Raw genomic sequence first — 109,756 nt, 5'->3', positions numbered from 1 at the left:
CTCGGCGCCTGGGGCGGCGATTCGGTCACCGAGACCGGCGGCCGCAACTGGTCGGCCACCTACACCGGCCACTTCGGACAGAACTTCACCGCGCGCGCCATGGTCGGCCAGAACAACCAGCGTGCCTTCACCAATTCATCGCTGGATCAGGCCTGCAGCCCCGTGTTCACCGACAGTACCTACGGCCCGCGCCTGAGCAAGCTGCAGGGCCTGCGCGCAGGCTGCCACCCCACGGGCACGGCAGTGGCCGAGCGTGACGATACCCGTGACGTGGCGCGACTGGACTTCGAATGGCAGCTGGGTGACCACCTGCTGCGCTTCGGTGTCGACCGTGAGCTGATGACCACAAAGCAGTCCACCCGCTACCCCGGCCCGACCGAACTGAGCTACACCGCCTACGTGGCGCGCCCCGGCGATGAAGTCTGGGACGGTGCCAATGCCTACGTACCGGCTGGCGTTACCGAAATGCTCCGTGCGCGCAACCGCAAGTCGGGCGGCACGTTCGAGACCGAAGCCAATGCGCTGTACGTGGAAGACATCTGGAACATCACCCCGAACCTGATGCTGAACCTGGGCGTGCGCTGGGACCGTTTCGAGAACCGTACCGCCGCCGGCAAGGCGTTCATCAAGATGGATGACCTGATCGCACCTCGCGTCGGCTTCTCGTGGGACATGCGCGGTGATGGCAGCACCAAGCTGTTCGGCAACGCCGGCCGCTACTACCTGCCTGTCACCAACAACATCAACGTGAATTTCGCAGGTGGCCTGACCGACGAGTACAGCTACTACGTGCTCAATGGCTGGGAGCGGAAAACCTCGCCGACCGGCTCACCGTACATGGCACCGGTCGTCGGCCAGCAGATCGGGCCGACCGACACCCGCATGAACACCGGCGGTGCCGACCTGCGCCAGAGTGTGGATCGCGACCTCAAGGCGGTCTACCAGGACGAGTACATCCTGGGCTTCCAGAACATGATCAACCAGGCATGGTCGTGGGGCGTCAACGCCACCTATCGACGCATGACCCGTGCGCTGGACGACATCCGCATCAATTACACCCCATGCGGCCCGACCCCCAGCACGCTGTGGCCGATCGCCAACCCGGGCGAGAGCCTGACGATCTGGGGCGACAAGAGCATCGGCTGCGCCAACGAAGGCTGGATCACCATTGACACCGCCAACAGCGGCTATCGGAAGGGCGGCAGCGGCGAGGTGATCGGTTACTCCAAGCCCAAGCGCACCTACAAGGCACTGGAGTTCCAGATCGACCGTGCCTGGGACGAGAAGTGGATGTTCAACGCGTCCTACCTGTGGTCGAAGAGCGAGGGCAATTTCGAAGGCCCTGTGAATTCCGATACCAACTACGGCGACACGGGCATGGTTCAGTTCTGGGACCATCCGGCCACCAACGAGCGCTATGGCGTGCTGTTCAACGACTTCCGCCACCAGTTCAAGCTGCGTGCCGCTTACGCGCTGAACGAGGAATGGTCGTTCGGAACCACACTGCAGGTGCAGTCCGGTGGCCCGATCACTGCCTACGGCGTGATGTGGCCGAACGATTCCATCGCCGGTGGCAGTACCTCCAGCGAAGGTAGCGGCGGTGGCACCGGCTGGCTGTGCGTGGCCAACTGTTCCGGCCCGTACAACCAGCGGCAGTTCGAGTACAGCCCACGCGGTGCGTTCGGTCGCCTGCCGTGGACCTGGACCATGGGCGCCAATGTGACCTGGCGTTTGCCGGTGGAGGGCATCGACCTCAGTGCACGGCTGTCGGTGTACAACCTGTTCAACAACCAGAAGACCATCAACGTGCACCAGCGCTATGAAGCGCAGCCCGGCCAGTACCGCGAGGCGACGTTCGCCACCGGGACGCGCTGGCAGGCCCCGCGCTACACCCAGCTGGTGGTGACCTGGAACTTCTGAGGCCACGATCCGCGCCGTCCACCGTGACGGCGCGGGCAATGGAGGGGCTGCGCGCATGTACCACCTGCTGATCGTCGCGGCGGCACTGGCCGCACCGTCCGCTTCGGCGACCGACATCGCCTCCCTCGAGGCCGACGTCGCCGCCGTGGTCCAGCACGAGCACCTGCCCGGGCTGGCCATCGCGGTGGTCGACAACGGGCAGGTGGTCTATCGCCACGCCGAGGGCGCGCGCGGCGACGGCGGCCGCATCGACCAGGACACGCTGTTCAAGATCGCCTCCAACAGCAAGGCGATGACCGCCGCGCTGCTGGCGCGGCTGGTGCAGCAGGGCAAGCTGCGCTGGGAGGATCCGGTGCGGCGGCATCTACCGGGCTTCCGCATGCACGATGCGTGGGTGGGCGAGCAGATGCAGGTGCGCGACCTGCTGATCCACAACAGCGGCCTGGGCCTGGGCGCCGGTGACCTGATGCTGTGGCCGGAGCCGAACGCGTTCACCCGTGCCGACATCATCGCGGGGCTGGCGCACCTGAAGCCGGTCAGCAGTTTCCGCAGCCGCTATGCGTACGACAACCTGATGTACGTGGTGGCCGGCGAACTGGCCGCTGCGGCGGGTGGCAAGCCGTATGACCAGCTGATGCGCGAGCAGGTGTTCGAGCCGCTGGGCATGACCCGCTGCCAGGTGGGGGCGTGGTCGGTGAAGCGGGTGGGCAACGTGGCGCAGCCACACGCTTGGCATGGCGACCACAATGCGGTGGTGAACGCCGATGGTGCGATCAGCCCGGATCTACCGTCGATGGCCGCCGGCGGCATCCGCTGTTCGCTGCGCGACATGACGCGCTGGATGCAGGTGCTGCTCGATCCTGCCCTGGCACCTGGCTGGTTGGATGCTGAGCAGCGCCGTACGCTGTGGACCCTGCACATGCCGATGCCGCTGGGTGAACGCCAGCGGCGTTGGGACAACGCGCATTTCTACGGTTATGGGTATGGCTGGCGGGTGTCGGACATGGACGGGCAGTGGAAGGTGGCGCACACCGGTACCCTGTCGGGCATGTACTCGTCGCTGGCGCTGCTGCCTGACCGCAAGGTGGGCGTGGTGATGCTGATCAACGGTGAAGGCGAGGATGCGCGCACCGCATTGATGCAGGCCGCGCTGAAGCGCTTCACCGCCCCCGATGAGGCGCGTCCGGCACTGGCGTACCTGGCCGAACTGAAGGCAGACCAGGCTACGCGCGCGGCAGGCGGCCATCAGCGGCCGGCGACGTCGGAGGCACGGCCGGCATCGGACGCCGATCTGCCGCGCTGGCACGGCCGCTACACCGATCCGTGGCTGGGGCCGGCCTCGCTGTGCCCGGGCAAGGACGGCCTGCGCTTCAGCGTGGACAAGTCGCCCCGGCTGCAGGGGGCTGTGCTGCAGCTGCAGGGGCGCTGGCTGCTGCGCTGGGATACGCTGGGCGAAGACGCGCAGGCGTGGCTGCAGCCGGGTGAGGGCCTGGCACCGACACTGGACCTGCGCGCCATCGATCCGGACATCGACTTCAGCTATGACTTCCAGGACCTGCATTTCACTCGTACTGGCGATTGCCCTGGCAGAGACCACCAGCGCCGCTGAGCCACCGCGCGTTTCACCGGCCACCGACGCGGCCAGCGCCGGGCTGGTGGAGATCCGTACGTTGTCGCCGCGCATCGACCTGGACATCCGCTATGCGGGTGCCAACAACTTCACCGGCGCGCGCGTGCCCGGCTACGAGGCGCCTTCGTGCTACCTGCTGGCGCCGGTGGCGAAGGCGCTGGCCCAGGTGGAGCAGGACCTGCGCGCCGATGGCTTCGGCCTGCGCCTCTACGACTGCTACCGGCCGGTGCGTTCGGTGCAGGCCTTCATGGCCTGGGTGAACGATCCGCGCGAGCTCTCGCGCAAGGCACAGCAGTATCCGGGCCTGGACAAGCCGCGCCTGCTGGCCGACGGCTACATCGCCGAGCGCTCCGGCCACAGCCGCGGTGCCACGGTGGATCTGGGCCTGCTGGATTGCCGCAGCGGTGCATGCACGCCGTTGGACATGGGCACTGACTTCGACTTCTTCGGGCCGCGTGCGCATACGCAGACGAGCGGGCTGAGTGAGACGCAGCAGACGAACCGGCGGCAACTGGTGCAGGCAATGGCACGGCGTGGTTTCGTGAACTATCCGCAGGAGTGGTGGCACTACACGTTCCAGCCGGAACCGGATTCCGGTACCGCGTACGACGTTCCGGTACGGTAGGGGTAACGGCAGGGCACCGCCCAGCCTCTGACAGTTTCCCGCGCGGTCCGTTGTAGGGCCGAGCCCATGCTCGGCTGCTCTTTGTTCAATCGTCGAATTATTCGATCTCGATGGAGACTCATCCACGCATGGCGTGGATCTACTGTGGCTGCCGATTGGGTCCGAAGCAGATCCCTTACACTGGCCGCCTCTTCATCCCTGCCCACCCGATGAACCTTCCCCTGCACTTCGGCCTGCTCGGCACCCTGGAAGCGGGCGCCATTGCCCTGCTGGTCGGCCTGCTCGTGTACCTCCTGTGGTCGCAGCTGTGCCGCCTGCTGCGGTGGTCGATGGGGCACGCGATCGGCTGGTCCTGCGTCATCGCCGTGATCATCGCCGCCGGCATCGATGCGTGGAAGCTGTTCTACATGGGCATCGTGCGGCTGGAATCGCCGCTGTACGCGCGCATCTTCCTGGCCACCATCCACGATCCGAACGAACTTGGCAGCCGTGTGGTGCTGGAAATCGCCGGTGCGCTCGCCGGTGTTGCTCTTGCATGGGTGTTGTTCAGTTCGCGGTCATCGGAAAAAACCGTCGACTGACGCAGGTTTTTCGTTGCCTGCCGGTTAAATGCAGAGGCGCTGAATGCGCATCTTATGAGCCACTCACTTCACCCTAACCACCCCGCTAAAGCATGCGTGGAGGCCAGTGGTTAATCGCGCGTGTGGGCGCCGCTCGCGACGCAAAATCGATTCAGAAACGCGGTGGCAGGGTAGGTGCCGTGCGGAATCAACACGCCGCGCAACACCACCCAATCGGTAGGAGACACCCCTGATGACTATTCGCAACCGCAAGCCCCTGATCGCCCTGATCGTCGCCGCCGGCAGCGTGCTGGCCATCCCGGCGATGGCCCAGTCGGCCAAGCAGCAGGCCGCGCAGGCGCAGAACGAAGCCGCTCAGGCCCAGCAGGCGGCTGCACAGGCCGGCCAGGCCGCCGACCAGGCGACCAATGCGGCCGCAGCGGCATCGGCGCAGGCCAATGGCGGTGGCCAGACCTGGGCCAGCATCGATACCGATGGCAACGGCACCATCAGCAAGACCGAGGCGCAGGTGAACGCCGGCCTGGCCCAGGTGTTCGACCAGGCTGATACCAACAAGGACGGCGAACTGAGCGCCGATGAGTACAAGGCCTACGTGGCCGCCCAGCAGGCTGGTGCGGGTGGCGCAGCGCAGGGTGCGCAGGGCAGGTAAGTCCTGCATCGGGGCGTATGGGAACCCGGGCGGCTTCGGCCGCCCGGGTTTTTTTCGTCACCATGGCCCCTGTATCCTTGGGCGATGAACACCCCCACGCCTGCGCCGTCGCGCGCCATCGGCCTGGTCGGTTTTGACGGTGACGATACGCTGTGGAAGAGCGAGGACTACTACCGCAAGGCCGAGCAGGATTACCTTGACCTGCTGTCGCGCTATGTCGACGTGCATGACACCCAGACCGCCCGCCACCTGCTGGAAGTGCAGCAGCGCCACCTGGGCACCTTCGGCTACGGCGTCAAGAGCATGACCCTGTCGATGATCGAAGCGGCCATCGACATCACCGGCCAGCGCATCGACGCGAAGGACATCCAGCGCATTCTGGAGATCGGCCACGACACCCTGCGCCACCCGGTCGAGCTGATCGACGGCGTGCGTGAAGCGGTGGCGGCCATCGCCGAGCACTACCCGGTGGTGCTGATCACCAAGGGCGACCTGTTCCACCAGGAAGCCAAGATCAAGGTCGCCAACCTGGCCGAGCTGTTCCCGCGCATCGAGATCGTCTCGGAGAAGGATCCGGAAACCTACGCCCGCGTGCTGGCCGAATTCGACCTGCCGATGCAGCGCTTCGTGATGGTCGGCAACTCGCTGCGCTCGGACATCGAGCCGGTGGTGACGCTGGGTGGCTGGGGCGTGCATACCCCGTACGCAGTGACCTGGGCCCACGAGACCCAGCATGGCGTGGCCGACGACGAACCGCGCATGGTCACTGCCGATACCGCCCACGACTGGCCGGCCGCACTGGCGGCGATCGAGGCCAAGGCCGCTGCGGCCTGACAGGGCCGGTCGGCTGCGGCAGAATCGGGGCATGAACCACCGACTGCGCGCGCTGATGTTGTTCCTGCTGCTGGCGCCGGCCACCGTGCTGGCCCAGCAGACCGCCGAGCGTTCGGCCACCTATGAAGTGGACACCGGCGACAGCTGGGTCGACGCCCAGCTGCAGGACATCAACCACTACGCCGAACGCTACCCCGACGCCTTCCTCGACGAAGTGTCGCGCTATGCCGACGTGCCGCGCGGCTACATCAGCGCGCTGTTCACCACCCACGGCTGGCAGGCAGGAGACATTTATTTCGCCTGCTTCTGGGCCAAGGCCAGTGGCCAGACCTGCCGCGACAGCGTGCGTGCCTTCAGCCAGGACCCGGAGGGCGGCTGGGAGGCGGTGGTCAAGCGCATGCCCACCAAGCCGGACAATCTGCACTACCGGGCTGTGCGCCATGCCATCGTGGCCAGCTACCAGCACTGGGACCGGCCGATCACCCTGGATGCCACGCTGAAGCGCCAGCTCAAGCGGTAGTGCCGGCCGCTGGCCGGCAATAGCATCCTTTCCAGGCATCCGGGGTTGCCGGCCAGCGGCCGGCACTACCCGGTCATGTTGCTCTGCGTATCGCCGCCGCCGGGCGCTCCGGCGACAATACGGGTCCGAGCTGTTCCCCGTTCCCGTAATCGAGTGACTGATGAGCGCCTCTTTCGTTTCGCCTGATGTGATCCGCCGCCTGTTCGCGCAGGCCATGTCCCGCATGTACCGCACCGAAGTGCCGCTGTACGGCACGCTGGTGGAACTGGTGGAGCGGATCAACGCGCAGGTGCTTGCCCAGGACCCGGCGCTGGCCGCGCAGCTGCAGCGCAACGACGAGCGTGCGCGCCTGGATGAAGAGCGTCATGGCGCGATCCGCGTCGGTACCGTGCAGGAACTAGCGACACTGCGCCGCCTGTTCGCGGTGATGGGCATGTACCCGGTCGGCTACTACGACCTGTCGGTGGCCGGCGTGCCGGTGCACTCCACCGCGTTCCGCCCGCTGACCGGCGCGGCGCTGGCGCAGAATCCGTTCCGCGTGTTCACCTCGCTGCTGCGCCTGGAGCTGATCGAAGACGAAGCCCTGCGTGCCGAGTCGGCGAAGATCCTCGCACGCCGCCGCATCTTCACCGACGGCGCGCTGGCGCTGATCGACCAGGCCGAGCGCGACGGTGGCCTGTCGCAGGCCGATGCCGAGCGCTTCGTCGATGAAGCACTGGAAACCTTCCGTTGGCACGGCGATGCCACGGTCGATCTGCCGACCTACCACGCACTGCACAACGCGCACCGGCTGGTGGCCGACGTGGTCAGCTTCCGTGGCCCACACATCAACCACCTGACCCCGCGTACGCTGGACATCGACGCTGCACAGGCGGCAATGATCGAGCACGGCATGGCAGCCAAGGCGGTGATTGAAGGCCCGCCGCGTCGTGCCTGCCCGATCCTGCTGCGCCAGACCAGCTTCAAGGCGCTGGAAGAGGCCGTGCACTTCCCGGATGCCGAAGGGGGTGATGCCGGCACCCATACCGCGCGCTTCGGCGAGATCGAACAACGCGGCCTGGCGCTGACCCCGAAGGGCCGCGCGCTGTATGACCAGCTGTTGTCGCAGGCCCGCGACGCCGGTGGCGAAGGCAGCACCGGCGGCGACTACGGCCAGCGCCTGCAGGCGGTGTTCGCCAGCTTCCCGGATGACCATGACACCCTGCGCCAGGAAGGCCTGGGGTATTACCGCTACCAGCTGACCGACGCTGGCCGCGCCGCGCCGGAGCGCGTGGCCGATTTGCCCGCTGAAGTGCTGGTGGCCGCCGGCCTGGCCACGGCCGACCCGATCGTCTACGAGGATTTCCTGCCGGTCAGTGCCGCAGGCATCTTCCAGTCGAACCTGGGCGGCGAAGAACAGCGCGCCTATGCCGCGCATGCCAACCGTGAGGCCTTCGAGCAGGCCTTGGGCGTGGCGGTGAACGACGAGTTCGAGATCTACGAGCGGCTGCAGGCCGAGTCGCTGGCGGCGCTGCGCGGGTAAACCGCTTGCCGTGGAGCCGAGCGTGGGCTCGGCTCTACAGGGATTCTGCGGAGCGGCCCCTTTGTAGAGCCGGCCGCTGGCCGGCTGTTGGGGAAGCCGGCCAGCGGCCGGCTCTACCGCGGGCCTCAGCCCTTCATCGTTCCGGTATCCAGCCAGCGCTGGTGCCACGACAACGCTTCCGGCAGCAGGTGCGGGGTGTGCTTGCCGTAGCTCTCACGGCTGGCACGGTCGAAGTAATCCTGCAGCTGCGGGCGGAAGTCCGGGTGCGCGCAGTTGTCGATCAGCACCTGCGCGCGCTTGCGCGGGGTCAGGCCGCGCAGATCGGCCAGGCCCTGTTCGGTGACGATCACCGACACATCGTGCTCGGTGTGGTCGACATGGCTGGCCATCGGCACGATCGCCGAGATGGTGCCGTTCTTGGCGGTGGACGGGCTCAGGAACGCCGACAGGAAACCGTTGCGGGCAAAGTCACCGGAACCGCCGATGCCGTTCATGATCCGCGTGCCCATCACGTGCGTCGAATTGACGTTGCCGTAGATGTCCACCTCGATCATGCCGTTCATGCCGATGCAGCCCAGGCGGCGCACCAGTTCCGGGTGGTTGGAGATTTCCTGCGTGCGCATGATGATGCGCTCGCGGTAGAAATCGATGTTCTCCTTGAACGTCTCATTCGCCTGCGGGCTCAGCGCGAAGCCGGTGCACGAGGCGTAGCTCAGCACGCCGTCGCGCAGCAGGTCGAGCATGCCGTCCTGGATCACTTCGGTGAACGCGGCCAGGTCGCGGAAACCGCTCTTGGCCAGGCCAGCCAGCACGGCGTTGGGGATGTTGCCCACGCCCGACTGCAACGGCAGCAGGTTCGGCGGCAGGCGGCCCTTCTTCACCTCGTGCTTGAGGAACTCGATCAGGTGCGAGGCGATCTGTTCGCTGGTCGCATCGATCGGGCTGAACGGGCTGTTGCGGTCCGGCCCGTTGGTACGCACCACGGCCACGATCTTGTCCGGGTCGCAGCGCAGCGCGGTATCGCCGATGCGGTCGTTGGCGTTCACCAGCGGAATCGGCTTGCGGTGCGGCGGCAGCGCGGTGCCGTAGTAGATGTCATGCATGCCGTCGACGCCGGCCGGCTGCCATTCGTTGACCTCGACGATCACCTTCCTGGCCAGGTCCAGCCAGGTCTTGTTGTTGCCGACCGAGGTGGACGGCACCAGCGAACCATCTTCGCGGATGGCCGAGACTTCGATGACGGCGGTATCGATCTCGCCATAGAAGCCGAACCACACGTGCTGGGCGACGTGGCTGAGGTGGATGTCGATGTAATCCAGCTTGCCCTCGTTGATGCGGTTGCGCGCATCCGGGTCGCTCTGGAACGGCATGCGCATGGCGATGCCATCGGCCTTGGCCAGCGCGCCATCGAGTTCCGGCGCGGTCGAGGCGCCGGTCATCAGCTTGATCTGGAAGGGATTGCCCTGGGCATGCACCGCTTCGATGCGGCGGGCCAGTTCGACGGGAACGGCCTTGGGATACCCGGAGCCGGTAAAGCCGCTCATGGCCACGGTTTCACCGGGCTGGATCAGCGCGGCTGCGGCCTCGGCGGAGACCACGCGGTCACGGAGACGCGCGTTGGCGATGCGATCAACAGACATGACGACAGTGTTTCTGGGGGGAATCCCGATTATCGGCCATCCTCATCCGTACGGGGGGTTCTACCTTCGTGGAATGGCTTTTCCCCCAGTGGCTCACCCATACCCACCGGTTCTGTTTTGCAGTGCAGCGTGCAAAGTGCTTTCGCAGCCCGCACGATGGCCCTGCATCCCGACGTGGGGGAGGGAGCAGAGCCCGCTGGCAGTTCGCTGCAAGCGGGCTTTTTTATTGCCTGTGGCCCAGTGTGAATACGCGGCCTCCATTATCGGTAGTGCCGGCCGCTGGCCGGCAACTGCAGCAACCTTCGGCAGAATCATGGGATCTGCCGGCCAGCGGCCGGCACTACCGGGTCCGTCGCGTCCCGACCGGGTCGATACAATCCGCCCATGACCCTCGCCCCCGCTGACCTGCCCGCCCCGCTGCAGCCCCTTGTCGACCGCGCCCTGGCGCGCCTGGCCCAGGTCCTGCCCGAGCCCGTTCCTGCCGAACTGCTGCCGCTGCTGACCCGACTGGCGGTGGCCAGCGACTTCGCGCTGGACACCCTGGTGCGGCAACCGGCGCTGCTGGCGCAGCTGGCTACCCCCGGCTGCCCGCCGATCCCGCCACCGGTGCTCGATCCGCTGCAGCCCAGCGACTGGCCGGCGCAGATCCGGCGCTGGCGTACTGCCATGTCGACGCGGCTGATCTGGCGCGACCTGACCGGTCTGGACGACGTGGCACAGACCCTGGCTGGCGCCACCACCCTGGCCGAGAACTGCCTGCGGCTGGCGCTGGACGCGCTGCAGCAGGAATTCGCCCAGCGGCACGGTGTGGTCCGCGATGGCGAAGGCGCCGCGCAGCAGCTGGTGGTGTTCGGCCTCGGCAAGCTCGGCGGCGGCGAGCTCAACTTCAGTTCCGATATCGACCTGGTCTACGCCTATCCGCACGGCGGCGAATCCGACGGCCCGCGCGCGCTGGCCGCTGAAGAGTATTTCGCCCGCCTCGGCCAGCGCCTGGCCAAGCTGCTGGACGAAACCACCGTCGATGGCTTCAGCCACCGCGTCGACCTGCGCCTGCGCCCGTTCGGCAGCGCCGGCCGCGTCGCGCTGTCGTTCGCGGCGATGGACCAGTACTTCCAGCGGGAAGGCCGCGACTGGGAGCGCTATGCGTGGCTGAAGGCGCGCGCTGTCGCCGGTGATATCGAGGCCGGTGAAGCGTGGCTGCAGACCCTGCGCCCGTTCGTGTACCGCCGCTACCTGGATTTCACTGCGCTCGATGGCCTGCGCGAGATGAAGGCGGCGATCACCGCCGAAGTCGCGCGCCGCGAGCTGCACGAAGACATCAAGCGCGGCGCCGGTGGCATCCGCGAGATCGAGTTCTTGTGCCAGGCGCTGCAGCTGATCCGCGGTGGCCGCGAGCCTGCGCTGCGCGAGCGCCGCCTGCTGGTGGCGCTGGACGCGCTGGTGGCTGCGGGGCAGATCGCGCCCGAGGACGGCAGTGCGCTGCGCGAGGCCTACCTGTTCCTGCGCCGCCTGGAGAACCGCCTGCAGATGCTGCGCGATGCGCAGACCCACGTGCTGCCCAGCGATGCACTGGACCGCGAGCGCATCGCCGTCGGCCTCGGCTACCCGGACTGGGACGTGCTGCGCGCGGCGCTGGCCGAACAGCAGCAGCGGGTCAGTACCGAATTCGCCGCGCTGCTGGCACCGCGCAAGGGCCAGGCCGCGCCCGACGCGCTGGCCAACTACTGGCGTAGCCTGCCCGAGGGCAGCAACGCACCGCTGCTGGCTGAAGCCGGTTTCCTCGATGCCAACGGCGCGGACCAGTCATTGCGTGATTTCGCGCAGGGCACCGGCGTGAAGTCATTGTCCGATGCCGCGCGTGCGCGGCTGGATCGCGTACTGCCCGCGTTGCTGCATGCGGCCACGCGTTCGCCGCAACCCGACGCCGCGCTCAAGCGTGTGCTCGGCCTGTTGCAGGCCGTGCTGCGCCGGACCAGCTATCTCGCGCTGCTGGACGAACAACCGAGCGCGTTGGCGCGTCTGGTCGATGTGCTGGCGCGCAGCGCGCTGCTGGCCGAGCGGCTGGCCGCGTACCCGCTGCTGCTGGACGAACTGCTGGACGTGCGCGTGTCCGGGCCGATGCCCGATGCGGCCGGTATGCTGGCCGAGTGCCAGCAGGTGCTGGCGGTGGAAGATCCCGAATCCGCACTGCGCTGGCTCAATGAGACGCGGCTGGCGCTCAGCTTCCGCATGGCGATGGCCACGCTGGATGGCCGCCAGGGTGCGGTGGACAGCACGCGGCAACTGGCCGAGCTGGCGCAGGCGGTGGTCACCACCGTGCTGGCGATGGCCGAGGCGGACATGCGCGCCGCGCACGGCGGGATTCCCGGTGGACGTTTCGCGATCATCGGCTACGGCAGCCTCGGCGGGCTTGAGCTGGGCTTCGGTTCCGACCTGGACCTGGTGTTCCTGCACGACAACCCGGCTGGCGTGGAGGCCAGCGATGGCGCACGTCCGCTGGAACCGGGGCGCTGGTATGCACGACTGGCACAGAAGGTGATGGCGCTGCTTGGTGCGGTCACCGCCGCCGGGCGCCTGTACGACATCGACGTGCGCCTGCGCCCGGACGGTGGCAAGGGTTCACTGGTGTCTTCGTTGGCCAGCTACACCGAATACCAGCGCGAACGCGCGTGGACCTGGGAACACCAGGCCCTGGTGCGCGCACGCGGTGTGGCCGGTGATGCCAGTCTGCTGGCCGATTTCGAACAGGTGCGTGCACAGACACTGGGTCGTGAGCGCGATCCGGCCACGCTGTATGCCGATGTGCTGAAGATGCGCGGCCGCATGCGCACTGAACTGGACCGCAGCGATGCCGCGCGGCTGGACCTGAAACAAGGCGCCGGTGGCGTGGTGGACCTGGAGTTCCTGCTGCAGACCGGCGTGCTGGCGCGTAGTGCGCAGCATCCCGCGCTGCTGCAGCCACGCGACACGCCGTCGCTGATCGATGCGTTGGCGGTTGCCGGTTTCCTTCCGGAAGACACTGCGCAAGCACTGCATGGCGCGCATGCCACGCTGCTCGACGTGGGCCTGGCCTGCACGCTGGACCGTCGCCCGCGACTGGCACCGACCACGCCCGCGATTGAAGACGCGTGTGCGGCGATTACGGCGGCGTGCAGAGCGGCGGAGCTGCCGTTCGGGTGAGTGGGCACCCATTAGAGCAATTGCCCGGGGATGATCCGCTGTTGGTAGGTGCCGACCGTTGGTCGGCACAATCTGTCAGCGGTGATGAACTCTGATGGAGCGTGCCGACCAACGGTCGGCACCTACCGTGCTCATGTGCCATCCAAGGTTGGCACCTACCAGAGCATGTGCGTTCAGCTGGCGGCGCGCAGCGGCGCCATCTTCCACAGCAGCGCGCGGAACGGGGCCAGCAGGCAGACGCCGATCGCCAGCTTCACTGCCAGGTCGCCGGCGGCCCAGCTCACCCACGGCAGGGTGGAACCGGCAAATGCGATCGACCAGAAAATGGTGGTATCCACCGTCGCGCTGCAGGTCGTGGCCACCATCGGTGCGCGCCACCAGCTGCCGCGGCGCAGGCGGTCGAACACGGTGATGTCCAGCAACTGCGCCACGATGAAGGCCGAGCACGAGGCAACGGCGATGCGCGGCGTGGCCACCCAGATCGACAACAGCACCGCCACCGCGAAGCCGATCCACGCCACGCGGCGCGCCGGGCCCGGGCCGAAGCGGCGGTTGATCAGGTTGCTGACCAGGAACGCGACCGGATAGCTGAAGGCGCCCCAGGTCAGCCAGTCATTGATCGGGTACTGCACCAGCACGTTGGACAGCAGCACCACCGCGCCCATCGCCAATACCGCCAGCACCAGGGCGCGGGCGGTCAGCGGGGCAAACACAGGGGCAGGACGCACGGACATGGCGAGCCAGGGGGACAAAGGGGATCGCTCATTATCCGCCCGGCCCGCGGCAAAGCCAAAACCGCTTGTTCAGCTTTACAACGCTTCGCTCATCACATCGCCCGCGGCGTAGGCGGTGGGGACGTAAGCCAGCGCTTGGCCCTGTGCGCTCTTCACGGTCCAGCCGGCACCGGCCTCGGTGGGGTCGAAATGTACCCGCTGGCCGACCACGAAGGCCGCCGTCTGGTCTTCATGCACGCGCGCCGGCCAGCGCAGGGTGGCGGTCTGATCGGCCTTGTCGGGCACCTGCAGCTGCACCTGGCGCTCGCCGGCCGCCGTGGTCTCCACCTTCTTCACTTCCATCGGCGGCAGTGGCACCGCCTTGGTGCGGGCAACCCTGGCATTGCGTTCGCTGGCCTTGAACGGCGCCTTGGACAGTTCGGACAGGCCCGCCGACGCAGCGAGCGGCACCGAGACCACGATCAGCGAGGTGATCAGCACGCTGGCCTCGCTGCTGTTCAACTGCGGCGCGGCGCCGGCATGGACGGTGGGCACCAGCAGCGCGGAGAGCAGCAATGCAGAAGCGGGAACGCGCAGGCAACGGAACATGGAGACATCCTGGTCAGCGTGAAGACGGCGGCTCAGCGCCGGGTATCGAAGATATCGCGCGGGCCGGTGGCCTCGGGCAGGTATTCCAGCGGGCGGCCCTGGTTGTCCTTCAGCTGCCAGCCCTGGTCGGCGCCGGTTGGCTCGAAGTTCACGGTCTGGCCCACGGTGAACTGCACGGCCGGGTCGCCGACGCCGCGCGGATACTGCATCGATGCGGTGTTCTGCGGATCGTTGGCATCACGCAGCAGCACTTCGCGGCGGCCATCGACGGTGGTGGCGATTGCGCTCACCTCCATCTGCGGCAGCTTGATCTGCTGCGGGCGGGCCAGCGGCTGGCCGGCATCGGCCGCATCCTGGGCTTCCTTCGCTGCTGCGGCGCGGGCCGAGGCCACCATCTGCGTGGACATTTCCAGGCTCGGTCCCTGCGGGCCCGGGTCATGGATGATCACGATGCGGCGTTCGGCGTGGGCGGCCGTCGACCACGCCAGGCCGGTGACGATCACCATCGACAACACAGAGGTAAGCAGCGGACGCATGTCGTTCTCCTTGCGGGATTCAGGGCGTGGCGGCGGTGGCACCGGCCACCGGCACATGGGGGATCACCAGTTCCTGCTGCAGCTGGCTGCGCTGGTGCAGGAAGTCGAACACCGATTCCACCGTCACCACCGAATAGTTGCCGGAGATGCGTTCGCCGGCTGGATGGTCGGTGGTGGTGGCGTTGGCTACGAACAGGCGCGCACCCACGCGCTTGCCGAGGCCGATATGCAGCACGCTGGGCTGGTACTTCTGCTGGCGCAGCCACTGCTGTGCCTGTTCGCGCTTGACGATGGCCGGCGCGCCTTCGGTCTGCGCCATCGCCGCCGCCAGCACTTCCAGCACCCACTGGTTGGAGTTCTGGTGGTCGGTGGCGAACGGGTAGGCGACCACGTTGTACCTTGTTTCGTGCAGCGCCTTGGGCTGGATCGAGGGCGGCACCAGCATCGCGCGCAGCGCCGCACGCAAGGGGGCCGACGGCACGCCGATGCGCAGGTCGGTATGGCCGCCGCTCTCGCCGACGAAGTTGCCGAGGCCCTCGTGGTACAGCTGCGAGCTGTCGGTCTTGCAGCGGTTGAGCAGGTGCATCGCGCGCCAGCGGCCGTCGTCCTCGCGCAGCAGGAAGGCCAGGTGGCTGTGGCGCAGGCCGTAGCGGCGCAGGTCCTGGCCACCGCGCGCGGCCACCACCACGTCCACATCGGGCAGCGCGTCCAGGCGTTCGGCGGTGGTCCAGGCCACGTCCAGCATCGCCGCCTGCGACGCCACGCTCGGGTAGCGCTCGCGGCAGGCGGTGCTGTCGGCCCAGGCCGGTGCGGTCGCCAGCAGGCTGGCGATCAGCAGCGCGGCGCGGCGCAGGCGGGAAAAACGATCCATGTCGGTACCTTCAACGGCGGGCAGGCCCGCGCGCCGATCATACGCTGCTCAGCGCAGCGGGCGATCCACGCCCTTGCGCCGCGTAGTCGGGTAGTGCCGGCCGCTGGCCGGCATCGGCAGGGTGTTCGGTAATGCGTGCAGCATTGCCGGCCAGCGGCCGGCACTACCCCAGGGCCAGGCGCTGCTTTACTTCCGCCGCCACGCGCGCGGTTTCGCGCAATGGCTCGATGCGGTCGTACTGCCAGTCCAACCAGTGCGGCTGCAAGCGCCCGCGTTCGCGCAGCTGCTGCTGGAACCGGGCCAGCCGGCCCTGCGCGGTATCGGCCAGCGCCACCATCACCGGCATGCGCGTGGCGCAGGCTTCAGAGAGCAGGTTCACCGAATCGGGCGAGACCACCACGCGGTTGGCCCAGCCGAGCAGGCCACCATAGGGATTGGTACCGTCGCCACCATCGCCCCAGATCACGTGCGGCAGGTCGGCGAACTTCGCGCGCAGGATCTCGGCCAGGGCTGGCGGCGTGCGTCGCGAGGTGGTGGCCAGCAGGCTGCCGCCTTCGCTGCGGATCTGCTCGGCCAGCGCCTGGAACACACCGACCATCGCCGTCTCGTCCCACGGCGCCAGCGGTGTCGGCCCGCCCACCAGCAGTGCGGTGCGCGGACCGGGCAGGGTGCTGAAGCCAGCAAACGCGGCGCGGCCCCAGGCCAGCCAGTCGTCGTCCACCGGGTTGAGGCTGCCGAGCAGGGTCAGCACATTGCTGCCGCGCAGGGCGTCGTGTTCGGGCACCACCACCACGTCCCAATGGCGGGCGCCGATGCGTGGGTCGAGGATCTGCACCACCTGGCTGCCGCGTGCACGCAGCACGCGCAGGGCACCGGCCGCCTGGCGACCACAGCCGATCGCCAGTGCCGGCGCCTCGGCCGCCAGCGTCGCCAAGGCCTCGCCGTAGCCATTCACATCGCCGGGCAGGCGCCGCGGCGACAGCCAGCGCCAGGGGGCGCGCGGTTGCAGGAGCAGCGGTCGGTGGGTGCCCTGGCGCAGTGCCGAGGCCAGCGCGACCGCTTGGCGGACATTGCCCGCACGGCCGTCAGTGACCGTCCATGGCGCGCTCGATCGTTTCACCATTGGCATTAATTCGTTTCAGCCCTGCTGGGTGTTGCAACAGTCGCGACACTCTACACTGCGGCTCGTCGTTTCGCCCCGCGCCGCCCGCGGGCACTGACTTCCTTTCGCCGCCCTGGAGATCCACCGATGTCCCACGCGCTCGACGCCGCTGCCCTTGACCAGCTGTTCCGTACGGCCCGCACCCAGAACGCCTTCCTCGACAAGCCGGTCCCCGAGAGCCTGCTGAAGGAACTGTACGACCTGGTGAAGTGGGGCCCCACCGCGGCCAACACCACGCCGGCGCGCTTCGTCTTCGTCACCTCGAAGGAGGCCAAGGACAAGCTGGCCCCGGCGCTGTCCGAAGGCAACCTGGCCAAGACCATGGCTGCGCCGGTCACCGTCATCATCGGTTTCGACCTGGACTTCCACGAGAAGCTGCCGTACCTGTTCCCGCACACCGATGCCAAGGCCTGGTTCGATGGCCCGCAGGAAGGCCGCCACGAAGCCGCCATCCGCAACGGCAGCCTGCAGGGTGCCTACCTGATCCTGGCTGCGCGCGCGCTGGGCCTGGATGCCGGCCCGATGTCCGGTTTCGACCCGGCCAAGGTCGACGAAGCCTTCTTCGCCGGCACCTCCATCAAGTCGAATTTCCTGGTCAACCTGGGTTACGGTGACCCGGCGGGCCTGTTCCCGCGCCTGCCGCGCCTGTCGTTCGACGAAGCGGCGCGCATCGCGTAAGTCGCTGTATCGGTTTCGGGCCCGCTGTTCCGCGGCGGGCCATTGCTGCACCGTGTACCCACCCTACGATCCGGAGAGTTCCTCAGATGAGCGCCACCCGTAAACTGCTGCTGCCGCTGGCCCTGACCCTGGCCATCGCCGCCTGCTCCAAGCCGGCCGACACCGCTGCCCCGGCCGCCGATGCCGCCGCCCCGGCCACCACCGAGCAGGCAGCCACCCCGGCGGCTGATGCCGCTGCTGCCGCGCCAGCTGCTGAAGCGATCAAGATCGCCTCGGGCACCTACAAGCTGGACCCGAGCCACACCGACGTGCTGGCGCAGTGGAGCCACTTCGGCTTCTCCAACCCCAGCGCGCACTTCGGCAACGTCGAAGGCACCCTGGTGTACAACGCCGAAGACGTGACCAAGTCCACCGTGGAAGTGAAGCTGCCGCTGAGCGGCCTGAACAGCTTCACCGCCAAGTTCGACGAGCACCTGAAGAGCGCCGACTTCTTCGACGCCGCCAAGTTCGCCGATGCCACCTTCAAGAGCACCAAGGTGGAAGCGGCCGGCACCAACAAGCTGACCGTCACCGGCGACCTGACCATCAAGGGCATCACCAAGCCGGTCACCCTGGACGTCACCGTCAACGGCGGCGGCGAGCACCCGATGGCCAAGGTTCCGGCCGCCGGCTTCGATGCCACCACCACCCTGAAGCGCAGCGATTTCGGCGTCGGCGCCTACGCCCCGAACGTCAGCGATGAAGTGAAGATCCGCATCACCACCGAAGCCACCGGCGAAAAGCCGGCCGCTTGATGCACCCCGCTCACTCGTCGTGAGAAGGCAGAAGGCCCGCTGAAGAGCGGGCCTTCTTTTTGGGTTCTGCATGCGAGGCACCCGATGCCGATGGGGTTGCCGGCCAGCGGCCGGCACTACCCGGCAGGTGCCAACCTGCATCTGGTGGGTGCGGACCGTTGGTCCGCACGATCCCTCAGCGCAACGCGCCCAGCCACGCCCCACATGCTTCGCTCGGGCTCTGCTTGGCCTTCACCGTCATCCCGCTCACCCGCACGAACGTCTGCGCCGCCTGCGCCACCCTCTGGCGTGCGATCAGCGCCGCCTGCTTGGTGGCCGCCTGCTGCTTGCGCAGCTGCACGATGTTGATCGAAGGCCGACCCACCGGCGCGTACTTCTGGTCGCGGCGCAGCACGTCGGCCACCTGCGCCACTTCGAATTCGGCCTGCACGTAGCGGTGCTGTGCTTCCACCAGCTCGCGCAGCGGCGCGCGCAGTGCAGCGGTATCGGCGAAGGCGGCCAGGGCCGCGTCGCAGGCAGCGTCATCAGCGAAGCGGGTACGCAGCGCGTCCACGCTGGCCAGGGTCAGTTTGGCCATGTGGGCCTCGTTGCTGCAGGAAAGGAGCGCGATTGTCGCATTGCCAGCTCGGTAGTGCCGGCCGCTGGCCGGCAATTGCATGGGAGTGTGCGGACCAACGGTCCGCACCCACCAGTCGATGGCGGTCCGCACCCACCGACGGCGGCGCAGCCGAGCGTGGGCTCGGTTCTACAATGGCTGCTGTATCACCCACGGAAGGAAGACCCATGCAGGACGCGCAGTACTGGTTGAACGAATTCTGGTCGGGCCTGAGCGTGCTCGATCTGGTGGGCGGCAGCGTGCTCGGTACGCTGCTCGGCCTGGTGCTGGGCATCGCCGGCTGGCGCTGGCTGCATCGGCGTGGTTGGTTGCAGCGGCGCAAGCGCTGGCATCACTGGCTGCTGGCCAGCTACGTGCTGCTGCTGCCGCTGGCCACTGCCTTCTTCGGCCTGCAGCTGGGCTTAACCGCCGGTGCGCACCGCGCGCTGTTCAAGCAGCTCGATCATTTCCAGCCGCACCTGCAGACCCTGGTGGAAGGCTGGAGCGAAGGCTTTACCGATTCGCTGGACGACCCGCGCATGCGCGAGGCACTGCGCAGCCAGGGCACGGTGGGCGACGTCGCCGACACCATCGCCTCGGCCTACCTCAGCGAGCATCCGCTGCCCGGCCTGGACCGTCTTGGCAACGGCCCGTTGGCACGTGGTACCGGCTGGGTGATCAGCAAGGTGCGCGAGGGCCTGTTGCGCAGCATGGTGGAAGACACGCTGGTGGACAGGGCCGGTACCCTCGGCCTGGAACCCAAGGTGGTGCGCGAGGCGCTGACCATGCACGTCGATGAGCTGCTGCACACCCGTGGCGTGCTGCGGCTGGTGAAGGCGCAGATCAACGGCATGATGCCGGGCGTGTACTTCGGGCTGCTGTTGCCGTTGTTGATCATCGCGCTGCTGGTGGTGCTGGAGATCTGGGCCGCGCAGCGGTTCGGGTGGACGCGGCAGGCGGCGCCCAGTGCTCCTGTAGAGCCGAGCCCACGCTCGGCTCATCGCGCGTAACGCGAGGGTGGAGCGAAAAGCAGCCGAGCGTGGGCTCGGCTCTACATGGTCAAGGGCGTGCGGACCAACGGTCCGCACCCACCAAGCAGGGTCCGCACCCACCGGCTGCCCGGTCAATCGCCGTCGGTTTCGTCCGGGTGGGCCTTCCAGTAGCCGGTGGAACGAATCCAGTCGCGTGGCACACCCAGGTGGCCTTCGATGAACTTGCGCATCATCCGTGCGCGGCGAGATTCGGTGGCGATCCAGTAGAAGACATCGCCGTCCGGGGCCTCGAAGTCGGTCAGCATGTCTTCCAGCAGGGTGCTGCTGGCCGCCGGGAAGCCGTTGCGCTCCAGCCAGTGGATGCGCACGTTCTCGTACTGCGGCAGGTCCTGGCGCTCGTCCTCGTCGCGCACTTCGATGAAGGCCTGCACCTCGGCACTGTCCGGCAGCACGTCCAGCCAGCGGGCGATGGCCGGCAGTGCGGTTTCATCGCCGATCAGCACGTAGGCGTCGTAGGTGTCGGCCACCACGAACGAGCCGCGCGGACCGCCGATCACCAGCACGTCGCCCGGCTGTGCGCGTTCGGCCCATGGCCCGGCCACGCCCTGGTCGTGCAGCACGAAGTCGATGGCCAGCTCGCCGGCTTCGTGGTCCCACCAGCGCGGGGTGTAGTCGCGCGAGGGCGAAGGCACCTTGCCGTCCGGGTAGCTGCGGCCTTCGGCGGTCAGCACCGGCAGCACCATCTCGCCCGCAGCGTTGGGGAAGAACAGCTTGATGTGGTCGTCGGCGCCGGGCGAATCGAAGCCGGCCAGGTCGTCGCCACCCAGCACGATGCGGCGCATGTGCGGGGTGACCTCTTCAGTGCGCAGCACGGTCAGTTCACGGAAGCGCACATCCAGGCGCAGGCGCGTGTTGTTGTGTTCGGTCATGGGGGTTACCTGTAAAGGTGTCGCGCGGGGCGCGCGGCGTAGGGGAGACCTGGCTGGCGTCAGTCTGGCTGGGTCGTTGAAATCGGTGGTTGCCCGCTACCGACCGTACCGTTGAGCAGGGCTGAGGCCCGCGTCAGCAGCGCCGCCACTTCGTCCGCCTCACCCTCGGCCCAGCGGCCGTGGTGGTGCACCAGCGCCCGCTTGAACTCGCGCAGGGCCGCGGCCAGCGGCGGCGGCAGCGAGGCCTTGGTGATCTCGCGGGCACGGTCGAAGGCACGCCGCTGCGCCAGGCGCACCTGGGTGCGCTGCACCTTCAGCTCGAACTCGCCGGCAGCGGTGATGCGGAAGATCCGCTTGCCATCCACTTCCTCGGCCTCGATCCAGCCGGCCTGCTCGAAGCTGGCCAGCAGCGGGTACATGGTGCCGGCGCTGGGCGTGTAGGCCTGCATGAACTGGTTGCTGATCAGCTGCATCAGCTCGTAGCCATGGCGCGGCTGCTCGCCGATCAGAGCCAGCACCAGCAGGCGCAGGTCACCGCGGCTCAGCACGCGTGGCTGGCCGTTGCGGCGGGGCACCGCCGAATCGGTGGAACGGGCTCTAGGAGAGGGGCTTCGACTCATTTCGATATATCGGTAAACGAGTGTGCAAACGATATATCGATATGTCGAAAGCGACAACACTCGATCCGGCCACAAGCGGGTCTGTTTTGGGCCACGGCGGGCGGCGCGCGTAGAAACGGGGCGCCCTTCGCAGGGCGCCCCGGCAGCAACTGTGGAAGGGAGCGGGGCCTTGGGGCCAGCACTCGGTCTCTACCCTGCGGCCGCCAGCGGCGCACTTCCAGTGCCGGATGCGGCATGTTGCCGCTGGTTCAGTGCCCGGCGCCGGAAGCGGCCGACCCCGACACCAAACCTGCCCCAGAAGCGTCATCGGCAGCAGTAACACTGCGTCCTGCGCATGGACGCAGCGGGCCTGATGCGACAGCGGGGCGCCGGCCGCAAGAGGCCGTAGCGGCCGGAAACAGGGGCCTGTCCTGCTGCTGGACAGGGCGGGACATGCCTTGCGGACACTGGCCGCATGCATCCATACGCCTGCGTAGCCAAGTGACGAAAGCCCTTGGTGCGCTACACTTTGCGGTCTAGAAATCTATACAACAGTCGCGCGCGTGCGTGCGGTTATGGGAGCGCTAATGAACTGGTTGAACGAGGTGCTGAACAACGACCCGAATCCTGTGGAAACCCAGGAGTGGATCGAGTCGTTGAAGGCCGTTATTGATGTCGAGGGCTCCGAGCGCGCGCATCAGCTGCTGGAAGGCATGGTGGAACTGACCCGTCGTTCGGGCGCCTACCTGCCGTTCTCTCCCACCACCGAATACGTCAATACCATCGAACCGCAGTTCGAGGCCAAGAGCCCGGGCAATGCCGAGCTGGAATGGCGCATCCGTTCCATCATCCGCTGGAACGCGATGGCCACCGTGGTGCGCGCCAACCGCAAGCCGGGTGACCTGGGCGGCCACATCGCCTCGTTCGCCTCCGGCGCTACCCTGTACGACGTGGGCTTCAATCACTTCTGGCGCGCCCCGAGCGAAAACCACCCGGGCGACCTGCTGTTCATCCAGGGCCACAGCGCCCCGGGCATCTACGCGCGTTCCTTCCTGGAAGGCCGCATCAGCGAAGAGCAGCTGGACAAGTTCCGCATGGAAGTGGACGGCGGTGGCCTGTCCTCGTACCCGCACCCGTGGCTGATGCCGGACTACTGGCAGACCCCAACCGTGTCGATGGGCCTGGGCCCGCTGGCCGCCATCTACCAGGCGCAGTTCATGCGCTACCTGGAAAACCGTGGCCTGATCGAGAAGTCCGACCGCAAGGTGTGGTGCTTCATCGGCGACGGCGAGAGCGACGAGCCGGAAACCCTGGGTGCCATCGCCCTGGCCGGCCGTGAAGGCCTGGACAACCTGATCTTCGTGGTGAACTGCAACCTGCAGCGCCTGGATGGCCCGGTGCGCGGCAACGGCAAGATCATCCAGGAACTGGAAGGCGTGTTCCGTGGCGGCGGCTGGAACGTGATCAAGCTGCTGTGGGGCGGTTACTGGGATGCCCTGCTGGCCAAGGACACCAACGGCGTCCTGAAGAAGCTGATGATGGAAACCGTCGACGGCGAATACCAGAACTGCAAGGCCTTCGGCGGCGCGTATACCCGCGAGCATTTCTTCGGCAAGTACCCGGAAACCGCCGCGATGGTCGCCGGCCTGAGCGACGACGACATCTGGCGCCTGAACCGTGGTGGCCACGACCCGCACAAGGTGTACGCCGCCTACCACCAGGCCGTGAACACCAAGGGCATGCCGACCGTCATCCTGGCCAAGACCGTGAAGGGTTACGGCATGGGCAGCGCCGGTGAGGCACTGAACCCGACCCACCAGACCAAGAAGCTGGACGACGAAGCGGTGCGCCACTTCCGCGACCGCTTCAACATTCCGGTGACCGACGCGCAGCTGGCCGACGGCCAGGTGCCGTTCTACCACCCGGGCCCGGATTCGCCGGAAGTGCAGTACCTGCAGGAACGCCGTGCCGCGCTGGGCGGTTACCTGCCGCAGCGCCGCCGCAAAGCCGACAAGACCTTCGTGGCGCCGAAGCTGGAAGCCTACGAGCGCCTGCTGAAGAGCAGCGGCGAGCGCAGCTACTCCACCACCATGGCCTTCGTGCAGAGCCTGAACATCACCCTGCGCGACAAGGAACTGGGCCCGCACATCGTGCCGATCGTGGCCGACGAAGCCCGTACCTTCGGCATGGAAGGCCTGTTCCGCCAGATCGGCATCTACGCGCCGTTCGGCCAGAAGTACAAGCCGGTGGACGCCGACCAGCTGATGTTCTACCGCGAAGACCAGAGCGGCCAGGTGCTGCAGCAGGGCATCAGCGAGCCGGGCGCGATCAGCTCGTGGATGGCGGCCGGTACCAGCTACTCGGTCAGCAACGTGCCGATGCTGCCGTTCTACATCTATTACTCGATGTTCGGCTTCCAGCGCGTGGGCGACATCGCCTGGCAGGCCGCCGACATGCGTACCCGCGGCTTCCTGCTGGGTGGCACCGCCGGCCGCACCACGCTGAACGGTGAAGGCCTGCAGCACGAAGATGGCTTCAGCCATCTGGTGGCCGGTGGCATCCCGAACGTGCGCAGCTACGACCCGACCTTCGGCTTCGAAGTGACGGTGATCCTGCAGCACGGCACCAAGCGCATGATGGAAGACCAGGTGGACGAGTATTACTACGTCACCCTGATGAACGAGAACTACACCCACCCGGAAATGCCGGAAGGCGCGGCCGAAGGCATCGTCAAGGGCATGTACCTGCTGACCGACGCCGGCAAGCCGAAGAAGGGCGAGCTGCGCGTGCAGCTGCTGGGTTCGGGCACCATCCTGCGCGAAGCCATTGCCGCGGCCGAGCTGCTGGACAAGGACTTCGGCGTGACCGCCGACATCTGGAGCTGCCCGAGCTTCAACGAACTGCGTCGCGATGGTTTCGACGTGGAGCGTGCCAACCGCCTGCATCCGGAAGGTGAGCAGCGCAAGGCCTACGTGACCCAGCTGCTGGAAGGCCGCCAGGGCCCGGCGATTGCCGCCACCGACTACGTGCGTGCGTATGCGGACCAGATCCGTGCGTTCGTGCCGATGTCGTACACCGTGCTGGGTACCGATGGTTTCGGCCGCTCGGATACGCGTGCGAACCTGCGCCGGTTCTTTGAGGTTGACCGGTACTACATCGCCCATGCCGCGATTGCGGCGCTGGCGAAGGAAGGGAAGATGACCGCGAAGGATGTGGCTCGGGCGATCAAGCAGTACAAGATTGATCCGGAGAAGGCTAATCCTGTTGGGGTTTGATTTCTTCAGTCGAGGAGAAAAGGGCGGCCTATGGCCGCCCTTTTTATTGTTTGGTTACAAGGGCTTTGGCGTGTGCGCAGATCATTGGAGGAGGCAAGGCATTGCCTATCATCAATGCGATTGCTTCTTTGCCGTGGCTTGCTTCAAACTGGTAGTCGGCTGGAAAACCTTGAAGTAGTGCTGCTTCTCTAAGCGTAATGGCTCGGTTTTCATCAGGGTGCAGAAAACGTCCCTTTGAAGGATTGTGGCATCCGCTAGTAATGGTTGGCGCTGGCTTTGACCAGGCCATTCTGCCGTATACATCACTAAATCCCGAGGTCCGCTGATGGCATTGGAGTACCAGGTCGTCCGGTAGGTCCGATCGGCTTCCTCCATTTCTGGGGATTTTATTAATCAATTTCATGACATGCGGAGCATGGGCTGTCCGCATTTGATGAAGTTTATCATTGGAAGCAATGTCAGAGTTCTGAAGGGCGTCTCTGACGGTGGGACGACTTTCGGAAACGCATGGTAGGCTGGGCTTCTGGCCTAGCGAGGCGAGCATAATCAATCGTTTCCGTCTCTGCGCGACTCCATAGTCGTTTGCGTCGATCACCCCTTCAACAATCTCGTAACCTTCTGCTTCAAGGCCCCGAATTAAATCCTGCCAAATTGGCTGGCGCCTTAATCCCGGAACGTTCTCAAGCAATAGATGTCGAGGCTTGAGGGCTTTAGCATAGTCAAGAAAGATCATTGCGAGATCGTTTCTTGGATCGCTATTGCTTCTTGCGCCATTTTTTGTCCGAATGCGGGAGAAACCCTGGCATGGAGGGCAGGCAGCAAGAAGATCCAGTTTTCCCTTCTTCATTCGGATTGATCTCATAAGCGAAACTGGGTCTGTCTCGCGAATGTCACCTTGAATTAAGGAGACATCTTTGTGGTTGAGTCTATACGTATGAGCTGCTTTGGGGTCGATCTCGACGCCAGCTAAGACCTGAAATCCAGCCATTTTTAGGCCTAGCGTTAATCCGCCGCAGCCTGAGAATAGATCAATCGCAGTCATTCGCTTAATCATTGGATGTGCGCCAGGTCAAGATGAATTTTTCCAGCTTTCGAGACACCTCAATTATATCCAAATTTCCGGAAGAATTTTTGGAAATCTCATATCCTGCAATTTCTACGATCTGACTCGCGCCAGCGCCAGGTACAGATTTTGCTAAGTGATCATAGAGCGCAGTTTTGGCTGCACTGCTAGTGCCATCTAGCTTATCAATTAGGTCAGGAAATGCTCCTCTGATAACGATTTCTTCGGGAACAGAGTGGGGTAGAAAATCAACTCGCTCGCTTATCCAGCGAATGTAATTCTTCTGCGCCGCAATCTTCTTGACGTTTAAATTTTCATCATTTCCGCCGCTAAGATATAGCGACGGGGTGGTTCCAATGGACGCTTGAATAAGCTCTCCAAGCCTGGGTTCATCTGTCGGTGCGAGCATCCCCAAATCAGGCAAGGGAACTCGAAGTGAATGATCGCCATCAAGAAGTACAAAAGTATCGTCCTTCGCAGCCATTGCAGACGGCGCGTAATGGGCGAGAATCATATCGGCACCGCCAGGTACAACTACAACTTCAATAACGTCTGATTCGCCTGCCGGCAGCATTCTCCGAGCGATATCGACAATTCGTTTCGCAAGCTCATCCTCCACGATTACGCGAAGTTTACCTTCATTCTTCTTTCCCAGTCGATTGAAGGCAGTTAGGGCGGAAGAAGATTTTGTTATTGTTACTTTGCCGTCGGGAGTCGATTCCAGTACCTTGATTGCATGGTCTGGAAGGCTGGAAAGAAACTCTGCTGAATGCGTGGATATGACGACTTGAGCTTTTTTTAGTTTTATGCAATGAAGAATAAAGTGGAGAAACCTAACCTGTGCACCGGGATGTAATGATGTTTCTGGCTCGTCCAGTAGAATGAGAGAGAACTCGCTTGCCGCTAAGAGCTTGACCACAGAGCTGACAATTGCTACTTCGCCGCTTCCAGCAAATGCTTCAGAATAACGAAGTGACTTTCTTTCAAATACCACGCTGATGTCCTGGCCTCTGTATCCAGGATAGAGAGTGTGTCTGACAATCGTAGCTGAATCGTACGGGTGTCCAAGGATGTGTCTAACCCACTTCAATTCTTCTGTAGAGAGCCTTCTATTCTCGAAAACTCTCTCTCTGTTCCAGAGGACTAGGCTTTTGCTGTTCTTGTCGATAACATCCTTGAGCCGTCTTGCTTCGCGAAGCATTGCTGCATGCTTTTCTTCCTTTGTTTGTCCCGTTTCAAAGTAGAAGAATCTATCAAAGGCACTAATCTCTGCCTTGAAATTAATATGAACAACTGAGCGGTCTACCGGAAGCCACCTGTCGGAAGCCGCGCCGGCTGGGGCGGGGGCTGGCAAGGGGATCATTCCATCGCCGATTACGATTTTTGTCGGCTCCCAGTAGTCAAGCTTAGTGCCACTCCGGACTCTTGCTTTCCTCGTCTCAACGAATGACTTGGTTGCTTCATTCCAGTGAGAATAGATGTATCTAGAAACACCTAGTCCTTTCCCTTCAATAATTGGGTCAAGCTCGGTAGAGAACCAAAAATCTCGGGTCGTCTGGCCGTCTGGAGCGCCATAAAGTGCATGCAGTACGGAGCTCTTCCCGCTACCATTTGCTCCGACTAGTATTGTAAGTGGAAAGTCAAAATGAATGACGGTCCCCGGCTCAATGTTCTTGAAGTTCGGGAATCGTATACTGCCGATGAACTTGCTGAGAGGTGCTCCCGGCTCGAACTTTGAAATTGCTTCAATAAGTTTCTTAATTTCCTTCAACTTGATTCCCCTCGGGCGCTCCTGCCGCTGGCGGACAATGTATCAGAACGACTAGAGATCATGGACGCTCGGCGCGTCAATTGATGTCTAATTGCTGCCGTGGGCCAGGCTTGGATGACTCGAAGGCGTCTTTTCTGCTTGGAGCCGTTGCTCAGGAGATTCCAAGCCGTCAAGCGTAGTGCCCGAAGTTCCGCGGAGGGTTGTCAATGCCCAGTTTCGCTCAACGGCTAGGATTGGAGTAGGGGATTCAAGTGATTGCCCTATTTTCTAAGCAGCTCAGTGCTTCACTAAGGTCTAAGGTACCTCCTTCGAGCGAGAAGCTGGTGTCAATCAGGTCCTAGCATGGATACGATTGCGGAGAGTAGTTGAAGGAGTGGACTTCACCGCGCGACGACTGAATTGGAGCTGTGTGAAGCAGTTTTCTCGTGGAAGACGTCTAATCCCGCACCTGCAACCGATCAGCCACCTGCGCAGTCAACGCCACACAAGCCATCTTCAACCCCTCCATCACCCGATCGCCCAGGTACTCCTCGGGCGCGCCGTTCTGCCGAGTGCGCTCCGCAGCCAACATCAGCTCCGCCACCACGCGCAGCCCCGCCAGCGCGCAATCCGCATCCGCCAGCTGTAGACACCGCCCAGGCAGTTGATGCCGTTCCGGCCAAGGCTGGCCATCCGCAGCTGCACCAGTTCCGATGCGGCGTAGCGTGGCGACGAAGGCGTTGGGATCGACGGACGGTTCGCGCTCGGGTTCGGCGTTGTCCGGATCGTACTGCGCGTGCAGGGAACGGAAGTCCGATGTGTTCATGGCAATGCTCCGTACAGGACAGATAGCAGCGCCACCGATAGAGGCGGCGGACGGTGCGTGTCTCGAAAACCGGTGAATACCCAATCCGGCGGGTCCGAGGACCCCCACGCACCGCCCGCCATGGATCGCGAACGGATTGCCAGCCGGCGCCATCCGAAGATGACGCCGACTGGCAAGCGCAAAGCACTGGGTATTCAGACGGGTTTTCGAGTCCCGCGCCACCTAGTGCGAGGTGGCATGCCAAGGTGTACTCGCATGGCTGCGAGATGCCAAGGAACCGTAGGCCGCAGAGACCGCAAATGCTGACGCTTACGGCATTGTTGCATGGCGAGCGCGTGGCAGAACCCTTGCGGTGCAGTGGTTTCGGCCGGTGTTAAGTTACCGCCCGGATGCGCTTCAAAAAGTACGGTTTGCAGCCGTGTAGGATCCCAAAAGCGACACCTAGCCCGCTGGGCTGATACGCGCAGCGTGCCGATTGCGACACGGCTTAACTTTGCAGCGCCACGCCCGGCCGTGGCCACAGCGCATCGTCGCGCTCCAGGTCGTAGTCGCTGCCGAACGCCAGCGCCGCCTCGTGTGGCGGAAGGTCTGCGTAGCAACCCAGCAGGTACTCATCCACGCCGGCGTCGCCATGATCGATGGCGAACAAGTAGAGAAGCTCCCTGTCGAAGGCTTCCAGCCATACGGGGTCGATCTTGGTCATGGTCATCCTCCCGAAGTAGGGGAGGATGACCTGGGGAGGTCTCAGGGGCTGCGACCTCCGGCCCCAAGGGAGGCCGCCTCAACCTGGGCGGTCAGCCCATGCGCATGGCGTGGCTCTGTTGTTCCTGCGTACGTGCATCCAGCGCCTGCTGCTCATTCTGGCGGGCGAGCTCGCGCTGATCGCCCACCACAGCCAGTTGCTGCAGCGACCCAGCCACCGGCGTTTGTGCAGCCACGGCAGTGGGCATCCCTGCACGCAGATGGGCGGGGTCAGATAGGTCGCCTTGTACAACAAAGATGGTGTGACCCGCCGGCTGATTGGCCGTGGCGTTGCTCAGCACCACATGGTCCACCTGTTCCAGACCCTGCTCGCGTGCCTTCACTGTCAGGCTGGCGGCGAGGTTCTCACTGGTCGCGTCGAAGGGGCGGCCGTGCTTCTCGTCCAGTGCAGCGACGCCCTGGCGAATCTGCTGATGGAGCGCGTAGTCCGGGCTGCCTGGCGCTATCGCCGCGATGCGGCGTCCTTCCGTAAAGAGAGGCTCGTGTTCCTGCGTAGACACCACGCGTGGGCTCTTGGCGATCTCTCTGTAGGGATCTTCAGGATGAAACTGCTTCGCCTTGACCTCGCGCTCCAGGCGAACCTCGCGGGTCTCGTTCAACGCGGATATCTCGGTGGGATCGGTCTCTTTGGTTGTTCTATCGAGTGGGGGAACGCCCACTGTGCGGTTCCAGCTGCCGTCTTGGGGGTCGTAGCTGTGGTAGTCGAACTTGGTACCAATCACGTTCGGATCTACGGCGTCGCGCTGCAGGAGCGCTGCGCCCTCGAACTTGCTCAGCTCAACGAAGTAGAAATGCCCAGCGGGCTGCGGCATATCCAGGTGCACGCTGACTGCCGTCTTGCCGGCACGGAATGCGCCGGCAGCGCTGTTGTCCAGCATGTTCTGCCAGACCTTTTCGGCTGCCTGCTCGCCGCGTTTTTGCTCCGTGGACACCAGCAGCAAACGCGGCGTCCAGCAGTTCACATTGAGGTCGTTCGTTTCGAACGAAACATCGTGGGATTTGAGTGTGCTCGTGTAGGGCAGGTTGAGTGCCAGATCGGGCCTGCCGGCCTCCATCCAACTTTTGCGCTCCGCCAGATCGTTCCTGATCAGATCCTGGCCGAAGGTTTCTTGCCTGCGTTCGGTGAACGCTACGTTCTTCTCGTTGCCGAACAGCGTGGCCTGCTGCTCGGCAACGGCGGTTGCGAAGCTGTTGGCCACCCGTCCGGGGAGGCTGTCGTTGCGCACAACACCCAATGCCAGCAGTCCATAGCCATCATTGTCGGGAAGCTGCGCGAGATAGTTCCAATACAGCTCGCGATTTCCCTCCTTCGCGTAGGAGGACAGGACACGAATGTCCTTATCGGTAAGTCCGCTCATGATTCATCCTTGAGATGCGGTTCACGGCTGAACGCGATAGCGGCTGAGAAGATTACGCACGGTGGTTTCCAGGCGCTGCCAGTCGCTCAGCATGACGCGTGCATAGTTCATCTCGATGGCGATGCTGTCGCCCACATCCACGATGGAATGGCGGCACATTGCGATCTGGCCTTCTCCGGCGCGTTCAAGTGTCTTGCCCTGAATCGTGAGCCCGTCAGGAATGCGGTCTGCCGGGTCGCAGCTGATGAACGTTGTCAGTTGCCCCTCCGCCGAGCGGGCCACATACCAGTCTGGTTCCATCCCTGGGTTGTGCACGTAAGGCCTGCCCAGCGCAGCCTCCGAATCCTTTGCATAGGCTGCCATCAACGATGGGTCGATCGCATACGGCGTCAGACCCCAGCGTTCGGGTTGTGCAACGCGCAGCGCGAGGTTCTCTACCGGGTCCCTCCGCTCCAGTGATCCCGGCGCGCTGGTGGCTTCACTACTGGACCGACGCGCCAGATAGTTCTGGATGGGAACGCGATCGATGTATCTAAGCTCGACCAGCACCTGCCGCCGGCTGTCCTGCGTGCTGCGCACCGGGCGATCACCGGGGGGCGCTGCATCGAAATCCGGCCAGAACACCGTGAGCATGACGCCTCCATCGGCCAGAGGGCCCGTCTGGTTGTAGTAGAGGTTGGCCGGGAACATGAAGCGGTGCGGGCCAAGCCGAGCCTCTACCGGCTGCGTCGTGTAGGTCTGTCCGCCCACCGTACGTGGGCCGGTTGCGGTTTCGGACATGGGGGTTCCGTTCGGGTCCTTTTCCTTGGATGGGGCCTTCGCGCAGGCGGTGGTGCTGAGCACGGCCACCAGGGCGAAGTAGGCAAGCCGGCAAGCCGGTGCTCTGCTCATGGGCGATTCCCTTGCATGATCGAAACGACTATAGATCGGTGGAAAGGCAAGCTCCAGTCGTTGCCGGGACCTTGCTCACGCCCGGGTCCAGTACTGCACGCTGGCTCACATATTCAGCAAGTCGCGATCGGTGTCCTCAATTCCTCTACCTGCCTCCCATCCCACCTATGCCATCATCCGCCCAGGACCGCAGCACCCATCAAGGCTGAACAGGCATGGAGCAGGCAACACGCTACACCGTAACCCTTTATCTGGCCGCGCCCGGCACCCCGCTGAAAAGTGGGGGCATCTCGCCGCGCGGCCATATGTACCTGCAGGTTGTGGCGGGCGATGAGGCCCACAGCTACGGCTTCGCACCGCCACGCCAGGTGCCGGGCGAAACCCGCACCGGCGTGCAGTACGCGCAGGTGCGCCCCGACGATGCCGACGAGCATCTGGACCCGTACTACAGCCGCACCCTGGAAATCACCGAAGAGCACTACGGCTGCCTGCGTGATTTCGCCGAGGAACCGGCCGAGTTCGAATTCGATGTGGATCGCCCGGCCACCATCAATCGCTGCAGCGATTTCGTTTGGGCGGCCCTGCACTACGCCGGCCTGCATCCGCTGCCGGCGCCGCTGGATGGGGGCAGCAACCTGGGCGAGTTCGCGGTGCTGTTCAACCTGCCGGAGATCCAGTGCATCGCCGCGCCGTTCCCGGGCAGCAACCTGAATGCCGAAACCCATCATGCGATGCCCGAGCGCGAGGCCGAGCATCATCGCCAGGGCGACCGCGCCAGCGATGAGCCGCCGCCGACGCCGATTGAAGTGGCCGGCACGCTGCTGGACCCTTCGCACCCCGACCATCGCCTGTTCTCGCAGCTGATCCAGAAAGTGGCCGAGCTGGATGCCGCGCATGGGCGCCCGTTCGATGCGGCCAGCCAGCGCATCAGCGCCAGCCTGCTGGTGCTGGCCAAGCAGAACAACCTCTCGCGCGTGGACCACGTGCTGCTCAGCCGGCCGACGAAGAGCAGCCATGCGGCGGAGAGCATCTTCATCGTGCAGGGCGACCGCAACGACCCGGGGCACCGCCGCGCCAGCATCGCCACCGAGGTGGCGGCCAAGACCGATGTGGCCGATTCGCTGCGGTTGAAGGAGCAATGACGCGGCCAGCTCGGCGGGGGCTGGTGGTACTGGCGGTGCTGGGCGCGCTGGCGGCATGCCGTGCGTCACCTGCGCCTGAGGTTGCGCCGCCCCTGCTGACGCGCGCACAGGCCGAGGCGCGCACGGTTGTGCCGTTCACGCGGGCCGTGCAGTTGCAGAAGGCCGGTCGGATTGCCGAGGTCACCTTTGATTTGCCGGCGCCCCAGAAGCCGGCCATTCCGATCCTGAACATCGGGTTGCGGCTGCAGGATACCGATGGGCGCTCGTTGCTGGACGCGTGGGAGAAGATCAGGCTGGGAAAGCCACCCACGCGATTGCGCCTGGAGCGGATTGATGGCGGCGCACTTGGTCCTGTACAGCTATGGCAGAGCACTCCTGACGGGCGCGACTCACAGAGAATTCCAGAAGATGAGGTTGTGCGATATCTGGCTGATACAAGCTTGGATGACAACGCACTGATCGAGGCCGGTTTGCACTCGGATGAGATGCTGTATCAGGTGCTTCAGTTCGCACAGGTCGGTTGGCTGGAGCCGGGCCGGTATCGGTTGACAGTCGACCTGATGGAGGACCGCCCGCAGCTGGAAGGGCTCCAAGCTGAACTTATTGTTGGATATCAATCGCTAGGGAAGTAAGACATGAGCAAGGAAGCAGAGCGCTATACGGTCACGATTCATCTCGCCGCACCGGGCACGCCGAGAGTCGATGTCGGCGACGCGGGCCAGAAGAGATTGTTGGATCCGTCATTTGCCGGGCACATGTTTCTTTCGCTGGCGCGATCAAATGACCCGGTACCCGTGAGCAGGGGATTCACGATGGGGAACGACCGTGCGAATCCCTCGCTGGGCAAAGTCGATGACACGGATCTGCGGGTCTACGACAAGCCCCGCTTCGAGCGCACGATCGAGATCAGCAAGGAGCAGTACGACCGCATCCTCGAGTTCTCGGCGAACCCGAAGAAGCACGGCTTCGACATGGAGTACGACTTCTTCTCCAACGCGTGCACCGATTTCGCATGGGGTGCCCTGAACCACGCAGGCCTGCGCCCGGTCGGGCTGGCCGGGGAGATCAGCAACTACGAGGGCGCCACCAGGGTTCTGGACAACATCCGCGCCGTCAATGCCATTCCGCAGCAGGTGAAGGGCAGCGAACTGGACAGGGTGCAGTGGAACCCGATGCCGAAGCAGACCTTCCGCGAGTGGATGTTCACCGAGAACGGCGAGCAGTGGCGCGGCAACAGCGTGCTCGCGGCAAGCGGCACGCCCGCAGACCCGGCGCACGACGATCATACCCGCCTCAACCAGATCCACCAGCAGGTGGCCGACCTCGGCGCTTTCGGGGCGCGCAACGGCAATGTCAGCGCCAGCCTGCTCGCGCTGTCGAAGGAGCAGCAGTTCTCGCGCGTGGACGAGGTGGTGCTGGGCGAACAGCGCGGTGATATCGCACCGAAGTTGTTCATCGTGCAGGGGGACCGCAGTGACCCGGCACACCAGCGCGCCAGCATGCCGGCGGAGGTGGCTGCGCAGGCACCGGTGGAGGCCTCGTTCGATCGGGTCGCGCAGTTGCAGCAGAATGAGCCGCAGCGAGACGCGCAGCGCTTGCAGGAGGAGCAGCAGCTTCAGCAGAGCCACGGCCCACGGATGGCATAGCGGCGGGCGCAGCATCGAGGTCGAGCGTCGGCCATGCCCGCGCCGGCGCACGCCACGCCCCCCACCTGCTACCATTCCCCCGCATCCCCAGCCAGCCCACCCCGCGCAGACAGATGTGGGGCGGGCCGTCGCAGTACGGCCCAGCGAGCCAGGACACCTTCCCGTGCCCATTCAAGGACGCTCGCATGTTCAGTACTCCTCTCTTCCGCTCGGCCGCCCTGGCCGTTGCCGTTTCGCTCAGCCTCGGCGCGCCCTCGGCGTTCGCCGACAACGCACCCGCCGCCAGTGCCACCACCGCCGTGCAGCGCCAGGCCGTGGCCAAGGGCCTGTACGAGCTGGCCTACAGCCCGAAGCAGAACGCCGTGTTCGTGGCCTCGTCCGGCGGTTTCGGCGATGACGCCGGCCCGGCCCAGGTGCTGCGCCTGAACCCGGCCACGCTGGCCGTGGAAACCCGCATCCCGCTGGAGCGCAAGGCGTTCGGCGTGGTGCTGGATGACGCCCACGACCGCCTGTACGTGGGCAACACCGTGGACCTGTCGGTGACCGTGGTCGACACCGCGCAGAACAAGGCCGTCGGCACCCTCCAGCTGATGGAGAAGAAGACCGGCAAGGACGGCAAGGCCGCCTACACCCACGACCTGCGCGAGCTGGTGGTCGACAGCGCGGCCAACCGCCTGTACGTGACTGGCCACAGCAGCCAGCCGGACGTGAGCAGCGTGCTGTTCGTGATCGATACGAACACGCTGAAGGTGATCAACACCATCGACGGCCTGGGCAATGCCAAGGCGCCGGGCCTGGCGCTGGATGCGGCCAACAAGCGCGTCTACACCAGCAACCTGCTGGCCGACCTGGTGGTGGTGGGCACCGATTCGAACAAGGTGGTGGCGCAGCACAGGATCGCCGCCGAGCAGCCGATGAACATCGCGCTGGATCCGGACGGCAAGCGGCTGTTCGTGACCGACCAGGGCTCGGAATTCCTGCGTGGCTACCAGGCCAAGAGCAGCGGCCTGGTCAGCAAGCATCCTGGCCAGCGCGTGCTGGTGCTCGACCGCAGCACCGGCAAGGAACTGGCCAGCATCCCGACCGATGCCGGCCCGCTCGGCATCCTGCTGGATGCACCGCGTAAGCGCCTGTACGTGACCAATCGCGAAGCCGGTACGGTGACCGCGTACAACAGTGACAGCTACCAGAAGGTGGCGACCTACAAGGTACCGACCCACCCGAACAGCCTGGCGCTGGATGCGAAGAACAACGTGTTGTTCGTGAGCATCAAGAACGGCGAGAAGGATGACAAGGGCGCTGACGAGAGCGTGGCGCGGATTCAGCTGTAACGAGCAAGAGTCGGCCGCACTTGAGAGAAGCGCGGCCGACTCGTTGGGTTCTATGCAATACGATATCGATAGGCGAGAGCTTGCAGATTCGCATCTGAGATTGGCCACGGCTGCTGGATGTGCGCGGTTCCACCGGCGCAAACGGGTACGCCGTCGTGCGAGTGCAGTTGGATGCCATGGACGACGAACAGGCCATTGTTCGGATGATGCTTTAGGTGGTGCTGCACTTCGTTCTTGGTGAGCACGATGTCACCCAGTGCACCGGTAGTTCCCTTCACCTCGATGTAGTGAACCTGACCTTCCTTTCTGATCTCCAGATCGTAAGGGGCGGTGGCACTTGTATCCTTGATTTCATATCCCGCGCTGCCGAAGTGATCCTTGGCCAGTGCCATCGCCCGCAGCTCCACTGCACGGCGCTGAGGGTGAGTGAGCCCAAAGCCCTGCCCAGAATTCTTGCGACCCGAGGTGGCCTCTTCGATCGCCTCGACCACGGCAATAACATCTGGTGAAGTCTGGCCACTACGCTTCTGGGCCGGCTCGCCTCGATAGATGCTCTTCAGTAGACGCGCCATCGTGAGCATGTCGGCGCGCAATTGGTCATCGGATGGAACGTGATCCTTGGCGTAGAAATACGAGACGGCTGTGGTGCTTTCATAAGCCTTTGCCAGAGAACCGCTGCCCAAAGTCATTGATTTGAGCAGTCGCGGATTCGCGGTGATGTCATCATCAAGTATCTCCAAGGCCCATCCGGTTAGGCGCTGAGTCTCGCCCGGGGAACGCTTGATAAAATCGCCATCAATCTTCTCGGTGGAGGCATGGGAGACCGCTAGATAGACGCCGGAGCCATCCTCGCGGAACAGCCATACCACATACCATCCCTCGGTTGCGGTGGGCGAGCGCGCTTCAGATGCAAAACGAACCCACGGAACTTGGGACTTTCTGCCGATCCCATCACGCCCAACGAGCAAAAAATCCCCCGGCTCGATATCTGATGCAATGCGAAGTTGTTCGGCGCTCTCGCTAAGCAGCTTAGGCAGCCGATGCTTGATGATCTGGCCGCGCGCCTGCATGGCAGCTGTCGGCAATGAACTGTATTGAGGCTGCAGTTCCATCACGTTCTGCAATTCGTCCCTGATACCCACGACGCCCCCTGCGCTCTTTTCGATAGGCGCAATTAATGCATGCGGGGGTATCGATCCGCAATGCGTATCAAGCTGGAGCCATTGGCGCCAAGGCATGTCGTTTGTGGATGGTTTGGCGCGGATGTGGCCAGTAGCGCCCGTGGTTCGAGGTAAACGGGGCTACGGCCGGGATGGCTTGTGATTGGGCTGAATCTCAAGTAGGGCGCTGCAGTTCAGCGGGCGCCCTGATCAAGTGTTGGCCGGCTCTGAGCAGCGCCGGCGTGGTTACCCCATCCGCGGAGTGGGATTCTGCATTTCCTGCGCCTGCGCCTGCGCCTGCGCCTCGACGTGCGTCTGCGCACCCAGCCCCAACTTCTGCATCGACTGCTCCACCGGCGTCTGCGCCGCTACCGCGGTCGGCATCATCGCGCGCAGGTGCGCCGGATTGGCCGGGTCGCCCTGCACCACGAAGATGTTGTGTCCGGCCGGGTGCTGGGCCGTGGCGTTGCTGACCAGCACGTGGTCGACCTGCTGCAGGCCCTGTTCGCGGGCGAGCACGGTCAGGCTGGCGGTCAGGCGTTCGCTGGTCTGGTCGAACGCACGGCCATGCTGGGCGTCCAGTGCGGCCACGCCCTGACGGATCTGCTGGTTGAGGCCGTAGTCGGGGTGGTTGGGGGTGATTTCTGCCATGGCGATCGAACGGTAGCGGTGGGTCGGGGTGAACCCCGCCAGTATAGATCCGGCCGGTGAAGGGCACCGGAAAGGTCAGTCCGCCGGCCGATGGTCATAGCTGATCACCCGTTCGGCCAGCCAGTGCCCGTCCACGCGGCGCCAGACCTGGATGAAGCGGGCCTGGCCGGTCCAGCGTTCCACGCCGTCCTTGCCGCGCTCGTAAAAGCGGTGGTCGCCGGTTTCGAGCGCCCGCTCATCGTGCAGCGGAAACACCTGCAGCGAAGATTCCACGAGCTCGCGGCGCAGCTGCCAGCCATCCTCGCGCGCGCTGCTGCACAGGTTGGCCACGCTGTGGCGGAAGTCGTCGCGGCTGCTGGCCGACTTGCCGTCCTTGTCATGGAAGAACTCCATGTCGTCGGTCGTCATCGCCGCGGCCTTGTCGGCATCGCAGGCCTCGAAGGCCGCAGCGAAGAGCTGGGTATCGGCCTGGCGGATCTGCACGCGCAGGGTGTCGGCGGGCGCTGGCATGGCAACGAGGCCGGCGGCCAGCAAGGGTAGGGTGAGCGGCAGCATGGTGAGGTTCCAGGGAGGGTTCACGCAGGCTCGCATGGCGTTTGGGCCACTGCAGCCGGCTTCCGACGAAACGGCCCTGCCACGGAATGAATGCCCATATTGGCGGCCCGGTTCCAGCTTTGAGGCCGTTGCCTGTGCAGGGGATGTCATGAGCGACCGGGATTCCCTCACAGCCGCCACAGGTGACGGCCACTAGCCTGCACTCCTTCCCTTCCACAGGAGCGCCCATGCCTGCTTCCCGCATCCGCCTGCACGTTGAAGACACGGGTGGCGATGGCCGCCCGGTCATCCTGATCCACGGCTGGCCGCTGTCCGCCGATGCCTGGAAGACGCAGGTGGCGATCCTGCGCGACGCCCAGTATCGGGTGATCAGCTACGACCGGCGTGGCTTTGGCCGCTCTGACAAGCCGGCCGAAGGTTATGACTACGACACGCTGGCGGCGGACCTGGCAGGGCTGATCGAGGAGCATGACCTGCGCGACGTCACTCTGGTCGGTTTCTCGATGGGCGGCGGCGAGGTGGCGCGCTACGTGGCCAACCATGGCCAGGATCGCGTGCACAGTGTGGTGTTCGCGGCCGCTGTGCCGCCGTTCCTGCTGCGCAGCGACGACAATCCGGAAGGTCCACTGACCCAGGCCAAGGCCGATGAAATGCGCAGCGGATTGGAGAAGGACCGCGAAGCGTTCTTCGATGGCTTCACCCGCGACTTCTTCAGCGCCAACGGCCAGTTGATGGTGACCGAAGACACGCGCCAGGCGGCGATCGCGCTGTGCCATCAATCCGACCAGGCGGCGGCGCTGGGCTGCATGAAGGCGTTTGCTACGACCGATTTCCGGGATGACCTGAAGAAGATCACGGTGCCGACCTTGATCCTGCACGGCGACAGTGACGCCATCGTGCCGTTCGAGGGCTCCGGCCAGCGTACGCACAAGGCCATCAAGGGCAGCGAAGTGGTGATCCTGGAAGGTGCACCGCATGGCTGCAACACCAGCCACGCCGACCGCTTCAATCTGGCGCTGCTGAACTTCCTGAAGCGGTAAGCTGCGGCGATGCGCGAGCCAAAGACACCCCGTGGAAGAAGCCCAGGCCCAAGGGGCAGACGTCGCAACCGCTGTCGGATGCGCAGAAGGCGGCGGCACGGCAACGTGCCGAGGAGAACGGGCGGCGGTATCCGAACCTGGTGGACAACATGTGGGCGGCGAAGCTGCCGCGTGGGTCGTGATTCACAGGCCGGGTGGGGACGTGGTGTAGCACCGAGCCGATGCTCGGCTGGCGCGCGCAGCGCGTGCCGTCCGGGGAAGGGGCAAAGGGCCGCCGAGCATGGTCTCGGCGCTACGGGCCGGGCAGTGGCCGCCAGCCCGACTCCCGCCATGGCGCTACGTCGCGCCTCTGCACGTTGATCGCCTCGACCGGCAATCCTGCCTGTCGCGCCAGTTTGGCACGCAGTACTTCGCTGTCCACCGGCAGCGCGATGGCCACCTGCAGCTGGTCGCCCTGCTGACGGACCTGGGTGGGCACCACCGCATGGGCTTCATGCTCGCCGCCGGTGCGAGCAATCGGATAGCGCATCGCCACGGGCCTTCCCAGGTGTGCCAGTACAGGGCGCCATGCCTGCAGCACGACAGGCTGTGCTGCTGCGGGAACCCGCACCTCGATGATCGTTCCCGGGTAGCCAATGACATTGCCCACCATCACCTGGAAGCGCGCGCCATCGGGGATGGCGACCACAGTGGCGGCCAGCACGCCTATCGACAGGACAGCTGCGGCGAAGCGCCAACTGCGCGGCGCGGCGGCGGCGCGGGTCGCCGTGCGCAGCCCCGGCTTGCGCCGCAGCTTGCGCGCGTAGATGCGCCGATCCTTCCTGCGCGGGCTGCTGCTGTGCGCCGGCAGGTTCAACGGGACGCGTGGCAGCCGGGCGGCGCGCGCGTCGATCAGGCGCGCGAGCAGCCACCACGCGAGCACGAATGCCAGCAGGGGCAGCAGCGTTCGTACGATCAGGTACAGCATCACCATCGGGAACACCAAGGAAAATTCGCATTCAAACAACTGTGCCATCGTAGCGGCGCTGCGTAGTGTGTGTCGCATCCGCCAGCCGACACGTGCGAACTGCTTGGTTAGGATGGCTCTTTGCTGTCATGGATGAACCGATGAGCGCTGCCACCTCCCGAATCCGCCGCATCTGTGGGCAGGGGCCGATCCTGCTGATGCTGCAGCTGGTCGCGTTGCTGTCCGTTGCACTGGCTTCCGGGTTCTTCCATTGCCGCGTCGACCTGCTGCTGGAGCCGATCACCGCGGCGTGCGGTGGCCCGGATGAGCAGGCGCGGTTGCAGATGGCCGAACAGGTGATGGCGCGCGCCGGTGCATTGGACGACTGGCAGCCATTGAGCTGGATTCCATTGGCGGGCATCGTGCTGGCGCTGCTGGGTGCGATGGCGGTGTGCGCGAGCCGCGCGCTGTGGCTGCGCGATGGGCTGCGCACGGCGAACGTGGCGCTGCTGCTGCTGCATGGCGGCGCACTGTGCTTGGCCGGGTGGACGCTGCACCTGTACGAGAACGCATGGAACAGCGTGGCGCGCTTGTCACCCACGGCATGCCTGATGGACCTGAGGGCGGAGGGCGATACCCCGCTGGTGCAGGCGCAGTCCGTGGTGTTCCACATCCTGACGCGTGAGAACGCAACGCTGATGCGCAATCCGGACGACCTGGCGCTGGTGCTGGTGGCGTTGCTGATGGCGACGATGGTGGGCGGCATCTCCCTGTGGCGGGCGATCGTGCGGGCCCGGGTGGCACGATCGGCAGTGGCCTGACGGGCCTCCGCGGCTGACCGGATCCGAGACATGCAGGGCGCACGCTCGGCGGCGCGCGGCAATCGCGCTACAGTCGACGCCTCGCCACTCCAGGGAAGACCCGATGCGCTTGTTGCTGCGTGCGTTGCCGTTGTTGCTGTGTTCGCTGGCCGTACACGCCGCCGAGGTGGACCGTCGTATCGCGGTGACCATCGATGATCTGCCATGGGCACGGCTGGACCAGATCGTGCCGCCGGATCTGCAGGCGCGGCACGAAGCGTTGATGGCCCAGCTGCGCGAGGCCGGCGTGCCGGTGGTGGGCTTCGTCAATGAGAACAAGCTTGAGGTGAATGGACAGGTGCAGCCGGCGCGGGTGCAGATGCTGCGCGACTGGCGCGATGCGGGTTATGTGCTGGGCAACCACACGTACTCGCACATGGATTTGAATGCGAAGGGCGTGGCGGCGTTCCAGCAGGATTTCCTGCGCGGCGAAACGGTGCTGCGGCCGCTGCTGGCCGAGAAGGGGCAGGCGCCACAGTGGATGCGCCACCCCTACCTGCGCGCCGGGCGCACCGCAGATGAGCGCGTGCAGATGGAGGCGTTCTTCAAGCAGCATGGCTATCGCGTGGCACCGGTGACGGTGGACAACGGGGAATGGGTGTGGGCGTTCGCCTATGCCAACGTGATGAACGAGCAGGCGGATTCGCCGGCGCGTGACGCGACGCTGGCGCAGCTGCGCAAGGGCTACGTGCCGTACATGCTGAACAAGCTGGATTACTACGAGAAGCAGTCGCAGGCGCTGCTGGGGTACGCGCTGCCGCAGGTGTGGCTGATGCACGCCAACGAGCTCAATGCGGCCACCTTTGCCGAACTGGTGGCGGCCACGAAGCGCCGCGGCTATCGCTTCATTTCACTGGACGAAGCGATGCGTGACCCGGCGTATGCGCGGGGTGCGGAAGGCTACAACGGCCGCTATGGCCCGAGCTGGCTGCATCGCTGGGCGATGGCGGAGAACAAGCCGAAGGACTTCTACGCCGGCGAACCGGAGGTGCCGGCGTGGGTGATGAAGCTGGCCAAGGTTGATTCGGAGTGAGGCTCAGCGCTTGACGGCCAGCACGCCGTCGAGCGCCAGTTCCGCCTTGAAACCAGCCTTTTCCAGGCGTTTGGCCACTTCACGCGGCACGTCGCGGCCGCTGGTCAGCTTGTTCGGCGCGCCGGTGTAATGGAACAGGCGACCGCCCTTGCGGATGACGCGGGCGAGGTGGTCGTAGAACACCTGCGAGTACAGCTCGCCGGCGATGCCGAAGCGCGGTGGGTCGTGCAGGATTGCGTCGACACTGTTGCTGGCCACCAGTTCGATCTGCTGCGAGACGTCACCGTGGCTGAACTGCAGGCGACCACCGGCGGCAGCCGAGTCTGGATCCGGCGACCACGGGTTGAGCGTGCGCAGCCACATCACATCGGCGTTCTTCTCGAATGAACGGATCTGGCCGACACCGGCCTCCAGCGCGCAGGCGGCGAAGTAGCCCAGGCCACCGCAGGTATCGAGGATGACCTTGCCGGCCGGGGCGACCAGCTCCACCTTGCGGCGTGCATCCTCGAACGGCGACAGCTTCGAGGTCGGCAGCATCTTGATGCCGTCGATCTCGAAGGTCGGTGCGCCCCATTCGGTGGGCACCAGCTTGATCAGCGAGCCGCTGTAGCGCGAGATCGGCGCGAATTCCTCGCCATCCCAGTAGTACAGCGTGCGGTCCTTCAGCTTGCCCGGCCAAGGGTAGGGCTGGCCCCGGAAGTGGAAGCCGTCCGCATCCAGCGCCACGCTGTCCTGGCTGCGGCCGAGGTCAAGCGATCCCTGCCAGTCGGCGGCGCCCTTGTCATGGGCACGGCGCAGGGTATCGGCGCTGTCGCGGGTCAGCAGGGGGCCGGTGTAATGGGGCACGGCGGGTACCGGGGCGGTTCGGGGGAAGGGCATGGTACCGCAGCTGTTGTAGAGCCAAGCCGATGTCAAAGCAGGTCCACGCCATGCGTGGATGCAGGCAGGGAGGAGTCGGGCGTGGGCCCGACGCTAGCGCTGGTGCAGCTGTAACCGTGTGTGGTCCCTTCCCCCGCGATCATGCCGACGCCACGCGACGGCTGCATGCCCTGCCGCGCGCACGATCGACGATGGGCCTCCTGGGTTTGCGGTGGCTGCCGATCGAAGTCGTAGCGCATGCGGCCGTCCTCCTGCAGCAGCCAATGCACGGTAACGCGCTCATGGCGACCATCACCGAGATCCCAGTCCAGGGTGCGCATGATCAGAGTCTGGCCATCGGGCAGCTGCCGGACTTCGTCATAGGCCCCCTGAGACTGTATTGCACCGGCCATCAGCAGGAGGGGCAGCATGTTGCAATATCCAAGACTGAATGTCATTTCGTCAGTCCTTTGCCAGTGAGTAGATGGCGTTGATGCATGGACGAGAAATGCCCTGCCTTTGGGCATGGGCATCTCCCTCTAGGAGCTATTGAGCGAAGATCGTCCCTCTATTGGTGGCACATTGCTTGGGGATGCAGGTCTCCATCATGGTGTTTGCAAACTTGGACTGCGAAAAATAGCAATTGACGCCAAACTGAGTTCTGCCTCTGAACGGCCCAGCGTAGTGGTCGATTTCCTGTGCAATACAGCGTCCATTGTCCACGCTGAGGGTTGAACGTCTCATGCCGCCAATAGAGCTCTCCCAACTCCCGCTCCCAATGGGAAAGATATTCTGACCAACGGGTACCCGACCACTTGGTGCAGTCGCCGTTGCCCAATCAATACTGTTCACAGGGTCGGCAGGGGGCGCGGGATCATCGCTGTAGCAAGACCAGCCGGTGGAGGGACCCGACAACGTCATGGTCCCGCTTGAGGGTGTCATTTCCACCGACTCGCAATAGGCTTGGTGATAGAGCTGCGTGGCTCTACTCTGGTCTTCATAGCGATAGCTGAGTCTCCCAAAATCATCTTGTTTCAGGCGCTGTGTCACGTCCACGATGCCGCCATTGAAGTCTGGCCAGCTGCTTGTCCTATCTACGCTGACACTTCCGTCTGGATTCGCGACTACGACATCTATGCTTAGGCGCTCGCTAGCGCCAATGGCGGTCGCGGGCAGAAAGGCCGCTATCAAAAAGGCGAATTGCTTCAACTTCATGTCTCAGCTCCTCTTTTGGGATGGAGAGCTGATGCTGAACTGAGTTCTGGTCGCCCGACGAGATACCTATCCAGTTATCGCTGTTTTGAAAATTTTCTTATGTTTCAGACTGTTAACCACGAAAGAAGCTGTTAACCACGAAAGAAGCTGTCGCAAACGTCTGCTCAAATGCACTTCACCGCATACACCGGCCCAGCACCGATCAGCATCAACGCCATGTAGTCACTATCGCTGGCCTTGCCCTTCAACGTCGCGCCCTTGTTGAAGTGGAAGATGCCGAAGCCACCGGCCATGCGGATAAGCGCACTGTCGATCTGGTCGGGGTCGTCGCGGAAGTAGCGGCTGATCTCGCTGGACGTGGCTTTGTGCAGGGCATTGGGTTCGCGCTGCCACTGCTCGCCACGGCTGAAGGAAACGAAGTACTGGCCACCTTCCTTGTCGATGCGGAAGTCGGCGGGTTTGCGCGCGCTGGTGGCGAAGCAGCCCTGCAGCGGGTCGGTGGAAAACGGAAGCCCGGCGTCACCGCTGCAGGCGGCGGTCAGCAGCAGGAGGGCACCGGGCAGCAGCAGGCGGAGCGTGCGCATGGGATGTCCCTACAGGGCAGGTGCGGCTAGTGTAGGCGGCATGCGGGCGTGGCCCGTACGGAAATTCGGCAAGGACACAGGGGTTTTCGGATGGCGCAGGGCAAGGCACCGTGGTGCGGCGTGGCCAGTTGGCTGGGTATTGCAGTGGGGTGGGGGGCAGGCACCGTGGCGGCACAGGCGGCGGTCGCTGCGGGTGGCAATGGCATGGCCGCAGGGCTGGGCGTGGGCGTGCTGGGTGCGGCGCTGGTGGGCGGCGGCCTGGCCGTAGCATCGCGCGTGCGCGGTGAGCGCTGGCCGTGGATCGGCATCGGCGGTGCAGTGCTGAGTGCGCTGCCGCTGCTGATGTACCTGCTGCGGATGATGCTGAAGCTGTAGCGGTAGTGCCGGCCGCTGGCCGGCACCTGCAGGTTGCGTGCGGTGCTCATGGGGTGCCGGCCAGCGGCCGGCACTACCGGACGCGGGTCATGCGCTGCGATGGATCTCCACCGTCACGTGCACCAGCTCTTCGTGGATCGCCAGCGCGTTGCGCACGGTATCGGCATCCAGCGTGGCGTCACTGGTGACCACGCTGGCGCTGACCGCGTACTTGCCGCGACCCACCTGCCAGACGTGCAGGTCGGCCAGGCGCGCCGGCCACGGGCCCTGTTCGATCACTTCGCGTACTTCGGCCACCACCGGCGCGTCCATCTGCGCGTCGAGCAGGATGCGGCCGCTGTCGCGCAGCAGGCCGATCGCCCACACCGTGACCAGTACGGCGCCGACCAGGCCCATCACCGGGTCCAGCCAGGTCAGGCCCAGCAGCTTGCCGCCGAGCAGGGCGACGATGGCCAGCACCGAGGTGGCGGCGTCGGCCAGCACGTGGACGTAGGCCGAGCGCAGGTTGAGGTCGTGACTGTGCGCGTGGGCGTGATCGTGGTCATGGCCGTGATGATGGCCATGGTCATGCCCGTGGTGATGATGCGCGTGGCCCGGGCTGTCGTGCAGCCACCAGGCGCACAGCAGGTTCACGCCCAGCCCGACCGCAGCGATGGCGATGGCTTCGTTGTAGTGGATCGGTGCCGGTACCCACAGCCGCTCCAGCGATTGCACCGCCATCAGCGCGGCGACGCCAAGCAGGGCGATGGCGCTGGTATAGCCGGCCAGGATCTCGATCTTCCAGGTGCCGAAGGCGAAGCGCGGGTCGTGCGCGTAGCGGCGTGCGCAGCGGTAGGCGAACACTGCCAGGCCCAGCGCGAGTGCGTGCGAACTCATGTGCCAGCCGTCGGCGAGCACGGCCATGGAGTTGAACCACCAGCCGCCGACAATTTCCACCAGCATCATGCTGACGGTGAGCCACAGAGCGCGGCGGGTATTGCGTTCGGCCAGCGGGTTGCCGTCGTCGAAGCGGTGTTCGTGGCGACGGGCGGCGGCGAGGGCGTCCAGATGCATGGGAAGACCAGAGGGTGGAAGGATACCCCCATAGGGTATACGATCTATCCATGACCCATGTACACAAGAATCGAAAGCAGCTGCTGACCCGGGTACGCCGTATCGGCGGCCAGGTGGCGGCGTTGGAGCAGGCGCTGGACAGGCCGGAGGGTGAGGCCGGCGACTGTGCGGACGTGCTGGTGCAGGTTGCTGCGGTGCGCGGCGCCGCCCACAGCCTGCTGATGGAGCTGCTGCACGAGCACCTGCAAGAACATGTGGTCGGCGCCGACGACCCGCAGCAGCGGGCGGCCGAGGCCGAAGTGCTGGTCGAACTGCTGCGCCGCTACGGCAAATAGGCCGAGGGGCGGTAGAGTCGACTGTTAGTCGACTGCTCTTCGTACAACCAACGAAAAACCCCGCGCTTCGCGCGAGAGTCGACTAACAGTCGACTCTACCCCCCGTGCCGGTGCCGCGCGTTCCAGATATGCGTGGCGGCCAGCAGCAGGCTGCCGGTGACGGTCATCGGTGTTTCCCAGTCGTGCGAGGGCAACGCCAGCGCGCCGGCCAGCAGCAGGCCGAGCCCGGCGCCGGCGGTGGCCCAGGCCAGCATGGGCAACGGATGGCGGCGCTCGGCACGCCACAGCGCGTAGCCGGTCAACGGCAGGGCGATGGCCACGAACAGCAGGTGGACCCATTCCGCTTCGGCCCAGCTGCCGAACAGCGGCAGTGCGGCGGCAAGCAGGGGCAGCGCCAGGCAGTGCAGCAGGCACAGGCTGGACAGGGCGACCGCGCCGGCATCGAGCAGGGCGGCAGACGGCGACTTCATCGGGGGACGTTCCTTGCGCAGATAGTGTTATACAGTAACATTTCCGCTCCGCAGCCAACCCGCTCCGACATGAACACTGTTTCCCGCGCCGACCGTCGCCTTCCGGTCACCGTGCTGTCCGGCTTCCTCGGGGCCGGCAAGACCACCCTGCTCAACCAGATCCTGCGCAACCGCGCCGGCCTGCGTGTGGCGGTCATCGTCAACGACATGAGCGAGGTCAACATCGACGCGCAGCTGGTGCGCGACGGCGGCGCCGAGCTGCGCCGCACCGAAGAGACGCTGGTGGAGTTCAGCAATGGCTGCATCTGCTGCACGCTGCGTGATGACCTGCTGCAGGAAGTGCGGCGCCTGGCCGACGCCGGTCGCTATGACTACCTGTTGATCGAGTCGACCGGCATCGGTGAGCCGATGCCGGTGGCGGCCACGTTCGCGGTGCGCGACGAGCAGGGCTTCAGCCTGAGTGACATCGCGCGCCTGGACACGATGGTGACGGTGGTGGATGGCAGTGCGTTTCTCGCCGACTTCGGCTCGACGTTGCGCCTGGCCGAGCGCGGCCAGCAGGCCGGGCCGGATGACGACCGCGGCGTGGTCGACCTGCTGTGCGAGCAGGTCGAGTTCGCCGACGTGATCGTGGTCAGCAAGGTCGACCAGGTGGATGACGACGTGCTGCAGGACACGCTGGCCGTGCTGCGCGGCCTGAACCGCGACGCGAAGCTGCTGCTGTCCCGCTTCGGTGACGTGCCACTGGCCGAGCTGCTGGACACCGGCCGCTTCGACTACGAGCGTGCGCAACGTGCGCCGGGCTGGGTGAAGGAACTGCGTGGCGAGCATACGCCGGAGACCGAAGAGTACGGCATCGCCAGTTTCGTCTACCGCTCGCGGCGACCGTTCCATCCCGCGCGCTTCGCCCGCGCGCTGCAGTCGGGGATGCCCGGCGTGATCCGCAGCAAGGGCTGGTTCTGGCTGGCCAATCGCATGGACTGGGTGGGTGAGCTGAACACCGTGGGCGCCGCGACGCGGACGCAGGCGGCGGGGTTCTGGTACGCCGCGCGTGATCGCGTGCGGGCTGGGCTGGAGGACACCGCGCCACTGCTGCCGCCCACGCCGCTGCCGTACAGCGACCTGGGCTGGGCGCGGCAGCAGGCCGACTGCTGGAGCGCACCGTTGCCGGGTCTGGAAGACTTCCCGGATGCGGCCGCGCATTCGGCGATGCAGCGCTTGTGGCACCCGCTGTGGGGCGACCGCCGCCAGGAGCTGGTGGTGATTGGCGTGCACATGGATGAGCGCGCGGTGCGTGCGGAGCTGGACGCGTGCCTGCTCAACGATCAGGAACTGCGTGCGGGGCCGCTGCTGTGGCAACAGCTGCCGCAGGCATTCCCGGTGTGGAAGCGGTGACGGTGCACTGAGGATCCATGGGTTGCCGGCCAGCGGCCGGCACTACCCCTGGTCGATAGGCCATGCATGCATCCACGCATGGCCTATCCTGTAGAGCCGAGCCGACGCTCGGCTGCTGCAGTAGGTCCACGCATGGCGTGGATCTACAAGGCGTCGCGCCACTGCCACCCCCCGGTGCCCACCTGCAGCACGTGGGTCGGCCGCAACGCCTGCAGCAGGTGCCGGTCGTGGCTGACCATCAGCAGCGCGCCCGGCCATGCCGCCAGCAGTTCTTCCAGTGCCTGCAACGCGCTCAGATCCAGCGCGTTGCCCGGCTCGTCCAGCAGCAACAGCTGCGGTGCGGGATCGGCATACAGCACGCTGGCCAGCGCGCCTTTCACCCGTTCACCATCGCTGAGGCTGTGGGCTGCACGCTGGATGCGCTGTGCGTCCAGCCCGAGCAGGGCCAGCCGTGTGCGCAGTTCACCCGCATCCGCCACCGGGTTGGCGGCCTGCACGGTGTCAAGGATGCTGCGTTCGTCGGACAACCCCAGCAGCTGCTGGTCGAGCAGCGCCAGAGGTGCATGGCGCTGCACGATGCCGCTGCGTGCAGGCAGCTGGCCGGCCAGCACGCGCAGGAGCGTGGACTTGCCACTGCCGTTGTCACCGACCACGGCGATGCGCTGGCCGCGGCGGATCTCCAATTGCAACGGTGCACTGCAACCCTGCGGCAGCACCAGTGACTCCGCCTGCAGCAGACGTGCGGTGCCGCGTTCACCGTCACCGGCGAACAGCGCCAGCTCCGGCGCGGCGTGAACTGCCGAAGCCGCTGCGCGCAGCTGGTCGGCACTGGCCTGAAGACGATCGGCCTGTACCTGTTGCGCGCGCCCGTGGCTGGCCTCTGCACGCTGTTTCTGCCGGCCAAGCAGGATCGGTGCCTGGTTGGCCTGCTTCGCATCGCGATTGCCACGTGCCTGGCGCTGCTGCTGGCGTTCGTGCTGCTCGCGCGCGCTGCGCTGTTGCTGCCGGTGCTGGGCGCGGGCGTGGTCGAGCTGTGCGGCGGCCGCTTCGCGTTCGGCGGCCCGCGCGTCGGCGTAGTGCTGCCACGGGCCGCCATAGCGATGCAGCCCGCGCGCGTCGAGCTCGACGATCTGCTGCATCTGCGCCAGCAGCTCGCGATCATGGCTGATCACCAGCAGGCCGCCGCGCCGCTGCTGCAACCGTTCGTACAACTGTTGGCGATGGCGGCCATCGAGGTGGTTGCTGGGTTCGTCCAGGATCAGCCAATCGGCGCCGCTGGCCCAGGCGCCGGACAGCGCCACCTGCATGGCCTGGCCGCCACTGAGACGCACGGCGGGTTGGGCGGGATCGAGATCGTCGGGCAGGCGGAGCGCCTGCCATTGCTGCTGCAGGCGCTCGCGCAGATCCCAATGGTCGCCGACGCAGGCGAAGTCGGCCTCATCCACGCTGCCGGCTTCGATGCGTTGCAGTGCGGCCAGTTCCGCGCCGACGCCGGCCAGTTCACCGACCGTGCCGGCGGGTGGATAGCCGGGCGTCGGCAACAGGAACACGCGGCCGCTGCTGCGCACCTGCCCGTTCTCTGGCCGCACCCGACCGGCCAGCAGGCGTGCGAGCACGCTCTTGCCGGTGCCATTGGCACCGACCAGGCCGGTGGCGACCGGATCGAAGGAAAACGACAGATCGGAAAACAGCGGGCGGCCGTCGGCCAGCCGATACGACACGCGATCGAGCGTGAGGGAATGTGTGGTCATGCGACCTCCATGGATGCCGGGTTCTCCCCTGCGCGCAGGGGCGGGAAGAGTCAGGCCGTCTGTTGGGAAGACGGCGGCATCAATGGCGCATTGGTCGCGAGCCTCTGGGAGGAATGAGGGGACAGTATAGCGGCGGTGGCTGAATGGCTGCGTGCAGCTGTAGAACCGAGCCACGCTCGGCTGATCTTCGCTTGGGGTTCCGGTGAGTCGAGCATGGCTCGACGCTACAAGAAGCATCCATGCTTGGCGTGGATCTACGGCACGGTGTCCAGGCGGGCGCCGACGAAGTCGATGAACACCCGCAGCTTCGGCAGTACATGTCGGCCCGACGGCCACAGCAGGTGGAAGGTGCCGCAGGAGTGCACATGATCCTCCAGCACGGTGACCAGGCGGCCGTCGGCCAGCGCTTCGCGCACCGAGTGCACCGGCACGAAGGCCAGGCCGGTATCGCGCAGCGCCAGCGCCACCCGCGCCTCGATGGTGTTGGCCACCATGTGCACCGGCAGCTCCTGCGGTGTTTCGTGGTCGGGCCAGTGGATCGGCCACGGCTCCAGCTTGCCGGTGCTGGGGAAGCGGTAGTGCAGCAACGTGTGCTGCAACAGGTCGGCCGGCGTGCGTGGAACGCCGCGACGCTGCAGGTAGCCCTGCGAGGCGACGACACGCCGCGGGAACACCCCCAGCCGGCGCGCGTTCATCCGCGAGTCGCTGGGTTCGCCAACGCGCAGCACCGCATCGAAACCTTCCTCGATGACATCGACCAGCCGGTCACTGAAATCCAGGTCGAGGCGGATGTCCGGATACGCGGCCATGAATTCGGCCATCAACGGCAGGGTGAGGTCACCTACCAGCGGCAGGCTGATCCGCAGCGTGCCGCTCGGTGCAGCGTGCGGTTGCGCCAGTTCGGTGCGCGCGGCATCGCGTTCGTCGAGGATGCGCCGGCAGCGCACCAGGAACAGCTGGCCCTCGGCGGTGAGGGTGATGCTGCGCGTGCTGCGGTGGAACAGGCGCACGCCCAGTGCGTGCTCCAGCCGCGCAACGCACTTGCCCGCGGCCGAGGCCGAGATGCCCTGCAGGCGCCCGGTCTCGACGAAGCTGCGGGTGTCGGCGGCGTGGACGAAGGTCTGCAGGTTGGCGAGGTTGTCCAGGACTGACATGGGCGTACCGGCAATGAAAACGGCAGGGTAGGGGTGATCGCGACACGCGGCGCGGCCGTCGCAACACTGTGGTGCGGGGCCTCGGGCAGCCCTTGCGGCGTTCCAGTTCCGGGCATCATGCCGATTGCGGACTGCACGGTCCATGATGCCCGGAGCGGCAACCGGCTTTTTGCGCCGCGTCGTGCTGCCTAACGTGGCGGGCCTCTCCCCACGGATCACCGCGATGAATGCCGCTCTTTCCCTTGAACCTGCACCGACGCTGCCTTCGGTGCAGCGGCTGCTGCAGCAGGTCCACCCGCTGCGCCTGGTCGGTGCGGTGGTGCTGGTGCGCGAGCACGGCGTGCTGCGCCATGCCAGCGCGACCGGGCTGGCCGATCGCGAGTCGGCCAGGCCGATGCAGCGCGATCAGCTGTTCCGGCTGGCATCGGTCAGCAAGCCGTTGCTGGCCACGGTGATCCTGCGCCTGGTGGCCGAAGGCGTGCTCGACCTCGACACACCGGTGCAGCGCTGGCTGCCGGACTTCCGCCCGGCGCTGGCCGATGGCCGCACGCCGCCGATCAGCCTGCGCCAGCTGCTCAGCCACAGCAGCGGGCTGGGCTATCGCTTCCTGGAGGCGGATGCGGTGGGGCCCTACGCGCGCGCTGGCGTCAGCGATGGCATGGACGCCAACCCGCTTTCCCTGACCGAGAACGTACGCCGGATCGCGCAGGTGCCACTGCTGTTCGAGCCGGGCAGCCAATGGCTGTACTCGTTGGGCGTGGACGTGGCCGGTGCGGTGGCCGAAGCCGCGACCGGTGAAACGCTGCAGGCGCTGTTCCAGCGTCTGCTGGCTGCCCCGTTGCGCCTGCGCGACACCGCGTTCGCCACGCGTGATGCAGAGCGGCTGGCCACGCCGTATGTGAGCGACACGCCGCAGCCGCACCGGCTGCAGGAAGGCGAGGTGGTCGCACCTTTCGAGGGAACGGTGGGCATCGAGTTCAGTCCCGCGCGTGCCACCGACGCCAGCCGGTTCGCTTCGGCCGGCGCCGGCCTGGTCGGTTCCGCCGATGAGGTGATGGCGGTGCTGGAGGCCTTGCGCGACGTACAGCGCTCTGGCCTGTTGCTGCCCGCGCTGGCGGCACAGATGGCCAGCCCGCAGGTGGGCGAGCAGGGGCCGCCGGAACCGGCCGGCTGGGGCTTCGGGCTGGGCTTTGCGGTACTGCGCGACGCCGCCGCCAGCGGCACACCACAGCGCGAAGGCACCTGGCGCTGGGGCGGTGCCTACGGGCACAGCTGGTTCGTCGACCCGTCGCGTGGGCTGAGCGTGGTGGCGCTGACCAACACGCTGTACGAAGGCATGGATGGCGCCTTTGTCGATGAACTGCGCGACGCGGTCTATGCCGACCTGGAGACCACGCGATGAGCGGCCATGCAATCGATGCCGCCAGTCCGGCTGGCGAGGCCACGCGCCTGCCGTGGGCGGGCCTGCTTGCCTTGGCCGGTGGCGGCTTCATCACCCTGTTGACCGAGACCCTGCCGGCGGGTGTGCTGCGTCCGATGGGCGACAGCCTGGGCGTGAGTGATGCGGCGGTCGGCCAGCTGGTGAGCGTGTATGCGCTGGGTTCGGTGATGGCTGCACTGCCGATGACCGCGCTGACCCAGCGCCTGCCACGGCGTCCGCTGCTGCTGGCGGCCATCGCCGGCTTCGTGGTGGTCAATACGCTGACCGCGTTGAGCAGCAGTTACGCGCTGATCATGGCTGCGCGCTTCCTGGCCGGCGTGAGCGGTGGCCTGCTGTGGTCGCTGGTGGCCGGTTATGCCGCGCGCATGGTGGTGCCGTCGCTGCAGGGACGGGCCATCGCGGTCGCGATGGTCGGTTCGCCGCTGGCGCTGTCGCTGGGGGTGCCGGCAGGGACGCTGCTGGGCCAGCAGATCGGCTGGCGCTGGGCGTTCGCGCTGATGAGCGTGCTGGGTCTGCTGCTGCTGGCCTACGCGCGCTGGGCGTTGCCGGCGCTGCCGGCCGCTGGGGCCGGGCAACGCACTTCGCTGGCGACCGTGTGGCGCCTGCCCGGTGTACGCAGTGCGTTGCTGGTGATGGCGCTGTACGTGCTGGCGCACAACGTGCTGTACACCTATATCGAGCCGCTGGCGGTCGACGCGGGTGCCGGTGCTTGGCTGGACCGGCTGCTGCTGGCCTTCGGCATGGCGGCGATTGCCGGCATCGCGATTGCCGGCTGGGGCGTGGATCGCCACCTGCATGCGCTGGTGTGGGCGGCGGTGATCGGCTTCATCGTGCCGGTGCTGGCCTTGCTGGTGTGGCCTGGCGTGGCGAGCGCACTGCTGCTGGCGACGATCCTGTGGGGCGTGGCGTTCGGCGCCGTGCCGACCCTGTTCCAGACCGCCTTGGCACGGCGCGCCGGGGCCGCTGCGGACCTGGCGCAATCGATGCTGGTGACCGGCTGGAACCTGGCCATTGCGGCCGGCGGCGTGGCAGGCGGCGTGCTGCTGCAGGCCAGCGGCCCACGCCAGCTGGGATGGCTGCCGTTGCTGTTGCTGGCGGTGACCGCCGCGTGGTTGCTGGCACGGCCGAAGGCGTGGGCGTAGGGGCAGGCCAAACGTTACGGAGGTGCCGGCCAGCGGCCGGCACTACCGTGGTCCACGCCATCCACGCATGGCGTGGATCTACCGAGCGCAGCGACCCGCGTTTGCCTTTGCTTTCGCTTTCTTCCGTTGATTCCGTGGCGGGACGCCGCCGCAATGTGCCCGTGGCCGGGTGGGTGGGTTGCGCAGGACGCCCAACCCCGGTCTTGCCCACCCGGCCCCACCTGATGGATCCACCGGGCGCGATCCTCCACGAGGGGCTCCGCCGTTCGCCGTCCTACTCCACTCCCTCACGCTCGATCGGCACGCTGCGCGGGTTCTGCATGTGTTCGCGTGCAGCGCCGTACTGCTGCTGCCGCTTCTGATGGAAGGCGACGAACTCATCGCGCGGCAGCGGCCGCGAGAACAGCCAGCCCTGTCCGAATTCCACATGCCGGCTGTGCAGATAGGCCAGCTGCGCTTCGGTTTCCACGCCCTCGGCCACCACCCACAGGCCCAGCTCCTTGGCCATGTCGATGATGTGCGGCGTGACCGGGCTGGTGGCGCTTTCGGTGCCGATCGCATCGATGAATGATTTGTCGATCTTCAGTGCATCCAGTGGCAGCTGCTGCAGGTATTGCAGGCTGGAGAAGCCGACGCCGAAATCATCGATGGCCACGCTGTGGCCGGCGCGGCGGGCGGCGGCGAGCATGGTGCGCGCGCGGTCCAGATCGAGGAAGCCACGTTCGGTGGCCTCCATCCAGATCTGCTGCGGCAGGATGCCGCTGCCGGCCATGTGCCGGGAGATCATCTTCAGGGCGCGACCGCTGCTGATGTCTTCGGCGGCGAGGTTGATCGCGATGTGCGCGCTGCGGTCGGCGACCAGCAGCTCGCGCATGTCGCGCACCACGTTCTCGATCACCAGGTCGGTGACGTCGGCGATCATGCCGGCCTCTTCGGCCAGTGGAATGAACAGGTCAGGGCGCACCTGGGTGCCATCCGGGCGTTGCCAGCGCACCAGCGCCTCGGCGCCGACGCAGATGCCGGTGTCCAGTTCGATGATCGGCTGGTAATGCAGGTACAGCTCGCGGCGACGGATGGCGGTGGCCAGTTCGCCGCGCAGGGAAAGGCGGCGCCGCGACAGCCAGATCACCAGCCCGGCGCCGGCGGCGGCCAGCAGCAGGCCCACCGGCACGTACAGCCAGGCCTGTTGGCGGAAGGCCGCAGCGAGCGCGGTGCGCGGTGTAGTGGCGACGGCCAGCCATTCCTCGTTGCGCGCGGTAGCGAACAGCGTGGTGTGGTCCAGGCCTTCGCCCGGGTCGCGCAGCAGTGCCTGCAGCAGGTCCGGATCCAGGCCGGGCTGTTTGGCCAGCAGGCGTCCGTCGGGGCTGGCCAGTGCCAGCCGCACATTCGGGTCGGCGATGACATCGACGAAGCGGCGTGGGTCCACCAGAGCGTCGTAGGACCCATACAGGATCGCCAGCACCTGGCGTCGCCCGCTGATTTCCGGGCGCACGTCCACTGCGATGCCGGCGCCGTCGCTGGTGACGTGGTCCGGCCTGGGCTGATCCACATCCGACAGGAACGGCCCCCAGGAGGTGCAGCGCAGCTTGCCTCCTTCGAAGTAGCCCATCTGGTCAATCGATGGGGTGGTCATCACCAGGGTCTGCATGCGCCGGATGTGCTCGGGGCTGCAGGACACGTAGGCACCGGCTTCGGCGGATTTCAGCGCCGCCAGCGCCTCCTGGTAGGACAGGTCGGAGCGGCGCAGGGTGCGATCGGCGATGTCGCGCAGGCGCTGCTGTTCGACGCTGACCGCGCGGTCCCAGGTGGCGTAGGCCATGACCGCGATCGGCACCGCAGCGGCCAGCAGGGCCAGTGCGGTACCGCCGATGATGACGCGCAGGCGGCTCATGGCCGGGGCTCCAGCGGGGCGGGCGGGGCAGGGCGCATGGTCGGGCCGGTCCTTGGGCAGATGCGGCTATCTCAGCATGGCACCGGGCCGGGCGGAATGGGATCAATACGGTATTCGGTCACATTGTGGTGAAAGCGCCCTGCTTTGACGCAATGGGGCCGTCTGGCGCTGGCGCTCGGCGTCGCGGAGGACTACCGTCGAACGCTTCGCCCGCCCCTTCCCGCGCCCATGACCGAGCCCGCCACGCCCCCCGAGCACCTGCGCCGCAGCCTGTCCAACCGCCACCTGCAACTGATCGCCATCGGCGGTGCCATCGGCACCGGCCTGTTCATGGGCTCGGGCAAGACCATCAGCCTGGCCGGCCCGTCCATCATCTTCGTCTACCTGATCATCGGCGCGATGCTGTTCTTCGTGATGCGTGCGATGGGCGAGCTGCTGCTGTCCAACCTCCAGTACAAATCCTTCATCGATTTCTCCACCGACCTGCTCGGCCCGTGGGCCGGGTTCTTCTGCGGATGGACCTACTGGTTCTGCTGGATCGTCACCGCCATTGCCGACGTGATCGCGATTGCCGCCTACGCACAGTTCTGGTTCCCGGGGCTTGAAGCCTGGAAACCGGCGCTGGCCTGCGTGATGTTGCTGCTGGCGTTGAACCTGGTGACGGTGAAGCTGTTCGGTGAAATGGAATTCTGGTTCGCGCTGATCAAGATCGTGGCGATCTGTGCGCTGATCATCACCGGCGCCGGTCTGGTGGCGTGGGGCTTCACCTCGCCGAGCGGCCACACCGCGTCGCTGTCGAACCTGTGGAATGACGGCGGCATGTTCCCGATGGGCCTGGTCGGTTTTTTCGCTGGATTCCAGATTGCGGTGTTCGCCTTCGTCGGCATCGAGCTGGTCGGCACCACCGCCGCCGAAACCGCCGACCCCGAGCGCAACCTGCCCAAGGCAATCAACTCGATCCCGGTGCGCATCATCATCTTCTATGTGCTGGCGCTGATCGCGATCATGGCGGTCACCCCGTGGCGCCAGGTGGTGCCGGACAAGAGCCCGTTCGTGCAGCTGTTCGTGCTGGCCGGCATTCCCGCCGCCGCCAGCCTGATCAATTTCGTGGTGCTGACCTCGGCCACGTCCTCGGCCAACAGTGGCATCTTCTCCACCAGCCGCATGCTGTACGGCCTGGCCGAAGAGGGCCACGCTCCGCGCGGGCTGTCGAAACTGTCGCGCGCTGCGGTGCCGGCCCGTGGCCTGCTGTTCTCGTGCCTGTGCCTGCTGGGCGGCACGCTGCTGATCTACCTGATTCCCAACCTGGTAACCGCCTTCACCCTGGTGACGACGCTGGCCACGGTGCTGTTCATCTTCGTCTGGTCGCTGATCCTGGTGGCCTACATCGCCTATCGCCGTCGCTACCCGGAGCGCCATGCTGCCTCGATCTTCAAGATGCCTGGCGGCGTTGCCATGTGCTGGGCCTGCCTGGTGTTCTTCGCCGCCGTGCTGGTGCTGCTGGGCCTGCAGGGCGACACCCGCCAGGCGCTGATCGCCAGCCCGGTGTGGTTCGTGCTGCTGGGCGCGGGGTATTGGGTGCGCCGGAAGGCCGCGAAGTGATCCAACGTCTCCGTTCCATCGATTGATCCATCGTCTCCAGAGAGTTTCATCCACGCATGGCGTGGATCTACTGTCAGCCGCAGGAAATCGGCCGCTGCCGTTGCCGTTGAGGTTGCCGGCCAGCGGCCGGCACTACCGCGGGTGCAGGGCGCAGCCCTGCCGACCCCCGTTCACCCAACATTCGCGGGCGCGGCCGGATCATCCGGCCGCCATGTCCCATCGACCTCTCCTGCTTGCACTGGTGCTGCTGCCCATCCTGTGGCCCGGGATGGCTGCCGCGCGCACGGTCTATCGCTGCGTGCAGGGCAACACCGTCAGCCTGGCCACCGCACCGGAGCCGGGATCGCGGTGCACGCCGAAGGAGATCGACGACAACGCCATCCAGGCCCCGAACCTGTGGGGCAACATGGGCGTGTTCAGTGGTGTGCTGTACGAGCGCGAGCAGGACGGCGTGCTGGTCTATTCCACCCGCAACCTGCCCGGCTCGCGGGTATTCCTGAAGTTCACCGTGGCCACGCCGCCGGGCGAGCCTGCACACGAGGGCCTGGGCAAGGTCGGCACGCCGCAGCTCGCGCAGCACGCCAGGCAGTTCAAGGCCGCGGCCAAAGCTACCGGCGTCGACGATGCCTGGCTGCGTGCGATCGCCCATGCCGAAAGCAATTTCGATCCGCTGGCGGTCTCGACCAAGGGCGCACAGGGCGTGATGCAGTTGATGCCGGAGACCGCACAGGAATATGGCGTGCGCGATCCGTTCTCGCCGCAGCAGTCGATCGAGGGCGGCGCGCGCTACATGCGCGCACTGCTGCGCCGTTACAACGGCGATCGCCCGTTGGCGGCGGCTGCCTACAACGCGGGCATCGGTGCGGTCACCCGCTACAAGGGCGTGCCGCCCTACGCCGAAACCCTGGCCTATGTGGACAAGGTGATGGCGCTGTACGCGCGCTACCGCGAAGCGATGGGCATCCGCACCGAAGTGCCAGCCCGCTAGCGGACGGTGCTGCCTGCACGTGGCGTTGTAGAGCCGAGCCGACGCTCGGCTGCGCCAATTGCAGCCGAGCATCGGCTCGGCTCTACACAAAAGCCGCTCAGCGCGAGGTGTAAGTGCCGACCAGGTCGTAGCGCTCGATGCGGCCGACGCGTGCCACTTCGGCCTGCACGTCGGCACGCTGCTTGAGTGCACGCCACGCGGCATCGATGCGCACATCGCCCGGCAATGACGGATAGGTGCGCATGTCCTGCAGGCTGGCCAGGGTTTCACCGCGTTCAACCGGCGAGCGCAGCTGTTCGATCAGCACGGCGGCGGCACCGTCCAGGTCGCCTTCTTCCAGCAGCATTTCGCGGTGGAACAGGCGGGCATCGTCGCGCTGGGCCAGGATCACCGCGCGTGCTGCATCGCGCGCCTTGGCATCACCGCGCTCGCGGGCCGCGGCGAACTGCAGCAGCGCCTGTGCGGCCTTGCCGTAACCGGCGAGGCCCGGCATGTCATTCACTGCCTGCGCAGCGTCCTGCATGCGTCCCAGCGAACTGAACACGAAGCCGACATTCATCTGGTGCTCGACACCATCCGGGCCGAGCGCGCCGATGCGGGCGGCCTGCTTCGCCGTGGCCAGTGCCTCATCGGTGCGGCCCAGCCGGCGCAGTGCGGTGAGCCGGCTGTTGAGCAGCCAGGCCACCCATTCCGCTTCTGTGGCGGCAGGCGATTCGCCGTTGCTGGCGGCAGCGGCCATGCCCTCGGTCAACGACAGCACTTCCTCGTTGCGGTCCAGCATCAGCAAGGTGGTGCTGAACTCGGCCATGCGCGCGTCCAGTGCGCGGTCGAGCAGGCCGGAAACACGTAGTTCATCGAGGTGGCGCTGTGCCGCCTGCACTGGATCGAAACGCGCGTCACCGCGATCGACATAGCGATCGAAGCGCTTGTCGCTGCGCAGGCGGATGATCTCGGCCGGGCTGTCGATGCGCGCCAGCGTGGCCGGAATGCTGTCGCCACGGCTGTAGTCGGCCTGCAGCGTGGCCAGCGCCAGCCACAGCCCGGTGGGTTCCAGGCCGCCACTCTTCCAGCCGTTGTCAAACAGCGCCTGCAGCAGGTCCATGCGCTTCTGCGGCTGGTCACGCAGGCGGTACTGCAGGTAGTTGACCGCGTGGTGATCGATCGGAAGCGGCGCGTCGGCGTGCTGCAGTGCCTTCACCAGCAAGGTGGTGGCTGCGGCCGGCTGGTTGTCCGACAGTTCCACTGACACCAGGGTGAGCAGGATCTGTGCATCCTCCGGCAGGGCCTCCTGCGCCCGCTGCAGGTAGCGGCGGGCCTGATCCGGCTTCTTCTGCATCAGCGCGGTCCAGCCGGCGACCTGCGAGGCGCGGCCGCGACGCTCGGCATCGAAGTCGTCCAGCAACGGATCCTCCATCAGCCGCTCCATGCTGATCAGTGCACCCAGCGTATTGCCGCCGCGTGCCTGCTGGATGGCTTCATCCCAGCGCGTGGCGTACGCTGCGTGTACTGCATCGGCGGTGGCCGATGGCTTCTGCGGGGCCACCGTGATCGAAGCGGAGGCGGGCGCACTGGCCAATGCGGCCAGCAGCAGTGCGGTGAGGGGGAGAGCGCGGGGCATGGAGAATCTCCATCCGTGGGAACCGCATTGAACCTGCTACGGCCAGCGAGGACAAGCACGACGAAGCGAATCCTGGCCTTCAGCCGCATGATCGGCCGTGGCGGATCGCACGCGCAGCGTCTATTGTCGGTGCCTCTTCAAGCGGCAGGCAGAGGCAGCGCAACACGATGGCACGGTGGCAATGGATGGCGGCAGGGGTGGCGTTGGCAACGGCGGTGGGCTTGGCCGCAACCTGGTGGGACCCCCCGCTGAAAACGCTGGCCGGCCCTGCAGGCCCGGTGCCCACGCCACTGGCCTGGACCGGGCAGATCGAGCCGCTGGCCGGCGATGGTCATCCCGGCGACCGCGACGGTACGTCCGCGCAGGCGCGCTTCGCCGACCCGTATGCACTGCTGCGCGGCACCGATGGCAGTGTCTATTTCACCGATGCCGGTGACAACAACCGGATCCGCCGCCGCCTGCCCGATGGCCGCGTTGAAACCGTGGCCGGGCAGGGTGAGGGCCGTGTCGATGGCCCTGCGCTGCAGGCCAGCTTCAATACGCCCTCGGGCATTGCAGGCGACGCGCAGGGCAACCTGTACGTGGCCGACACCGGCAACCATGCGATCCGCCGCATCGGCACCGATGGCCAGGTGACCACGCTGGCCGGTGGCGAACAGGGCCACGCCGACGGCCCGGCCACGCAGGCCCGCTTCGATGCACCGATGGGCGTTGCTGTGGACGCGCAGGGCCAGGTCTACGTGGCGGACACGTTCAATGACCGCATCCGGGTGATCGGTACCGATGGCAGTGTGCGCACCCTGGCTGGTGGTGATCGGCCAGGCTTTGCCGATGGCGTGGGCGCCGCTGCGCGTTTCGATACGCCGGTGGCGCTGGCCTTCGACGCGCAGGGTGCGTTGCTGGTGGCCGATCTGTTCAACAACGCCGTGCGCCGGGTGGGGGCCGATGGCACGGTCAGCACCGTGGTCGCCGCCGGTGGCGTGATCAATGGGCCGCTGTCGCTGGCCACCACCCACGACGGCGTGCTGTACGTGGGTGATCTGGATGGCCGCATCGTGCAGGTGACGCCGCAGGGCCACCAGATCGCGCTGGTCGGCAATGGTCGCCTGCCGCGCCTGGCCCGCCCCAGCGGATTGGCGATGGATGCCGATGGCAGCGTGCTGGTGGCCGACGCCGCAGGCTACCGCCTGCATCGCCTGCGCCCGCTGCCGGTGGGCGAACTGCCGGCACCGGCACTGGTCGGCCCGGCCGCTGATGCCGCGCTGCCGAAGACGGGGGGCCGTTGGCCGCTCGCACCGCAGCACGGCTGGCACGAAGTGGTCGGCACCCTGGGCGAAGTGCGCGGCAACTTCAGCGGTGAGAGCCGCCACCACCTGCATGGCGGCTTCGACGTGCGCGGTGATGTGGGCCAGACCGTGCTGGCGATTGCCGATGGCAAGATCAGCAGCCCGGTGGCGGCCTGGAACCTGGGCGAGCAGGCCGAGGGCCTTGCGGTGGACCGCCTCAAGTACATCCACATGCGCGTCGGCCGCACCCCGCGCGACGTGCCGTTCGACGCGCGCTGGCAGGCGCTGTACGACGAGCAGGGCAAGCTGCAGCGGATGCGCGTGCGCCGTGGCATGCGCATCCACGTGGGTGACCGCCTGGGCAGCATCAACAACCAGGCGCACGTGCACCTGGCGGTGGGCACCGGGGGGTTCGAGACCAATGCGGTGGCGCTTGGCTTCCATAACTACGCCGATCACTTCGCACCGCGCATCACTGATGTAGCACTGCTGGACGACAACGACCAGCCGATGGCCGCAGGCAGCGATGGCGTGGTGATGGTTGCGCGGCAGGGGCGTGGCGTGCAGATCGTGGTGGAGGCCTGGGACCAGGTCGACAACAATCTGCCACGCCGCCGCCTGGGCATGTACCAGGTGGGTTACCAGATCCTCGATGCTACGGGACAACCGCTGCAGGGCTACGAGCAGCCGCGCTGGAACATCGTGTTCAACCGCATGCCGCCGCAGCGGGAAGCAGTGCGCGTGGCCTACGCACCGGACAGCGGCATCACCGTGCATGGCAGCGCGGTGACCCGGTTCCGCTACCTGGCCACCAACACCGTGCGTGATGGCCTGATGGAAACCGGACGCTGGCAGCCGGCGGCGTTGCCGCCGGGCGAGTACGTCGTGCGCGCCAGCGTGCGCGACTACAGCGGCAACGAAGGCGTCGGCCCGCGCGAGATCAGGGTACGGCTGCTGCCATAGCCGCAGCCGGGGCGCCGCAGCGTTCGCGCTCGGCGTCCATGTCTTCCAGCGGCCGCACTTCGATGCTGCCGAAGCGTGCCCACGGGAAATCGCGGGCGATGCGCATGGCGTCGTCGCGGTCGCGCGCTACGATCAGGTTGAAGCCGGCCAGCAGTTCGCGGGTCTCGGCGAAGGGGCCATCCAGTACGCGGCTGTGGCCATCACGCACGCGCAGGGTCTGCGCGGTGTCGACCGGCTGCAGCTTCTGTGCGGCCAGCAGCGTGCCTTCGGCCTGCAGTTTGTCGGCGTGGGCCAGGCAGTCGCGCATCAGCGCGTTGAATTCTTCGGTGGGCAGGGCCTGCAGCAGGGCAGGCTCGATGTAGATCAGAAGCAGGTACTGCTGCATGGCATGGTCCTGGCGGGGGCGGGGGCGGGGGCGGGGGCGGGGGTCCATGATCGCGCAGGATTGCGCACGGGCATGTTGCAGCGCAGAAGCGCGCCTTCGGCGGGGATCGGCGAACGGCGGAGCCCCTCCGTGGTGGGGTGGGGTTGGTCGCTGAAAGCGGGTTTCCTGAGGGTGGGCCGTGCGGGTGGGATTGGCGGGGACGCCGTGAATCCGTCCCTGGAGGCTTAGCCGCGCCATTCATGGCGCGGATACCCCGCCAACCCCACCCGCCCGGCCCCAGACAGATTCCGGCGGCCGATCCACCACGGGAAATCAACAACAAGAGCAAAAGCGGGTCGCTTCGCTCGCAAAGCCGAGCCCGCCAGCCAACCGCCATTGCTGTTGCTGTTGCCTTTTCTCTTGGTCTTCCCGTGGTGGGTACCGGAGGCAGGAAACTGTCCAGGGCCGGGTGGGTAGGCGGGGCGGGGGTATCCGCGCCATGGATGGCGCGGCTAAGCCCCCATGGATGGCTTTACGGCGTCCCCCGACCCGCCTACCCACCCGGCCAAACCCATGAACCGAGCTTTCAGCGACTCCCCCCCACCACGGAGGGGCTCCGCCGTTCGCCGACTCCCGCCGAAGGCGTGCTTTCCGCGGAAGAAAAAAAATTTCCAACAGACGTGTCGATTCCCAGTCCCCTGGTTCGTTGTACCCAGTGAAGGGCACGCACCACGCGTCCCACGGGAGACCAAAATGAAAGTGATGGTGATCGTGAAGGCCAACGCCGACTCCGAAGCCGGCCGCATGCCCAGCGAACAGGAACTGTCCGAAATGGGCGCCTTCAACGAACAACTGGTGGCCGCCGGCATCATGCTGGCCGGTGAAGGCCTGCACGCCACCCAGCGCGGCCGTCGCATTCATTTCGGCGCCGGGGCACCCAAGGTCGAGGCCGGTCCGTTCGGTCCTGCCAGCGAACAGATCGCCGGCTTCTGGCTGTGGGAGGTGCGGTCGCTGGACGAGGCCGTTGAATGGGCCAGCCGTGCGCCGTTCGGCGAGGGCGGCACGCTGGAACTGCGTCCCCTGATCTCCGCAGAAGACTTTGGTGAAGCCTTCACCCCCGAATTACAGCAGCAGGAACAGCGTCTGCGTGCACAGCTGGAAGGCTGACCCGATTCCTCTCCCAACCGGGCACGCCCCGGCACTACCACCCTGAACCGCACAACGGAGTATTGCCATGAGACTGATTCCCTTCCTCGGCTTCAGCGGCCAGGCCCACGAGGCAATGGCGTTCTATGCCAAGGCACTCGGTGGCCAGGTCACCTCGGAAATGAAGTACCGCGACATGCCGCCCTCCGATGGCTCGCCGGGCTGCAACGAAATGCCGCCGGAAACCCTCGACCACGTCGCGCACAGCCAGCTCGAGATCGGCAACGCCATCCTGATGGCAGCCGACGGCCCCGGCGGCGGCGAGGGCGGCTCGACCACCATCAATGTCGATGTCGACAGCATCGAAGAAGCCGAACGCGTGTTCGCCGCGCTGGCCGAAGGTGGCCAGGTACAGATGCCGATCGGCGAAACGTTCTGGGCACATCGCTGGGGCATGCTGATCGACCGTTACGGCAAGCCGTGGATGGTCAACTGCATGAAGCAGCCCTGATCCCGCCTCTGTCATCCACAAGGAGCTTCAACGATGAGTGCACCACAACCGCAGATGATCTTCGTCAACCTGCCCGTGCAGGACCTGGAGAAGTCGAAGGCGTTCTTCACCGCGCTGGGCTACAGCTTCAATCCGACCTACACCAACGACGACGCGGCCGGCATGGTCATCAGCGAAAGCATCTACGTGATGCTGCTGACCCAGCCCTTTTTCCAGCAGTTCACCAACAAGCCGATTGCCGACGCGCACACCCACACCGAAGTGATCAACGCACTCTCGGCACCCAGTCGCAAGGCCGTTGACGAGTTGGTGGACAAGGCCCTGGCCGCCGGCGCCAGCGAACCGCAGCCGGCGCGCGACTACGGCTTCATGTACCAGCGTGGCTTCCAGGACCTGGACGGCCATCTCTGGGAGATCGCACACATGGACGGCGAGCCGGGCTGACGGCCGCCGCAGGAGAACCCGCATGGCTTACGTGGACGCTTACGTGCTGCCGTGCCCGCAGGACAAGGTGGCGGCCTACCGCCGCCTTGCCCGCAAGGCCGGCGCGGTGTGGAAGGACCATGGCGCGCTGCAGTACATGGAATGCGTGGCCGACGATGTGGAGCCGGGCAAGAGCACCTCGTTCCCGCGCGCGGTCAAGGCGAAACCGGGCGAGACGGTGATCGTCGCCTTCGTGGTGTTCCGCTCGCGCGCGGCACGCGACCGCATCAACGCAAAGGTGATGGCCGACCCGCGACTGGCGTCGCTGGGCCCGAAGGACATGCCCTTCGATACGAAGCGCATGTTCTGGGGCGGCTTCAAGCCGATTGTTGAAGCGTGAGCTGCGGCGCTTGTGCGGGCCGGGCGCGCGTGCTGTGATCGGCGCATGCTCGAGCCCGCACTGACGCAGCGTCTGGAAACCCTCTGGCGGATGGAGTCGCCAGTGCTGATCGCGCGCCTGGCGCGGCTGCTCGGTGGCGATGTCGGCCGTGCCGAGGAACTGGCCCAGGACACCTGGCTGGCCGCGCTGGAGCGTTGGCCGGAGCAGGGCATCCCGGACAACCCCGGAGCCTGGCTGATGACCACCGCGCGCAACCGTGCCATCGATGTGCTGCGCCAGCACCAACGCGTGGCGCAGCAGCACGCGCAATGGGGCGAGGAACTGCATCCGGCGGCGCTGCCGGCACCCGATGACAGCCAGGCGCTGGAGGATGACCTGGGCGACGACCTGCTGCGGCTGATGTTCGTGGCCTGCCATCCCGTGCTGCCGGCCGATGCGCGCGTGGCGCTCACCCTGCGCCTGCTCGGTGGCCTGACCACCGTGGAGATCGCGCGCGCGTTCCTGCAGCCGGAACCGACCATCGCCCAGCGCATCGTGCGCGCCAAGCGCACCCTGACGCAGAAGCAGGTGCCCTATGAAGTGCCGCGCGCGGAGGCGATGCCGGAGCGCCTGGCCTCGGTGCTGGAGGCGATCTACCTGGTGTTCAACGAAGGCTATGCGGCCAGCGCCGGCGACGACTGGATGCGCCCGGCGCTGTGCGAGGAAGCGCTGCGGCTGGCCCGCATCCTGGCCCATCGGTTGCCGGTGCCGCCGGTACTGGGCCTGCTGGCGCTGATGGAGCTGCAGGCCTCGCGCGCAGCGGCGCGGGTGGACGCGCAGGGCGTGCCGGTGCTGCTGGACCAGCAGAACCGCGCACGCTGGGATTGGCTGCAGATCGAACGTGGGCAGCAGGTGCTGGCGCGTGCGCTGGCCGCGGGTGGTGGCAACGATCCCTACGTGCTGCAGGCGCGCATTGCGGCCTGCCATGCAGCGGCGCGCCGCCCCGAGGATACCGATTGGCCGCGCATTGCTGCGCTCTATGCACAGCTTCTGCAGGTGCAGCCTTCGCCAGTGGTGGCATTGAACCGGGTGGTGGCGATCCTGCGCAGCGACGGTCCCTTTGCCGCCTGGGCGCAGCTGCAGCCCTTGCTGGTCGACGCGCGCCTGCGTGACTACGCGCCGCTGCAGGTGGTGCGTGGCGAGCTGTTGCAGGCACTGGGGCGCGAGCAGGATGCGCGTGACGCTTTTGGCGAGGCGGCTCGGCTCAGCCAGAACCAGGCCGAGCGCGGACTGTTGCGGCAACGGGCGGGCCTGCCCCCCACGGACTGAGCCGACAAGGACAGCACTTGTCGCCGCGCGCCTTAGCGGCTATGTTTCGCGCCCAGCGGACGCATCAGCGCCCGCATTCCGTGCGTATTGACCGAGGAGCGGTTGGATGTATTCAAGGACGAAGAGCGCATCGCGCGCTTTTGCGCGCCTGCTTGCCTGTGCCCTGTGCCTGGCCGTATGGCCGATGGCCGTGCAGGCCGCGGACAAATCGCAGCAGGCCTATTGGGCCGGTTTTGCCTATACCGCTGACGCCGCCGCCGTGCAGGCGACCACCCCACATGCGCATGCGGTGCTGGAACGGCGTGGCCTGATCCCGCTGAACCAGACGCTGGCGCAGTCGCTCAAGCGCCGCGCACCGGCCCATCTGGAGCTGATCGACCAGCCGGTGGCGATGCTCGACGGCACCACCAGCGCCACCGTGCTGGCCGCGGCGCTGGACCGCGAACTGGTCTCGGTCGAGCCGATCGGCGACCAGTACAAGGTGCTGGTGGAAGTGGCGCTGCAGGCGTTGTTCTTCGACTTCCGCGAGCGCCAGGTGATCGCGTCCTATCCGCTGACCCTGCAGCGCATCGACGTGCAGGATTACCGACCGGACAACGACGATATCGACGCGATCGTCGCCGATCTGCTGTATGGCGGCGCCGATACCAGCCTGTCGCAGGTGCTGGCGGCCAGCCTCGCCCAAGCCAGGTTGCCCGACGCGGCGGTGCGCCGTCTGCAGGTCGGTGGTGTAACCCTGTCCGACGCGGTCCGCGCCAAGCTGCCCGACCCGAAGTGGGAAGCGCCGCTGCGCGCCACCCTCGCCCATGAACTGTCCAAGACGCTGTCGTCCAACACCGGCGTCGGGCTGCTGCCGCCGGCCTCGGGCCAGGCGATCGGTGGCGCGATGGCTGCCCGCTTTGCCGACGGCAAGGTCTACCAGCTGAAGATTCCCGAGCCCGACTACGTCATCAACCTGCAGGTCGATGCGCTGAAGAACGGCGTGATCCAGGAAACCCCGGCGATGAAGACGATGCTGTTCGGCGCCTTCTTCACCGCCAGGGTGACTGAGCCGTTCTCGGGGAAGGTCTATTTCGAACAGCCGCTGCGCAAGGGCGCCACCAAGGTGGTGCCGGCCACGCAGTGGCAGGTCGACCAGTGGTCGGCCAGCTACGAAACCCTGCTGGCCGGGCTCGACGCCTTCGCCGGCGCCGCCGCCAAGCGTGCCGATTCGCGCGCCTGGCTGGACGAACAGAAGCCGGGCGGCCGCCCGTTGCAACAGCAGACCCAAGCCCTCCAGGAGTTGATCAAGTCATGTCGTTGATGCGTACCATCCTGCTCATCCTCATCGCGCTGGTGGTGGCCTCGCCGGTCGCTGCGCAGACCGCGAGTTCGCGCGGCACCGGCTCGGCCAGCTACGGCCTGCGCCTGAGTGCCGATACCCGTGCCCAGGCCCTGAACAAGGCCAAGGTCAATGCCCTGGAGGCGTACATCGCCGAAACCGGTGCGGCCAAGCTGCGCCTGTTCGAAGCGCGTCGCGCCGAGTTCATCGGCGAGATCGACCGCTACGTGCTCAGTGCCGTGCCGCTGTCGGACACCGAAGACAAGAAGGCCAAGACCTACACCGTCACCGTCCGTGCCGAGATCAACACCACCCTGCTGCAGACCAAGCTGGATGCGGGTTCGGCCGTGGCCGGTGCCACCGCCGCGCAGCGCTCGCTGCTGACCTTCCTGTTCATGGCGCGCTCGCAGGACACCGTGCAGTCGTTCCAGGACAAGGAATACCGCCGCGTCGACGCCAGCAGCAGCTACAGCGAGAACACCCGTGAGGGTGACAGCTTCCGCGGCAACTCGGTCAGCACCAACGGCAGCATCAACCAGAATGGTTCGGTGTCGGTCACCAGCGGCGGCAGCACCACCGCGCGCGCAGACAACATCACCTGGAAGGTGGCCAACGCCGCCGAGGTCAACACCGCGATGACCGGGGCCTTCAGCGCCGCCGGCTACGAAGTGGTTGAAGCCGAATACGTGGAAGGCGAGTCGCGTGGCCTGCTCAGCATCGAGCGCATCCGCAAGGACTTCAGCACCGGCAACGACCTGGCCCCGGCCACCCTGCGCGACACCGCCAACGGCATCCGTGCGGCCAACATTCCGTACATCGCCGTCGGCACCCTCGACATCGGCATGCGCGACCGTGATCCGGCCAGTGGCAACACCCGCGTGTTCGTCACCGTCACCGGCAAGGTGCTGGATGTGACCGGTCGTTTCCCGCGCACCGTGTCGTCGGTCGGCCCGGTGCAGTTCTCCGGTACCGGCCCGAATGAAACCGTGGCCCGTACCAATGCCCTGCAGCTGGCTGCCGAAAAGGCCGCCCAGCAGATGATCAACGAACTGAACGTCAAGGCGGTCCGCTGATCCGCCACCCCGGTGGGTGCCGAGCGCGCTCGGCCTCGCCCCGGGGCTCACCGATTCCCCACGTGCCGCTTGGCGGCCGTCTCTCCCAAAGGACTCTCACATGATCCGCAATACCGCTCTTGTCCTGGCCATCGCGGCCGCCACCCTGTCGATGCCGGCGCACGCTGGCCTGGGCAAGCTGAAGGACCTGGCCGGCGCCGCCACCGGTACCTCCAGCAGCAGCGCCTCCAGCGCCGCCGCACCGGATGAAGCCGCGCAGGAAGCACTGGTGCGTCGTTTCGTCAGCTCGCAGTCGCACTCGCTGCAGGCCCAGACCTCGTTCGCCCGTGCCTTCGGCCTGGCCGAGCAGGTGCAGCTGCTGGAAGCCGAGCGCCAGGCGCTGTCGTCGGGTTCGGTCAGCGTCGATGCGATGAAGAAGTCGGTGTCGGTCAGCGAAGCCGCCCAGGCCGCGATCGACGAGCGCCAGGCCGCGCAGCCGGAGCTGAACGCTGAATCCAAGCAGCACTACGCCGAAGGCCTGGTCTCGCTGCTGGCGTCGGCTGCCGAAGCGCAGAAGCTGGGCGGCGAAGCCAGCAACTTCACCGCCGGCATGAAGAACCTGGGCGCCACCCAGATGGCCACCGTCGGCCGCAAGCTGGCTGCCGGTGCATGGGTGGCCAAGGAATCGCCGGGCTTCATCCAGGGCCTGTACGGCTCGACCAAGTCGGCCGTGACCTTCGCCAAGAAGAGCAAGGTGAAGGTGCCGTCGAACGCCGATTCGATGCTCGACTCGATCTGATCCGAGGATCAACCCCATGCGTACGACCTCCCGTTTGATCGGCCTGGGCCTGGCTGCCGTGCTGCTTGCAGCCTGCGGCAAGCAGGACACCCCGGCCGCCGATGCGCCCACACCCGCCAAGGACAAGGCAACCAGTGCACTGGCCAGCAATGCGCCGGTGGAAGCCGCGCCCCTGCGTGGCACGCCGGATTTCGGCGGCACCACCCAGGTCGCGCGCGAGGCCGACGGCATCGGCAGCACCCCGGAACTGGCGGTGCTGGCGGCGCTGCAGTCGGCGGTGGCGCAGGTCAACGGCGTACGCGTGGCCAGCCAGATGCAGAGCCTGCGCGCAGGCCTGCATGTGGACGTGGATGATGAACACGTCGGCGATATCCGCGCCGACGCGTTCACCCAGCAGATGATCGCCGGCTCGCAGGGCGCGGTGCTGGGCTATGAAATCCTGTCGCAGGACGAAGTGCGGCAGCTGGACGAGGAAACCATCGCCCGCGTGCGCGCCAGCGATGAAGGCTGGAGCTTCAAGGGTTCGGCCTCTGCCAGCGCCTCTGGCGAAGCCACGGCCAAGGGCGGCGGTGCCTCGGCCAGTGTCAAGGAGCGCTACGACGAGAAGGTCAGCGTCGATGCCAAGCGTGGCGCAAGCTCGTTCGATTCCGACGTGACCCACCGCAGCATGCGCAGCTACTGGAAGGTACGCGTGCGTGCCCAGATCGCCCAGTACCGCGCACCGGACGAGCAGGGCAAGCCGAAGATCGTGGTTGCACTGCCGCGCACCAAGGCCGGCAGCTACGCCGTGGGCGACGGCCGCGTGGACGCGGACGAAGTGGCCGACGCGATCCGCGCACGCCTGTCCGACACGCTGACCCAGACCCAGCGCTTCATCGTGCTGGATCGCGAGTTCGGTGACGAGCTGCAGGCCGAGATCGACCACATCAACAGCGGCAACGTGCGCCTGCAGGACACCGCACGCGTCGGCCAGCAGCTGGCGACCGACCTGATCCTGATCCCGACCATCGAACGCTTCGAGTACCCGCGCAGCGTGCGCAACCTGCGCATGTCCGACCGTCAGGTGACCTCGTACTCCGGTGGCGGCCGCATCACCCTGCGCCTGGTCAACGCCACCACCGGCCAGGTGGTGATGTCCGACAGCTTCGACCACCAGTTGGCCTCGACCGGCCCGAGCACGCTGCCGCGTGTGGTGAACGGCCGCAACATGGCCGCGGCGATGATGGAATCGCTGTCCGGCCAGATCGGCACCAGCATCGTCACCACGCTGTTCCCGGTATCGGTGGTGTCGGTGGACGGTGACCAGGTGGTGCTGAGCCAGGGCGGTGACACCGTGCAGGCCGGCCAGCGCTGGCAGGCCGTGCGCCTGGGCGAGGAACTGAAGGACCCACAGACTGGCCGTTCGCTGGGCCGCAGCGAACACCCGTGCTGCACCATCCGCATCGACCGCGTGGCTGCGCAGACCTCGTACGGCACCATCGAAGATGGCGTTGACGCGATGCGCGGCGGCTTCCGTCCGGGCCAGATCGAACTGCGCCAGAAGCTGGGCAGCAAGCCGGCTGCCGCCGCTGCTGGCGCAACGGCCTCGGCAGCACCGGCTACCGCCGCGCGCCCGGTGGCCAAGCCGAAGCCCAAACCTGCTGCCGCCCCGGCCGAAGACCCGAACTGGTAACACGCCCAAGCGACACACAGATGGGGTCAGAGCCCTTTCCTGCCGGGAAAGGGATCTGACCCCTTCTTGTTTCCGTCCGTGTCGACCATGGTCGACACCCACCAACAGCAGCGGGAACCTGTCGAAGGCGGGGTGGGTCCGGTTGCGGGGGCGTGAGCCGCATGGATGCGGCGACCGAGCCTACATGGACGTATTTACGGCGTCCCCCGCAGCCGGACCCACCCCGCCTACCCTCAGGAAACCAGCTTTTGCTGTTGCTTCGGCTGTTGCCGTTGTTTCGGCAGGCGCAGGGCGCAGCCCTGCCGAATCCCATTACACTCCAGAAGGATTTCCCTGCTGGAGAGAGCAATGAAACGAGTGGTACTGGGCGTGCTGGCCCTGTCGGTGTCGAGCGCACTGATGGCGGCCACCCCGAAATTCGATGGCGCGCGGATCTCCGCCGACGTCAAGGAACTGGCCTCCGACGCCTACGAAGGCCGCTCGCCGGCCACCGCTGGCGAAGAGAAGACCATCGCCTATCTCAGCAAGCAGTTCGCCGATGCCGGGCTGCAGCCGGGCGGCGACCTGAAGGACGGCAAGCGCCTGTGGACCCAGGCCGTGCCGCTGCGCAAGGGCGACATCGTCGGCACACCGCAGCTGGCGCTGCACCAGGGCGGCAAGACCGTTGCGCTGGAGCAGGGCAAGCAGATTGCCGTGCGCGCCGCCATGAACGGCGCCAGCAACGTCGACATCAGCAAGGCCCCGCTGGTGTTCCTCGGCTATGGCGTGAAAGCGCCGGAGCGCAACTGGGACGACTTCAAGGGCGTAGACCTGAAGGGCAAGATCGCCGTCGTACTGATCAACGATCCGGACTTCGAGACCGGCCAGGGTGATTTCGACGGCAAGGGCATGACCTACTACGGCCGCTGGACCTACAAGTACGAGGAAGGCGCGCGCCAGGGAGCACTGGGCGTGCTGATCGTGCACGAGACCGCACCGGCCTCCTATGGCTGGGCCACCGTGGCCGGTTCCAACACCAACACCATGTTCGACGTGGTGCGCGACAACCCGGCCGAAAGCCACCCGCTGCTGGAAGGCTGGATCCAGCGCGACCTAGCGGTGGAGCTGTTCCGCTCCGCCGGGCAGGACTTCGAGGCGCTGAAGAAGAAGGCGCAGCAGCGCGACTTCACCCCGGTGCCGCTGACCGGCGCCAGCCTGGACGCGAAGTACGCGGTGAAGACCGAAGTGATCACCTCGCACAACGTGGCCGCACGCCTGGAAGGCAGCCGCCACCCGGACGAGACGATCATCTACAGCGCGCACTGGGACCACATCGGCGTGGGCGAGCCGGACGCGCGTGGCGACCGCATCTTCAACGGCGCACTGGACAACGCCAGCGGTACCGCCTCGCTGATCGAGCTTGCCCGTGGCTTCGCCAAGGAAAAGCGCCCGGAGCGCTCGCTGCTGTTCCTGGCGGTCACCGCCGAGGAAAAGGGCCTGCTGGGGTCGGAGTACTACGCCACCCATCCGCTGTACCCGCTGGAAAAGACCGTGGCGGTGATCAACATGGACGGCATGGCGCCGTTCGGCCCGTCGCGTGACTTCGGCATCTACGGCGCCGCGCGTTTCGAGCTGCTGGACCAGCTGAAGGACGTGGCCAAGGGCTGGGATATCCGCTACACGCCGGACCCGAAGCCGGAAGCGGGCCTGTTCTTCCGCTCCGATCACTTCCCGTTCGCCAAGCGTGGCGTGCCGGCGCTGTCCTGGTCGGCCGGCCAGGACTGGGTGGACGGTGGCGTCGCCGCAGGCAAGAAAGCCTCCGAGGACTACACCGCCAAGCGTTACCACCAGCAGGGCGACGAATGGCAGCCGGACTGGGTGTTCGCCGGTGCCGCCCGCGACCTGGAAGTGCTGTACACGCTGGGCAACCAGCTGGCCAACTCCCGTGCCTGGCCGAACTGGAGCAAGGACGAGTCGTTCCGCGCCGTGCGTGACGCCAGCGCCGGCCAGCGCAAGTAAGAAGCACCGGTAGTGCCGGCCGCTGGCCGGCACTGCTGCCAGGTTTGCGGACATAACGGGATGCCGGCCAGCGGCCGGCACTACCAGAACGGCTTCCATCCGCACTTTCCGGCTCTTCGTCGCAGGCCGCTTGCTTGCCCGGCCGGCCGCCCTATGCTCGGCTCACCCCCTTCCTCCAAGGCGCCGCCGTGTTCGCCAGCCTCTCACTCCTGTTCCGTCACCTGCTGGCCTGGGCTGCGGCGCTGTTCGTCGCTGGCATGGTCTGGAGCGGCATCTTCAGTGGCATGAACGATGGCCCGGGCTGGATTTTCGGCCTGCTGGCGATGTTCCTGATCATTTCCGCGCTGGGCAGTGCCATCACCCACATCCGCCGGGTCTGGCTGGTGGCCGGTCGCCTGGACGCCACCACCCTGTCCGGTCGCCAGCGCCGCCAGATCGAACTGCCGATGGACGCCGGCCACGCCTTCTCGGTGGTGGAGGCGGCAATCTCCGAACTACCCCGCGTGGAAGACGTGGAAAGCTCGGCCGGCAGCCTGCAGGTGCGCGCCTATGTGCGCCGGGTCGATCTCTGGAATGGCCGCCAGCCATCGCGCTGGAACCTGCCTGCGCGGCTGGCGATCAAGCGCAACAGCGTGCTGGCAACGGTCACGCCGGGGCAGGGCACCAGCACCGTTACCCTGCTGTTCGAACCCGATGCCGGCTGGTGGGCCGACCTGCTGGCGCTGGACGAGGGCAGCAACTTCGAGAACGCTGAAGCAGTCACCCGTGCGATCAGTCGCCGCGTCGCCGACCAGCGCCGCGACGAACAGGCTGCGGCCGAACAGACCCAGGTGGAAAAGGAACTGTCGGTGGCGCGGCTGAACCTGCTGCATGCGCAGGTGGAACCGCACTTCCTCTACAACACGCTGGCCAACGCGCAGGTATTGACCCGCACCGACCCGGCACGGGCCGAGCAGATGCTCGGCCACCTGATCCAGTACCTGCGCAGCTCGTTGCCACAGGTGGACGAATCGGTGTCCACGCTGGGCGTGGAGCTGGAACGCACCCGCGCCTACCTGGAGATCCTGCGCATCCGCATGGGCGCACGGCTGGCGGTGGAAGTGCAGGTGCCCAGCGAACTGCATGGCGTGCACCTGCCGGCGATGGCGCTGCAGACGCTGGTGGAAAACGCGATCAAGCATGGCCTTGAACCCAAGCCCGGCGGCGGCACGATCTGGATCCTGGCGCGCGGCTTCGATGACCACGTGACGGTGACCGTGGCCGACGATGGGCTCGGCTTCGGCCAGGGCACCAGTGGTACCGGCATCGGCCTGAAGAACCTGCGCGAGCGCCTGCGCCTGACCTGTGGTGAGCAGGCCGGCGTGGCGATCGTCGCCAACTTCCCCAGTGGCGTGGCAGCGACCATGACCCTGCCGCAGTCGCACAAGGAGCGCAGCCATGTCGCTTGAGGCACTGATCGCTGAAGACGAAGAACTGCTGCGGCAGTCGCTGGTGGAGCAACTTCGCCGGCTGTGGCCGGACCTGAAGCTGGTGGCCGAGTGCGAGGACGGCGCCAGCGCGCTGGAGCAGCTGGCCGAGAAGCAGCCGGACATCGCCTTTCTCGATATCCGCATGCCTGGCATCAGCGGCATCGAGGTGGCACGCTCGCTGTCCGAGCTGAGCCCGCGCACCCAGGTAGTGTTCGTCACCGCCTACGACCAGTACGCCATCGATGCGTTCGAGCAGGGCGCGATGGATTACCTGTTGAAGCCGGTCAGCGACGAGCGCCTGCTGGCCACCCGCGAACGCATCCTGTCGCGGCTGCCATCGACGCGCCAGGACGATGCCGTGCTCGAGCGCCTGCTGCAGCGGCTGGGCCCGTCGCAGGGCGCGGCCGAGCGCCCGCCACTGGCCTGGATCACCGCCAGCAACGGGCGCGAGACGCAGCTGATCATGCTGGAAGACGTGGCGTACTTCCGCGCGGACAACAAGTACACCACCGTGGTCACCGCCAGCGGCGAAAGCCTGCTGCGCACGCCATTGCGCGAGCTGCTGGAAGTGCTTGATGCGCAGCACTTCCGCCAGATCCATCGTTCGACCATCGTCAACATGAAGGCAGTGGCGGCGGTCAGCCGCGACGATACCGGGCGCGGCGTGCTGCGCCTGCGCGGGCGGACGGAGACGCTGGTGGTCAGCCAGCCGTTCATGAGCCTGTTCCGCGGCATGTAGCCGCAGCCGCATCCCCCTGCACCGAGGAATGAACATGTCCCGTCTGCTGATTGCGTGCGTGGCCGTGCTGGCATTGGCCGGCTGCGAAAAATCCCGCAACACCTCGATCACCCGCACCCATGCCAATGGCGTGGACACGCTGTACAGCAAGAGTACGGTGGTCGATGGCGAGGCGCGCTTCCAGTGCATTGCCAGCAGCAGTGGCCACTGCCATTACCTGGTGCTGGACCCAGCGTGCAGCACCGATGCCGCGTGCACTACACCGCCGCTGCGCCGGTTCGCCGTTGCAGCAGGCAAGACTGAGGCCATGCGTGGGCTACCCGACGGCTTCCGCCAGTGCGTCAGCCAGGACCCGATGGAACACTGCCACCGTGAGTGATCACGGTGGCAGTGTGGGTCCCCCCGCTTCCCTGAAGGCTCAGTAGGCAGGTTGCAGTGTCAGGTCGTGATGGTGCTCGGTCTCGCCCACATGGTTGAGGCGGCCGACCAGTTCGGAGTGCTGCTTCATCCGGCCGATCTCGGTCATGATGCGGATGTCCTCGTGGCGCAGTTCGCGCTTGGCGGTGACCGCCTGCTTGTAGTCCAGCACTTCCGGATAGTGCTCGGCCAGGTCCAGCGCCTCGGCCACGTGCTCCACGCTGTCGGCCTTGGAACTGATGCGGGCGCGGCTGTTGAACGCCTTCATCCAGCGCTCGAAGCCGGCCTGCTGATCGAACATGTTGGCCATGAACCAGATCACGAACAGGATCGACACCCACGAGCCGAACACGATCACCACGCGGGTGAAGGTGATATGGAAGTCGTCGCGCCACAGGTAGTTGGCGATCAGGCCCAGGATCAGCAGCGAGGCCGCCTGCCAGCCGACGATCGAGGCGATCAGCCACTGGCACTTGGCCTGGGCCAGCACAGCCACTTCATCGCGGATCTGCTGCTCGCTGAGGTTGCGCCAGTGCGCCACCTGTTTGTCGAACGGGCTGCTGTAGAGCTCGTTGTCGCGAAGCAGAATTCCCAAACCCTTGAACAAGGCAATCATGGCTGGCTCCTTGTGGAACGTGCGTCGATCAGCATTGGACGGTGTGGCGGATCCAGTTCTAGCACTTCCAGCGAGCCGTGCAATGGGGGCAATGCCAAGCGGCGCAAGGGTTTGACCGGTGGGAGTGAAAATTGATGCGATGCAGCATCGCAGTCACGGCCTGCGACAGGATGTCGCAGGGTGAAACGTGCTGCGGCCGCACATGAAACCGTCGCTGAGCGGGGAGGCTCGCCGCCGGAGGCGTGATCGCCGAGAATCGGAGCCAACCGCGCAAGACGCGACTGTTCTTCCGCCTCTCCTGGACCTGTGATGCCGGCCTTGCTGCAGCGACTCTCCCGCCCCGTCACGGCGCCGATCCGACGCTGGGTACTGGACGCCTTCCCGCGCGGCCAGAGTGGTATCGACTACGACCATCCGCAGGGCGATCCGGGCTGGTTCGGCCCGGACAGCGTCACCTGGCGGCTGCACGCCGAATTTCCCTCGATGCTCGCCGGTGGCCTGTGCGCGCTGATGCTGCAGACCCTGCACCCACGCGCGCTGGCCGGGGTCTATGACCACTCCAATTTCCGCCAGGACCTGGTGGGTCGGCTGCGCCGCACCACCGCCTTCGTTGCCGGCACCAGCTATGCGCCCAGCGGCGAGGTGGAGGCGCTGGTGGCCAGGGTGCGCCGCATCCATGCGCAGATCCGCGGCCAGACCGCGCAGGGCGAGCCCTACGCCGCCGACGATCCGCAGTTGCTGACCTGGGTGCACGTGACCGAAGCCTTCGGTTTCCTGCAGGGGTTCCGACGCTACGGGCGCGAGGTGCCGGCGCACATCGCCGATCGCTATTACGACGAGTACCGTTGCGTGGCCGAGGCACTGGGCGCGGTGGATGTGCCGCGCAGCGAAGCGGAAGTGGCGGCGTACTTCTGTGCACGTCAGCCGGAGCTGCGTGTGGATGAGCGCTCGCGCGAGGTGCTGGAGGTGCTGTCCGGGGTGCGCCTGCCGGTACCGGTGCCGGGCCTGTCGCGCGAGGTGTTCCTCGGTGCGGGTGCGGCGCTGCTGCCGGACTGGGCCGAAGGCATGCTTGCACGCAGTGGCCGTCAGCGCGCCCAGGCTGCGGCGTCTGCGAAGCTGATGCAGGGCATGGCGCCGCTGTTCCGCCGTGCGCTGCCCGACGGCCTCGCCAGCCGCGCCTGTGCACGCATGGGCGCGCCGGTGGAGATCCTGCGCGAGTGGCCCGCGGTTGCCTGGTAGGTGCCAACCTTGGTTGGCACGCTTTTCGCGGTGCCGCGGAAGCGCCAACCAAGGTTGGCAGCTACCCGCAAGTGAAACGGGCGCCTTGCGGCGCCCGTTCCGGTTACATCACCACACCTTGACCCGCTTGTCCGGGGCCAGGTACAGCTTCTGGCCTTCCTTCACCTCGAACGCCGGGTACCAGGCGTCGATGTTGCGCACGGTCAGTGCGCGGAACTGGCCCGGTGCATGCACATCGGTCAGCAGCGAGTTGCGCAGCGCCTGCTCGCGGCTCTTGCTGCGCCACGCCTGGGCGAAGCCGAGGAAGAAGCGCTGGTCCGGGGTAAAGCCTTCCAGGGCCTGGCCCGGCTTGCCCTGCAGCGACAGCTGGTAGGCATCGTAGGCGGTGCCCAGGCCGGCCACGTCAGCGATGTTCTCGCCCAGGGTCAGCTTGCCGTTCACATGCACGCCGGGGAACGGCTCGTAGCTGCTGAACTGCGCGGCCAGCGCATCACCGGCGGCGTTGAACTGCTTCAGGTCCTCGGCGGTCCACCAGTTGTGCAGCTTGCCGGTTTCATCGAACAGCGCACCGGCGTTGTCGAAGCCATGGCTGATCTCGTGGCCGATCACCGCGCCGATCGCACCGTAGTTCACCGCGTCGTCGGCGGCGCCGTCGAAGAACGGCGGCTGCAGGATCGCGGCCGGGAACACCAGGCGATTCTCCAGCGGTACGTTCATCGCGTTGATGGTCTGCGGCAGCATCGCCCACTCGCTGTGGTCGACCGGCTTGCCCAGCTTGGCGATGTTGCGCTGGTACTCGAACAGCTCGGCGCGCTGCGCATTGCCCAGCGGGTCATCACGGCGGATCTCAAGGCCAGTGTAGTCGCGCCACTTTTCCGGATAGCCCATGCCCACGGTCAGGCCGGCCACCTTCGCCTTGGCGCTCGCCTTGGTCTGCGGCGACATCCACGACAGCGCGTCGATGCGCTTGGCGAAGGCGGCAATGATGTTCTTTGCCATCTCGTCCGCGCGTTCCTTGGTCTTCGCGTCGAAGTGCTTCTCGACATAGCGCTTGCCGATCGCTTCGCCGACGGCATGGTTGGCATCGTCCACGGCGCGCTTCCAGCGGTCGCTCTGCTGCGGCGTGCCGCTCAGCGCGGTGCCATGGAAGGCGAAGCGGGCATCGGCGAACTTCTTCGGCAGGTAGGCGGCGGCACGGTTCAGCGCGTGGAAGGCCAGGTAGTCCTTCCACACCTCCAGTGGCTCGGTGGCGACCAGCCTGGACAGGCCGGCCACGGCCTTGGGCTGCCACACGATGAAGTCCTGCTGCTTGCCCAGCGCGGCCGCGTCGAGGAAGGCGTTCCAGTCCATGCCGGGCGCCTTGGCATTGAAGTCGGCCTGGGTCCACGGATTGGCACCCTTGGTCACATCATTGGTTTCTTCCTGGGTGGCATGCGCCTGCGCGATCTTCGTTTCCAGTGCCAGGATGCGCTGCGCCTTGCCGGCCGGGTCGGCCACACCGGCCAGCTGCAGCATCTGCGCGATGTAGGCCTGGTACTGCTTGCGCAGCTCGGCCATGCGGCCGCCGCCCAGGTAGAAATCGCGGTCGGGCATGCCCAGCCCGCCCTGCACCAGGTACGGCGCGGTGCGGTCCGGCTGCAGCAGGTCCACCGACACCCACAGGCCGAACAGGCGGTCGGTGTAGAAGTTGGTGGCATTGAGCAGGTCGACGTCGGCGCGCAGGTCGCCGCCCAGGGCACGGGCCAGCCCGGCCTTGTCGGCGATCGCATCGATCGCCTTCAGCTGCGGCTGCACCGGCGCCAGACCGCGCTGCTCGATGCCAGCCTCATCCATGTAGGCGGCGTAGTAATCGCCGATCAGCTTGTCGTCACCGCTGGCCTTGGTGTTGCCGGCCGCCCCTTCAAGGATGGCGCGGGTATCGGCCAGGGTCTTCTCGGCAATGACGTTGAAGCTGCCGAAGCGCGAGCGGTCGGCCGGAATCTCGGTGTTCTTCACCCAGGTGCCATTGGCGAAGCCGAAGAAGTCGTCGCCGGCGGCGATGCTGCGATCCATGCCGCTGGCATCGAAGCCGAAACTGCCCAGCATCGGCTTGGCCGCAGCGGGGGCGGCATCGGCCGGCGCGGTGGCACCGGCGGCCGGTTCGGCCGGGCGGTCACAGGCGGCCAGGGACAGGCTGGCAACGATGGCCAGCGCCAGGGTGGGACGGCGCAGCTTGGACATGGACTTCTCTTGCAGCGGAAAACCCCAAGTCTAATCCGCTCCGGCGCCACTGGCCGCGTCCTTGCGCCGCCCGTCCTGTGCAGGATCTGGCTGAACGCGCAGACGCGATCTTCACGCCGTCACCGGGGTGGTGCATGCTGGACCCTGGAGCCCTGCGCGGACACGGGGAGGTGGCCATGCGGGGGCGGGTCAGGCGTCAAGAATGGCGTCCACCGGCCGTTGAGGTCGGGGACGTGGAGGATTCGTTCGCGCATGAAGCCAGCCGACTGCACAAGGAACACCCGCCGATGCCCGCGCTGAAACGCGCGTTGGCCCGCCCGCTGCGCGCCATTACCTGGGGCGGAGTGCTGCTGGGCGTGCTGCTGGTAACCGGCCTGACCCTCATGCTGGTCAATGACTACCACCGCCGCCTGGAAGCGGCACAGCGGCAGAGCCGGGCGCTGGCGGTGGGCAGCGAGCGCCTGCTGGCGCTGGAACTGCGCAACCTGGAGCGCGCCATGTCCGGCATCGCCGCCGACGCCGCCGAGCTGTTCCGCAGCGTGCCTGCGCAGGCGCCGGCCTTGATGGATGCCTCCATCGGCGGGGTGCTGGGCCGGCATGCCGAACTGCACAGCATCGCCGTGCTCGACCGCCATGGCCGACCGTTGACGGCCGGCGAGGGCGACCTGCAGCTGCCGCTGTGGACCGACCCGCAGCGTCGTGGCCAGGGCAGCGCCCTGTACATCGGCCCGCCGCAGCGGGCCAGCGATGGCGGTTGGGTGGTGCCGTTGGCGCTGCCGATGGCCGGCGAACGCTGGCTGCTGGCACGGTTGCGCTGTGGCGAACTGCAACGCATCGTCGGCGGCCTCGATGTCGGCCCCAACGGACTGGTCTCGATCAGCGATGCCGAGGGTTACATGCTGGCCCGCGTGCCTGATCCGCACGGCACGGTGGGCCGCCGCTACGGCCTGCCGCGCCGTGACCTGCTCGGCACGCAGGCGGTGGTCGAGCTGGGCAGCGTGCCGGGTGTGGTCGACGGCGTACCGCGCATCATGACCATCAGCACGCTGGAACACAGCCCGCTGGCGGTGCAGGTCGGCCTGGCCGACGAAGACGTACTGGCGCCGTGGTGGCCGTACCTGCAGGCGTCGGTGGCGATCGTACTGGCTTACATCGCGGTGTTGCTGGTGCTGCTGTACGCCGTGCGGCGCAGCACCCGCAGCCAGCAGGCGATGGCCGAGGAGCTGAAAACAGGCCACGCCGAGCTGCGTCTTGCGCACCAGGTCGGTCGTGTCTGTACCTGGTACGTGGATGAGGACGCCGCATTGCTGCGCTGGTCGCCGCTGGCGCGCGAGATCTTTGGCGTGCAGACCGATGCGCTGTCGGTGGCCGATTTCTTCGCACGCGTGCACCGCGACGATGCCGCGCGCCTGCAGCATGCCTTTGACCAGGCATTCGCCGGCGGCGCCGTGCTCGACCAGGTGTTCCGCCTGGTATTGCCCGGGGGCGAGGTGCGCTGGGTGGGCGCGCGTGGGCAGCGGGTGGAAGTGGCCGACAGCGAGCGGCGCATGATCGGCGCGCTGACCGACCTGAGCGAGCGTTACCAGGCGCGCGAGCAGGTGAGCGAAGTGGAACGGCGCTTCCGGCTGCTGTTCGACCGCAATCCTGCACCGTTCTGGGTGTTCGACCCGGATACGCTGCGCTTCATCGAGGTCAACGACGCTGCGGTGCGCCAGTACGGCTACAGCCGCGACGAGTTCCTGGCGATGAGCATCCTCGACATCCGCCCGCGCGAAGGCTGGGACGAAGTGCGTGGTGCCATCCAGCGCGCACAGGTGGGCGATCCTCCGGACGCGACCGTGCGCCTGCACCGGCGCAAGGACGGTAGTGTGTTCGAGGTGCGCGCACACCTGTCCAAACTCGATTTCGATGGACAGCCGGCGTGCCTCGTGCTGGCCGAGGATGTCAGCGAAAGGCTGGCCTACGAGCGCGACCTGGCCTATCGGGCACGGCACAACCCGGCCACTGGCCTGCTCAACGTGCGCGCCCTGACCGAACAGCTGGACGAGCAGCAGCAGGGCTATACCATCGCCTTCGTGCAGTTGCGTGGCCTGCAGCTGGTGGCGGATACGCTGGGCCGTGAGATCGGCGATGCGGTGCTGCAGTCAATGGCGACCCGGCTCGGTGGACTGGGGGCGCGTTGCGGCACGCTGGCATTCCAGCCGGCGGAAGACTTCGTGTTCGCGATCGGGCCCGAGCACGATACCCAGCGCGTGCTGGATGACCTGCTGCAGATCGTGTCAGCGCCGATGCGTGGCAAGGATTCACTGCACCAGTTCGAGCCGCGCATCGGTGTGGCCGTGCACACTGCCGGTGACGGCCACAGCGCCGAACAGGTGATCGGCATGGCCGCGCAGGCCGCGCACGCGGCGCGTGCCGAGGGCAACGTGGTGGTCTGGTTCGATGCGGCAGTGACCACGCGGCTGGCCGACCGCCTGCGCCTGGCCGGGCGCATCCACGCCGCCATCGACAACGAGTTCCAGCTGTACTTCCAGCCGATCCGGCACGCCAGCGATGGCAGCCCGGCCGCGCTGGAGGCCCTGCTGCGCTGGCCGCAGGCCGATGGCAGCTTCATCCCGCCCAACGAGTTCATCCAGCTGTGCGAGGACACCGGGTTGATCCTGGCGCTGGGCCGCTGGGTGATCCGCGCCGCGGCGAAGGCACAGCGGCGGCTGGTCGAGGCCGGTTGGGGCGAGCTGCCGATCGCGGTCAACGTGTCTGCGGTGCAGTTCTTCAACAGCGACCTGGTGGCCGAGTTCACCCGAGCCCAGCAGGAATTCGGCCTGGCCCGCGGTGCGCTGCACGTGGAGCTGACCGAGAGCAGCCTGATGCGCAAGCCGGCGCAGGCGATGCAGACCATGCAACGCCTGCACGAGCAGGGCATCAGCGTGTCGCTGGACGATTTCGGCACCGGCTATTCCAGCATGTCCTATCTGCAGCACCTGCCGCTGGACATCCTGAAGATCGATCGCAGTTTCGTCGCCGACGTGGAAACCAATCCGCGCAACGCTTCGATCTGCCGCGCATTGCTGTCGCTCGGCCACAGCATGGGCCTGACCATCATCGCCGAGGGCGTGGAAACGCCGGGGCAGCTGGATTGGCTGGCCGCGCACGGCTGTGACCAGGTGCAGGGCTACCTGCTGGGGCAGCCGGCGCCGCTGGAGCGGATCATCGACGCGCTGGATGAAGTCCCTGCCTGATCGGGGCTTCGTATTTGCCGGCCAGCGGCCGGCACTACCCGACTGAAGCATGACGGTAGTGCCGGTCGCTGGCCGGCAAGCATCAGACGGAAGCATGACGGTAGTGCCGGCCGCTGGCCGGCAAGTGCCATCCTCGGCTACACCCCGGCCTCCACCAGGTGGTCGATGAAACTGCGCACCTTCGGCGCCAGGTGGCTACGGCTGGCATACACCGCGAAGATGCCGATCGGCGAGGCCTCCCATTCCGGTAGCACGCGCACCAGGCGGCCATCGGCCAGCGCGTCTTCCAGCAGGAAGTCGGGTTGCAGGATCACACCCATGCCGGCGATCGCCGCTTCGCGCAGCACGTCGCCGTTGTTGGCGTGCAGCAGGCTGTTCACCGCCACCTTCACTTCACCGCCGGGTCCCTGCAGCGGCCAGTGGTCGCCAGCGGCCCAGTAGCTGTAGCTCAGGCACGCGTGATCCTGCAGGTCCTGCGGCGTCTGTGGGGTGCCGCGTGCAGCCAGGTAGGACGGCGCCGCGCACAGGCTCACCCGCGATTCGCCCAGCCGGCGCGCGATCAGCGCCGGGCTCGGCTCGCGGGTGATGCGGATGGCCACGTCGTAGCCTTCCTCGACCATGTCCACCAGGCGGTCGGACAGGGCCAGGTCCAGTTCCACCTGCGGGAAGCGCTCGCGGTAGCTGGCCAGCAACGGGCCAAGGCGGGCGATGCCCCAGCTGACCGGTGCGTTGATGCGCAGCGTGCCGGAGGGTTCCAGCGCCTGCGCGCCGATGCTGGCCTCCAGCGCGTCGAACTCGGCCAGCAGGCGCACGCACTGGGCGTAATAGGCGGCGCCGGTGCTGGTGGGGCTGACCCGCCGCGTGGTGCGGTGGAGCAGGCGGGTGGACAGGCGCTTTTCCAGTGCCGCGACCTGGCGGGTGACGCCGGCGGTCGACATGTCCAGGGCCTGCGCGGCGGCACTGAAGCCGTTGCGCTCGACCACCGCTACGAACACGCGCATCGCCTCGAGGGTGTCCATTGTTGCGTCTTCTGAAATAAATACGGTCAAGCGATCGTATTTATCGGCTCGTAAAGGCGCAATAACCTGTCTCCATTCCCTTCAAAGTGCTTTGCCATGCACACCACGACCGCTCCTGTCTCGCCGCTGGCCCCGTACGGTGCCACCCTGCTGCGCCTGGCCCTGGGCGTGCTGTTCTTGGTCCATGCGCTGATCAAGCTGCTGGTATTCACCCCGGCCGGTACGGCGGCATTTTTCGAATCGCTGGGCCTGCCCGGCGTGCTGGCTTACCTCACCATCGGCGCCGAGCTGGTGATCACCACTGCGCTGCTGCTGGGCATCTACGCGCGCTGGGTGGGCCTGGCCGGCGTCCCGTTGCTGCTGGGCACCATCGTCACCGTGCACGGCGCCAACGGCTTCGGTTTCGCCAATGCCGGCGGCGGCTGGGAATACCCGGCGTTCTGGGCGCTGGCGCTGGTGGTGCTGTTCCTGGTCGGCGACGGCAAGTGGACCCTGCGTTCGCGCTGATCGCCGCCTGACCCTGCAACTGGAGCATTCCATGTCCCGCCTGCCTTCGTTGTACATCTCCCACGGCTCGCCGATGACCGCCCTGCATCCGGGCCAGGTCGGCGTGCGCCTGGCCGAGCTGGCGCGCGACCTGCCGACGCCGCGCGCCATCGTGATGGCCTCGGCGCACTGGCTGGGGCGGCAGCCGCGGGTCGGCGCGCATCCGCAGCCGCCGACGATCCATGACTTCGGCGGCTTCCCGCGCGCACTGTTCGAACTGCAGTACCCGGCGCCCGGCGATCCGGCGCTGGCCGAAGAAGTGGCCGGCCGCATCGCCGCTGCCGGCCTGCCGGTGGCGCTCGACCCTCAGCGTGGCCTCGACCATGGCGCGTGGGTGCCGCTGCGGCTGCTGCGCCCGCAAGCCGACATCCCGGTGGTGCCGCTGTCGATCCAGCCGCTGCTCGGCCCCGGGCACCAGTTCGCGCTGGGCCGCGCGCTGGCGCCACTGCGAGAGCAGGGCGTGCTGCTGGTCGGCTCGGGCAGCATCACCCACAACCTGCACGACTGGGGCGACTACCAGGACGGCAAGGAAGCACCGTACGTGCGGCCCTTCATCGAGTGGGTCGAGCAGCGCCTGGCCGCCGATGATCGCCAGGCCCTGTTCGACTACCGCCGGCAGGCGCCGTTCGCCGAACGCGCGCACCCGACCGACGAGCACCTGCTGCCGCTGTTCTTCGCGATGGGCGCAGCCGGCGAGGACAGCTTCGGTGCGCGGCGCATCGATGCCGGCATCGACGCCGGCTTCCTCGCCATGGACCTGTACCGCTTCGACGGGGCATGAGCCGGGGCTGACGCGCGACCGCCCCGGCCGTCGCGCTCATGGCCGCATGTGGTAGTTTTTTCCGGGTTTCCGGCGCTGGCCTTCGAGCCTCCCCGCGCGCCGCTTCCTGGAAGAAGCATGCATACCATTGAAGTCGTCCTGGCGATGCTGGTGGCCGTTGTCGCCAGCGGCTACCTGGTTCGCGTCCTGCCGTTCTCGTTGCCGCTGCCGCTGGTGCAGATCGGCCTGGGCGCGGTCATCGCCGGGGTGTTCAACCGCGGCCACGCGCTGGAGCCGGAAGTGTTCTTCCTGCTGTTCCTGCCGCCGCTGCTGTTCCTTGATGGCTGGCGCATCCCCAAGCAGGGCCTGTTCCGCGACAAGGGCGCGATCCTCGAACTGGCGTTCGGCCTGGTGGTGTTCACCGTCATCGGTGCCGGCCTGCTGATCCACTGGATGATTCCGGTGATGCCGCTGGCGGTGTGCTTTGCGCTGGCGGCCATCGTCTCGCCGACCGACCCGGTGGCGGTCGGCGCGATCGCCTCCAAGGCACCGATTCCCAAGCGACTGATGCACATCCTGGAAGGCGAGTCGCTGCTCAACGATGCGTCCGGCCTGGTCTGCTTCCGCTTCGCGGTGGCGGCGGTGATGACCGGTTCCTTCTCGCTGGCCACGGCCTCGCTGACCTTCGTGTGGGTGGCCGTGGCCGGCCTTGCGGTGGGCGTGGCGGTCACCCTTGGTGTGTCGACCTTCCAGCGCTGGCTGTGGCGCCGCTTCGGCGAAGAGCCGGGTGCGGCGATGCTGGTCAACCTGCTGATCCCGTTCGCGGCCTACCTGCTGGCCGAAGAAATCCATGCCTCGGGCATCCTCGCCGCAGTCGCCGCCGGTATCGCGATGAGCTACGTCGAGCTGACCGGCCGTGTCTCCGGCAGCATGCGCGTACAGCGCGCGGGCGTCTGGAACATGCTGCAGTTCAGCTTCAACGGCATCATGTTCGTGCTGCTGGGCGAGCAGCTGCCCGGCATCGTCGAGCGCGCCACCACCACTATGAACGAGTCCGGCCACCAGAGTGCATGGTGGCTGCTGGTGTACGTGGTGGTGATCAACCTGGCACTGATCCTGTTGCGCCTGCTGTGGGTATGGCTATCGCTGCGCTGGAACCTGCTGCGTGCACGCCGCCGAGGCCTGGAACGCGGCGAGGCACCGAACTGGCGCATCGTGGTGGCGACCTCGGTGGCCGGCGTGCGCGGCGCGATCACCCTGGCTGGCGTGCTGACCCTGCCGTTGTTCCTGCCTGATGGCAGCGCGTTCCCGGCGCGCGACCTGGTGATCTTCCTGGCCGCGGCGGTGATCCTGTTCTCGCTGGTCGGCGCCAGCGTGGCGCTGCCGCAGCTGCTGAAGGGCCTGCAGCTGCCGGCCGATTCGGGCGAGCGCAAGGAAGAGGACCTGGCACGCCGGCTGTCGTCCAAGGCCGCGCTGGCCGGGGTCGAGCGCATGCGCCAGCAGCTGGTGATGAACCAGAACACCGAGAACGTGCAGCTGTACAACGACGCTGCCTCGCGGGTGAGCCTGCTGTACCAGCGGCACCTGGAGAAGGACAACGACGGGCCCGACGTGGACCCGGAGAAGGTGCGGCGCATGGAGCTGGGGTACCGCCAGCTGCGCAGCGCCGGCCTCAATGCCGAGCGCGAGGAACTGTTCCGGTTGACCCGGCGCGGGGTGATCTCCGACGAGATCTCGCGGCGCCTGATCCGCAACCTGGACCTGCTGGAATCGCGCAAGCGCGAGTGACGCGGCGGCCATGCGCCGTCGAGCGGGGTCAGATCCCTTTCCTGAGGAAAGGGATCTGACCCCAGGTCGGAACAGCCGGTTATTCCGGCTTCTGGTCCAGGAAATACACCTCGACCTTGCCCTTGACCTTGATCGTCATCGGATTGCCACGGCGGTCGCGGGCCTTGCCGGCCTGCACGCGGATCCAGCCTTCGCTGACCGAATATTCCTCGACGTTGTCGCGCTCGACGTCGTTGAAACGCACGCCGACGCCGCGCTCCAGCACCTGTGCATCATGGAAGGGGCTGGCCGGGTTGATCGCCAGATGGTCGGGAGGGGTATCGCTCATCGCTTCATTCACAGTGACGGCCACCAAGGCCGGCTTCAGCGGCACAGGATAAACCGTAGAATGCCGGCCTGCCCCAGAGGACGTTCCGCCATGCCCGACAACAGCGACTATTTCGACTTCGAGGAAGACATCCACGACTTCGACGAGGATGGATTCGAGGCGCGGGTCTGGAACCTGCTGGTGCTGATCAACCCGGGCGACGAAGAGTTGGCCCTGCAGCAGTTCAACCGCTGGCGCGAGCACCTGTCCGAGGACGGGCAGCCGCTGGAAGCGGACAGCGACTGGCTGCCGGCGCTGTTCACCGCCATCGCCTGGCAGTCCGGTTTCGATGTGGAGCGCGACGACCTGGAATCGCTGCAGTCGGCGGTCAACGAGCTGTCGGCGCGCTTCAACCTGCAGCTGGACTGGGGTGGCGACCTGGACGACGAGGACTTTGCCGAAGGCCTGGACGGCGTGCAGCTGATGGCCACCGCCTTCGACCGCCTGCGCGAGCACAACTACACGCTGTGGAGCGTGGATGCCGGCCGCGACGGCTTCACCGGCGTGATGGCGCTGACCCGTGACGACGACGCGATGCTGGCGCTGTGCTCGCTGCTGAACGTGGAAATCCGGCTGGGCAGCGACCCGTTCTGAGCGGGCCTGTAGAGCCGAGCCCACGCTCGGCTGCATTTCGCGTAGAGCAGCCGAGCATCGGCTCGGCACTACAGAAGGCAAACGGCAGCCGAGCCTATGGCCGGTATTGCGCCCGGGCGTTGGCGATCACCGCCTTGACCAGTTCGCGCTCGGTGTGCCGGGAAATCGCTCGCGCGCCAAGCGCGATCGCCTGCGCGCGCAGCTCGACCGTGACATCGTAATGGGCACCGCTGGCCTTGTTCTGGAAGGCCCGCGGGGGGATGCCGAGCTGCGCCGCCATCGCGTGCAGCTCGGCCAGGGTGTCGGCCATCAGGTGCGCCCAGCGCTGTCCGCGCCAGGGATGCACCGCGTCATCGACGTAGACCGTCACCGCCGCGGCCGGTTCAGGCCTGCGGCTTGCTGTCGCTGTCAGCGGCCGGGGTGGCCTCGGCGTCGGCAGCAGCTTCAACCACATCGCCTTCGGCGGCCTCAGCGGCTTCTTCGCCTTCTTCGGCTTCCACGGTCTCGAACTCGGACACCAGCTTGTCCAGATACTCGTCAGCGGTCTGGCCGGATTCAGCGGCCAGGGTGTCCAGCAGCTTCTGCAGCAGTTCGGAGTACTCCAGGTTGACCTTGCGGCCTTCCTTCTCCTGCACGTTGGACAGGTGTTTGAGCATGGCCAGCATCGGCACCGGGTTCTCGGCGTTGCCCATGGTCTGGCCACCAATGGCCAGCAGCCATTCGCGGCCCTGCAGGCCGATGGCGGCGACCACCTGGCCGTCTTCGTTGGTCAGCACGGCATGGTTCTGCACCTGCTGCTGCGCGTTCAGGCGGAGGAACGGGCGCTTGCCCTGCTGTTTCTTGCGCTTGTCACGCTTGGCCTTGGAGGACTGGGACATGGGGTGGGGTCACCTGGAAACGGAAAGACCACCATTGTAGCGGCCGCGCGCAGGTGGGGTCAGATCCCTTTCCACGGGAAAGGGATCTGACCCCGGTTCAGTGCGCCTCACCCTGCGCGGCCTGCACGTCCGGGTCGGTGGTGGGCGCCGACAGCCCCACCTGCGGGCCGGCACCCGCCAGGGCGGCCGCTTCGGCGGCCTGGGTCATCACCACGATGCTGATGCGGCGGTTGATCGGGTTCTGCGGGTCGCCCTTGTCGAACAGCACCGATGAAGACAGGCCGACCACGCGGGTGATCTTGTTGTCCTCCAGGCCGCCGTCCACCAGCGCGCGCCGGGCGGCATTGGCACGATCGGCGCTCAGTTCCCAGTTGCCGTAGCCACGTGCAGCCGAATAGGCGGTGATGTCGGTGTGGCCGGTCAGGCTGATCCGGTTCGGCACGTGGTTCAGGTAGTTGGCCAGCTCGTGCAGGATCTGCTGCGTGTACGGTTTCAGCGTGGCGCTGCCGAGGTCGAACATCGGCCGGTTCTGCTTGTCCACGATCTGGATGCGCAGGCCCTCCGGGGTCAGGTCCAGCAGCAGCTGGTCCTTGAACGGCTCCAGGGCCTGGCTCCTGCTGATCGCTTCCTGCAGCTCCTTCATCAGTGCTTCCAGCTGCTGCTTGTCGCGCTGCTGCTGGTCCACCGGCTGCGGTACCGCTTCCTTCTGGTTCTGGAAGGGGTCGTTGCTGTTGCCACGCGAAATGTCGGTGGCACCGCCCAGCTTGATCATCGAGGTGCTGGCGCCGCCCGGGCCGGCCATGCCGGGCGCCGGCGTGGCGCTCTGACCGCTCAACGGGCTGGGGTTGCGGAAGTACTCGGAAATGGCCGCACGGTCGTTCTTGTTGGTGGTGGCCATCAGCCACAGCACCAGGAAGAACGCCATCATCGCGGTCACGAAGTCGGCATAGGCCACCTTCCACGAACCACCATGATGGGCGGCGTGGCCGGCCTTCCTGACCCGGCGGACGATGACGGTGGGCTTGGTCTCGGCCATGGCTTACTTGACCGTCTTCAGGTGCTGCTCGAAATCGGAGAAGGCCGGGCGCACGTTCGACGGCAGCGTCTTGCGGGCAAATTCCAGCGCGATCTTCGGGTTGTAGCCGCGCAGGCAGGCCAGCAGGGCGGTCTTGACCGATTCGTAGATGCGGCTGTCCTGCTCGGCGCGGGCCTCCATCGCGGCCGCCATCGGGCCGACGAAGCCGTAGCCCAGCAGGATGCCCAGGAAGGTACCGACCAGCGCGCCGGCCACGTGGCCACCGACCTCGACGATGTCGCCACCGATCGAGCCCATGGTGATGACGATGCCCAGCACCGCGGCGACGATGCCGAAACCGGGCAGCCCGTCGGCGACCTTGGTCAGCACCTGTGAGGGCGCCATGGCCTCGGCGTGGTGCTTTTCCAGCTCCAGTTCCAGCAGCGGTTCCAGCTCATGCGGCTCGATGTTGCTGCCGATCATCAGGCGCAGGCAGTCGGTGATGAAGTCGATCAGGTGGTGGTCGGCCTGCACCTTGGGGTAATTGCCGAACAGCGCGCTTTCGGCCGGGCGCTCGACATGGTCTTCCAACGCCATGAAGCCTTCGCGGCGGGCCTTGTTGAGCAGTTCATAGAGCAGGCTGAGCACATCGATGTAGTCCTGCTGCTTGTAGCGCGGGCCCTTGAACACACCCACCATGGCCTGCAGGGTCTGCTTGACCGTCTTGGCCGGGGTACCGACCAGGAACGCGCCGAGCGCGGCGCCGCCGATGATGACCAGCTCGTAGGGCTGCCAGAGGGCACCCAGGCGGCCGTGGGCACCGAGGTAGCCCCCGATCACGCTGATGATGACGACCAGGAATCCGACGATGATGAGCATGGGGCGACGCAGGGAGAGGGGATATCTCCTTGTCGGCCCGTCGCCCGGGTTTCTGAAGAGGGAATTCTGTGAAATCGGTCAGCGGGGTGTTTCAGCCGGCCACGCCGCTTTCCGCGCCGCCCCGCTGCAACGGATCGGGCCAGGGCTCGCCATTGCCGGTGAACGAAAGTGAGACGGAGTTCAGGCAGTGGCGCTCGTAGGTGGGCGGCGGGCCGTCCGGGAACACGTGGCCCAGGTGGCTGCCGCAGCGCGCGCAGGTGATCTCGGTGCGCACCATGCCGTGGCTGGTATCACGGATCTCGCGCACGTGCGCCGGGTCGAACGGGGCAAAGAAGCTGGGCCAGCCGGTGCCGGAATCGAACTTGGTGCTGGAGCGGAACAGTGGCAGCGCGCACAGCCTGCAGCAGTAGACCCCCTCGCGCTTGTTGTCGAGGAACACGCCGCAGAACGGCGCCTCGGTGCCGTGCTGCAGCAGCACGCGGCGCTCCTCGCTGCTGAGACCAGTGATCAGCGCCTCGGTCTGGGTGGCAGTGGGGGGCGTCAGGTCGAAGGCGGTCATGGCGGCGCTCCGTGGGTTGATGGCCTGGGGATGGTGGAAAACGTGGGGGTGAAAGCGCGACCTTGCAAGTGTGATGGCCGTTCATGGGCGGCACACAGGGGCAGGCGCAAGGTGAACGCGATCCACGCCGGAGCGTGCCATGAAACCGATCCTTCCCCTGCTGCTGGCCCTGTTGCCCATCGTGGCGCTGGCGCAGGTGCCGACCGCCGACCCGACTGCGACCCGCAGCGCGACCACCGTGGCGCCGCAGCCCGTGGCACCACCGCCACAGGCTGCTCGCCCGCAACCGCAGGTGCTGCCGTCGCCGCAGCCGGTGCAGCCGATCAAGTCCACCGGTCCGGCCCGGGTCGCGCCGGCACCGGTACCGAAGCCGGCCGACAAGGTCTATGACCGCAATGGCCGCATTGTTCCCGGCGTGCGCCCGGCCGGCCCGAACCGCGTGTTCGATTCGCGCACCGGCCGCTACTACGACAGCGTGCCGGCTGGCGACGGGCAGCAGATCAAGCGCTGAGCCCTGGTGCGACCAAGGTTGGCTGCTGGCTGGCGCTGAGCGGGCTGAACGCACGAAAACAGCATCCAGCCGATCACTGCTTTTTCGCCTGCGATTAACCGTTCCGGGACCACCGTGGCCCTGCGCCGGCATCCCGCCGCCGCATGTCCTTCGTCCACTGGATCGCGACCATGAAAAACCAGCAGAACCGTCATCCCGGCAAGGAACCGCAGGGCCGCAACCCGCAGCAGCAACAGCAACAACAGCAGATGGAGCCGCAGCCGCCGCACAAGGGCGGCAAGCAGCAGGAACAGCGCTCGCAGAAGCATCCGCAGCAGCGCTGACTGTCGCCATGACCGGGGTCAGAGCCCGCTGCGCGGGATCCGACCCCTTGCCAGATGCCGACCGGGGTCGGATCCCGCGCAGCGGGCTCTGACCCCAACCGGTTCCCAGCTTCAATCCGGAATCGGCAGGCTCAGCGTCTCCTTCACCTCTTCCATCACGATGTAGCTCTTCGACTCACGTACATGCGGCAGTGTCAGCAACGTACTGCCGAGCAGCTTGCGGTAGGAAGCCATTTCACTGATCCGTGCTTTCAGCAGGTAATCGAAGTCGCCCGACACCAGGTGGCACTCCAGCACGTTGGGCAGCTTCAGCGCGGCGCGGCGGAATTCCTCGAAGATGTCGCCGGACTTGTAGGCCAGGCTGATCTCCACGAACACCAGCAGGCTGGCCTTTACCGCGGCCGGGTCGAGGTGGGCGTGATAGCCGGTGATCACCCCTTCGCGTTCCAGGCGGCGCACGCGCTCGGTGCACGGGGTGGTCGACAGGCCGACCCGCTCGCCCAGCTCGGTGAAGGAGATGCGGCCTTCGGCCTGCAGGATGCGCAGGATCTTGCGGTCGATCTTGTCCAGTTCGCGGGTACGGTTGGCCATGGCCGTCAACCTTGGGGAATGAATTGCAGGAGAACATCCTGCCTGTTGATTTCAATTCAGGCAAATCAACTGGTATTGACTGTCTATACTTCCCCAATTATGGCCCCGGCACGCTCCAGTGCAGGGAATGATCGGGTTGGAGAAGTCCCATGCGAGTCCTAGTTCTCGGCAGCGGCGTGATCGGCACTACCAGTGCCTGGTACCTGCGACAGGCCGGGTTTGAAGTCACGGTCATCGACCGCCAGCCCGGCCCAGCGCTGGAGACCAGCTTCGCCAATGCCGGCCAGCTGTCGTTCGGCTATACCTCGCCGTGGGCGGCGCCGGGCGTGCCGAAGAAGGCGATCGGCTGGCTGTTCGAGAAACACGCGCCGCTGGCGATCAGGCCGGGCATGGACCTGGCCCAGTACCGCTGGCTGTGGCAGATGCTGCGCAACTGTACCCACGAGCGTTATGCGATCAACAAGGCGCGCATGGTGCGCATGTCCGAGTACAGCCGCGACTGCCTGAACGAGCTGCGCGCGCAGATCGGCATCGAATTCGAAGGCCGCGACCTGGGCACCACCCAGTTGTTCCGCACCCAGCAGCAGCTGGATGCCTCGGCGCAGGACATCGAGATCCTGGCCCAGTACGGCGTGCCGTACGAGGTGTTGGACCGCGCCGGCATCATCCAGGCCGAACCGGCCCTGGCCCACGTCGATGGCCTGGTCGGCGCGCTGCGCCTGCCGCGTGACCAGACCGGCGACTGCCAGCTGTTCACCCGCCGCCTGGCGCAGATGTGCGTGGATGCCGGCGTCGAATTCCGCTTCGACCAGGACATCACCGGCCTGGAATTCGATGGCGACCGCATCACCGGCGTGCGCATCGACGGCAAGCTGGAAACCGCCGACCGCTTCGTGGTTGCGCTTGGCAGCTACTCGCCAGCGCTGGTTGCACCGCTGGGCATGCGCCTGCCGGTGTACCCGCTGAAGGGCTATTCGCTGACCCTGCCGATCACCGACCCGGCGATGGCGCCGACCTCGACCATCCTCGATGAGAGCTACAAGGTGGCGGTGACCCGCTTCGACGACCGCATCCGTGTCGGTGGCATGGCCGAAGTGGCCGGCTTCGACCTGTCGCTGTCGCAGCGCCGCCGCGAGACCCTGGAACTGGTGGTCCGCGACCTCTACCCGAAGGGCGGCGACCTGTCGCGCGCGCAGTTCTGGACCGGCCTGCGCCCGGCTACGCCGGACGGTACGCCGGTGATCGGCGCCACGCCGTTCCGCAACCTGTACCTCAACACCGGACACGGCACGCTGGGCTGGACCATGGCCTGCGGCTCGGGCCGCTACCTGGCCGACCTGATGAGCGCGCGACAGCCGCAGATCAGCACCGAAGGCCTGGATATTTTCCGCTACGGCCAGTACGGTCACGCGCCGCAACACGAGAACCGCACATGCGTCCTGCCCGCGCGCTGATCGATCTGGGCGCCCTGCGCAGCAACTACCGGCTCGCCCGTGAACTGGGCGGTGGCAAGGCCCTGGCGATCATCAAGGCCGATGCCTATGGGCATGGCGCGGTGCGCTGTGCGCAGGCGCTGGAAGGTGAGGCCGATGGTTTCGGCGTGGCCACCATCGAGGAGGCACTGGAGCTGCGCCAGGCCGGCATCCGTGCGCCGATCCTGCTGCTGGAAGGCATCTTCGAGCCCAGCGACATGGCGCTGGTGGCCGAGCATGACTTCTGGTTCGCCGTCGGTTCGCCGTGGCAAGTGGAGGCACTGGCGGCGTTCGACAGCCCGCGCCCGTTGACGGTGTGGCTGAAGCTGGACAGCGGCATGCACCGCCTCGGCCTGGACGTGGACAGCTTCCGCGCGACGCATGCACGCCTGTCGGCGCTGCCGCAGGTCGAGCGCATCGTGCTGATGACCCACCTGGCACGTGCCGACGAACTGGACAGCGAGCGCACCCGCGAGCAGGCCGCAACCTTCGCGCGCGCCATTGATGGATTGGAGGGCGAGACCAGCGTGTGCAACTCGCCGGCGCTGCTGGGCTGGCCGGAGGTGCGCAGCGATTGGGTGCGCCCGGGCCTGATGCTGTATGGCGCCAACCCGCTGCCGGATGACACCGCGTTGACCGCGCGACTGCGCCCGGTGATGACGATGCAGTCCAAGGTGATCGCCGATCGCTGGATTGAAGCCGGTGAACCAGTGGGGTATGGCGCGCGCTTCGTGGCCAAGGCGCGCACCCGCGTGGGCGTGGTCGCGCTTGGCTATGCCGACGGTTACCCGCAGTTCGCCCCGAACGGCACCCCGGTGCTGATCGACGGCCAGCCCGGCGGGCTGATCGGGCGCGTGTCGATGGACATGTTGACGGTGGACCTGACCGCGCATCCGCAGGCCGGCATCGGCAGCGTGGTGGAGCTGTGGGGTTCCGCGCCGACGCTGTCGGAGCTGGCGCCGCGCTGTGGCGTCAGTGCCTACCAGCTGCCGTGCGCGGTCAAGCGCGTGGCGAAGGTGTACGTGTAGAGCCGAGCCCACGCTCGGCATCAGTAGCGGCCGACCCTGGTCGGCGCTGTGAATGCGTGTCGACCAAGGTCGACACCTGCCGATGGGCCTACCGTGCTGCGGTGGCCTGCGCTGTCAGCTGCCGCTTCACCCAGTCGTCGATCAGGCGCTTTTCGTAGCGCAGTGGATCGCTGTCGCTCTTCAGGCCGATGTTGTGCAGGTAGCCGGTATCGCTCAGGCGCGCGTCGCCCTCGCTGACGATGCGGCCGCTGGCGTCCTTCAGCGTGTACTGCAGGCTGATCCGCGGTGGGTAGATGTCGCGCATGATCCGGATGTCGCGGCCGCGCGGGCCGTGCCACGGCTCGTAGTCACCGGCGCGCTTGATGTCGACCAGGGTCACATCAAGCGTCTGTCCCGGTTGCAGCGGTTTGGCGGCAGCGGTCTGCAGGTAGCGTGCCAGCTGCTGCACCCAGTCGCCACGCTCGGCTTCGAAGCGGTTGGTACTCTGGCGGATCTCGGTGAACTTGGCCGGATCGTCCCACTTCACGCTGACCGGGCCATCGGCCTGCAATGCGCGGGGAGCTTCCGGGTCGGTCACGGTGCGCGGGGCCGCGCTGGCGCCGCCCGCCGCCAGGGCGCCTGCCAACAGGGCAATCGCGAGTGAGCGTTTCATCACGGTCTCCTGCGTCCCCTCGATGGGGGCGATGTTGATCACAGATCGAGTGTGATCCTGCTTCCCGGTATCGGCAATGGCCGCATGCGTTGTCTGCAAGAGCGGTTGCCGCCAATTCATCGACGTCAACCATGACTGACGGCGCTTGACGCTGTGAATACGCCCTTTGGAAGATGCTGTGCCTCCAATCTGGCCTGCACAGACACCCTTGTCCACACTGCCGCCCCTCGTGGAGCGCCCACCGATGACGGTGCCGGCGCCCGAACCCGACCTGCATCATGGCGTGCTTGAGCGCATCAACGCCGGTTTCTGCGTGATCCAGGTGCTGTTCGAGGGTGATCGTGCGGTCGACTACCGCTTCATCGAGGTCAACGATGCCTTCGAGCGCCACACCGGGCTGAAGGATGCGCGTGGAAAGCGCATGACGGCGCTGGAGCCCGGCCATGAGCAGGACTGGTTCCGCATCTATGGCGAGGTCGCACGCAGCGGCCGCCCGGCCCAGTTCGAGATGGAGGCGCGTGCGCTGGGCCGCTCGTTCGCGGTGGATGCGGTGCGCGTGGGCCGGCCGGGCGAGGACAAGGTCGGCATCCTGTTCTTCGACATCACCGCACGCAAGCAGATGGAAGTGGAGCTGGGCGAAAGCGAAGCCCGCTTCAGTGCGCTGGCCGACGGCCTGCCGATGCCGGTGTGGGTCTTGGACGAGCGCGGCCATGCCCGTTTCGTCAACAGTGCCTTCAGCGAGTTCTTCGGCGGTGACGAGACGCGCGTGCCGGAGGACGTCTGGCGCGGCCTGGTGCATCCGGACGACGCATCGGTCTTCGAGTACGAACTGCAGGAAGCATTGAAGGCGCAGCGCTCCATGCATGCGCTGGTGCGCGCACGCCGTGCGGATGGCCAGTGGCGCTGGATGGAGATGAACGCCCGCCCGCGCTTCTCGCGCATGGGCCGCTTCATCGGCCTGGCCGGCAGCAGCCCGGACGTGACCGAACGCCGCGAGATCGAGCTGGCCCGCGAGGAACTGCTGCAGTCCGAGCGTGCCGCGCGCAGTGCTGCGGAAAACATGGCGCGGCTGAAGGATGAATTCCTGGCCACGCTGTCGCATGAGCTGCGTACGCCGTTGACCACCATCCTCGGCTGGAGCGAATTGCTTCTGCAGCGCGTGGACAACACCAGTCCGCTGTACAAGGGCCTGAACGTGATCGCCAACAGCGCCGGTGCGCAGAAGCGGCTGATCTCGGACATGCTCGACCTCAGCAGCATGCTGCTGGGCAAGGTGCAGCTGGAGGTGGAAGTGCTGGACCTGTGCGCGGTGCTGGGTGAGGCAGTCGGCGCGCAGGAACTGGTGGCCGAAGGCAAGGCGCTGGACGTGCACCTGCAGCTGCCCACGCAACCCAGCCTGGTGCTGGGCGACGCCACGCGCCTGCAGCAGGTGTTCTGGAACCTGCTCTCGAACGCGATCAAGTTCACCCCGGCTGAAGGCCGTATCGACCTGCAGCTGCGGGCCGACGGCAACTACTGGGAGATCACCGTGCGTGACAGCGGTGATGGCATCGCACCCGAATTCCTCAATCATCTGTTCAGCCGCTTCCGCCAGGCCGACGGCACCACCACCCGCCGCCATGGCGGCCTGGGCCTGGGCCTTGCGATCGTGCAGCAGCTGGTCGAACTGCATGGTGGCACGGTCACTGCGGCCAGCGAGGGCCACGGCCACGGCGCGACCTTCACCGTGCGCCTGCCCCAGCATGTTCCCGATGCCGAACGGCGGCCGCTGCGCGAAGTGATCAGCGGGCCGATCCTGGAGCCGGTGATCGTCGAGCCGTATCCGCTGCGCGGCATGCATGTGCTGGCGGTGGAAGACCAGCCGGAAGTGCTGGAGTACCTGCGGCGCATGCTGGAAGAGCAGGGCGCCAGCGTGTCTGCGGCCAGCTCGGCCGGCGAAGCGCTGGCATTGCTGGCCGACACCGGCCACCTGCAATACCACGTGCTGCTGACCGACATCGGCATGCCGGGCATGGATGGCTATGGGCTGGTGCGCACCTTGCGCGAGGACATGGGCGTGGATGCGGCGACCTTGCCTGCGGTGGCGGTGACTGCACTGGCGCGTGCCGACGACCGTCGCCGCGCGCTGGCCTCGGGCTTCCAGGAGCATGTGGCCAAGCCGTACTCGGTAGCGCAGCTGGTGGCTGCCGTGCGCAAGGTGCAGGTGCCGCGCGCGGACAGCGCGCTGCACTGAACATTCACGGCCGATCGGCGACCCTGCAGTCAGGAGGTCGCCGATGTCCCGTATAGCTCCACGTATCCACACCGATCCGGCGCAGATCGCGCGCCTGGAAGCCCTGCTGCCGCAGCTGGATGGCGAAACGCAGGTGGAACTGATTCTGCACGATGGCCGCCGCCTGCTCGGCACGGTGGCGGTGAGGCCAACTGTGCAGCAATACCGCAACGCCGCTGGTGATGAAGGCAGCAACGGCCAGTTGCGCCTGGATGACTACGACACGCCGGTGCAGCAGCACCATGTGTGGCTGGATGAAATCGCCAGTATCAACCGCCTGCCACCCAAGGCGCCTTGATCCGATGTAGAGCCGAGCCCACGCTCGGCTCTGCCGCCGCCCGAGCGTGGGCTCGGGCGCTGCAGATGTGTCAGTGCTCGAACAACGTCGGCGTCGCCTCGAATCGGCGTGCGTACGCCCGCTCCTCTGCAACCCTCGCCACCTCGTCATCGGCCAGGTCCGGTGCCCCATAGACGGCGTAGGCAACGCTGCCGTCGGCACCATGACCGATCTGATGCAGCCGATAGCGCGAGTGGCCGCCGCCGGTGTCCTCTGGGTAGTGCACGGGCGGATGGCTGCCTTCCAGGTCCATTTCACTGTTGTCGACCACGCCACCGACGAACAAGGCTCGCATGCAGGTTCTCCTGGGTTTCCGGGGGAGCCTCTACCCTGAACGTTTCAATGTTTCTGGCGGATCAAGGCCCCGTTCGGGTTTCGCAAAGCGGGCCGCCGGGGCCGGCCCGGCCAAGCCGGTACAATGGACGGCCCTCACGCTTGAAGTACCCGCGCCGATGGCCTCCAGCGACGACGCCCCCCTGCAGACCCTGCTCCTGCCGTTCTCCCAAGGCGCCCTGCGCTGGCCGGAGGGCCCGGTGGCCTTCCTGCGTGCCCGCGATGGCTGGCCATTGCGCGAAGTGGCCGGCAACCGCGAGGTGCACTGCGAACAGAGCTTCGCCCCGTTCGCGCAACCGCTGCAGCAGGCTGCCGGCTGGACCGTGAGCGGGCAGCTGGATGACGCGGCCGGCAAGGGCCGCTACCCGTTGGTGCTGGTGCTGCCGCCGCGCCAGCGCGAAGAAGCCCGTGCGCTGTTCGCCCGTGCGCTGGCGCTGGTCGCCGATGGTGGCCGCATCGTTGCCTGCCAGTCCAACAACGAAGGTGCGCGTTCGGGCGAGGGCGACCTCAAGCAGTTGGCCGGCCTCGGTGGCTGCCTGACCAAGAACCACTGCCGCGTGTACTGGACCGCCCCGCTGCAGGGCCAGCACGACGTTGACCTGGCCAAGCGCTGGTCGGCGCTGGATGCGGTGCGCCCGATCGTGGGCGGTCGCTTCCTCAGCCGCCCGGGCGTGTTCGCCTGGGATCGCATCGATCCGGCGTCGGCGCTGCTGGCCGAGCACCTGCCGGCCGACCTGGCCGGACGCGCCGCCGACCTCGGCGCCGGCTACGGCTATCTGTCGCGCGAACTTCTGGAACGCTGCCCGAAGATCACCGCGCTGGACCTGTACGAGGCCGAGCAGCGCGCGCTGGCGCTGGCCGAGCTCAATCTGGCGCCGCCGCCGCGCCCGCTGCCGCTGCGTCTCCTGTGGCAGGACGTCACCGCCGGCATCGAGCCGGGCTACGACGTCATCATCAGCAACCCGCCGTTCCACACGCCTTCGCGCGCTGACCGCCCGGACATCGGCCAGCGCTTCATCGCCGTGGCTGCGCAGGCGTTGCGCCCGGGCGGGCGCCTGTACGTGGTGGCCAACCGCCACCTGCCTTACGAGCACACACTCAACGACAGCTTCGGCGCGGTGCGCGTGGTCGCCGAGCGCGACGGTTTCAAGCTGGTGGAAGCCGTGAAGGGGAAGGGCAAGTGAAGCTGGTCAAGCACATCGCCAACCTGGGCTATGGCAGCCGCAAGCAGGTGCAGTGGATGTTCCGCGAAGGCCGCGTCACCGACGCCGATGGTGAGGTGCTGTATGCCGACGACCAGGTGCCGCATGACGCCATCCGGGTCGATGGCGAGCCGCTGGACCCACCGCCGGGGCTGTCGATCGCGCTGCACAAGCCGGCTGGCTACACCTGTTCGACCAAGGACACCGGGCGCCTGATCTACGACCTGTTGCCGCCGCGCTTCCGCGACCGCGATCCGGTGCTGTCCACGGTCGGCCGCCTCGACCGCGAGACCAGTGGCCTGCTGTTGCTGACCGACGATGGTGGCCTGCTGCACCGGATCATCTCGCCGAAGTCGAAGCTGCCGAAAGTCTATGAGGTCGAGTTGAGCGAGGACCTGCGCGGCAACGAGGTGGCGCTGTTCGCCAGCGGCACGCTGATGCTGGAATCGGAGAAGACGCCCCTGCTGCCGGCTGAACTGGAAGTGCTGGGTGCGCGCCGTGCGCGGCTGGTGCTGCACGAAGGCCGCTACCATCAGGTACGCCGCATGTTCGCCGCCACCGGCAACCACGTGCAGGCCCTGCACCGCAGCCGCGTCGGCGGGCTGGACCTGCAGGGGCTGGACGAAGGGCAATGGCGGCAGCTCACCCCTACCGACCTGGATACGCTGTTCGCTCCATGACCCCCATCGCTGCGCTGCCGTTTCTCCCCGACGCCGTCATCTTTGACATGGACGGCCTGATGATCGACAGCGAGCGTGTCTCGCTGGCCTGCTGGGGCCAGGCCGCCGATGAATTCGGGCTGGGCCTGGACGAGGCGGTGTTCCTGCGCATGGTCGGCCTCGGCGACCGCGATTCGCACGCGCTGCTGCGCGCGCAGGGCATCGAGGACAGCGTGATCGATGCGGTGGCCGCACGTTGCCACGACCTGTATGAGGCACGCACACAGACCGGGTTGCCGTTGCGTCCGGGCATCCTGGAATTGCTGGAGCTGCTGAAAGTGCACGCGGTACCGCGGGCGGTGGCCACCACCACGCGGCAGCCGCGGGCCAACCGCAAGCTGGCCGCTGCTGGCCTGCTGCCGTATTTCGATGCGGTGATCACCAGTGGCGACGTGGCGCGGCCGAAGCCGGCGCCGGATATCTACCTGCTGGCCGCGCAGCGATTGGGGCAGGTGCCCGGGCGTTGCCTGGCGCTGGAGGATTCACCGGCCGGTACGCGCGCGGCGCTGGCGGCCGGCATGACCGTGATCCAGGTGCCTGACCTGGTGCATCCGGATGAAGAGCTGCGTGCCCTGGGACACCGCATCGTTGGATCCCTGGTGGATGCGCACGCGCTGCTGCTGCCGTTGCTGCCGAAGTAAGGTGGGTGCCGGCCGTTGGCCGGCACTGAGCCGAGCATGGCTCGGCTCTACATCTATTGGTGGGTGCCGACCGTTGGTCGGCACACCTGCCCCCATCACACCCGCCCGAACACCAACGCGGCGTTGGTGCCACCGAAGCCGAAGCTGTTGGACATTACCGTATCCAGTTTCTGCTCGCGGCTCTCGCACAGGATCGGGAAGCTCTCCACCTTCGGGTCCAGCTCGCCGATGTTGGCCGAACCGGCAACGAAGCCATCGCGCATCATCAGCAGGCAGTAGATCGCCTCGTGCACGCTGGCTGCACCGAGCGAGTGCCCGGACAACGCCTTGGTCGAAGACAGCGGCGGCACTGCATCGCCGAACACTTCGCGGATCGCGTTGAGCTCGGTGACATCGCCAAGCGGGGTCGAGGTGCCGTGGGTGTTCAGGTAGTCCAGCGGGCGATCGACACCCTGCAGCGCCATCTTCATGCAGCGCACCGCACCTTCACCGGAGGGCGCCACCATGTCGGCACCGTCGGAGGTGACGCCATAGCCGATCAGCTCGGCATGGATGTGAGCACCGCGTGCGACGGCGTGGTCGTAATCCTCCAGCACCAGCATGCCGCCACCACCGGCAATGACGAAGCCGTCGCGGTCCTTGTCGTACGGGCGCGAGGCACTGGCCGGGGTTTCGTTGAAGCTGGTCGACAGGGCACCCATCGCATCGAACATCACGCTCATCGACCAGTGCAGGTCTTCGCCACCGCCGGCGAACATGATGTCCTGCGCACCGTGCCGGATCATGTCCGCAGCGGCGCCGATGCAATGCGCCGAGGTCGCGCAGGCAGCCGACAGCGAGTAGCTGACGCCCTTGATCTGGTAGGCCGTGGCCAGGCAGGCCGAGACCGTCGAACACATCGTGCGCGGCACCATGTACGGGCCGACCTTGCGCACGCCACGTTCGCGCAGCAGGTCGACCGCGCCGATCTGCCATTCGCTGGAGCCGCCACCGGAACCGGCGATCAGGCCGGTGCGCAGGCTGCTGACCTGCTCGGGGCTGAGCCCGGCATCGGCGATGGCATCGCGCATGGCCAGGTAGGCGAAGGCCGCCGCGTCGCTCATGAAGCGCTTCTGCTTGCGGTCGATCAGCGCCTCCAGATCGAGGTCGACACGACCGCCGACCTGGCTGCGCAGGCCCGCTTCGGCGTGGTCGGCCAGGGCGGTGATGCCCGAGCGTCCTTCACGCAGCGCGGCCGAAACGGTATCCAGATCATTGCCGAGGCAGGACGTGATGCCCATGCCGGTGATGACGACGCGACGCATCAGAAGCTCCCGGTTTCGGTGAACAGGCCGACGCGCAGGTCGCGCGCGCTGTAGATTTCGCGGTCGTCCACGTACATGCGGGCGTCCGACTGGGCCATCACCAGCTTGCGGTTGATGACCCGGCTGATGTCGATCTCGTAGCGTACGAGCTTGGCGTCCGGCAATACCTGGCCGGTGAACTTCACCTCGCCACAGCCCAGCGCGCGGCCCTTGCCGGGTGCACCCAGCCAGGTCAGGAAGAAGCCGGTCAGCTGCCACATGGCATCCAGGCCCAGGCAGCCTGGCATCACCGGATCGCCGATGAAGTGGCAGCCGAAGAACCACAGGTCCGGGCGGATATCCAGTTCGGCGCGTACCATGCCCTTGCCATGCGGTCCGCCGTCCTCTCGGATGTCGGTGATGCGGTCGAACATCAGCATCGGGTCGTTGGGCAAACGGCCGGCGGCGGTGCCGAACAGTTCACCGCGTGCGCTGGCCAGCAGCTGTTCGCGGTTGAACGCGTGGAGACGGGTCATGAAGCACAATCCTGGAAGCGGAGAACAGGGAAACAAGCGCCCGAGAATGCCCGTGGAAACTGCGCCGATCAAACATTTCAACCGTACGCAACCGTAGTGTTTTCAAGGGAATACGCGCATCCTGTTGATGTGCAACGACCATACTTCGGCGTGTGGCCCACCCGGCCCGGCCCCGCCTTTTCCACCTGACATGACCCGACTGCGCAAGATCATCCACGTTGACATGGACGCGTTCTACGCGTCGGTGGAGCAGCGCGACGATCCGTCACTGCGCGGCAAGCCGGTAGTTGTGGCATGGCGCGGCGCACGCTCGGTGGTGTGCGCGGCATCGTACGAGGCACGCGTGTTCGGTGTGCGTTCGGCCATGCCGGCAGTGCGGGCCGAACGCCTGTGCCCGGATGCGATCTTCGTGCCGCCCGACTTCGCACGTTACAAGGCGGTGTCACGCCAGGTGCGCGAGATCTTCCTGCGCCACACCGACCTGGTTGAACCGTTGTCACTGGATGAAGCCTACCTGGACGTGACCGAGCCGAAGAGCGGCATCGAACTGGCTACCGATATCGCCCGTACCATCCGCATGCAGATCCGTGAGGAGACGAACCTGACTGCTTCAGCCGGGATCGCGCCGAACAAGTTCCTGGCCAAGATCGCCTCGGACTGGCGCAAGCCCGATGGCCAGTTCGTGATTCCGCCGCAGCGGGTGGACGCCTTCCTGCTGCCGTTGCCGGTAAGCCGGATGCCTGGCGTCGGCAAGGTGATGGAAGGCAAGCTGGCCGCGCGCGGCATCGCCACCTGCGGCGACCTGCGGCAGTGGGCACTGATCGATCTGGAAGAAGCGTTCGGCAGTTTCGGCCGCAGCCTGTACAACCGCGCACGCGGCATCGACGAGCGGCCGGTGGAACCGGACCAGCAGGTGCAGTCGATTTCCTCGGAGGACACCTTCGCGGAGGACCTGCTGCTGGAAGACCTGACCGAGGCCATCGTGCAGCTGGCAGAGAAGACCTGGAAGGCAACCCGCAAGACCGAGCGTGTCGGTCATACCGTGGTGCTGAAGCTGAAGACCGCGCAGTTCCGCATCCTCACCCGCAGCTTCACCCCGGAACGTCCGCCGGAATCGATGGAAGAACTGCGCGACATCGCACTGGCCCTGCGCACCCGCGTCGACCTGCCAGCGGAGACGCGCTATCGGCTGGTGGGTGTCGGGCTGGGCGGCTTCCGCGAAAAGGAACCGGTGGTGCAGGGGGAGTTGTTCGAGCACGGACCGAACGAGTCCACATCCCTCTGATCGGCAAAGGCGGGGTCAGAGCCCGTTGCGCAGCAACGGGATCCGACCCCGGCAGATTGCCGAGATCTGTCGAAGGCGGGGTGGGGCAACCGGACCCACCTCGCCATCCCACGGATAGCCAGCTGTTGCTGTTGCTTCGGCTGTTGCCGTTGCATTGGGCAGGTGCAGGGCGCAGCCCTGCAGAAGAACCCCCTACCTCATGGCCACTGCATCTCGCCCTTGGCTACCTTCGCACTCAGCTCCAGCGATGCCACGCCGGCCAGCGTCGGGTAGCGCGCCTGCATCGCCTTCACCAGTGCCGCACTGTCCTTGGCCTTGGCCGCCTCAGCGTCGAACGCGCGGATGTAGTCCGCAGTAAAGCGCAGCGCACTGGCATCCAGTGCGGCACCCGGCGCGTAATGCCCCGGCACCACCACCTTCGGCTTCAGTGCCTGCAACCGGTGCAGGGTCTGCAGCCAGTCAGTGTGCGACTTCGGCGTCTGCGTGTCGGCCATCCACACGTGCTCACCGGCCACCACCGGAATGCCGCCGACGATCGCGCGCAGCGACGGTACCCACAGCACCGTGCGGTCCGGGGTCGGGCCATCCAGGCCGATCAGTGGCAGGCGCTGGCCTTCCAGCTGCAGGGCATCGCCGTCCAGCACCTGCGGCACCACGATGCGTGCCGGCACGTCGGCACCCATCTTCGGTCCCCAGTAGGCCAGCTTGCCGGCCTGGGTCTGCTGGATGTGGGCGACGGTCTGCGCAGTGGCGACGATGCGTGCCTGCGGGAAGGCATCCTGCAGGGTGGCCAGGCCGAAGTAGTAGTCCGGATCGCCGTGGCTGATGTAGATCGTGGTCAGCTGCTTGCCACTGGCGCGGATCCGTTCGACCAGCTTGCGTGCGTCGCTGGCGCCGAACTGCGCGTTGACCAGGATCGCGTCATGGCGGCCTTCGATCAGTACCGAGGATACCGAGAACATCGCCTGCGGGCCGGGATGGAAGGTCTGCAGGTGCAGTTGTGATTTCGTCGCGGCGGCCGGCGCCGCGGTGGCCGGTGCGGCCAGGAGCGGCGCACTGGTGAACGTGGCGGCCAGGGCGAGGGGAAGCAGCAGGGCAGCGGTACGCATGGGGAATTCCTTGTGTCGGATAGGGAGCCGAGCGTGGGCTTGGCCCTACAGGGCTCGCGCGTCGATCAATACGCGGCCGTGATGATCTGCTTCGGGTACTGGTGCGCTTCCAGCTCGGCGACGAACGCGGCGCCGTAGTCGGCATAGCTGATGCGGCTGTGGCCACTGGCGTCGGCCAGGAAGGCCCTGGGCTGCACGCGATACTGGCCACGCTCATCGCCCGGGCCGATTTCGGCGGCCGGCGAGAAGAAGGTCCAGTCCAGGTCGTCCACTGCCTGCAGGCGATTGAAGGCTTCACGATGGGCCAGCGCGTACGGCTTGTAGGCTTCCGGGAAGTTGGGGGTATCGACCAGCTGCACGCCCGGCGCGACTTCCAGGCTGCCAGCGCCACCCACCACCACCAGGCGCGGTACGCCGGCTTTGCGCGCGGCGGCCGCCAGCTGCGCGGCGATCTCGCCCACGCGGCCGATGTCGTCGCCCGGGCGCGGGCCGTAGGCGCTGGCCAGTACGTCGTGGCCCGCGATGGCGGCGACCAGCGCGTCCTGGTCATCCAGCGAGGCGATCACCGGATGGGCGCCGGCCAGTTCGGCCGGGAGGTCCTGCGCGCTGCGCACGATGACGGTGAGTTCGTGGCCGTGGGCCAGCGCGTGGCGGGCGATCTGGCGGCCGATGTTGCCGGTGGAACCAACGAGGGCGATCTTCATGGCAGGACTCCGTGGGGCGATGTGGGCTGGGAATGGGGCCACTCTAGGCTGCTGCAGTCGCTCGAAAAACAGCGTATAACGCGCTTGTTTGTTGCGTGGATCGAGCATATGGACCGATTGACCGCCATGACCGTGTTTGTCGAGGTGGCCGAGCGCGGCAGCCTCACCGCCGCCGCGGAAGTGCTGGACATGTCGCGGGCGATGGTCAGCCGCTACCTGGCCGAGGTCGAGGGCTGGCTGGGTGCACGCCTGCTGCACCGGACCACGCGCCGGGTCAGCCTGACCGGCCCGGGCGAGGCGGCGTTGGCGCGCTTCCGGCAGATGCTGGCGATCGGCGAAGAACTGCAGGGCGAGCTGGCCAGTGATGATCCCGAGCCGCACGGTACGCTGCGCGTGACCGCCAGCGTGTCGTTCGGGCAGAGCCACCTGGCACGGGCGGTGGCCGGTTTTGTCGCGCGCCATCCGGCGGCGCGCATCGAGCTGCTGCTGGTCGACCGCACGGTGAACCTGGTCGAGGAGCGCGTGGACCTGGCCGTGCGCATCGCGCGCCAGATCGACCCCAGCCTGATCGCGCGGCGGCTGGCCACCTGCCGCTCGGTGCTGTGCGCGACGCCGTCGTACCTGCAGGCGCGTGGCACGCCGACCGCGCCGGAGCACCTGGCCGCGCACAACTGCCTGACCCACCACTACGTCGGCAAGAGCCTGTGGCAGCTGCACCGCGATGGCCGTTCGCTGTCGGTGGCGGTGGGCGGCAACATCAGCGCCAACGATGCCTCGCTGCTGCTGGAGGCGGTACGCGCCGGTGCCGGGATCGCCATGCTGCCGACCTACCAGGTGGCGCCACTGCTGCGCAGCGGCGAGCTGATCGAACTGCTGCCCGGATTCAGTCTGGACGAGCTCGGCATTCATGCCGTGTACGCATCACGGCGCCAGCAGCCCGCTATCATGCGGCGATTCCTGGATTACCTGGCCGAGTGTTTCGCCAGCCCGGCCTTCCAGGATCTGGATTGGCGCCCACCGGGCAAGGAGAACACATGAACCATGGACAGGCCTTGATCGACCACAACCGTGCTGCCTGGGACCGCCAGGCCAGCGAAGTGCGCGAATGGTCGCGCCCGGTGGAGAGTTCAACCATTGCCGCCGCGCGCGAAGGCCGCTGGCAGGTGCACCTGACCCCACGCGCGCTGCCACTGGACTGGCTGGGCGACGTGCGCGGCCGTCGCATCCTGTGCCTGGCTTCGGGCGGCGGCCAGCAGGCACCCGTGCTGGCCGCTGCGGGCGCCGACGTCACCGTGTTCGACCTGTCCGATGGGCAGCTGGAACAGGACCGCAGGGTCGCTGCGCGCGACGGCCTGCAGCTGCGCACGGTGCAGGGCGACATGCGCGACCTGCACGTATTCGCCAATGACAGCTTCGACGTGGTGTTCCATCCGATCTCCAACCTGTACGTACCCGACGTGCGCCCGGTGTGGACCGAATGCCGCCGCGTGCTGGCGCGCGATGGCATGTTGATGGCCAGCTTCTACAACCCGGTGCTGTTCGTCGGTGCACGTGATCCGCAGCTGGATGCACAGGGTTTGATCCGGCCGCAGTACGCCATTCCCTATTCGGACCTGGAAGACCTGCCCGCCGCAGAGCGTGAGGCGAAACTCGCCCGCGGCGATGCGCTGACCTTTGGCCACAGCCTGACCGAACTGATCGGCGGTCAGCTGGATGCAGGCTTCGTGATTGATCGGTTCATGGAAGACTGGCAGCCGAAGCCGCGCTTCCTGATCGACCGTTACCTGCCCACCTTTCTGGCCACCCGCGCACGCAGGATCGGCTGAGGCCGATCCCGGGCAAAAAGCGCGGCGTACAATGGACGGCCCCACGTTGTACAGGCGTCGTCCCTTGTCGTATCCCTATCCGCTGGTCGTATTCGATCTCGATGGCACGCTGGTCGACAGCGCATCTGACATCGCCGAAGCGCTGAACCGCACGCTGGAAGCCATCGGCATGGCACGCGTGCCGGAAGCCACCGTGCTCGGCTGGATCGGCGACGGGGTGCGCCGCCTGGTCGAACAGGCCGTGCACGCCGCCGGTCGTGAGGTCGATCTGGCCAAGGTGATGCCGGTGTTCATGGTGCACTACCGTGAATGCCTGCTGCGCAGCCCGCGCCTGTTCGATGGCGTGGCCGAGGCACTGGCGCAGCTGCGCGCGCGCGCCGTGCCACTGGCGATCTGCACCAACAAGCCCGAAGCACTGGTGCCGCCGCTGCTGCAGCACCTGGGCATCGGTGATGCGTTTGCGCTGGTACTGGGCGGCGATTCACTGCCGCAGCGCAAGCCCAGCGGTGAGCCGCTGCGGCATATCGCTGCGCACTTCGGGCTGCCGGTCGATGCCTGCCTGATGGTGGGTGATTCGCTGACCGACTACCGCGCCGCCGAAGATGCGGGCATGCCGATCGCGCTGGTCCGCTACGGCTACCCGCGCGGTCTGGACCTGGCCAGCGCGCATGCGGTGGCGGTGATCGACGACCTGCGTGAACTGCCGGGGTTGCAGGGCTGACGCAGGGGTAGTGCCGGCCGCTGGCCGGCAACCCGGAATGCGTTGCCGAAGGTCATGATGTTGCCGGCCAGCGGCCGGCACTACCATGACCGTCGCGGTCATTTCGGCTGGTAACGCACACTCAACTGGTACTCACGGCCCGGCTGGTTGAACCACGCCACCGTCTCATACCTGCGGTCGAACACGTTGGTGGCACGCGCCAGCAGCGACCACGACGGCGTCAGCGCGTACTCGGCGCGCAGATCCAGCGTGCCGTACCCCCCCACCTTCACCGCGTTGGCGGCATCGTCATAGCGCTTGCCCGCACCCTGAACCGTCAGGCCTGCGCGGAAGTCCCCGAAACGCCGGTCGATGTCCAGGCGCGCGGTCTGCTGTGCACGACGCGGCAGCCAGTTGTCGAACTGCGTGCTGCCGCCGGTGCGGTTGCGTGGGTCGGTGTAGCTCAGCTGGGCGTTGATGTCGAAGCCGGCCAGCAGCACGCCACCGGTCAGTTCGGCACCGCGGATGCGCGCCTTCTCCACCTGCTGCATCCTGAAGGTCGCCGCATCGTAGGTGATCAGATCATCGATGCGGGTTTCATAGACGTCCAGGCCCCAGTGCCAGCCCTGTCCCTGCTGCGAAACGCCCAGGTTGGCGCTCTTGGACTTCTCCGGGTTCAACGTCGGCACACCACTCCACGGGTCGTACAGGTCGCTGAAGGTCGGCGCCTTGAACGCGGTGCCGTAACTGGCATTGACACGCAGGCCGTGGCCGAGCTCCATCGCCCAGCCGAGGCTGCCCGTGGCGTGGTTGCCGAACTGCTGGTTGTCGTCGTTGCGCGCGCTGGCCTGCAACTGGTGGCGGCCGAAGCGCCCCTGGTACTGCACGAACACGCCGGTGTTGCG

Annotated in this window: 107 protein-coding genes (2 of these 107 only partly in view); 60 read left to right on the top strand and 47 right to left on the bottom strand. The window is 66.6% G+C overall.

Annotation, left to right across the window (positions count from 1 at the left end; genetic code table 11):
* The 8 genes from ACM0PK_RS07770 to hglS form a co-directional block, all read left to right on the top strand.
* On the top strand, positions 1-1,920 hold the 3' portion of the coding sequence (locus ACM0PK_RS07770; RefSeq protein WP_414607753.1) for a TonB-dependent receptor. The gene continues 1,104 nt to the left of window position 1, outside the view; the window shows 1,920 of its 3,024 coding nt (coding positions 1,105-3,024); its start codon lies beyond the left edge, outside the window; its stop codon occupies positions 1,918-1,920.
* 55 nt (positions 1,921-1,975) lie between these two features.
* Positions 1,976-3,529, top strand: coding sequence for a serine hydrolase domain-containing protein (locus ACM0PK_RS07765; RefSeq protein ID WP_414607752.1), 1,554 nt, complete (start codon positions 1,976-1,978; stop codon positions 3,527-3,529).
* On the top strand, positions 3,462-4,175 hold the full coding sequence (locus tag ACM0PK_RS07760; RefSeq protein ID WP_414607751.1) for a M15 family metallopeptidase: 714 nt from the start codon (positions 3,462-3,464) through the stop codon (positions 4,173-4,175). The genes ACM0PK_RS07765 and ACM0PK_RS07760 overlap by 68 nt, the downstream gene beginning before the upstream one ends.
* A gap of 209 nt (positions 4,176-4,384) precedes the next feature.
* Positions 4,385-4,756, top strand: coding sequence for a hypothetical protein (locus ACM0PK_RS07755; RefSeq protein WP_049413267.1), 372 nt, complete (start codon positions 4,385-4,387; stop codon positions 4,754-4,756).
* A gap of 232 nt (positions 4,757-4,988) precedes the next feature.
* Positions 4,989-5,405 (top strand): EF-hand domain-containing protein, encoded by a 417-nt coding sequence (locus ACM0PK_RS07750; RefSeq protein ID WP_019662197.1) that lies wholly within the window; start codon positions 4,989-4,991, stop codon positions 5,403-5,405.
* An 84-nt stretch (positions 5,406-5,489) separates the two neighbouring features.
* Positions 5,490-6,239: an HAD family hydrolase gene (locus tag ACM0PK_RS07745; RefSeq protein WP_072169044.1), complete on the top strand. Its 750-nt coding sequence runs from the start codon at positions 5,490-5,492 to the stop codon at positions 6,237-6,239.
* Positions 6,240-6,270: 31 nt separating this feature from the next.
* The gene (locus ACM0PK_RS07740) at positions 6,271-6,759 is read left to right on the top strand and encodes a hypothetical protein (protein WP_072169045.1); all 489 of its coding nucleotides are present in this window, start codon (positions 6,271-6,273) and stop codon (positions 6,757-6,759) included.
* Positions 6,760-6,919: 160 nt separating this feature from the next.
* On the top strand, positions 6,920-8,281 hold the full coding sequence (hglS, locus tag ACM0PK_RS07735; RefSeq protein ID WP_111201280.1) for a 2-oxoadipate dioxygenase/decarboxylase HglS: 1,362 nt from the start codon (positions 6,920-6,922) through the stop codon (positions 8,279-8,281).
* Positions 8,282-8,406: 125 nt separating this feature from the next.
* On the opposite strand, the gene scpC is transcribed toward hglS, so the two are convergent.
* Positions 8,407-9,921, bottom strand: a complete 1,515-nt coding sequence (scpC, locus tag ACM0PK_RS07730) for a succinyl-CoA:acetate CoA-transferase ScpC (RefSeq protein WP_021202957.1) — start codon at positions 9,919-9,921, stop codon at positions 8,407-8,409.
* A 384-nt stretch (positions 9,922-10,305) separates the two neighbouring features.
* Between scpC and glnE the strand changes: the two genes are divergently transcribed.
* Positions 10,306-13,101, top strand: coding sequence for a bifunctional [glutamate--ammonia ligase]-adenylyl-L-tyrosine phosphorylase/[glutamate--ammonia-ligase] adenylyltransferase (gene glnE, locus ACM0PK_RS07725; RefSeq protein ID WP_414608078.1), 2,796 nt, complete (start codon positions 10,306-10,308; stop codon positions 13,099-13,101).
* Positions 13,102-13,274: 173 nt separating this feature from the next.
* On the opposite strand, the gene ACM0PK_RS07720 is transcribed toward glnE, so the two are convergent.
* The 5 genes from ACM0PK_RS07720 to ACM0PK_RS07700 all read right to left on the bottom strand — a co-directional run bounded on the left by ACM0PK_RS07720 (position 13,275) and on the right by ACM0PK_RS07700 (position 16,953).
* On the bottom strand, positions 13,275-13,835 hold the full coding sequence (locus ACM0PK_RS07720) for a queuosine precursor transporter (protein ID WP_065179558.1): 561 nt from the start codon (positions 13,833-13,835) through the stop codon (positions 13,275-13,277).
* 75 nt (positions 13,836-13,910) lie between these two features.
* Positions 13,911-14,423, bottom strand: a complete 513-nt coding sequence (locus ACM0PK_RS07715) for a hypothetical protein (RefSeq protein WP_414608079.1) — start codon at positions 14,421-14,423, stop codon at positions 13,911-13,913.
* 32 nt (positions 14,424-14,455) lie between these two features.
* On the bottom strand, positions 14,456-14,959 hold the full coding sequence (locus ACM0PK_RS07710) for a hypothetical protein (protein ID WP_032953871.1): 504 nt from the start codon (positions 14,957-14,959) through the stop codon (positions 14,456-14,458).
* Positions 14,960-14,978: 19 nt separating this feature from the next.
* Positions 14,979-15,830 (bottom strand): DUF2145 domain-containing protein, encoded by an 852-nt coding sequence (locus ACM0PK_RS07705; RefSeq protein ID WP_414608080.1) that lies wholly within the window; start codon positions 15,828-15,830, stop codon positions 14,979-14,981.
* 163 nt (positions 15,831-15,993) lie between these two features.
* Positions 15,994-16,953 (bottom strand): mitochondrial fission ELM1 family protein, encoded by a 960-nt coding sequence (locus ACM0PK_RS07700; RefSeq protein ID WP_072169051.1) that lies wholly within the window; start codon positions 16,951-16,953, stop codon positions 15,994-15,996.
* Between the two features lie 126 nt (positions 16,954-17,079).
* Here ACM0PK_RS07700 and ACM0PK_RS07695 point away from each other — a divergent pair, with 126 nt between their 5' ends.
* Positions 17,080-17,670 carry a malonic semialdehyde reductase gene (locus ACM0PK_RS07695; RefSeq protein WP_005415046.1) on the top strand — a complete coding sequence of 197 codons (591 nt, stop codon included), beginning with the start codon at positions 17,080-17,082 and terminating at the stop codon, positions 17,668-17,670.
* 86 nt (positions 17,671-17,756) lie between these two features.
* Positions 17,757-18,464, top strand: coding sequence for a YceI family protein (locus tag ACM0PK_RS07690; protein ID WP_005415047.1), 708 nt, complete (start codon positions 17,757-17,759; stop codon positions 18,462-18,464).
* Positions 18,465-18,639: 175 nt separating this feature from the next.
* Here ACM0PK_RS07690 and ACM0PK_RS07685 read toward each other — a convergent pair whose 3' ends face one another.
* Positions 18,640-19,041, bottom strand: a complete 402-nt coding sequence (locus ACM0PK_RS07685; RefSeq protein ID WP_414607008.1) for a hypothetical protein — start codon at positions 19,039-19,041, stop codon at positions 18,640-18,642.
* Positions 19,042-19,247: 206 nt separating this feature from the next.
* On the opposite strand from ACM0PK_RS07685, the gene ACM0PK_RS07680 reads away from it, so the two are divergent.
* Positions 19,248-20,069 (top strand): hypothetical protein, encoded by an 822-nt coding sequence (locus ACM0PK_RS07680; protein WP_414607007.1) that lies wholly within the window; start codon positions 19,248-19,250, stop codon positions 20,067-20,069.
* 113 nt (positions 20,070-20,182) lie between these two features.
* Here ACM0PK_RS07680 and ACM0PK_RS07675 read toward each other — a convergent pair whose 3' ends face one another.
* The gene (locus ACM0PK_RS07675; RefSeq protein WP_329848167.1) at positions 20,183-20,980 is read right to left on the bottom strand and encodes a siderophore-interacting protein; all 798 of its coding nucleotides are present in this window, start codon (positions 20,978-20,980) and stop codon (positions 20,183-20,185) included.
* Positions 20,981-21,039: 59 nt separating this feature from the next.
* Complete coding sequence (locus ACM0PK_RS07670) at positions 21,040-21,600, bottom strand: PadR family transcriptional regulator (protein WP_414607006.1); 561 nt, start codon at positions 21,598-21,600, stop codon at positions 21,040-21,042.
* 566 nt (positions 21,601-22,166) lie between these two features.
* Here ACM0PK_RS07670 and aceE point away from each other — a divergent pair.
* Positions 22,167-24,854 (top strand): pyruvate dehydrogenase (acetyl-transferring), homodimeric type, encoded by a 2,688-nt coding sequence (gene aceE, locus ACM0PK_RS07665; protein WP_088496216.1) that lies wholly within the window; start codon positions 22,167-22,169, stop codon positions 24,852-24,854.
* 43 nt (positions 24,855-24,897) lie between these two features.
* On the opposite strand, the gene ACM0PK_RS07660 is transcribed toward aceE, so the two are convergent.
* The 6 genes from ACM0PK_RS07660 to ACM0PK_RS07635 all read right to left on the bottom strand — a co-directional run bounded on the left by ACM0PK_RS07660 (position 24,898) and on the right by ACM0PK_RS07635 (position 31,504).
* Complete coding sequence (locus ACM0PK_RS07660; protein ID WP_414607005.1) at positions 24,898-25,896, bottom strand: DNA cytosine methyltransferase; 999 nt, start codon at positions 25,894-25,896, stop codon at positions 24,898-24,900.
* Between the two features lie 4 nt (positions 25,897-25,900).
* The gene (locus ACM0PK_RS07655) at positions 25,901-27,688 is read right to left on the bottom strand and encodes an ATP-dependent nuclease (protein ID WP_414607004.1); all 1,788 of its coding nucleotides are present in this window, start codon (positions 27,686-27,688) and stop codon (positions 25,901-25,903) included.
* A 436-nt stretch (positions 27,689-28,124) separates the two neighbouring features.
* Complete coding sequence (locus tag ACM0PK_RS07650) at positions 28,125-28,493, bottom strand: hypothetical protein (RefSeq protein WP_414607003.1); 369 nt, start codon at positions 28,491-28,493, stop codon at positions 28,125-28,127.
* Positions 28,494-28,980: 487 nt separating this feature from the next.
* Positions 28,981-29,196, bottom strand: coding sequence for a hypothetical protein (locus ACM0PK_RS07645; protein WP_414607002.1), 216 nt, complete (start codon positions 29,194-29,196; stop codon positions 28,981-28,983).
* A gap of 91 nt (positions 29,197-29,287) precedes the next feature.
* Positions 29,288-30,613 carry an XVIPCD domain-containing protein gene (locus ACM0PK_RS07640; RefSeq protein ID WP_414607001.1) on the bottom strand — a complete coding sequence of 442 codons (1,326 nt, stop codon included), beginning with the start codon at positions 30,611-30,613 and terminating at the stop codon, positions 29,288-29,290.
* Positions 30,614-30,634: 21 nt separating this feature from the next.
* A complete protein-coding gene (locus tag ACM0PK_RS07635) occupies positions 30,635-31,504 on the bottom strand; it encodes a hypothetical protein (RefSeq protein ID WP_414607000.1) in 870 nt (289 codons plus the stop codon).
* Between the two features lie 215 nt (positions 31,505-31,719).
* Here ACM0PK_RS07635 and ACM0PK_RS07630 point away from each other — a divergent pair, with 215 nt between their 5' ends.
* From ACM0PK_RS07630 to ACM0PK_RS07615, 4 genes are all read left to right on the top strand, one after another.
* A complete protein-coding gene (locus ACM0PK_RS07630; protein WP_414606999.1) occupies positions 31,720-32,646 on the top strand; it encodes an XVIPCD domain-containing protein in 927 nt (308 codons plus the stop codon).
* Entirely contained in the window at positions 32,643-33,278 is a 636-nt protein-coding gene (locus ACM0PK_RS07625) for a hypothetical protein (RefSeq protein ID WP_414606998.1), read from the top strand. The genes ACM0PK_RS07630 and ACM0PK_RS07625 overlap by 4 nt, the downstream gene beginning before the upstream one ends.
* A gap of 180 nt (positions 33,279-33,458) precedes the next feature.
* Positions 33,459-34,292 carry an XVIPCD domain-containing protein gene (locus tag ACM0PK_RS07620; RefSeq protein WP_423171126.1) on the top strand — a complete coding sequence of 278 codons (834 nt, stop codon included), beginning with the start codon at positions 33,459-33,461 and terminating at the stop codon, positions 34,290-34,292.
* 185 nt (positions 34,293-34,477) lie between these two features.
* Positions 34,478-35,623 carry a YncE family protein gene (locus tag ACM0PK_RS07615; RefSeq protein ID WP_414606996.1) on the top strand — a complete coding sequence of 382 codons (1,146 nt, stop codon included), beginning with the start codon at positions 34,478-34,480 and terminating at the stop codon, positions 35,621-35,623.
* A gap of 50 nt (positions 35,624-35,673) precedes the next feature.
* Here the strand turns inward: ACM0PK_RS07615 and ACM0PK_RS07610 are convergent, their stop codons facing one another.
* The 3 genes from ACM0PK_RS07610 to ACM0PK_RS07600 form a co-directional block, all read right to left on the bottom strand.
* A complete protein-coding gene (locus tag ACM0PK_RS07610; protein ID WP_414606995.1) occupies positions 35,674-36,735 on the bottom strand; it encodes an MrcB family domain-containing protein in 1,062 nt (353 codons plus the stop codon).
* Between the two features lie 294 nt (positions 36,736-37,029).
* Positions 37,030-37,434: an XVIPCD domain-containing protein gene (locus tag ACM0PK_RS07605; protein ID WP_374082968.1), complete on the bottom strand. Its 405-nt coding sequence runs from the start codon at positions 37,432-37,434 to the stop codon at positions 37,030-37,032.
* Between the two features lie 75 nt (positions 37,435-37,509).
* Entirely contained in the window at positions 37,510-37,989 is a 480-nt protein-coding gene (locus tag ACM0PK_RS07600) for a nuclear transport factor 2 family protein (RefSeq protein ID WP_414606994.1), read from the bottom strand.
* A 227-nt stretch (positions 37,990-38,216) separates the two neighbouring features.
* On the opposite strand from ACM0PK_RS07600, the gene ACM0PK_RS07595 reads away from it, so the two are divergent.
* On the top strand, positions 38,217-39,029 hold the full coding sequence (locus ACM0PK_RS07595) for an alpha/beta fold hydrolase (RefSeq protein WP_414606993.1): 813 nt from the start codon (positions 38,217-38,219) through the stop codon (positions 39,027-39,029).
* 292 nt (positions 39,030-39,321) lie between these two features.
* On the opposite strand, the gene ACM0PK_RS07590 is transcribed toward ACM0PK_RS07595, so the two are convergent.
* Positions 39,322-40,002, bottom strand: a complete 681-nt coding sequence (locus ACM0PK_RS07590; RefSeq protein WP_414607010.1) for a hypothetical protein — start codon at positions 40,000-40,002, stop codon at positions 39,322-39,324.
* Positions 40,003-40,136: 134 nt separating this feature from the next.
* Between ACM0PK_RS07590 and ACM0PK_RS07585 the strand changes: the two genes are divergently transcribed.
* Together ACM0PK_RS07585 and ACM0PK_RS07580 are read left to right on the top strand one after the other, a co-directional pair.
* Positions 40,137-40,796: a hypothetical protein gene (locus tag ACM0PK_RS07585; protein WP_414606992.1), complete on the top strand. Its 660-nt coding sequence runs from the start codon at positions 40,137-40,139 to the stop codon at positions 40,794-40,796.
* A gap of 103 nt (positions 40,797-40,899) precedes the next feature.
* On the top strand, positions 40,900-41,868 hold the full coding sequence (locus ACM0PK_RS07580) for a polysaccharide deacetylase family protein (protein WP_061478596.1): 969 nt from the start codon (positions 40,900-40,902) through the stop codon (positions 41,866-41,868).
* 3 nt (positions 41,869-41,871) lie between these two features.
* On the opposite strand, the gene ACM0PK_RS07575 is transcribed toward ACM0PK_RS07580, so the two are convergent.
* From ACM0PK_RS07575 to ACM0PK_RS07560, 4 genes are all read right to left on the bottom strand, one after another.
* Positions 41,872-42,747: a class I SAM-dependent methyltransferase gene (locus tag ACM0PK_RS07575; RefSeq protein ID WP_195840060.1), complete on the bottom strand. Its 876-nt coding sequence runs from the start codon at positions 42,745-42,747 to the stop codon at positions 41,872-41,874.
* A gap of 32 nt (positions 42,748-42,779) precedes the next feature.
* Positions 42,780-43,157, bottom strand: coding sequence for a hypothetical protein (locus ACM0PK_RS07570; RefSeq protein WP_095379426.1), 378 nt, complete (start codon positions 43,155-43,157; stop codon positions 42,780-42,782).
* 115 nt (positions 43,158-43,272) lie between these two features.
* Positions 43,273-43,941: a hypothetical protein gene (locus ACM0PK_RS07565; protein WP_151355239.1), complete on the bottom strand. Its 669-nt coding sequence runs from the start codon at positions 43,939-43,941 to the stop codon at positions 43,273-43,275.
* Positions 43,942-44,105: 164 nt separating this feature from the next.
* On the bottom strand, positions 44,106-44,525 hold the full coding sequence (locus ACM0PK_RS07560; RefSeq protein WP_414606991.1) for a hypothetical protein: 420 nt from the start codon (positions 44,523-44,525) through the stop codon (positions 44,106-44,108).
* A 90-nt stretch (positions 44,526-44,615) separates the two neighbouring features.
* Between ACM0PK_RS07560 and ACM0PK_RS07555 the strand changes: the two genes are divergently transcribed.
* Entirely contained in the window at positions 44,616-44,900 is a 285-nt protein-coding gene (locus tag ACM0PK_RS07555) for a hypothetical protein (protein WP_005415073.1), read from the top strand.
* A gap of 87 nt (positions 44,901-44,987) precedes the next feature.
* Here ACM0PK_RS07555 and dmeF read toward each other — a convergent pair whose 3' ends face one another.
* Positions 44,988-45,953, bottom strand: a complete 966-nt coding sequence (dmeF, locus tag ACM0PK_RS07550; protein ID WP_414606990.1) for a CDF family Co(II)/Ni(II) efflux transporter DmeF — start codon at positions 45,951-45,953, stop codon at positions 44,988-44,990.
* 50 nt (positions 45,954-46,003) lie between these two features.
* Here dmeF and ACM0PK_RS07545 point away from each other — a divergent pair, with 50 nt between their 5' ends.
* Positions 46,004-46,288, top strand: a complete 285-nt coding sequence (locus ACM0PK_RS07545) for a metal/formaldehyde-sensitive transcriptional repressor (protein ID WP_414606989.1) — start codon at positions 46,004-46,006, stop codon at positions 46,286-46,288.
* A 95-nt stretch (positions 46,289-46,383) separates the two neighbouring features.
* On the opposite strand, the gene ACM0PK_RS07540 is transcribed toward ACM0PK_RS07545, so the two are convergent.
* Positions 46,384-46,758: a MerC domain-containing protein gene (locus ACM0PK_RS07540; RefSeq protein WP_414606988.1), complete on the bottom strand. Its 375-nt coding sequence runs from the start codon at positions 46,756-46,758 to the stop codon at positions 46,384-46,386.
* A 69-nt stretch (positions 46,759-46,827) separates the two neighbouring features.
* On the opposite strand from ACM0PK_RS07540, the gene ACM0PK_RS07535 reads away from it, so the two are divergent.
* Complete coding sequence (locus tag ACM0PK_RS07535) at positions 46,828-48,153, top strand: GTP-binding protein (protein WP_414606987.1); 1,326 nt, start codon at positions 46,828-46,830, stop codon at positions 48,151-48,153.
* 143 nt (positions 48,154-48,296) lie between these two features.
* On the opposite strand, the gene ACM0PK_RS07530 is transcribed toward ACM0PK_RS07535, so the two are convergent.
* Positions 48,297-49,904, bottom strand: coding sequence for an ATP-binding cassette domain-containing protein (locus ACM0PK_RS07530; protein WP_414606986.1), 1,608 nt, complete (start codon positions 49,902-49,904; stop codon positions 48,297-48,299).
* Positions 49,905-50,158: 254 nt separating this feature from the next.
* Positions 50,159-51,058: a LysR family transcriptional regulator gene (locus ACM0PK_RS07525; protein ID WP_414606985.1), complete on the bottom strand. Its 900-nt coding sequence runs from the start codon at positions 51,056-51,058 to the stop codon at positions 50,159-50,161.
* A gap of 223 nt (positions 51,059-51,281) precedes the next feature.
* Between ACM0PK_RS07525 and ACM0PK_RS07520 the strand changes: the two genes are divergently transcribed.
* Together ACM0PK_RS07520 and ACM0PK_RS07515 are read left to right on the top strand one after the other, a co-directional pair.
* Positions 51,282-52,460 carry a serine hydrolase domain-containing protein gene (locus tag ACM0PK_RS07520; RefSeq protein ID WP_414606984.1) on the top strand — a complete coding sequence of 393 codons (1,179 nt, stop codon included), beginning with the start codon at positions 51,282-51,284 and terminating at the stop codon, positions 52,458-52,460.
* On the top strand, positions 52,457-53,641 hold the full coding sequence (locus tag ACM0PK_RS07515) for an MFS transporter (protein WP_414606983.1): 1,185 nt from the start codon (positions 52,457-52,459) through the stop codon (positions 53,639-53,641). Before ACM0PK_RS07520 ends, ACM0PK_RS07515 begins: the two co-directional genes overlap by 4 nt.
* 274 nt (positions 53,642-53,915) lie before the next feature.
* Here the strand turns inward: ACM0PK_RS07515 and ACM0PK_RS07510 are convergent, their stop codons facing one another.
* On the bottom strand, positions 53,916-55,532 hold the full coding sequence (locus ACM0PK_RS07510; RefSeq protein WP_072167714.1) for an EAL domain-containing protein: 1,617 nt from the start codon (positions 55,530-55,532) through the stop codon (positions 53,916-53,918).
* Between the two features lie 228 nt (positions 55,533-55,760).
* On the opposite strand from ACM0PK_RS07510, the gene cycA reads away from it, so the two are divergent.
* The gene (gene cycA / locus ACM0PK_RS07505) at positions 55,761-57,134 is read left to right on the top strand and encodes a D-serine/D-alanine/glycine transporter (RefSeq protein ID WP_414606982.1); all 1,374 of its coding nucleotides are present in this window, start codon (positions 55,761-55,763) and stop codon (positions 57,132-57,134) included.
* Positions 57,135-57,345: 211 nt separating this feature from the next.
* Positions 57,346-58,122 carry a lytic transglycosylase domain-containing protein gene (locus ACM0PK_RS07500; protein WP_088496303.1) on the top strand — a complete coding sequence of 259 codons (777 nt, stop codon included), beginning with the start codon at positions 57,346-57,348 and terminating at the stop codon, positions 58,120-58,122.
* Positions 58,123-58,219: 97 nt separating this feature from the next.
* Here ACM0PK_RS07500 and ACM0PK_RS07495 read toward each other — a convergent pair whose 3' ends face one another.
* Entirely contained in the window at positions 58,220-59,740 is a 1,521-nt protein-coding gene (locus ACM0PK_RS07495; RefSeq protein ID WP_414606981.1) for a tetratricopeptide repeat protein, read from the bottom strand.
* Between the two features lie 167 nt (positions 59,741-59,907).
* On the opposite strand from ACM0PK_RS07495, the gene ACM0PK_RS07490 reads away from it, so the two are divergent.
* On the top strand, positions 59,908-61,989 hold the full coding sequence (locus ACM0PK_RS07490) for an NHL repeat-containing protein (protein ID WP_414606980.1): 2,082 nt from the start codon (positions 59,908-59,910) through the stop codon (positions 61,987-61,989).
* On the opposite strand, the gene ACM0PK_RS07485 is transcribed toward ACM0PK_RS07490, so the two are convergent.
* Positions 61,967-62,374, bottom strand: a complete 408-nt coding sequence (locus tag ACM0PK_RS07485) for a YciI family protein (protein WP_049413606.1) — start codon at positions 62,372-62,374, stop codon at positions 61,967-61,969. The genes ACM0PK_RS07490 and ACM0PK_RS07485 overlap by 23 nt on opposite strands.
* Before the next feature lie 732 nt (positions 62,375-63,106).
* On the opposite strand from ACM0PK_RS07485, the gene ACM0PK_RS07480 reads away from it, so the two are divergent.
* The 13 genes from ACM0PK_RS07480 (at position 63,107) to ACM0PK_RS07420 (ending at position 75,570) form a co-directional block, all read left to right on the top strand.
* Complete coding sequence (locus tag ACM0PK_RS07480) at positions 63,107-63,520, top strand: YciI family protein (protein WP_032953878.1); 414 nt, start codon at positions 63,107-63,109, stop codon at positions 63,518-63,520.
* Between the two features lie 67 nt (positions 63,521-63,587).
* Positions 63,588-64,010: a VOC family protein gene (locus ACM0PK_RS07475; RefSeq protein WP_061478615.1), complete on the top strand. Its 423-nt coding sequence runs from the start codon at positions 63,588-63,590 to the stop codon at positions 64,008-64,010.
* Positions 64,011-64,043: 33 nt separating this feature from the next.
* A complete protein-coding gene (locus ACM0PK_RS07470) occupies positions 64,044-64,454 on the top strand; it encodes a VOC family protein (RefSeq protein ID WP_005415091.1) in 411 nt (136 codons plus the stop codon).
* Positions 64,455-64,476: 22 nt separating this feature from the next.
* Positions 64,477-64,833: a DUF1428 domain-containing protein gene (locus ACM0PK_RS07465; RefSeq protein WP_032128771.1), complete on the top strand. Its 357-nt coding sequence runs from the start codon at positions 64,477-64,479 to the stop codon at positions 64,831-64,833.
* 45 nt (positions 64,834-64,878) lie between these two features.
* A complete protein-coding gene (locus ACM0PK_RS07460) occupies positions 64,879-66,141 on the top strand; it encodes an RNA polymerase sigma factor (RefSeq protein WP_414606979.1) in 1,263 nt (420 codons plus the stop codon).
* A gap of 106 nt (positions 66,142-66,247) precedes the next feature.
* Entirely contained in the window at positions 66,248-67,444 is a 1,197-nt protein-coding gene (locus ACM0PK_RS07455; protein WP_414606978.1) for a hypothetical protein, read from the top strand.
* A complete protein-coding gene (locus ACM0PK_RS07450; RefSeq protein ID WP_061478618.1) occupies positions 67,435-68,535 on the top strand; it encodes a hypothetical protein in 1,101 nt (366 codons plus the stop codon). The genes ACM0PK_RS07455 and ACM0PK_RS07450 overlap by 10 nt, the downstream gene beginning before the upstream one ends.
* Before the next feature lie 100 nt (positions 68,536-68,635).
* Entirely contained in the window at positions 68,636-69,313 is a 678-nt protein-coding gene (locus ACM0PK_RS07445) for a hypothetical protein (protein ID WP_005415096.1), read from the top strand.
* 16 nt (positions 69,314-69,329) lie between these two features.
* Entirely contained in the window at positions 69,330-70,985 is a 1,656-nt protein-coding gene (locus ACM0PK_RS07440) for a CsgG/HfaB family protein (protein WP_414606977.1), read from the top strand.
* A 348-nt stretch (positions 70,986-71,333) separates the two neighbouring features.
* Positions 71,334-72,983, top strand: a complete 1,650-nt coding sequence (locus ACM0PK_RS07435; RefSeq protein WP_072167722.1) for a M28 family metallopeptidase — start codon at positions 71,334-71,336, stop codon at positions 72,981-72,983.
* Between the two features lie 188 nt (positions 72,984-73,171).
* On the top strand, positions 73,172-74,431 hold the full coding sequence (locus ACM0PK_RS07430) for a sensor histidine kinase (RefSeq protein ID WP_414606976.1): 1,260 nt from the start codon (positions 73,172-73,174) through the stop codon (positions 74,429-74,431).
* A complete protein-coding gene (locus ACM0PK_RS07425; protein ID WP_414606975.1) occupies positions 74,421-75,191 on the top strand; it encodes a LytR/AlgR family response regulator transcription factor in 771 nt (256 codons plus the stop codon). Before ACM0PK_RS07430 ends, ACM0PK_RS07425 begins: the two co-directional genes overlap by 11 nt.
* Positions 75,192-75,225: 34 nt before the next feature.
* A complete protein-coding gene (locus tag ACM0PK_RS07420; protein ID WP_061478652.1) occupies positions 75,226-75,570 on the top strand; it encodes a hypothetical protein in 345 nt (114 codons plus the stop codon).
* A gap of 39 nt (positions 75,571-75,609) precedes the next feature.
* Here ACM0PK_RS07420 and ACM0PK_RS07415 read toward each other — a convergent pair whose 3' ends face one another.
* Positions 75,610-76,224, bottom strand: a complete 615-nt coding sequence (locus ACM0PK_RS07415; protein WP_005415104.1) for a hypothetical protein — start codon at positions 76,222-76,224, stop codon at positions 75,610-75,612.
* 309 nt (positions 76,225-76,533) lie between these two features.
* Here ACM0PK_RS07415 and ACM0PK_RS07410 point away from each other — a divergent pair, with 309 nt between their 5' ends.
* Positions 76,534-77,463 carry an oxygenase MpaB family protein gene (locus ACM0PK_RS07410; protein ID WP_072167724.1) on the top strand — a complete coding sequence of 310 codons (930 nt, stop codon included), beginning with the start codon at positions 76,534-76,536 and terminating at the stop codon, positions 77,461-77,463.
* Between the two features lie 108 nt (positions 77,464-77,571).
* Here the strand turns inward: ACM0PK_RS07410 and ACM0PK_RS07405 are convergent, their stop codons facing one another.
* Positions 77,572-79,683, bottom strand: a complete 2,112-nt coding sequence (locus ACM0PK_RS07405) for a M13 family metallopeptidase (RefSeq protein WP_414606974.1) — start codon at positions 79,681-79,683, stop codon at positions 77,572-77,574.
* A gap of 176 nt (positions 79,684-79,859) precedes the next feature.
* Here ACM0PK_RS07405 and ACM0PK_RS07400 point away from each other — a divergent pair, with 176 nt between their 5' ends.
* Positions 79,860-82,922: a bifunctional diguanylate cyclase/phosphodiesterase gene (locus ACM0PK_RS07400; protein WP_414607009.1), complete on the top strand. Its 3,063-nt coding sequence runs from the start codon at positions 79,860-79,862 to the stop codon at positions 82,920-82,922.
* Between the two features lie 137 nt (positions 82,923-83,059).
* Here the strand turns inward: ACM0PK_RS07400 and ACM0PK_RS07395 are convergent, their stop codons facing one another.
* Positions 83,060-83,941 (bottom strand): LysR family transcriptional regulator, encoded by an 882-nt coding sequence (locus ACM0PK_RS07395; protein WP_111201833.1) that lies wholly within the window; start codon positions 83,939-83,941, stop codon positions 83,060-83,062.
* Positions 83,942-84,037: 96 nt separating this feature from the next.
* On the opposite strand from ACM0PK_RS07395, the gene ACM0PK_RS07390 reads away from it, so the two are divergent.
* From ACM0PK_RS07390 to ACM0PK_RS07380, 3 genes are all read left to right on the top strand, one after another.
* Positions 84,038-84,448 (top strand): DoxX family protein, encoded by a 411-nt coding sequence (locus tag ACM0PK_RS07390; protein ID WP_061478627.1) that lies wholly within the window; start codon positions 84,038-84,040, stop codon positions 84,446-84,448.
* A gap of 31 nt (positions 84,449-84,479) precedes the next feature.
* On the top strand, positions 84,480-85,268 hold the full coding sequence (locus tag ACM0PK_RS07385) for a dioxygenase family protein (protein WP_180886299.1): 789 nt from the start codon (positions 84,480-84,482) through the stop codon (positions 85,266-85,268).
* Positions 85,269-85,385: 117 nt separating this feature from the next.
* Positions 85,386-87,035, top strand: coding sequence for a Na+/H+ antiporter (locus ACM0PK_RS07380; protein WP_069140060.1), 1,650 nt, complete (start codon positions 85,386-85,388; stop codon positions 87,033-87,035).
* A 79-nt stretch (positions 87,036-87,114) separates the two neighbouring features.
* Here the strand turns inward: ACM0PK_RS07380 and ACM0PK_RS07375 are convergent, their stop codons facing one another.
* A complete protein-coding gene (locus ACM0PK_RS07375; protein WP_414606973.1) occupies positions 87,115-87,363 on the bottom strand; it encodes a DUF3297 family protein in 249 nt (82 codons plus the stop codon).
* A gap of 90 nt (positions 87,364-87,453) precedes the next feature.
* Between ACM0PK_RS07375 and ACM0PK_RS07370 the strand changes: the two genes are divergently transcribed.
* Positions 87,454-87,996 carry a DUF6630 family protein gene (locus ACM0PK_RS07370; protein WP_134969290.1) on the top strand — a complete coding sequence of 181 codons (543 nt, stop codon included), beginning with the start codon at positions 87,454-87,456 and terminating at the stop codon, positions 87,994-87,996.
* Positions 87,997-88,090: 94 nt separating this feature from the next.
* Here the strand turns inward: ACM0PK_RS07370 and ACM0PK_RS07365 are convergent, their stop codons facing one another.
* The 5 genes from ACM0PK_RS07365 to msrB all read right to left on the bottom strand — a co-directional run bounded on the left by ACM0PK_RS07365 (position 88,091) and on the right by msrB (position 91,327).
* A complete protein-coding gene (locus ACM0PK_RS07365) occupies positions 88,091-88,366 on the bottom strand; it encodes a DUF4031 domain-containing protein (RefSeq protein WP_061478631.1) in 276 nt (91 codons plus the stop codon).
* Positions 88,367-88,379: 13 nt separating this feature from the next.
* Positions 88,380-88,874, bottom strand: coding sequence for a hypothetical protein (locus tag ACM0PK_RS07360; protein WP_049440119.1), 495 nt, complete (start codon positions 88,872-88,874; stop codon positions 88,380-88,382).
* 97 nt (positions 88,875-88,971) lie between these two features.
* Complete coding sequence (gene motB / locus ACM0PK_RS07355; RefSeq protein ID WP_231352507.1) at positions 88,972-89,910, bottom strand: flagellar motor protein MotB; 939 nt, start codon at positions 89,908-89,910, stop codon at positions 88,972-88,974.
* Between the two features lie 3 nt (positions 89,911-89,913).
* Positions 89,914-90,768, bottom strand: a complete 855-nt coding sequence (motA, locus tag ACM0PK_RS07350; RefSeq protein ID WP_005407915.1) for a flagellar motor stator protein MotA — start codon at positions 90,766-90,768, stop codon at positions 89,914-89,916.
* 91 nt (positions 90,769-90,859) lie between these two features.
* On the bottom strand, positions 90,860-91,327 hold the full coding sequence (msrB, locus tag ACM0PK_RS07345; protein WP_231352508.1) for a peptide-methionine (R)-S-oxide reductase MsrB: 468 nt from the start codon (positions 91,325-91,327) through the stop codon (positions 90,860-90,862).
* A gap of 139 nt (positions 91,328-91,466) precedes the next feature.
* On the opposite strand from msrB, the gene ACM0PK_RS07340 reads away from it, so the two are divergent.
* Entirely contained in the window at positions 91,467-91,838 is a 372-nt protein-coding gene (locus tag ACM0PK_RS07340) for a classical arabinogalactan protein 4 (protein WP_111201836.1), read from the top strand.
* Positions 91,839-91,981: 143 nt separating this feature from the next.
* Positions 91,982-92,161 (top strand): lana protein, encoded by a 180-nt coding sequence (locus ACM0PK_RS07335; RefSeq protein ID WP_072167733.1) that lies wholly within the window; start codon positions 91,982-91,984, stop codon positions 92,159-92,161.
* Positions 92,162-92,272: 111 nt separating this feature from the next.
* Here ACM0PK_RS07335 and ACM0PK_RS07330 read toward each other — a convergent pair whose 3' ends face one another.
* Positions 92,273-92,752 (bottom strand): Lrp/AsnC ligand binding domain-containing protein, encoded by a 480-nt coding sequence (locus ACM0PK_RS07330; RefSeq protein ID WP_414606972.1) that lies wholly within the window; start codon positions 92,750-92,752, stop codon positions 92,273-92,275.
* A 149-nt stretch (positions 92,753-92,901) separates the two neighbouring features.
* Here ACM0PK_RS07330 and ACM0PK_RS07325 point away from each other — a divergent pair, with 149 nt between their 5' ends.
* A complete protein-coding gene (locus ACM0PK_RS07325) occupies positions 92,902-94,206 on the top strand; it encodes a D-amino acid dehydrogenase (RefSeq protein ID WP_099486354.1) in 1,305 nt (434 codons plus the stop codon).
* Entirely contained in the window at positions 94,185-95,252 is a 1,068-nt protein-coding gene (gene alr, locus ACM0PK_RS07320) for an alanine racemase (RefSeq protein WP_134972308.1), read from the top strand. Before ACM0PK_RS07325 ends, alr begins: the two co-directional genes overlap by 22 nt.
* A gap of 88 nt (positions 95,253-95,340) precedes the next feature.
* Here alr and ACM0PK_RS07315 read toward each other — a convergent pair whose 3' ends face one another.
* A complete protein-coding gene (locus ACM0PK_RS07315) occupies positions 95,341-95,904 on the bottom strand; it encodes a DUF3016 domain-containing protein (RefSeq protein ID WP_049412742.1) in 564 nt (187 codons plus the stop codon).
* 244 nt (positions 95,905-96,148) lie between these two features.
* Between ACM0PK_RS07315 and ACM0PK_RS07310 the strand changes: the two genes are divergently transcribed.
* On the top strand, positions 96,149-98,137 hold the full coding sequence (locus ACM0PK_RS07310) for a hybrid sensor histidine kinase/response regulator (RefSeq protein ID WP_414606971.1): 1,989 nt from the start codon (positions 96,149-96,151) through the stop codon (positions 98,135-98,137).
* A gap of 43 nt (positions 98,138-98,180) precedes the next feature.
* Positions 98,181-98,474, top strand: a complete 294-nt coding sequence (locus ACM0PK_RS07305; protein ID WP_019660923.1) for a DUF3247 family protein — start codon at positions 98,181-98,183, stop codon at positions 98,472-98,474.
* A gap of 70 nt (positions 98,475-98,544) precedes the next feature.
* On the opposite strand, the gene ACM0PK_RS07300 is transcribed toward ACM0PK_RS07305, so the two are convergent.
* Complete coding sequence (locus ACM0PK_RS07300; RefSeq protein WP_005415125.1) at positions 98,545-98,808, bottom strand: hypothetical protein; 264 nt, start codon at positions 98,806-98,808, stop codon at positions 98,545-98,547.
* 157 nt (positions 98,809-98,965) lie between these two features.
* Here ACM0PK_RS07300 and ACM0PK_RS07295 point away from each other — a divergent pair, with 157 nt between their 5' ends.
* Genes ACM0PK_RS07295 through ACM0PK_RS07285 form a run of 3 tightly spaced genes read left to right on the top strand, consistent with a single transcriptional unit; the run spans position 98,966 to position 101,408 of the window.
* Positions 98,966-100,030 carry a class I SAM-dependent methyltransferase gene (locus ACM0PK_RS07295; RefSeq protein WP_180885598.1) on the top strand — a complete coding sequence of 355 codons (1,065 nt, stop codon included), beginning with the start codon at positions 98,966-98,968 and terminating at the stop codon, positions 100,028-100,030.
* Positions 100,027-100,728 carry a pseudouridine synthase gene (locus ACM0PK_RS07290; RefSeq protein WP_180885600.1) on the top strand — a complete coding sequence of 234 codons (702 nt, stop codon included), beginning with the start codon at positions 100,027-100,029 and terminating at the stop codon, positions 100,726-100,728. Before ACM0PK_RS07295 ends, ACM0PK_RS07290 begins: the two co-directional genes overlap by 4 nt.
* Positions 100,725-101,408 carry an HAD family hydrolase gene (locus ACM0PK_RS07285; protein WP_072167739.1) on the top strand — a complete coding sequence of 228 codons (684 nt, stop codon included), beginning with the start codon at positions 100,725-100,727 and terminating at the stop codon, positions 101,406-101,408. The genes ACM0PK_RS07290 and ACM0PK_RS07285 overlap by 4 nt, the downstream gene beginning before the upstream one ends.
* A 95-nt stretch (positions 101,409-101,503) precedes the next feature.
* Here the strand turns inward: ACM0PK_RS07285 and fabB are convergent, their stop codons facing one another.
* Both fabB and fabA read right to left on the bottom strand, forming a co-directional pair.
* Positions 101,504-102,712 carry a beta-ketoacyl-ACP synthase I gene (fabB, locus tag ACM0PK_RS07280; protein WP_414606970.1) on the bottom strand — a complete coding sequence of 403 codons (1,209 nt, stop codon included), beginning with the start codon at positions 102,710-102,712 and terminating at the stop codon, positions 101,504-101,506.
* Positions 102,712-103,227, bottom strand: a complete 516-nt coding sequence (gene fabA, locus ACM0PK_RS07275) for a 3-hydroxyacyl-[acyl-carrier-protein] dehydratase FabA (protein ID WP_005415130.1) — start codon at positions 103,225-103,227, stop codon at positions 102,712-102,714. The genes fabB and fabA overlap by 1 nt, the downstream gene beginning before the upstream one ends.
* Before the next feature lie 190 nt (positions 103,228-103,417).
* Here fabA and dinB point away from each other — a divergent pair, with 190 nt between their 5' ends.
* On the top strand, positions 103,418-104,512 hold the full coding sequence (gene dinB / locus ACM0PK_RS07270) for a DNA polymerase IV (RefSeq protein WP_414606969.1): 1,095 nt from the start codon (positions 103,418-103,420) through the stop codon (positions 104,510-104,512).
* 197 nt (positions 104,513-104,709) lie between these two features.
* Here the strand turns inward: dinB and ACM0PK_RS07265 are convergent, their stop codons facing one another.
* Positions 104,710-105,621: an MBL fold metallo-hydrolase gene (locus ACM0PK_RS07265; RefSeq protein ID WP_414606968.1), complete on the bottom strand. Its 912-nt coding sequence runs from the start codon at positions 105,619-105,621 to the stop codon at positions 104,710-104,712.
* Between the two features lie 65 nt (positions 105,622-105,686).
* Positions 105,687-106,325: an NAD(P)-dependent oxidoreductase gene (locus ACM0PK_RS07260; protein ID WP_180885604.1), complete on the bottom strand. Its 639-nt coding sequence runs from the start codon at positions 106,323-106,325 to the stop codon at positions 105,687-105,689.
* 108 nt (positions 106,326-106,433) lie between these two features.
* Between ACM0PK_RS07260 and ACM0PK_RS07255 the strand changes: the two genes are divergently transcribed.
* From ACM0PK_RS07255 to gph, 3 genes are all read left to right on the top strand, one after another.
* Complete coding sequence (locus tag ACM0PK_RS07255; RefSeq protein WP_111129494.1) at positions 106,434-107,363, top strand: LysR family transcriptional regulator; 930 nt, start codon at positions 106,434-106,436, stop codon at positions 107,361-107,363.
* Positions 107,360-108,151 carry a class I SAM-dependent methyltransferase gene (locus ACM0PK_RS07250; RefSeq protein WP_005415136.1) on the top strand — a complete coding sequence of 264 codons (792 nt, stop codon included), beginning with the start codon at positions 107,360-107,362 and terminating at the stop codon, positions 108,149-108,151. The genes ACM0PK_RS07255 and ACM0PK_RS07250 overlap by 4 nt, the downstream gene beginning before the upstream one ends.
* 64 nt (positions 108,152-108,215) lie before the next feature.
* Positions 108,216-108,872, top strand: a complete 657-nt coding sequence (gene gph, locus ACM0PK_RS07245; RefSeq protein ID WP_414606967.1) for a phosphoglycolate phosphatase — start codon at positions 108,216-108,218, stop codon at positions 108,870-108,872.
* Positions 108,873-108,970: 98 nt separating this feature from the next.
* Here the strand turns inward: gph and btuB are convergent, their stop codons facing one another.
* Positions 108,971-109,756, bottom strand: the 3' end of a protein-coding gene (btuB, locus tag ACM0PK_RS07240; RefSeq protein ID WP_414606966.1) for a TonB-dependent vitamin B12 receptor. It continues 1,065 nt past the right edge of the window; only the last 786 of its 1,851 coding nucleotides appear in the window; its start codon lies off the right edge, out of view — the gene reads right to left on this strand; its stop codon occupies positions 108,971-108,973.

The organism is Stenotrophomonas sp. FR010, from assembly GCF_047520755.2.
GTDB lineage: Bacteria > Pseudomonadota > Gammaproteobacteria > Xanthomonadales > Xanthomonadaceae > Stenotrophomonas > Stenotrophomonas sepilia.
This window is presented reverse-complemented; position numbering and strand designations above follow the sequence as displayed.

What these genes read in the sequence shown, in the direction of transcription:
- ACM0PK_RS07530 (WP_414606986.1), bottom strand. Translation starts at nt 49,904, where the DNA reads ATGACCACACATTCCCTCACGCTCGATCGCGTGTCGTATCGGCTGGCC.
- ACM0PK_RS07740 (WP_072169045.1), top strand. Translation starts at nt 6,271, where the DNA reads ATGAACCACCGACTGCGCGCGCTGATGTTGTTCCTGCTGCTGGCGCCG.
- alr (WP_134972308.1), top strand. Translation starts at nt 94,185, where the DNA reads ATGCGTCCTGCCCGCGCGCTGATCGATCTGGGCGCCCTGCGCAGCAAC.
- ACM0PK_RS07750 (WP_019662197.1), top strand. Translation starts at nt 4,989, where the DNA reads ATGACTATTCGCAACCGCAAGCCCCTGATCGCCCTGATCGTCGCCGCC.
- ACM0PK_RS07535 (WP_414606987.1), top strand. Translation starts at nt 46,828, where the DNA reads ATGAACACTGTTTCCCGCGCCGACCGTCGCCTTCCGGTCACCGTGCTG.
- ACM0PK_RS07360 (WP_049440119.1), bottom strand. Translation starts at nt 88,874, where the DNA reads ATGTCCCAGTCCTCCAAGGCCAAGCGTGACAAGCGCAAGAAACAGCAG.
- ACM0PK_RS07610 (WP_414606995.1), bottom strand. Translation starts at nt 36,735, where the DNA reads ATGGAACTGCAGCCTCAATACAGTTCATTGCCGACAGCTGCCATGCAG.
- ACM0PK_RS07760 (WP_414607751.1), top strand. Translation starts at nt 3,462, where the DNA reads ATGACTTCCAGGACCTGCATTTCACTCGTACTGGCGATTGCCCTGGCA.
- ACM0PK_RS07310 (WP_414606971.1), top strand. Translation starts at nt 96,149, where the DNA reads ATGACGGTGCCGGCGCCCGAACCCGACCTGCATCATGGCGTGCTTGAG.
- ACM0PK_RS07680 (WP_414607007.1), top strand. Translation starts at nt 19,248, where the DNA reads ATGCAGGACGCGCAGTACTGGTTGAACGAATTCTGGTCGGGCCTGAGC.
- ACM0PK_RS07470 (WP_005415091.1), top strand. Translation starts at nt 64,044, where the DNA reads ATGAGTGCACCACAACCGCAGATGATCTTCGTCAACCTGCCCGTGCAG.
- ACM0PK_RS07440 (WP_414606977.1), top strand. Translation starts at nt 69,330, where the DNA reads ATGCGTACGACCTCCCGTTTGATCGGCCTGGGCCTGGCTGCCGTGCTG.
- motB (WP_231352507.1), bottom strand. Translation starts at nt 89,910, where the DNA reads ATGGCCGAGACCAAGCCCACCGTCATCGTCCGCCGGGTCAGGAAGGCC.
- ACM0PK_RS07620 (WP_423171126.1), top strand. Translation starts at nt 33,459, where the DNA reads ATGGGGAACGACCGTGCGAATCCCTCGCTGGGCAAAGTCGATGACACG.
- ACM0PK_RS07490 (WP_414606980.1), top strand. Translation starts at nt 59,908, where the DNA reads ATGGCACGGTGGCAATGGATGGCGGCAGGGGTGGCGTTGGCAACGGCG.
- ACM0PK_RS07395 (WP_111201833.1), bottom strand. Translation starts at nt 83,941, where the DNA reads ATGGACACCCTCGAGGCGATGCGCGTGTTCGTAGCGGTGGTCGAGCGC.
- ACM0PK_RS07325 (WP_099486354.1), top strand. Translation starts at nt 92,902, where the DNA reads ATGCGAGTCCTAGTTCTCGGCAGCGGCGTGATCGGCACTACCAGTGCC.
- ACM0PK_RS07435 (WP_072167722.1), top strand. Translation starts at nt 71,334, where the DNA reads ATGAAACGAGTGGTACTGGGCGTGCTGGCCCTGTCGGTGTCGAGCGCA.
- ACM0PK_RS07570 (WP_095379426.1), bottom strand. Translation starts at nt 43,157, where the DNA reads ATGCTGCCCCTCCTGCTGATGGCCGGTGCAATACAGTCTCAGGGGGCC.
- ACM0PK_RS07650 (WP_414607003.1), bottom strand. Translation starts at nt 28,493, where the DNA reads ATGAACACATCGGACTTCCGTTCCCTGCACGCGCAGTACGATCCGGAC.
- ACM0PK_RS07285 (WP_072167739.1), top strand. Translation starts at nt 100,725, where the DNA reads ATGACCCCCATCGCTGCGCTGCCGTTTCTCCCCGACGCCGTCATCTTT.
- ACM0PK_RS07565 (WP_151355239.1), bottom strand. Translation starts at nt 43,941, where the DNA reads ATGAAGTTGAAGCAATTCGCCTTTTTGATAGCGGCCTTTCTGCCCGCG.
- scpC (WP_021202957.1), bottom strand. Translation starts at nt 9,921, where the DNA reads ATGTCTGTTGATCGCATCGCCAACGCGCGTCTCCGTGACCGCGTGGTC.
- ACM0PK_RS07265 (WP_414606968.1), bottom strand. Translation starts at nt 105,621, where the DNA reads ATGCGTACCGCTGCCCTGCTGCTTCCCCTCGCCCTGGCCGCCACGTTC.
- ACM0PK_RS07445 (WP_005415096.1), top strand. Translation starts at nt 68,636, where the DNA reads ATGATCCGCAATACCGCTCTTGTCCTGGCCATCGCGGCCGCCACCCTG.
- ACM0PK_RS07660 (WP_414607005.1), bottom strand. Translation starts at nt 25,896, where the DNA reads ATGACTGCGATTGATCTATTCTCAGGCTGCGGCGGATTAACGCTAGGC.
- ACM0PK_RS07375 (WP_414606973.1), bottom strand. Translation starts at nt 87,363, where the DNA reads ATGAGCGATACCCCTCCCGACCATCTGGCGATCAACCCGGCCAGCCCC.
- motA (WP_005407915.1), bottom strand. Translation starts at nt 90,768, where the DNA reads ATGCTCATCATCGTCGGATTCCTGGTCGTCATCATCAGCGTGATCGGG.
- ACM0PK_RS07510 (WP_072167714.1), bottom strand. Translation starts at nt 55,532, where the DNA reads ATGAGCCGCCTGCGCGTCATCATCGGCGGTACCGCACTGGCCCTGCTG.
- ACM0PK_RS07555 (WP_005415073.1), top strand. Translation starts at nt 44,616, where the DNA reads ATGGCGCAGGGCAAGGCACCGTGGTGCGGCGTGGCCAGTTGGCTGGGT.
- ACM0PK_RS07595 (WP_414606993.1), top strand. Translation starts at nt 38,217, where the DNA reads ATGCCTGCTTCCCGCATCCGCCTGCACGTTGAAGACACGGGTGGCGAT.
- ACM0PK_RS07695 (WP_005415046.1), top strand. Translation starts at nt 17,080, where the DNA reads ATGTCCCACGCGCTCGACGCCGCTGCCCTTGACCAGCTGTTCCGTACG.
- ACM0PK_RS07385 (WP_180886299.1), top strand. Translation starts at nt 84,480, where the DNA reads ATGTCCCGCCTGCCTTCGTTGTACATCTCCCACGGCTCGCCGATGACC.
- ACM0PK_RS07380 (WP_069140060.1), top strand. Translation starts at nt 85,386, where the DNA reads ATGCATACCATTGAAGTCGTCCTGGCGATGCTGGTGGCCGTTGTCGCC.
- ACM0PK_RS07580 (WP_061478596.1), top strand. Translation starts at nt 40,900, where the DNA reads ATGCGCTTGTTGCTGCGTGCGTTGCCGTTGTTGCTGTGTTCGCTGGCC.
- ACM0PK_RS07305 (WP_019660923.1), top strand. Translation starts at nt 98,181, where the DNA reads ATGTCCCGTATAGCTCCACGTATCCACACCGATCCGGCGCAGATCGCG.
- ACM0PK_RS07450 (WP_061478618.1), top strand. Translation starts at nt 67,435, where the DNA reads ATGTCGTTGATGCGTACCATCCTGCTCATCCTCATCGCGCTGGTGGTG.
- ACM0PK_RS07410 (WP_072167724.1), top strand. Translation starts at nt 76,534, where the DNA reads ATGCCGGCCTTGCTGCAGCGACTCTCCCGCCCCGTCACGGCGCCGATC.
- ACM0PK_RS07705 (WP_414608080.1), bottom strand. Translation starts at nt 15,830, where the DNA reads ATGGATCGTTTTTCCCGCCTGCGCCGCGCCGCGCTGCTGATCGCCAGC.
- ACM0PK_RS07480 (WP_032953878.1), top strand. Translation starts at nt 63,107, where the DNA reads ATGAAAGTGATGGTGATCGTGAAGGCCAACGCCGACTCCGAAGCCGGC.
- ACM0PK_RS07330 (WP_414606972.1), bottom strand. Translation starts at nt 92,752, where the DNA reads ATGGCCAACCGTACCCGCGAACTGGACAAGATCGACCGCAAGATCCTG.
- ACM0PK_RS07460 (WP_414606979.1), top strand. Translation starts at nt 64,879, where the DNA reads ATGCTCGAGCCCGCACTGACGCAGCGTCTGGAAACCCTCTGGCGGATG.
- ACM0PK_RS07710 (WP_032953871.1), bottom strand. Translation starts at nt 14,959, where the DNA reads ATGCGTCCGCTGCTTACCTCTGTGTTGTCGATGGTGATCGTCACCGGC.
- ACM0PK_RS07630 (WP_414606999.1), top strand. Translation starts at nt 31,720, where the DNA reads ATGGAGCAGGCAACACGCTACACCGTAACCCTTTATCTGGCCGCGCCC.
- ACM0PK_RS07260 (WP_180885604.1), bottom strand. Translation starts at nt 106,325, where the DNA reads ATGAAGATCGCCCTCGTTGGTTCCACCGGCAACATCGGCCGCCAGATC.
- ACM0PK_RS07515 (WP_414606983.1), top strand. Translation starts at nt 52,457, where the DNA reads ATGAGCGGCCATGCAATCGATGCCGCCAGTCCGGCTGGCGAGGCCACG.
- ACM0PK_RS07585 (WP_414606992.1), top strand. Translation starts at nt 40,137, where the DNA reads ATGAGCGCTGCCACCTCCCGAATCCGCCGCATCTGTGGGCAGGGGCCG.
- ACM0PK_RS07475 (WP_061478615.1), top strand. Translation starts at nt 63,588, where the DNA reads ATGAGACTGATTCCCTTCCTCGGCTTCAGCGGCCAGGCCCACGAGGCA.
- ACM0PK_RS07615 (WP_414606996.1), top strand. Translation starts at nt 34,478, where the DNA reads ATGTTCAGTACTCCTCTCTTCCGCTCGGCCGCCCTGGCCGTTGCCGTT.
- glnE (WP_414608078.1), top strand. Translation starts at nt 10,306, where the DNA reads ATGACCCTCGCCCCCGCTGACCTGCCCGCCCCGCTGCAGCCCCTTGTC.
- ACM0PK_RS07715 (WP_414608079.1), bottom strand. Translation starts at nt 14,423, where the DNA reads ATGTTCCGTTGCCTGCGCGTTCCCGCTTCTGCATTGCTGCTCTCCGCG.
- ACM0PK_RS07590 (WP_414607010.1), bottom strand. Translation starts at nt 40,002, where the DNA reads ATGGTGATGCTGTACCTGATCGTACGAACGCTGCTGCCCCTGCTGGCA.
- ACM0PK_RS07700 (WP_072169051.1), bottom strand. Translation starts at nt 16,953, where the DNA reads ATGGTGAAACGATCGAGCGCGCCATGGACGGTCACTGACGGCCGTGCG.
- ACM0PK_RS07520 (WP_414606984.1), top strand. Translation starts at nt 51,282, where the DNA reads ATGAATGCCGCTCTTTCCCTTGAACCTGCACCGACGCTGCCTTCGGTG.
- ACM0PK_RS07335 (WP_072167733.1), top strand. Translation starts at nt 91,982, where the DNA reads ATGTCCTTCGTCCACTGGATCGCGACCATGAAAAACCAGCAGAACCGT.
- ACM0PK_RS07745 (WP_072169044.1), top strand. Translation starts at nt 5,490, where the DNA reads ATGAACACCCCCACGCCTGCGCCGTCGCGCGCCATCGGCCTGGTCGGT.
- ACM0PK_RS07250 (WP_005415136.1), top strand. Translation starts at nt 107,360, where the DNA reads ATGAACCATGGACAGGCCTTGATCGACCACAACCGTGCTGCCTGGGAC.
- ACM0PK_RS07635 (WP_414607000.1), bottom strand. Translation starts at nt 31,504, where the DNA reads ATGAGCAGAGCACCGGCTTGCCGGCTTGCCTACTTCGCCCTGGTGGCC.
- ACM0PK_RS07525 (WP_414606985.1), bottom strand. Translation starts at nt 51,058, where the DNA reads ATGTCAGTCCTGGACAACCTCGCCAACCTGCAGACCTTCGTCCACGCC.
- ACM0PK_RS07495 (WP_414606981.1), bottom strand. Translation starts at nt 59,740, where the DNA reads ATGCCCCGCGCTCTCCCCCTCACCGCACTGCTGCTGGCCGCATTGGCC.
- aceE (WP_088496216.1), top strand. Translation starts at nt 22,167, where the DNA reads ATGAACTGGTTGAACGAGGTGCTGAACAACGACCCGAATCCTGTGGAA.
- hglS (WP_111201280.1), top strand. Translation starts at nt 6,920, where the DNA reads ATGAGCGCCTCTTTCGTTTCGCCTGATGTGATCCGCCGCCTGTTCGCG.
- ACM0PK_RS07500 (WP_088496303.1), top strand. Translation starts at nt 57,346, where the DNA reads ATGTCCCATCGACCTCTCCTGCTTGCACTGGTGCTGCTGCCCATCCTG.
- ACM0PK_RS07640 (WP_414607001.1), bottom strand. Translation starts at nt 30,613, where the DNA reads ATGAGCGGACTTACCGATAAGGACATTCGTGTCCTGTCCTCCTACGCG.
- ACM0PK_RS07455 (WP_414606978.1), top strand. Translation starts at nt 66,248, where the DNA reads ATGTATTCAAGGACGAAGAGCGCATCGCGCGCTTTTGCGCGCCTGCTT.
- cycA (WP_414606982.1), top strand. Translation starts at nt 55,761, where the DNA reads ATGACCGAGCCCGCCACGCCCCCCGAGCACCTGCGCCGCAGCCTGTCC.
- msrB (WP_231352508.1), bottom strand. Translation starts at nt 91,327, where the DNA reads ATGACCGCCTTCGACCTGACGCCCCCCACTGCCACCCAGACCGAGGCG.
- ACM0PK_RS07765 (WP_414607752.1), top strand. Translation starts at nt 1,976, where the DNA reads ATGTACCACCTGCTGATCGTCGCGGCGGCACTGGCCGCACCGTCCGCT.
- dinB (WP_414606969.1), top strand. Translation starts at nt 103,418, where the DNA reads ATGACCCGACTGCGCAAGATCATCCACGTTGACATGGACGCGTTCTAC.
- ACM0PK_RS07605 (WP_374082968.1), bottom strand. Translation starts at nt 37,434, where the DNA reads ATGGCAGAAATCACCCCCAACCACCCCGACTACGGCCTCAACCAGCAG.
- ACM0PK_RS07720 (WP_065179558.1), bottom strand. Translation starts at nt 13,835, where the DNA reads ATGTCCGTGCGTCCTGCCCCTGTGTTTGCCCCGCTGACCGCCCGCGCC.
- dmeF (WP_414606990.1), bottom strand. Translation starts at nt 45,953, where the DNA reads ATGCATCTGGACGCCCTCGCCGCCGCCCGTCGCCACGAACACCGCTTC.
- ACM0PK_RS07625 (WP_414606998.1), top strand. Translation starts at nt 32,643, where the DNA reads ATGACGCGGCCAGCTCGGCGGGGGCTGGTGGTACTGGCGGTGCTGGGC.
- fabB (WP_414606970.1), bottom strand. Translation starts at nt 102,712, where the DNA reads ATGCGTCGCGTCGTCATCACCGGCATGGGCATCACGTCCTGCCTCGGC.
- ACM0PK_RS07670 (WP_414607006.1), bottom strand. Translation starts at nt 21,600, where the DNA reads ATGAGTCGAAGCCCCTCTCCTAGAGCCCGTTCCACCGATTCGGCGGTG.
- ACM0PK_RS07370 (WP_134969290.1), top strand. Translation starts at nt 87,454, where the DNA reads ATGCCCGACAACAGCGACTATTTCGACTTCGAGGAAGACATCCACGAC.
- ACM0PK_RS07575 (WP_195840060.1), bottom strand. Translation starts at nt 42,747, where the DNA reads ATGCCCTTCCCCCGAACCGCCCCGGTACCCGCCGTGCCCCATTACACC.
- ACM0PK_RS07645 (WP_414607002.1), bottom strand. Translation starts at nt 29,196, where the DNA reads ATGACCAAGATCGACCCCGTATGGCTGGAAGCCTTCGACAGGGAGCTT.
- ACM0PK_RS07340 (WP_111201836.1), top strand. Translation starts at nt 91,467, where the DNA reads ATGAAACCGATCCTTCCCCTGCTGCTGGCCCTGTTGCCCATCGTGGCG.
- ACM0PK_RS07300 (WP_005415125.1), bottom strand. Translation starts at nt 98,808, where the DNA reads ATGCGAGCCTTGTTCGTCGGTGGCGTGGTCGACAACAGTGAAATGGAC.
- ACM0PK_RS07540 (WP_414606988.1), bottom strand. Translation starts at nt 46,758, where the DNA reads ATGAAGTCGCCGTCTGCCGCCCTGCTCGATGCCGGCGCGGTCGCCCTG.
- ACM0PK_RS07675 (WP_329848167.1), bottom strand. Translation starts at nt 20,980, where the DNA reads ATGACCGAACACAACAACACGCGCCTGCGCCTGGATGTGCGCTTCCGT.
- ACM0PK_RS07420 (WP_061478652.1), top strand. Translation starts at nt 75,226, where the DNA reads ATGTCCCGTCTGCTGATTGCGTGCGTGGCCGTGCTGGCATTGGCCGGC.
- ACM0PK_RS07485 (WP_049413606.1), bottom strand. Translation starts at nt 62,374, where the DNA reads ATGCAGCAGTACCTGCTTCTGATCTACATCGAGCCTGCCCTGCTGCAG.
- ACM0PK_RS07315 (WP_049412742.1), bottom strand. Translation starts at nt 95,904, where the DNA reads ATGAAACGCTCACTCGCGATTGCCCTGTTGGCAGGCGCCCTGGCGGCG.
- ACM0PK_RS07690 (WP_005415047.1), top strand. Translation starts at nt 17,757, where the DNA reads ATGAGCGCCACCCGTAAACTGCTGCTGCCGCTGGCCCTGACCCTGGCC.
- ACM0PK_RS07560 (WP_414606991.1), bottom strand. Translation starts at nt 44,525, where the DNA reads ATGCGCACGCTCCGCCTGCTGCTGCCCGGTGCCCTCCTGCTGCTGACC.
- ACM0PK_RS07255 (WP_111129494.1), top strand. Translation starts at nt 106,434, where the DNA reads ATGGACCGATTGACCGCCATGACCGTGTTTGTCGAGGTGGCCGAGCGC.
- ACM0PK_RS07465 (WP_032128771.1), top strand. Translation starts at nt 64,477, where the DNA reads ATGGCTTACGTGGACGCTTACGTGCTGCCGTGCCCGCAGGACAAGGTG.
- ACM0PK_RS07400 (WP_414607009.1), top strand. Translation starts at nt 79,860, where the DNA reads ATGCGGGGGCGGGTCAGGCGTCAAGAATGGCGTCCACCGGCCGTTGAG.
- fabA (WP_005415130.1), bottom strand. Translation starts at nt 103,227, where the DNA reads ATGACCCGTCTCCACGCGTTCAACCGCGAACAGCTGCTGGCCAGCGCA.
- ACM0PK_RS07295 (WP_180885598.1), top strand. Translation starts at nt 98,966, where the DNA reads ATGGCCTCCAGCGACGACGCCCCCCTGCAGACCCTGCTCCTGCCGTTC.
- ACM0PK_RS07415 (WP_005415104.1), bottom strand. Translation starts at nt 76,224, where the DNA reads ATGATTGCCTTGTTCAAGGGTTTGGGAATTCTGCTTCGCGACAACGAG.
- ACM0PK_RS07600 (WP_414606994.1), bottom strand. Translation starts at nt 37,989, where the DNA reads ATGCTGCCGCTCACCCTACCCTTGCTGGCCGCCGGCCTCGTTGCCATG.
- ACM0PK_RS07545 (WP_414606989.1), top strand. Translation starts at nt 46,004, where the DNA reads ATGACCCATGTACACAAGAATCGAAAGCAGCTGCTGACCCGGGTACGC.
- ACM0PK_RS07390 (WP_061478627.1), top strand. Translation starts at nt 84,038, where the DNA reads ATGCACACCACGACCGCTCCTGTCTCGCCGCTGGCCCCGTACGGTGCC.
- ACM0PK_RS07425 (WP_414606975.1), top strand. Translation starts at nt 74,421, where the DNA reads ATGTCGCTTGAGGCACTGATCGCTGAAGACGAAGAACTGCTGCGGCAG.
- ACM0PK_RS07755 (WP_049413267.1), top strand. Translation starts at nt 4,385, where the DNA reads ATGAACCTTCCCCTGCACTTCGGCCTGCTCGGCACCCTGGAAGCGGGC.
- ACM0PK_RS07405 (WP_414606974.1), bottom strand. Translation starts at nt 79,683, where the DNA reads ATGTCCAAGCTGCGCCGTCCCACCCTGGCGCTGGCCATCGTTGCCAGC.
- ACM0PK_RS07685 (WP_414607008.1), bottom strand. Translation starts at nt 19,041, where the DNA reads ATGGCCAAACTGACCCTGGCCAGCGTGGACGCGCTGCGTACCCGCTTC.